The 115,343-nt window shown below is 60.1% G+C and carries 70 protein-coding genes and 10 pseudogenes (2 of these 80 cut by a window edge); 40 read left to right on the top strand and 40 right to left on the bottom strand.

Annotation, left to right across the window (positions count from 1 at the left end):
* The 3 genes from B0B13_RS04460 to B0B13_RS04450 all read left to right on the top strand — a co-directional run.
* Window positions 1–946: the 3' portion of a hydroxymethylglutaryl-CoA lyase gene (locus tag B0B13_RS04460; protein WP_370643245.1), read on the top strand. It extends 8 nt beyond the left edge of the window; the window shows 946 of its 954 coding nt (coding positions 9–954); its start codon lies off the left edge, out of view; the stop codon is at window positions 944–946.
* A 54-nt stretch (window positions 947–1,000) separates the two neighbouring features.
* Window positions 1,001–1,735, top strand: coding sequence for a 4'-phosphopantetheinyl transferase family protein (locus B0B13_RS04455; protein ID WP_235091565.1), 735 nt, complete (start codon window positions 1,001–1,003; stop codon window positions 1,733–1,735).
* A gap of 171 nt (window positions 1,736–1,906) precedes the next feature.
* Window positions 1,907–2,614 carry a succinate dehydrogenase/fumarate reductase iron-sulfur subunit gene (locus B0B13_RS04450; protein ID WP_076794476.1) on the top strand — a complete coding sequence of 236 codons (708 nt, stop codon included), beginning with the start codon at window positions 1,907–1,909 and terminating at the stop codon, window positions 2,612–2,614.
* A 94-nt stretch (window positions 2,615–2,708) separates the two neighbouring features.
* On the opposite strand, the gene B0B13_RS04445 is transcribed toward B0B13_RS04450, so the two are convergent.
* The 3 genes from B0B13_RS04445 to B0B13_RS04430 all read right to left on the bottom strand — a co-directional run bounded on the left by B0B13_RS04445 (window position 2,709) and on the right by B0B13_RS04430 (window position 7,254).
* Window positions 2,709–3,524 carry an endonuclease/exonuclease/phosphatase family protein gene (locus B0B13_RS04445; protein WP_237574071.1) on the bottom strand — a complete coding sequence of 272 codons (816 nt, stop codon included), beginning with the start codon at window positions 3,522–3,524 and terminating at the stop codon, window positions 2,709–2,711.
* Between the two features lie 5 nt (window positions 3,525–3,529).
* Window positions 3,530–5,656, bottom strand: coding sequence for a VTT domain-containing protein (locus B0B13_RS04440; RefSeq protein WP_076794470.1), 2,127 nt, complete (start codon window positions 5,654–5,656; stop codon window positions 3,530–3,532).
* Between the two features lie 275 nt (window positions 5,657–5,931).
* Window positions 5,932–7,254 (bottom strand): IS5 family transposase, encoded by a 1,323-nt coding sequence (locus tag B0B13_RS04430; protein WP_076794183.1) that lies wholly within the window; start codon window positions 7,252–7,254, stop codon window positions 5,932–5,934.
* A 1,451-nt stretch (window positions 7,255–8,705) separates the two neighbouring features.
* On the opposite strand from B0B13_RS04430, the gene B0B13_RS04405 reads away from it, so the two are divergent.
* Together B0B13_RS04405 and B0B13_RS04400 are read left to right on the top strand one after the other, a co-directional pair.
* Window positions 8,706–38,681: a non-ribosomal peptide synthetase gene (locus tag B0B13_RS04405; protein WP_083703618.1), complete on the top strand. Its 29,976-nt coding sequence runs from the start codon at window positions 8,706–8,708 to the stop codon at window positions 38,679–38,681.
* Between the two features lie 455 nt (window positions 38,682–39,136).
* On the top strand, window positions 39,137–40,705 hold the full coding sequence (locus tag B0B13_RS04400) for a phenylalanine aminomutase (D-beta-phenylalanine forming) (RefSeq protein ID WP_076794464.1): 1,569 nt from the start codon (window positions 39,137–39,139) through the stop codon (window positions 40,703–40,705).
* A gap of 13 nt (window positions 40,706–40,718) precedes the next feature.
* On the opposite strand, the pseudogene B0B13_RS04395 reads toward B0B13_RS04400, so the two are convergent.
* A pseudogene (locus tag B0B13_RS04395) lies at window positions 40,719–41,102 on the bottom strand (integrase core domain-containing protein); the annotation flags it as partial.
* Between the two features lie 222 nt (window positions 41,103–41,324).
* Between B0B13_RS04395 and B0B13_RS04390 the strand changes: the two are divergent.
* Window positions 41,325–43,113 (top strand): annotated as a pseudogene (locus B0B13_RS04390) (cholesterol oxidase substrate-binding domain-containing protein).
* 167 nt (window positions 43,114–43,280) lie between these two features.
* Here B0B13_RS04390 and B0B13_RS04385 read toward each other — a convergent pair.
* Window positions 43,281–43,919, bottom strand: coding sequence for a UdgX family uracil-DNA binding protein (locus B0B13_RS04385; RefSeq protein WP_076794462.1), 639 nt, complete (start codon window positions 43,917–43,919; stop codon window positions 43,281–43,283).
* Window positions 43,920–44,157: 238 nt separating this feature from the next.
* On the opposite strand from B0B13_RS04385, the gene B0B13_RS04380 reads away from it, so the two are divergent.
* A complete protein-coding gene (locus B0B13_RS04380) occupies window positions 44,158–44,589 on the top strand; it encodes a CBS domain-containing protein (RefSeq protein WP_076794460.1) in 432 nt (143 codons plus the stop codon).
* A 115-nt stretch (window positions 44,590–44,704) separates the two neighbouring features.
* Here the strand turns inward: B0B13_RS04380 and B0B13_RS04375 are convergent, their stop codons facing one another.
* Together B0B13_RS04375 and B0B13_RS04370 are read right to left on the bottom strand one after the other, a co-directional pair.
* A complete protein-coding gene (locus B0B13_RS04375; RefSeq protein WP_076794455.1) occupies window positions 44,705–44,902 on the bottom strand; it encodes a hypothetical protein in 198 nt (65 codons plus the stop codon).
* A 204-nt stretch (window positions 44,903–45,106) separates the two neighbouring features.
* Window positions 45,107–45,454 (bottom strand): hypothetical protein, encoded by a 348-nt coding sequence (locus B0B13_RS04370; protein WP_076794454.1) that lies wholly within the window; start codon window positions 45,452–45,454, stop codon window positions 45,107–45,109.
* 150 nt (window positions 45,455–45,604) lie between these two features.
* Here B0B13_RS04370 and B0B13_RS18290 point away from each other — a divergent pair, with 150 nt between their 5' ends.
* The 9 genes from B0B13_RS18290 to B0B13_RS04335 all read left to right on the top strand — a co-directional run bounded on the left by B0B13_RS18290 (window position 45,605) and on the right by B0B13_RS04335 (window position 55,648).
* Entirely contained in the window at window positions 45,605–45,769 is a 165-nt protein-coding gene (locus B0B13_RS18290) for a hypothetical protein (protein WP_170872361.1), read from the top strand.
* Window positions 45,770–46,050: 281 nt separating this feature from the next.
* Window positions 46,051–46,155, top strand: coding sequence for a potassium ABC transporter ATPase (locus B0B13_RS18690; protein WP_212667346.1), 105 nt, complete (start codon window positions 46,051–46,053; stop codon window positions 46,153–46,155).
* Window positions 46,155–46,247, top strand: a complete 93-nt coding sequence (locus B0B13_RS04365) for a potassium-transporting ATPase subunit F (protein WP_139337235.1) — start codon at window positions 46,155–46,157, stop codon at window positions 46,245–46,247. The genes B0B13_RS18690 and B0B13_RS04365 overlap by 1 nt, the downstream gene beginning before the upstream one ends.
* Complete coding sequence (gene kdpA / locus B0B13_RS04360) at window positions 46,244–48,052, top strand: potassium-transporting ATPase subunit KdpA (RefSeq protein WP_076794452.1); 1,809 nt, start codon at window positions 46,244–46,246, stop codon at window positions 48,050–48,052. The genes B0B13_RS04365 and kdpA overlap by 4 nt, the downstream gene beginning before the upstream one ends.
* An 85-nt stretch (window positions 48,053–48,137) precedes the next feature.
* Complete coding sequence (kdpB, locus tag B0B13_RS04355) at window positions 48,138–50,204, top strand: potassium-transporting ATPase subunit KdpB (RefSeq protein WP_076788693.1); 2,067 nt, start codon at window positions 48,138–48,140, stop codon at window positions 50,202–50,204.
* A gap of 100 nt (window positions 50,205–50,304) precedes the next feature.
* The gene (gene kdpC, locus B0B13_RS04350; protein WP_076794450.1) at window positions 50,305–50,886 is read left to right on the top strand and encodes a potassium-transporting ATPase subunit KdpC; all 582 of its coding nucleotides are present in this window, start codon (window positions 50,305–50,307) and stop codon (window positions 50,884–50,886) included.
* Window positions 50,887–51,255: 369 nt separating this feature from the next.
* On the top strand, window positions 51,256–52,422 hold the full coding sequence (locus tag B0B13_RS04345; protein ID WP_076794448.1) for a porin: 1,167 nt from the start codon (window positions 51,256–51,258) through the stop codon (window positions 52,420–52,422).
* A gap of 455 nt (window positions 52,423–52,877) precedes the next feature.
* Complete coding sequence (locus B0B13_RS04340) at window positions 52,878–55,133, top strand: amylo-alpha-1,6-glucosidase (protein ID WP_076794447.1); 2,256 nt, start codon at window positions 52,878–52,880, stop codon at window positions 55,131–55,133.
* A gap of 14 nt (window positions 55,134–55,147) precedes the next feature.
* Window positions 55,148–55,648 carry an NUDIX hydrolase gene (locus B0B13_RS04335; RefSeq protein WP_083703614.1) on the top strand — a complete coding sequence of 167 codons (501 nt, stop codon included), beginning with the start codon at window positions 55,148–55,150 and terminating at the stop codon, window positions 55,646–55,648.
* Window positions 55,649–55,654: 6 nt separating this feature from the next.
* Here the strand turns inward: B0B13_RS04335 and B0B13_RS04330 are convergent, their stop codons facing one another.
* From B0B13_RS04330 to B0B13_RS04285, 9 genes are all read right to left on the bottom strand, one after another.
* The gene (locus B0B13_RS04330) at window positions 55,655–55,954 is read right to left on the bottom strand and encodes an H-NS histone family protein (RefSeq protein ID WP_076794445.1); all 300 of its coding nucleotides are present in this window, start codon (window positions 55,952–55,954) and stop codon (window positions 55,655–55,657) included.
* A gap of 682 nt (window positions 55,955–56,636) precedes the next feature.
* Window positions 56,637–57,785: an ABC transporter ATP-binding protein gene (locus B0B13_RS04325; protein WP_076794444.1), complete on the bottom strand. Its 1,149-nt coding sequence runs from the start codon at window positions 57,783–57,785 to the stop codon at window positions 56,637–56,639.
* Entirely contained in the window at window positions 57,782–58,435 is a 654-nt protein-coding gene (locus tag B0B13_RS04320; RefSeq protein ID WP_076788362.1) for an ABC transporter permease, read from the bottom strand. Before B0B13_RS04320 ends, B0B13_RS04325 begins: the two co-directional genes overlap by 4 nt.
* 13 nt (window positions 58,436–58,448) lie before the next feature.
* Window positions 58,449–59,351: a glycine betaine ABC transporter substrate-binding protein gene (locus B0B13_RS04315; protein WP_076794443.1), complete on the bottom strand. Its 903-nt coding sequence runs from the start codon at window positions 59,349–59,351 to the stop codon at window positions 58,449–58,451.
* Window positions 59,352–59,370: 19 nt separating this feature from the next.
* On the bottom strand, window positions 59,371–60,087 hold the full coding sequence (locus tag B0B13_RS04310; RefSeq protein WP_076794442.1) for an ABC transporter permease: 717 nt from the start codon (window positions 60,085–60,087) through the stop codon (window positions 59,371–59,373).
* A gap of 454 nt (window positions 60,088–60,541) precedes the next feature.
* Complete coding sequence (locus tag B0B13_RS04300; protein ID WP_076794440.1) at window positions 60,542–61,894, bottom strand: sigma-54-dependent transcriptional regulator; 1,353 nt, start codon at window positions 61,892–61,894, stop codon at window positions 60,542–60,544.
* Window positions 61,895–61,940: 46 nt separating this feature from the next.
* Entirely contained in the window at window positions 61,941–63,830 is a 1,890-nt protein-coding gene (locus tag B0B13_RS04295; RefSeq protein ID WP_076794439.1) for a sensor histidine kinase, read from the bottom strand.
* 61 nt (window positions 63,831–63,891) lie between these two features.
* The gene (locus B0B13_RS04290; protein ID WP_076788692.1) at window positions 63,892–65,175 is read right to left on the bottom strand and encodes a dicarboxylate/amino acid:cation symporter; all 1,284 of its coding nucleotides are present in this window, start codon (window positions 65,173–65,175) and stop codon (window positions 63,892–63,894) included.
* A gap of 502 nt (window positions 65,176–65,677) precedes the next feature.
* Window positions 65,678–66,244: a hypothetical protein gene (locus B0B13_RS04285; protein WP_237573937.1), complete on the bottom strand. Its 567-nt coding sequence runs from the start codon at window positions 66,242–66,244 to the stop codon at window positions 65,678–65,680.
* Between the two features lie 67 nt (window positions 66,245–66,311).
* Here B0B13_RS04285 and B0B13_RS04280 point away from each other — a divergent pair, with 67 nt between their 5' ends.
* The 11 genes and pseudogenes from B0B13_RS04280 (at window position 66,312) to B0B13_RS04230 (ending at window position 79,564) form a co-directional block, all read left to right on the top strand.
* Window positions 66,312–68,087, top strand: a complete 1,776-nt coding sequence (locus B0B13_RS04280) for a cation:proton antiporter domain-containing protein (protein ID WP_076794437.1) — start codon at window positions 66,312–66,314, stop codon at window positions 68,085–68,087.
* Window positions 68,088–68,339: 252 nt separating this feature from the next.
* Window positions 68,340–68,993, top strand: a complete 654-nt coding sequence (locus B0B13_RS04275) for a CDP-alcohol phosphatidyltransferase family protein (RefSeq protein WP_422393115.1) — start codon at window positions 68,340–68,342, stop codon at window positions 68,991–68,993.
* Window positions 68,990–69,784, top strand: a complete 795-nt coding sequence (locus B0B13_RS04270; RefSeq protein WP_076794435.1) for a HalD/BesD family halogenase — start codon at window positions 68,990–68,992, stop codon at window positions 69,782–69,784. Before B0B13_RS04275 ends, B0B13_RS04270 begins: the two co-directional genes overlap by 4 nt.
* Window positions 69,781–70,806, top strand: coding sequence for a lysylphosphatidylglycerol synthase domain-containing protein (locus tag B0B13_RS04265; protein ID WP_076794638.1), 1,026 nt, complete (start codon window positions 69,781–69,783; stop codon window positions 70,804–70,806). The genes B0B13_RS04270 and B0B13_RS04265 overlap by 4 nt, the downstream gene beginning before the upstream one ends.
* A gap of 86 nt (window positions 70,807–70,892) precedes the next feature.
* Window positions 70,893–71,669, top strand: a complete 777-nt coding sequence (locus B0B13_RS04260) for a phosphocholine cytidylyltransferase family protein (RefSeq protein WP_076794434.1) — start codon at window positions 70,893–70,895, stop codon at window positions 71,667–71,669.
* Between the two features lie 20 nt (window positions 71,670–71,689).
* On the top strand, window positions 71,690–73,384 hold the full coding sequence (gene aepX / locus B0B13_RS04255; protein WP_076794433.1) for a phosphoenolpyruvate mutase: 1,695 nt from the start codon (window positions 71,690–71,692) through the stop codon (window positions 73,382–73,384).
* Window positions 73,377–74,546, top strand: coding sequence for a phosphonopyruvate decarboxylase (aepY, locus tag B0B13_RS04250; RefSeq protein WP_076788342.1), 1,170 nt, complete (start codon window positions 73,377–73,379; stop codon window positions 74,544–74,546). The genes aepX and aepY overlap by 8 nt, the downstream gene beginning before the upstream one ends.
* Window positions 74,546–75,625 (top strand): 2-aminoethylphosphonate aminotransferase, encoded by a 1,080-nt coding sequence (locus B0B13_RS04245; RefSeq protein WP_076788341.1) that lies wholly within the window; start codon window positions 74,546–74,548, stop codon window positions 75,623–75,625. The genes aepY and B0B13_RS04245 overlap by 1 nt, the downstream gene beginning before the upstream one ends.
* A gap of 114 nt (window positions 75,626–75,739) precedes the next feature.
* Window positions 75,740–77,636: pseudogene (gene dxs / locus B0B13_RS04240) on the top strand (1-deoxy-D-xylulose-5-phosphate synthase).
* A 411-nt stretch (window positions 77,637–78,047) separates the two neighbouring features.
* Window positions 78,048–78,923, top strand: coding sequence for a hypothetical protein (locus tag B0B13_RS04235; RefSeq protein ID WP_237573938.1), 876 nt, complete (start codon window positions 78,048–78,050; stop codon window positions 78,921–78,923).
* Window positions 78,924–79,108: 185 nt separating this feature from the next.
* On the top strand, window positions 79,109–79,564 hold the full coding sequence (locus B0B13_RS04230) for a hypothetical protein (RefSeq protein WP_076794432.1): 456 nt from the start codon (window positions 79,109–79,111) through the stop codon (window positions 79,562–79,564).
* A 19-nt stretch (window positions 79,565–79,583) separates the two neighbouring features.
* Here the strand turns inward: B0B13_RS04230 and hpnN are convergent, their stop codons facing one another.
* Window positions 79,584–82,238: a hopanoid transporter HpnN gene (gene hpnN, locus B0B13_RS04225; RefSeq protein WP_076794431.1), complete on the bottom strand. Its 2,655-nt coding sequence runs from the start codon at window positions 82,236–82,238 to the stop codon at window positions 79,584–79,586.
* A gap of 222 nt (window positions 82,239–82,460) precedes the next feature.
* Between hpnN and B0B13_RS04220 the strand changes: the two genes are divergently transcribed.
* From B0B13_RS04220 to B0B13_RS04200, 5 genes are all read left to right on the top strand, one after another.
* Window positions 82,461–83,093, top strand: a complete 633-nt coding sequence (locus B0B13_RS04220; protein WP_076788687.1) for an MlaC/ttg2D family ABC transporter substrate-binding protein — start codon at window positions 82,461–82,463, stop codon at window positions 83,091–83,093.
* Window positions 83,094–83,211: 118 nt separating this feature from the next.
* A complete protein-coding gene (gene ispH, locus B0B13_RS04215; protein ID WP_076794635.1) occupies window positions 83,212–84,135 on the top strand; it encodes a 4-hydroxy-3-methylbut-2-enyl diphosphate reductase in 924 nt (307 codons plus the stop codon).
* Between the two features lie 16 nt (window positions 84,136–84,151).
* Window positions 84,152–85,273 carry an adenosyl-hopene transferase HpnH gene (hpnH, locus tag B0B13_RS04210; protein ID WP_076794430.1) on the top strand — a complete coding sequence of 374 codons (1,122 nt, stop codon included), beginning with the start codon at window positions 84,152–84,154 and terminating at the stop codon, window positions 85,271–85,273.
* Window positions 85,273–86,268, top strand: a complete 996-nt coding sequence (hpnA, locus tag B0B13_RS04205) for a hopanoid-associated sugar epimerase (protein WP_076794429.1) — start codon at window positions 85,273–85,275, stop codon at window positions 86,266–86,268. Before hpnH ends, hpnA begins: the two co-directional genes overlap by 1 nt.
* A gap of 3 nt (window positions 86,269–86,271) precedes the next feature.
* Complete coding sequence (locus B0B13_RS04200; RefSeq protein ID WP_083703612.1) at window positions 86,272–87,426, top strand: glycosyltransferase; 1,155 nt, start codon at window positions 86,272–86,274, stop codon at window positions 87,424–87,426.
* A gap of 29 nt (window positions 87,427–87,455) precedes the next feature.
* On the opposite strand, the gene B0B13_RS04195 is transcribed toward B0B13_RS04200, so the two are convergent.
* From B0B13_RS04195 to hpnD, 3 genes are all read right to left on the bottom strand, one after another.
* On the bottom strand, window positions 87,456–88,250 hold the full coding sequence (locus B0B13_RS04195; RefSeq protein WP_076794628.1) for a phosphorylase family protein: 795 nt from the start codon (window positions 88,248–88,250) through the stop codon (window positions 87,456–87,458).
* Entirely contained in the window at window positions 88,226–90,229 is a 2,004-nt protein-coding gene (gene shc / locus B0B13_RS04190; RefSeq protein ID WP_076794428.1) for a squalene--hopene cyclase, read from the bottom strand. The genes B0B13_RS04195 and shc overlap by 25 nt, the downstream gene beginning before the upstream one ends.
* Before the next feature lie 61 nt (window positions 90,230–90,290).
* On the bottom strand, window positions 90,291–91,100 hold the full coding sequence (gene hpnD / locus B0B13_RS04185) for a presqualene diphosphate synthase HpnD (protein ID WP_076794626.1): 810 nt from the start codon (window positions 91,098–91,100) through the stop codon (window positions 90,291–90,293).
* A gap of 372 nt (window positions 91,101–91,472) precedes the next feature.
* Here hpnD and B0B13_RS04180 point away from each other — a divergent pair, with 372 nt between their 5' ends.
* Window positions 91,473–91,805: a DMT family transporter gene (locus B0B13_RS04180; protein ID WP_076788681.1), complete on the top strand. Its 333-nt coding sequence runs from the start codon at window positions 91,473–91,475 to the stop codon at window positions 91,803–91,805.
* 88 nt (window positions 91,806–91,893) lie between these two features.
* On the opposite strand, the gene B0B13_RS18280 is transcribed toward B0B13_RS04180, so the two are convergent.
* Window positions 91,894–92,031, bottom strand: a complete 138-nt coding sequence (locus tag B0B13_RS18280) for a hypothetical protein (RefSeq protein WP_170872359.1) — start codon at window positions 92,029–92,031, stop codon at window positions 91,894–91,896.
* A 423-nt stretch (window positions 92,032–92,454) separates the two neighbouring features.
* Here B0B13_RS18280 and B0B13_RS04175 point away from each other — a divergent pair, with 423 nt between their 5' ends.
* On the top strand, window positions 92,455–92,766 hold the full coding sequence (locus tag B0B13_RS04175) for a hypothetical protein (RefSeq protein ID WP_235091548.1): 312 nt from the start codon (window positions 92,455–92,457) through the stop codon (window positions 92,764–92,766).
* Window positions 92,767–92,844: 78 nt separating this feature from the next.
* On the opposite strand, the pseudogene B0B13_RS17080 reads toward B0B13_RS04175, so the two are convergent.
* Window positions 92,845–93,203, bottom strand: a pseudogene (locus B0B13_RS17080) (hypothetical protein); the annotation flags it as partial.
* Between the two features lie 177 nt (window positions 93,204–93,380).
* Here B0B13_RS17080 and B0B13_RS19075 point away from each other — a divergent pair.
* Window positions 93,381–94,085 carry a hypothetical protein gene (locus B0B13_RS19075; RefSeq protein ID WP_237573940.1) on the top strand — a complete coding sequence of 235 codons (705 nt, stop codon included), beginning with the start codon at window positions 93,381–93,383 and terminating at the stop codon, window positions 94,083–94,085.
* 354 nt (window positions 94,086–94,439) lie between these two features.
* On the opposite strand, the gene istB is transcribed toward B0B13_RS19075, so the two are convergent.
* Window positions 94,440–95,129, bottom strand: a complete 690-nt coding sequence (gene istB, locus B0B13_RS04160; protein ID WP_373566413.1) for an IS21-like element helper ATPase IstB — start codon at window positions 95,127–95,129, stop codon at window positions 94,440–94,442.
* 65 nt (window positions 95,130–95,194) lie between these two features.
* Window positions 95,195–96,733: an IS21 family transposase gene (gene istA, locus B0B13_RS04155; protein ID WP_076794427.1), complete on the bottom strand. Its 1,539-nt coding sequence runs from the start codon at window positions 96,731–96,733 to the stop codon at window positions 95,195–95,197.
* Window positions 96,734–96,982: 249 nt separating this feature from the next.
* On the opposite strand from istA, the gene B0B13_RS04150 reads away from it, so the two are divergent.
* Window positions 96,983–97,354: a hypothetical protein gene (locus B0B13_RS04150; RefSeq protein ID WP_286137231.1), complete on the top strand. Its 372-nt coding sequence runs from the start codon at window positions 96,983–96,985 to the stop codon at window positions 97,352–97,354.
* 250 nt (window positions 97,355–97,604) lie between these two features.
* Here B0B13_RS04150 and B0B13_RS19950 read toward each other — a convergent pair.
* The 3 genes and pseudogenes from B0B13_RS19950 to B0B13_RS04135 form a co-directional block, all read right to left on the bottom strand.
* Window positions 97,605–97,728 (bottom strand): annotated as a pseudogene (locus B0B13_RS19950) (integrase core domain-containing protein); the annotation flags it as partial.
* 142 nt (window positions 97,729–97,870) lie between these two features.
* Window positions 97,871–98,296, bottom strand: a complete 426-nt coding sequence (locus B0B13_RS04140; protein WP_170872358.1) for a type II toxin-antitoxin system VapC family toxin — start codon at window positions 98,294–98,296, stop codon at window positions 97,871–97,873.
* Window positions 98,293–98,547, bottom strand: a complete 255-nt coding sequence (locus B0B13_RS04135; RefSeq protein WP_076794425.1) for a type II toxin-antitoxin system prevent-host-death family antitoxin — start codon at window positions 98,545–98,547, stop codon at window positions 98,293–98,295. The genes B0B13_RS04140 and B0B13_RS04135 overlap by 4 nt, the downstream gene beginning before the upstream one ends.
* Window positions 98,548–98,803: 256 nt before the next feature.
* Here B0B13_RS04135 and B0B13_RS18270 point away from each other — a divergent pair.
* The 3 genes and pseudogenes from B0B13_RS18270 to B0B13_RS04120 all read left to right on the top strand — a co-directional run.
* Window positions 98,804–98,932 (top strand): annotated as a pseudogene (locus B0B13_RS18270) (IS3-like element ISBcen23 family transposase); the annotation flags it as partial.
* 336 nt (window positions 98,933–99,268) lie between these two features.
* Window positions 99,269–99,490, top strand: a complete 222-nt coding sequence (locus tag B0B13_RS04125; protein ID WP_076788316.1) for an AbrB/MazE/SpoVT family DNA-binding domain-containing protein — start codon at window positions 99,269–99,271, stop codon at window positions 99,488–99,490.
* On the top strand, window positions 99,490–99,888 hold the full coding sequence (locus tag B0B13_RS04120; RefSeq protein ID WP_076788315.1) for a type II toxin-antitoxin system VapC family toxin: 399 nt from the start codon (window positions 99,490–99,492) through the stop codon (window positions 99,886–99,888). The genes B0B13_RS04125 and B0B13_RS04120 overlap by 1 nt, the downstream gene beginning before the upstream one ends.
* Before the next feature lie 11 nt (window positions 99,889–99,899).
* Here B0B13_RS04120 and B0B13_RS19730 read toward each other — a convergent pair whose 3' ends face one another.
* From B0B13_RS19730 to B0B13_RS04085, 7 genes and pseudogenes are all read right to left on the bottom strand, one after another.
* Window positions 99,900–100,280: a type II toxin-antitoxin system Phd/YefM family antitoxin gene (locus tag B0B13_RS19730; protein ID WP_338893406.1), complete on the bottom strand. Its 381-nt coding sequence runs from the start codon at window positions 100,278–100,280 to the stop codon at window positions 99,900–99,902.
* 9 nt (window positions 100,281–100,289) lie between these two features.
* Complete coding sequence (locus tag B0B13_RS04110) at window positions 100,290–101,351, bottom strand: NAD(P)/FAD-dependent oxidoreductase (protein WP_076794423.1); 1,062 nt, start codon at window positions 101,349–101,351, stop codon at window positions 100,290–100,292.
* A 154-nt stretch (window positions 101,352–101,505) separates the two neighbouring features.
* A complete protein-coding gene (locus B0B13_RS04105) occupies window positions 101,506–102,273 on the bottom strand; it encodes a slipin family protein (protein WP_076794422.1) in 768 nt (255 codons plus the stop codon).
* A complete protein-coding gene (locus tag B0B13_RS04100) occupies window positions 102,273–103,769 on the bottom strand; it encodes an NfeD family protein (protein ID WP_076788311.1) in 1,497 nt (498 codons plus the stop codon). Before B0B13_RS04100 ends, B0B13_RS04105 begins: the two co-directional genes overlap by 1 nt.
* Before the next feature lie 255 nt (window positions 103,770–104,024).
* Window positions 104,025–105,317: pseudogene (locus tag B0B13_RS04095) on the bottom strand (IS5 family transposase); the annotation flags it as partial.
* Window positions 105,318–105,344: 27 nt separating this feature from the next.
* On the bottom strand, window positions 105,345–106,382 hold the full coding sequence (locus tag B0B13_RS04090) for an IS481 family transposase (RefSeq protein ID WP_076793855.1): 1,038 nt from the start codon (window positions 106,380–106,382) through the stop codon (window positions 105,345–105,347).
* 685 nt (window positions 106,383–107,067) lie between these two features.
* Window positions 107,068–108,222: pseudogene (locus tag B0B13_RS04085) on the bottom strand (IS110 family RNA-guided transposase).
* Window positions 108,223–108,341: 119 nt separating this feature from the next.
* Between B0B13_RS04085 and B0B13_RS04080 the strand changes: the two are divergent.
* Complete coding sequence (locus tag B0B13_RS04080) at window positions 108,342–108,806, top strand: hypothetical protein (protein ID WP_139337302.1); 465 nt, start codon at window positions 108,342–108,344, stop codon at window positions 108,804–108,806.
* Window positions 108,807–109,307: 501 nt separating this feature from the next.
* On the opposite strand, the pseudogene B0B13_RS04065 reads toward B0B13_RS04080, so the two are convergent.
* The 6 genes and pseudogenes from B0B13_RS04065 to B0B13_RS04040 all read right to left on the bottom strand — a co-directional run.
* Window positions 109,308–109,478, bottom strand: a pseudogene (locus B0B13_RS04065) (transposase); the annotation flags it as partial.
* Window positions 109,479–109,620: 142 nt separating this feature from the next.
* Window positions 109,621–110,031, bottom strand: a pseudogene (locus B0B13_RS19070) (transposase); the annotation flags it as partial.
* 231 nt (window positions 110,032–110,262) lie between these two features.
* Window positions 110,263–111,783: a flavin-dependent monooxygenase QhpG gene (qhpG, locus tag B0B13_RS04055; RefSeq protein ID WP_076788307.1), complete on the bottom strand. Its 1,521-nt coding sequence runs from the start codon at window positions 111,781–111,783 to the stop codon at window positions 110,263–110,265.
* A complete protein-coding gene (locus B0B13_RS04050) occupies window positions 111,780–113,237 on the bottom strand; it encodes a radical SAM/SPASM domain-containing protein (protein ID WP_235091489.1) in 1,458 nt (485 codons plus the stop codon). The genes qhpG and B0B13_RS04050 overlap by 4 nt, the downstream gene beginning before the upstream one ends.
* Window positions 113,227–114,129 carry a hypothetical protein gene (locus B0B13_RS04045; RefSeq protein ID WP_237574122.1) on the bottom strand — a complete coding sequence of 301 codons (903 nt, stop codon included), beginning with the start codon at window positions 114,127–114,129 and terminating at the stop codon, window positions 113,227–113,229. Before B0B13_RS04045 ends, B0B13_RS04050 begins: the two co-directional genes overlap by 11 nt.
* Window positions 114,089–115,343 carry the 3' portion of a hypothetical protein gene (locus B0B13_RS04040; protein WP_076794420.1) on the bottom strand. Its footprint extends 182 nt past the window's final position, so only the last 1,255 of its 1,437 coding nucleotides appear in the window; the start codon falls outside the window, past its right edge; the stop codon is at window positions 114,089–114,091. The genes B0B13_RS04045 and B0B13_RS04040 overlap by 41 nt, the downstream gene beginning before the upstream one ends.

Here is a 115,343-nt window from a genome sequence, read left to right as displayed (position 1 = left end):
GGGACGGAGCGGTTTGGCGGCCGCGTGCCGCCGCAACATGCCCAGTTTGCCCGGCCGGGTGAAGATCGTCGAAGTGGGGCCCCGCGATGGTCTGCAAGCGGAAAAATCGCAGGTATCGACCGACGTTAAGGTGGAACTGATCGACCGGCTGAGCGCAGCCGGTTTCACAAACATCGAGGCGGCGTCATTCGTGTCACCGACATGGGTGCCGCAAATGGCCGACGGCGCTGACGTGATGGCCCGCATCCAACGGCGGGCGGGCACGCTGTATTCGGCGTTGACGCCCAACATGAAAGGTCTCGAGGTCGCGCTGGCCGCACGGCTCGATGAGGTGGTTATTTTTGGTGCGGCCAGCGAAGCGTTTTCGCAACACAATATTAATTGCTCGATCGCTGAATCCCTTGCGCGGTTCACCCCTGTCGCGAAGGTCGCCAAAGAGGCCGGACTGCGGTTGCGCGGCAGCATCTCGTGCGCCTTCGGCTGCCCGTACCAAGGGGACGTCGCGCTCGATGCCGTGGTCGATGTGGTGACCCGGATGCGCGATCTTGGATGCGATGAAATTGACATCGCTGACACCATCGGCGTAGGTACTGCAAACCGTGTGCTGGAGGTGGCCGAGGCCGTATCACATGTCTTTCCGCTCGAGCGTATTGCCGGACACTTCCACGATACTTATGGACAAGCACTGGCGAACATCTATGCGGGACTGCAGGCTGGTATCGCCATCTTTCATTCGTCGGTCGCGGGCCTCGGTGGCTGCCCCTACGCTAAAGGCGCGACGGGCAACGTGGCCACGGAAGACGTGTTGTACCTGCTTCACGGACTTGGAATCGAGACAGGCGTTGACCTAAACGCAGTCGTTGCGGCGGGCGACTTCATCAGCCGTGCGATGGGTAAGCCCAACGGCGCGCGCGCCGGCAGGGCACTGCTTGCCAACGCAGCGTAGATTAACCTCAGAACCCCCACACGAGCGATGAACGAGGACGCCACACACATTACGATGACAACCCTGCTGCACCCCGGCGGGTGCTGGCCCGATGACGTGATGCTGTGGCACGTGCGGATCCCACTCGCTCCCACTGCATGGAACCGGCTGCAGGCGTGGTTGTCCGCCGATGAACAGCAACAGGCCTTACGCTATCGGCGTGACGAGGATCGGCTGCGCTTTGCCGCGACGCGTGCCGTACTGCGAACGTTGCTTGCCAGGCATATCGGTGGTGTGCCGCTGTCGCTGCGCTTTTCGTCGGGGCTGTTCGGACGGCCGGAACTCGACGGCTACGGCGACACATTGTCGTTTAACGTCACGCATGCAGGCCAGCATGCGTTGATTGCGCTATCGGACAGGCGCTGCGTGGGCGTGGACATCGAGTGCATGAACCGTATGCTCGACTGGCAGGCGTTGCTCGGAACGGTGTGCACCGACGCCGAGCAGCGTGCGCTGCGCGAGGGGGGCCACGTGCGGGGCGCTCAAGGTTTTTTCCGCTGCTGGACGGCCAAGGAAGCCGTGCTCAAGGCGCTGGGCGTCGGTATTGGGTATGGTTTGCAGCAGGTGTCGGTGGATCCGTTTGCCCAGGGCGTGCAGCGCGTGGATGCGCCGGCGAGTGGCGCATGGGGGGATATCGCGGCGCTGCAACTGCACTGGATCAACGATGTTGCCGACTATGCTGGCTGTATCGCGTTCGGGCCGCCCGGCAGCGTCAGCGCACGTCCGCGCCAAGCCCCCACTGCTGGCTGATGCCGCGGATACCCGCCGTCATCGAGCGTCGCGTCGGCGACCTTGCCGTTGAATGCTGCGCATTTGAGGTCGGATGAACCAGCCGTCAGGAGTCGGCAGCGCCGCGCCGGCATGGGAATGGTTGTTGCTTATCCCATTTTCCTACTGCTCGACTTTCCGGAGCTTGTTGCCATGACCCAGCGACGCGTCATCGATGTCTTCCGTTACGATCCCGACCGGGATGAGCGCCCCCGCATGCAACGCTACGAGATCGAGCCGCAGCCCGAAGACCGGATGCTGCTCGACGTGCTGGGACGGCTCAAGGCGCTCGATGAGACGCTCGCCTACCGTCGCTCGTGCCGCGAGGGGATCTGTGGCTCGGATGCGATGAACATCAATGGCGTGAACGGGTTGGCCTGTCTGACGAATATGCAATCGCTACCGGCGCACATCCAGCTCAGGCCATTGCCCGGTCTGCCAGTCGTGCGTGACCTGATCGTGGACATGACCAGCTTTTTCAACCAGTACCACTCGGTCCGGCCCTATCTGGTCAACGATACGCCGCCGCCGGAGCGCGAGCGATTGCAGACACCGCAGGAGCGTGACCAACTCGATGGGTTGTATGAGTGCATCCTTTGTGCGTGCTGCTCGACTGCGTGCCCGTCGTACTGGTGGAATCCGGACAAATTCGTTGGTCCGGCCGGCCTTTTGCAGGCGTACCGGTTCATCGTAGATTCGCGCGACGAAGCCACCGGCGAGCGTCTAGACAATTTGGAGGATCCGTATCGACTGTTTCGCTGCCGGACGATCATGAACTGTGCGGATGTATGCCCAAAGGGTTTGAATCCCGCGGCCACTATAGGGCATATTCGCTCCATGCTGGCGCGCCGTGCGCTTTAGCCGGCCCCGGGGACGGCTCGTCCGTGCGCAATATCACACCCCGCGATGGCGCGCCGCGTTAGAGTATTTTGTCGACTGCGAGCCCATGCCTATGTTATCGCGGTAGCGAACGAATGTCCCCGGTCGAATCTTTACCGGCGCGCGTCGCGCTGTCTCGCAGGCCCGTGACGGCCGCGACGCCGCCGGCCACCTCGAGAGGACGAGTACCATTGCCGTTTGCGCGGATGCGCGCAATCAACGGCAAATGATCAGACGCGAGGCGCGCAAGCGCGCTACGATGCACTTGGACATCGATCAGCCATTCCCCAGGATGGACCCAGATGCGGTCCAGCGAGAGGATCGGCCAGCGTGCCGGAAACGTGCGTGGCGCCGGCGCCCGTCGAAAATGCCCGACCAGCGCGCGCAATGCACGGCCGTGCACAAACCATTCGTTGATGTCGCCCAACAGGATTACCGGCAACTCGCTGCTGTCGAATGCGGCGAGCAGCGTGCGCACCTGTGCGCTGCGCTCGATCGCCGACAGCCCCAGGTGCGTCGCGACTACGCGCAGCACGCCGTCCGCATATTCGATGTCCGCATCGAGCGCGCCGCGCGGTTCGCGTCGCGTAAACGACAAGTCCAGTGTGCGTGCCGCGCGAATCGGTAGCCGCGACAGCACCGCATTGCCGTAGTCTCCACGCTCGGTCTGCAGCGTTGGCCCGGCCACTGCCTCCATGCCGGTGGCATGCCGCAAATCGTCCAGCACGCCGGGCGTGTTGGAGGCGCCGTTCAACGGGACCTCCTGAAGGGCGACGATGTCGGCGTCTAGTTCGGCGATAACGTCAGCGATGCGTTGCGTTGAGCGTTGTCGCCCTCGGCCAACAGCGCCATGGATGTTGTAGGTCGCAATACGCAGTTCTGAGTAGGGCATGGTGGTCAATATTTTTTTAGCAGCTTGTGCAATAGAATCGACAGCGCCACCAGCGCGGTGCCGATGCCGATGAGCAACGCGAGCGAGCCCGCGTCGGGATGCCGGATCGATGCGACCAGTTGGTGTGCGAACGTCACGGTCAGCACCGTGCCCGGGGCCATGCCGAGCAGCGTGCCGAGCAGGAATTCGCGTATCCCGATATGGGACGCACCGGCCACTAGGTTGACGATCGAGAACGGCGCGACCGGCACCAGTCGTAGCACCAGGATGGTCAGCAAACCACGCTTGCCGATGCGCTCGCTCAGGCGATTCGCGCGGGAGCCGGCGAGCCGGCGCACCGCGTCGCGGCCCAGCCCGACGCCGACGTAGTAGGTGGCCGCCGCAGCCAGCATCGTGCCAACTAGCGCGTATGCTGCGCCCGGCCATGTGCCAAAAACCAGTCCAGTGGCGGCAATGATCAGCGTGATGGGCACGGCCGCTAGCGAAGCGACGACGTAGCCAAGCAGCACGATCGCTGGTGTCAGCGGCAATGCGGCCAATCGTTCGCCCCAATGCACGACATGGGCTACGCTCAATGCCTGACCGGCGGGAGTGAAGCGCCACAGCGCGGCTAACGTGGTTAATGCGAGTGCGAAGGCCCCGAGAAGGAGCAGCCGAGTCGCTGGGCGCGCGCCCTGACCATCGTCGAGGAACTGCCGGACCAGCGCGTCCGGTTCTACCGGGACTTCCGGGTCCGCCCACGCGCTAACCGGCACCAACGCTTCGAGTTCGGGCGGGATGGTGGGATCCAGGGGCGTGAGCGTGCGTGCGTCGTGCCGCAACGCGTCGATCGCACCGTTCAAGCGACCATGATGCTGCAGTGCGGCAGCCACCGCTTCAGGCGAGACATCTAGGTGTTCGGCGAGTAGCCGGTCTCGGATTGACGCGATCACTGCACGCACGCGGTCGCTGCCATTGGCGTCCAATACGACGTTACATTCCGTGTCGAGCACCATTGAGCGGTTGTTCAGGTTCGCGCTACCGACGCAAAGCCGCTCGTTGTCACTGATCATCAGCTTGCTGTGTACGTTCAGGCACCCCGTGTGCAGCCCGTCGATGTGGGGGTACCAGAGCCGGTAGTGTCCGTGGCGATCGGCTCGCGTGAGCGCGCGGTGTAGCCGCGCACGCAGCGCGCCCATGGTGGCTTCTTGCAGCCAGCCGCTGTGGTTGCGTGGCACGACCACCGCGACGTCGGGCGCGTGCGGGTCCTCAAGCCGTTGGCTCAGCGCGTCGCGCACGACAGCGGCGGTCAAGTACTGATTCTCGATATAGAGATTGTGCTGCGTAGCCTCAATGATGTCGACGGTGAGCGTACGGATGTGCTGCACGCCAAGCTCGTTGCGGTAAGGCGGCGCGGTCAACGCAATGCCGAGCACGACATCATGCACGTCCACTGGCACGCTTGACGGCCATGGGCCGGTGCCGCTTAGGTTGCGCTCGGCGCGGATCGCCAGCGTCTTGCCGCACGCGCGGCGCCAGCGGCCTCGTGCCAATTGGCCGATCGCACGCGCGGCTTCGCCATCGAAGACCGTGTGGACATCATGGAACGGGTTGTACGGCGAACCGTCGGGGTTGCGGCGCCAAGGATCGTTTGCAGCATGCGCCGGCGTGTCCCAGCGCGCGCGGGTCAAGTCTAGCCCGCCGACGAACGCGAGCCGGTCATCGACGACGACGAACTTTTGGTGATGCGAAGCACCGCGTGGGTGTGTGTTATCCATCCGGAACAGGATCCGTCGATGCGAACGCCAGCCGGTCGGATAGACAGGCATCCATTCTCGTTCGAACGCGTAAATCATGGCGAAATCCCATGCCAACACGTAGATCCGCAGCCGCCGGTTGGCGCTGGCTACGGCTTGCAGGAAAGCGCCAAGCGGCTCGGGGAAGCCGTCCGCCGCGCCCTGCGGTACCAGCTTCATTCGACTGTTGATATCCCAACCGACGATGAAAACAGTATGCTGCGCGCCGCGGATGGCTTCGCGCAACGCCGAAAAATACACGGCGGCGTCGATTAACACGCTGAAGCGATCGGCATGGCACAGCGAGTCGCAGTTGCGGCCGACTTCCAACAGCCCATGGGTTGAGCGAGTGTTCAAGGTTGTTCCTCTAAACGCGGGATATGACGCAGGAGGGCATCCCTATCGAGACGCGCGTAGCAAGCCGCGTGCCGGTGGCGCGTGAGCCATATGTCGGTGGAGCGTGGATGCGCGACAATATGTCGGCAATGCCGGTGATGGCGACGAGGCTTAAACTCGGACGACGCGCCGATCGCCGTGTGGACGTAGCGGCGCAACGGCGTGCTAACTCTGAGCCAGTGGAGCATGACCTTTATTAGTCTGTCCTGAACAATTCGCTTTGCTCTGCGGCGAATTCATGCTGCTGACACCATGTGAGCCTCACGATTGAGCAGAGCAAGCCCGATCAGGGCGCAAAAAAGCCGCAGCTTGCGCAGGATCATGCGCAGGTTGTGGCCGGCGCCGCACAGCACCGCATGAATCGCATCGCCCAGCGTACCCTTGAGCCAATTTTGATCGAGCTTGCCGTCTGACTTCATGTGTCCGATGGCCGGCTCGATTGCACTGCGACGCCGAATCATTGCTCGCAGGCCGCGCGTGATGCCGCGTCGCAAGCCGGGATGATAGAGCTTCACGCCATCGACCGCGACGCCCTTGTAGCCGCGGTCCACGACAGCCATCTGCGGCTGAACGTCGCTTAGGATCGCCGCCTGTTCCAACGCTTCGGCTAGCGTGTGTCCATCGTAGGGATTGCCGGGCATCGAACGAGCTCCGATTACCAGACCCTCCTTGTGCGTCGTCGTGATCGACACCTTCACGCCGAATTCGTACGGCTTGCGTGGTTTGCCTTTCGCCAAGCATTCGACTTCCGGCGCATGCAGCGCATACAACTTGTTTTTGTCCTTGTGCTTTTGCGTGAGAATTCGCTTCGTGCGGCCAATCAGCGCTTCCAACGCCGCGCGACTTTGCTCAGCGACACCGTCCAGCTGCCTCTGGACATCACGCATCACGCGGCCTACCCGAGAACGCAAAGTGCGCAGCGCTTTGTTCATCCGCTTGTACTGCTTCGCATGCGCATAGCGGCCTACCTGGCTTGCCAGACGCGGCGCCTCGCGATTGTAATTTTGCCGCAGCTTCAGCCTGTGCCGGGCGGCCGCTTTGACCAGATGTTCCCGGCAACGCTCGAGCAGACGCGAGTCGGTAGGATGCGCAATCGCCTTTTCCATCACCGTCGTATCGACGATCACCCGCTTCAGGCTCGAAGTCTTGATGACGTTCGCGCGTTTGGCCGCTTCGATCGTCTCGGCCAACAGTTCTTCAACGCCGGCTTCGCCTAGCCGCTTGCGCCAGCGCGTCAGGCTCGACGGATCAATCGGCGGCTTCGTCTGCAAGTACGTCTGGCCGGTGAACACCTGCCAATATGGGTTCTCCAGCCATTGCCAGACCACGTCCTCATCCGACAAGTCGAACGCATGCTGCAAGTACAGCAGCCCCGCGATCAAACGCGGCGACGTTGCCGGCCGGCCGCGCTGCGACACGAAGCTCGCGCTCATCGCCGTGCTCAATCGGTCCCAATCAATCAGATCGGCCAGACGAACCAATGGATGCTTTAAGTTGATCTGCTCGCGCAGCGGCTGGCGGAACAAATCTCCCTCTGGCGCCGGCGTCTTCGGACCCATTCAACCCTCGTCGAAATTTGCAGGAAATTCACGCCAATATGCCTGCCTCTTGCAATTCCCACAATACCTTTTCAGCTTCCCAGCCTTGTTGCATAAGCCTGGACGGATTGTTCAGGTCCGACTTATTAGGCCGGGTGCCGTGGCGTTTGGCACGGCGATGCTCGCAACGGTAATCACTCGCACATGGCTGTACATTGGATTCGCGCTGACCAATCACGCTGCTGTGTGCTTACCCGCGCCATGCGTGCCACACTGGATGACGAGACGATCCGGTTGCCCCGTAACCCGCTGGTCATCGAGCCCTCTCGTCATGGCCCTCGGGCACTACAACGAAAAGCATCCGTATGGCGCATTGAAATATCGCTCGCCACGTGAGTTCCGATGCAGGACCGATTCATCTACTTTAGCGTGAACCGTGTCCGGGAGTACGGGGGAAATCCGATTATGGTTGGATCAGTAAGCGCGGCAATTTTTTGATTGTTTCTCAAAACATCGTATAAAGTTGGTTTTTGGGATAATTATTTTATTGAACTTACTCATGTGCCGTTTTATAAATATGAATAACATAAATATCTTCGTATTTCTCGCTTGCTGCCATATTCTGGTCACCAGCGACATGCTGTTTAAATGCTTTTTTGTTCCGATTTTGTCGGTTTTTAGAAAGGAAAAGTGCTTTGACCGCTCAAAATTACGATATATAGTGGTTTTGCCCATGATAAGCATTCCACGGGAATGGAGCTTTATCCTTGTGCGCGGTGCGGTTTAGCCAAAAAATGGGATGATTCGTCGGCAGTCGTGACTGCCGTTTCATACAGGCGATGTCTGGAGTGAACGTAATGACGAAGTACCCCAATATAGCATCAGCGCAAGTTGTCCTTATGCGGTATGCTCACTTCTCTCCCTATCCTTCTTACCTCGAACCCGCTTTGCAAGAAGTGACGCGGTGGTGTCTTAAGTGCGGGCAATAGCTCGCACGGGTGTAGGTATCATTGAGTTGTCCACGTTTCAGTTGTTAGTCTGCAATGTTGCATCGCTCCATTGGGGGTGGCGTTTTGTCGAGTTCAGTTGATTTCCTAAGCGGGGAAGCGGTTTTGCGGATTCCATACGCATGCCACGCTCAACATCAGCCTGCCTAAGTAGAGCGGTGAGCCACCGTAGCCGGTCAGATATGGGAATTAACAACGCTGTATTACGATAGATCGTTAGGCTTGGTTCCGCATGCACATGAGATGTCAGATTGGCCGACGATTGCGTCCGATCTTTTATTGTGGCACGGTATCTGCTGGCATCTGCAAAGCTACCCTTTGAAAGGCCGCCAATTGGTATAAGCAGAAGCGGGCAAGAGAATTGTTAGGAAATTTGTACTACTAAAAATTGCAAAGTAACAGATGGTTAGCTGACTGATTCGGCTATGTAAGCGGATTGCTTTCCGTCTGATTTGGAGCCCAATTATGTCTATTAGCGTCACGCCGCTTACGTATCCGTTATCCACTGCTCAAACGGAAGTCTGGCTTGCTCAGCAGCACTATCCAGACAGCCGCGCCTATACCATTGGTCAGTACACAGTCATCGAAGGCGCCGTTGACCCAGCCTTGTTTGAAGCAGCGTTGCGGCAGGTGATCAATGAAGTAGATAGCTTGCGTTTGCATTTTGTCCAGACCGATGAAGGAATTCAACAGTATGTGGGCTCACCAGCATGGTCACTATCGCGGGTTGACCTCAGTGCGGAAACGGACTCGCAAGCTGCCGCTCAAGCATGGATGCGGGCTGATTATGAGCGGTCATTGAATATTTTACAAGGGCCGCTGTTCCATTATGCATTGCTGCAAACCGCTTCAGACCAGACGCTGTGGTACCAACGCTATCACGCTATCGTGATGGACGGCATGGGTATGCACCTTATCGCGCAACGCACTGCACATGTGTATAGCGCGATGTGTAAGGGTGACAAGCCTGCTCCTTACCCTTTCAGGTCCGTCTCTCAATTGTTAGAGAAGGATGCCCAATATCGCAATTCGGCACAATGGGCACGCGATGAAACGTATTGGCTCAAGCGTTGCGCTAATTGGCCTGAACCGATGATACACGCAAGCCAGCTTGCGAGCCCTGCTCATCATCAATTACGCCATGTTCCTGATCTTGCCCAGTCCGATAGCCAGAGGATTGATACATTTGAATTTTCTGCAATTGATTTAGTCCAACTCGTTACTGCCGCCATGGCGGCCTATTTGCACCGGCTAACTGGGGCGCAGGACGTGGTACTTGGCGTCCCGGTTGCTGTTTGCTCAAGTATGGATCGATGCGTCCCTGGCAGGGTATCTAACATACTGCCAATACGGCTGACTGTTCGACCAAGCACAACCCTCTCGTCACTAAAAGACCAAGTAGCACAAAAAATCCATCAGGGACTGCGGCACCAACGCTATCCGATTGATGCATTACGCCAAGTATTGAAATTGGCGCCCACTCAGCGATTGTTTGGCTCGCTATTGGACGTTGCGATGGTGGATAACCATCTGTTTTTTGGTGCGTATCCGTCAACAAGCTATCTTTTAGCCACGGACTCTATCGAAAATCTCCTTGTCGTGGCCCATGCTCAGCCCGATAGCCCTATGCTGCGGCTTGCTCTTGATGCGGACCGCGCATTCGACACGGCAAGTGAATTCATCCAATCGCAACATGGTTTTTTAGTGTTCCTAAAAGCGCTTCATGCCGAGCCTACTCAGTCTGTCAGCGACGTCGACTGGCTCAATGCAGCGCAGCAGCAGCGCCTGCTTGTCGAATGGAATACCACTGCGCAACCGGTGCCTGACGGGACGCCGCACGAGCTGTTTGAAAAACAAGTCCAGCGTAACCCCGATGCGACTGCGTTGGTATGCGTAGATCAGACTCTTAGTTATGCGGAGCTGAATGCTCAGGCGAACCGTTTGGCCCACCGGCTGATCCGGTTGGGGGTGGTGGCGGAGACGCCAGTGGCCGTGCTAATGCAACGCTCGCCCGAGCGCGTGGTAACAGCACTAGCCATCCTTAAAGCCGGCGGCGTCTATATGCCGCTGAACGAGCAATGGCCTGATAGCCGGCTGCACACGTTATTGAGTGAAACATGCACGCCCATCGTGCTGACGGATCGCCCATTGCAAGCGCGCTGCGATGCGTTCAGTGCGCATGTCATTGCCGTTGATGCCGATGCGTCACTCGCTCAGGAGCCAAGCGATAACCCTACGGTGGCGTGCTCACCCGAGCAACTGGCGTATTTGATGTACACGTCGGGTTCGACTGGTCAACCCAAAGGGGTGGGCATTGTGCATCGCACGGTGCGCTATATGGCCTTAGACCGGCGCTTGTCCGCCGTGCGCGATCGCGTGCTGCTGCATTCGTCGCACGCCTTTGACGTGTCCACGTATGAGCTGTGGACGCCGCTGCTCTGTGGTGGTCAGGCCGTCATTGTGCCGCCGGGTGAGTTGGACGTGCATGTGCTGCAAGAGACTATCCGAGCGCATCAAGTGAGCGCGCTATGGTTGAGCGCAGGGCTGTTTCAAGTGATGGCCGAAGGTGACTTGAGCTATTTGCGCAGCGTGCGTCAGCTGACGGTGGGCGGCGATATTGTCTCCGCCGCGGCGGCGCAGCGCGTGCTTGAGCACTGTCCAACCCTGCGCTTTATCAACGGATATGGACCGACCGAGACGACCATTGCCACGTGCCATCTGATCGAGGCACCGTATCAAGCGCAAGCGTCGATGCCGATCGGCACGCCGCTGGATAACGCCACGGCCTACGTGTTGGACGCGTGCTTGCGTCCGGCGCCGGTGGGTGTCGTGGGGGAATTGTATATAGCCGGTGAGGGCGTAGCCAGGGGCTACTTCAATCGACCGGGGCTGACCGCCGAGCGCTTCATTGCTCACCCATTCGATGCAAGCGGTGCGCGGCTGTACCGAACGGGCGATCTGGCGTATTGGCGCTCGGATGGCGCGCTGGAGTTTATCGGCCGGGCGGACCAGCAAGTCAAGATTCGAGGCTTTAGGGTTGAGCCGGGCGAGATTGAGGCGGTGCTGCAGCGTCACCCGGGCGTGGCGCAAGCTGCGGTGATCGCTCGAGAGGATCGGGCGGGCGATACGCAGCTGGTGAGTTACATCGTACTCGATGAAGCCCCTGCCGAGCGAGATCTCGCGACGGAGGCAAACCAAGTCGAAGAATGGCAGAAGGTCTACGATACGTATTATCAAGGCGACGCAGACTATTCCTTTGGTGAAAACTTCAATATTTGGAAGAGCAGCTACGATGGCCAGCCGATTCCGTTGTCGGCGATGCAAGCGTGGCGAGCCGATGCGGTTGAGCGTATTCGTGCGCTGCAACCGCGGCGGGTGCTGGAGATTGGCGTAGGCACGGGACTGCTACTCGCACACCTGGCGCCGCATTGTGAAGCGTATTGGGGCACAGATATTTCCGCCCCCGTTATTGAAACGCTTAAAGCCCAAGTGGCGCAGCAGGCTGAATTGACGGCACGCGTTGAGTTGCGCACGCAGCCCGCACATATTACCGATGGTTTGCCGCAAGGCTACTTTGACACCATCGTCATTAATTCTGTCATCCTGCATTTTCCGAATACGGACTATTTAATTGATGTATTACGCCAGGCTATGGCGCTACTTGCGCCGGGAGGCGCGCTTTTCATCGGCGATGTGCTCGATCTGCGATTGTTTGGGTGTTTTGCGAGTGCCGTCCAATTGCATCAGGCGGATCTCACGACGGATGATCATGCCAGTGTGCGCCAACGGATTGAGCAAACGCAATTGGCCAGGAAGGAATTGCGTTTGGCGCCGGCCTTCTTCAGCACGCTGCCCCGCACGATTGACGAGATTGCAGCGATCGATATCCAGCTCAAACAGCGGGATTACCATAATGAATTGAGCCGTTACCGCTACGATGTGGTGCTGCGCAAAGGGCCAGTCAACACGCTATCGCTGGCGCATGCACCGCAGCTGCATTGGGCAGCAGAGTCCACCACGCTTGAGGCGGTGCAGACGCATTTAGCCGCTGAACGTCCCGCCTGCCTGCGTATTGTCGGTGTGCCCAATATGCGCTTGGCGTGCGAATTGGAAGCCATGCAGGCGCTTGATAACGACGATTGTGATCTTAAACAGATCCAGCATCGGCTCAAAACGGGATATACACAAGCCATGGTGCCCAATGTCGAAGATTTCTACGCATTGGGCGAATCGTTGGGTTATTGGGTCGGTGTCACATGGTCGGAACAGGCCGCTCCAGCATGTATCGATATTGTGCTGGTAAAGACAGGCGACATGGCTTGCGCGATTCCTACGGATCTCTACCTGTCGCCTTCCTCTAGTAGCGGACAATCCCCTCATGCTTATGCCAATAACCCGACAAGCTTAGATCAGTTTGCGGATATTCGTCAGTATGTCGCAGCACGACTACCCGAATACATGGTGCCGGCCGCTTTCATGCGCCTGGATGCGTTGCCGCTTACGCCGAACGGCAAGCTTGACCGCCGTGCCTTGCCAGCGCCAAGCAGCGCGCTGTCTGAGCAAAGTTATGAGGCACCGCAAGGGGAATTTGAGACCACGCTCGCGGCAATCTGGCGTGAACTGCTTGGCGTTGAGCGTATTGGCCGTCAAGACAGCTTTTTTGCACTGGGTGGTCATTCGTTGCTTGCGGTACGCATGATTGAACGCTTGCGCCGTGTTGGGTTGACAGTCTCGGTACGCACGTTGTTCGATTCGCCTACCTTGGCTGCCCTGGCTCAATCGCTCAACCCGTACCGTGAAGTGACGGTGCCGCCCAACGTGATTACGCCCGACACTACCGCAATCACGCCGCAGATGTTGCCCCTGATCGATTTGACCCAAGCGGACATTGATCGAATTGTTGAGCAGGTGCCGGGTGGAGTAGCGAACATTCAAGATATTTATGCGCTTTCGCCGCTGCAGGACGGGATTTTATTTCACCACTTGCTGACCACTGACGGCGACCCGTATCTGCGGATGGTTCAAAAATCATTTGATGATCGGCAGGCGCTCGATCACTACCTCGATGCGGTCCGGCAGGTCGTTAATCGTCACGATATTTTGCGCACGGCCTTTGTGTGGGACGGACTGTCTACACCTGCCCAGGTTGTCTGGCGCCATGCTCCGCTATCGACGACTGAGCTTGTTTTAGACCCAGCCCAGGGATCTGCCACCGAGCAATTGACCCATCGCTTCAATCCTCGTCGTCACCGTATCGATTTAACTCAAGCCCCGTTGATGCATTTCGTCATCGCGCGAGATAGCGATGGTTGCTGGCTGCTATTTGAGTTGGTGCACCATCTAATCGATGATCACGCGACACTGGAAGCCATGCATACCGAGGTGCAGGTTTTCCTGGATGGTCGGGGCGATACTTTGCCACCGGCTTCACCCTTCCGTAACTTGGTTGCGCAGGCACGCCTGGGCGTGAGTCAAGAAGCCCATGAACGCTTCTTTACCGACATGCTTGCTGACGTGGATGAGCCGACACTGCCGTTTGGGCTTGCCGATGTGCATCGTGACGGCGCGCAAGTGACCGAAGCGCAGCACGCGTTGTCACAGGCATTGAACGATCAGTTGCGTGCGCAAGCCAGACGTTTGGGTGTGAGCGTGGCCAGCTTATTTCATCTGGCGTGGGCGCAGGTGCTCGCGCGTGCGAGTGGCCAGCAGCGGGTGGTGTTTGGCACAGTATTGTTCGGGCGCGTGCAAGGTGGCAATGGCACGGGCAGCGCGATGGGGCCGTTTATCAATACACTGCCGCTGAGAGTGGAACTAGACCGTAACGTTGAGGATGGCGTGCGGGATACACAAGCACGCTTGGCCGCGTTGCTTGAACACGAACATGCGTCGCTGGCACTCGCGCAGCGTTGCAGTGGCGTGCCGGCGGGCACGCCACTCTTTAGCGCGCTGCTTAATTACCGACGCAATGTGGTGCGGTTGGGCGATAAACAATCGGGGGAAGGTGCGGGTTTTTTAGATGTAGAAGGGCGTACCAACTACCCACTCACGCTGTCGGTGGATGATGCCGATCGAGCGTTAAGGCTCAGTGTTCAAGTGGCACGGCCGTTTGATGCAAACCGTGTGTGTGGTTATATGCAGCAGGCACTGGAAAGCCTAACGCAAGCGCTCGAATATTCGCCAAACTTACCGGTTTGGCACTTAGAAGTGCTGCCTGGCGAAGAGCGTGCACTGCTGCTTCAGACATGGAATGCGACACAGCGTGAGTATCCGTCACACCGGTGTGTGCAGCAGTTATTCGAAGATCAAGTGGCGCGCACACCCGAGGCGACGGCGCTAGTGTATCGGGACCAGGTGCTTAGCTATGCGCAGCTCAATGCAGAGGCCAACCGCCTCGCGCATCGGCTTATCGATTTGGGCGTTGAACCCGGGCACTCTGTTGCCATGCTGCTTGAGCGCTCGATTGATTTGGTGGTTGCGCAGCTGGCCATCCTCAAGGCAGGTGCAGCTTACGTACCGATTGATCCGCGCGCGCCCACAGAGCGGCAAAGCTGGATCGTAAGCGATTGTGCAGCGCAGTTGTTGCTCACTGATGCGCACACCGAAGGTGCGGCTGCGCTGCCCACAGCGCTAGTGCGTCTGGACTTGTCAGATAAAGCGCAAACTGAGCACTTTCCAACGACGTGCCCACAACCGGCCGGCCGTAGTGTTGATACGGCCTATGTGATGTACACGTCGGGTTCCACCGGTATGCCCAAGGGCGTGCGGGTGCCGCACCGAGCGATCGCGCGGCTAGTGATCAACAATGGCTATGTTGATGTTGGAGCGGATGATCGCATCGCATTGGCGGCCAATCCAGCTTTTGACGCAAGCACCTTTGAAGTCTGGGCGCCGTTATTAAATGGCGCGGCGGCGGTCGTGATCGATCATGACACGGTACTGACGCCAGCGCTGTTTGCGCAAACGTTGCGCGAACAGCGTATTAGTGTTTTGTGGTTGACCGTGGGTTTGTTCAATCAAATGGCCGTGGAATTGGGCCCAGTCTTTCCCCAACTCAAGGCCTTGATTGTCGGAGGCGATGCACTAGATGCGAGCGTGGTGGCGCAAGTGCTGCGCGATTCGCCTCCTCAACAGTTGATCAACGGTTATGGTCCGACCGAGAGCACTACATTTGCGACGACTTATAGGATCACGGCGGTGCCCGAGGGCAACGTCAATATTCCGATTGGCCGGCCGATTGCAAACACCCAAGTTTATCTGCTCGATGCACACGGCCAGCCGGTGCCGCTAGGTGCAGTTGGCGAGCTGTACATCGGTGGCGCGGGGATTGCGCATGGCTATCTGAACCGCCCGGAGCTGACTGCCGAGTGCTTTGTGCGTGATCCGTTCTCAGATGAAGCGGATGCGCGAATGTATAAGACGGGCGATCTGGCGCGTTATTTGCCGGATGGAAACCTAGAGTTTGTCGGGCGCAACGATGAGCAGGTCAAGATCCGCGGTTTTCGCATTGAGCCCGGTGAGATCGAGGCGTGCCTGGTGCAACACGCGCAGGTGCGCGATGCGGTGGTGCTTGTGCGGGGCGAAGGCGTGGAGAAGCGGCTGGTCGCGTACGTGGTGGCGGAGGCCGATGAGCAGCTGGTTAGCGAGCTGCGCACGCATGTGGCTGCTCGCTTGCCCGAGTATATGGTGCCGGCTGCATTTGTGCGGTTGGATGCGTTGCCGTTGACGGCCAATGGCAAGCTGGATCGGCGCGCGTTACCTGAGCCAGATGCTGGTGCACTCGCGCATCATGTTTATGAAGCGCCGCGAGGCGAATGGGAGAGCACGCTGGCCCAAATCTGGGCCGAATTGCTCGAAGTGGAGCGTGTGGGTCGGCACGACAGCTTTTTTGCACTCGGGGGCCATTCGCTGCTGGCGGTGCGCTTGATGAACCGAGTCAGCGCGCTGGGTGCCGACGTGCCGCTTGCGACCCTCTTCGCATCGCCGACGCTGGCCGCGTTTGCGGCGGTGGTGAGTGCGCAACTGAACCAGCAAACCAGTGCGCTGCCTGAGATCACACCGGTCCCACGCGAAGGCGTCTTACCGCTGTCGTTCGCGCAGCAGCGGCTATGGTTTCTCGCACAACTTGATAAGACCAGTGCTAACTATCATATCCCGTTTGTCCTGCATGTGCGTGGGCCATTAAACCGAGTCGCATGGCAGCAGGCATTGGATGCACTCCTCGCCCGTCATGAAGCGTTGCGCTCGACGTTTGTGAGCGTCGAGGGTCAGCCGCAGGTGCAGCTGTTGCCGGCTGACACGGGCGTGCCGCTGCGCTGGCATGATTTGCGTGGAGTACCCGATGCCGATGCGCAGCTGTCGCGTTTGACTGCCGATGAAGTGCACGCGCCGTTCGATCTGGCGCGTGGACCGCTGATGCGTGTATGCGTCATTCAGCTCGCCGATGACACCTATCAGTGCGTGTTCACGCAGCATCATATTGTGTCGGACGGCTGGTCGCTTGAAGTGCTGATAAGAGAACTCAGTGCATTGTACGCGGTAAGCGTTGGGGCGCAAGCCGATCCGCTGCCGCCGCTGACGATCCAGTATCCAGATTACGCGGCTTGGCAGCGTCAATGGCTGTCGGGTGAGCGGCTTCAAACGCAGAGCGACTACTGGCGCGCGACACTGGCTGATGCGCCGGTGCTGCTGGAACTACCGACGGACCGGCCGCGCCCGGCACAACAGTCGTTTGCTGGTGCCCACGTGCCGGTGCAGATCGATGCATCGACTACGCAAGCGCTTAAGCGCTTAAGCGCGGAGCATGGCACGACGCTATTTATGACGGTGCTCGCCGCGTGGAGCGCGGTGCTCGCGCGCCTGTCAGGTCAGGATGATTTGGTCATTGGCACGCCTAGCGCGAACCGGGGGCATGCTGCGATCGAGCCGTTGATTGGCTTCTTTGTCAATACGCTGGCGTTGCGTGTCGACTTATCTGGCGAGCCTAATACGAGCGAACTGCTTAAGCGCGTGCGGTGCACGACGCTGGACGCGCAGGCGCATCAAGATCTGCCGTTCGAGCAAGTGGTCGAGATCGTGCAGCCGCCGCGTCGATTGAATCATACGCCGCTGTTTCAGGTGATGTTTGCGTGGCAGAACAACGAGATAGGGCAATGGAGCTTACCCGAGCTGGATGTCAAGCCTGGTGAGCTTAATTACGACATGGTCAGATTTGACCTGGAAATGCACTTGTATGAGGCAGGTGAGCAGATCACTGGTTCGTTACATTATGCGAGTGCGCTGTTTGACCCCACGACGATCGAGCGGCACGTAGGGTATCTGAAGACGATGTTGCAGGCGATGGCGGCCTGCCCACAGCAACCGGTGGCAACACTGCAGATGCTGGGAGCGGATGAGCGTCAGTTGCTGCTTCAGACATGGAACGCGACGGCGGCTCCCTATCCAGCCCCCCAATGCATTCATCAGTTGTTCGAGGCGCAGGTGGAGCGCAGCCCGGAAGCCACTGCACTGGTGTATGAAGCGCAGACACTGAGCTATGCGCAATTGAACGCCCGGGCCAACCGTCTCGCGCATCGGCTCATTGAATTGGGCGTCAAGCCAGATACCCGAGTGGTGCTCTGTGTCGAGCGCTCGCCGGCAATGGTCGTGGGGCTATTGGCGATTCTGAAGGCCGGCGGTGCGTATGTGCCGCTCGATCCCGCGTATTCGTCCGAGCGTCTCACGCATATTCTCGCCGATACCGCACCCACGATCGTGTTAGCTGATGCGGCTGGGCGCGCTGCGCTCGGTGATGCTGTACTGACCTCGTGCACGGTAATTGACCCCAATAGGCTGCCGGAGGCAGCGGATACCAATCCGTCAGTGTCAGGCCTGACGGCGCACGATCTCGCCTATGTGATTTATACGTCCGGCTCGACCGGGACGCCCAAGGGCGTGATGGTCGAACATGCGCAAGTGGTGCGGCTGTTTGACGCGACCCACTCGTGGTATGGCTTCAATGAGCACGATACCTGGTGCCTATTCCACTCGTTTGCGTTCGATTTTTCCGTGTGGGAACTCTGGGGCGCGTTACGTTACGGTGGCAAACTGGTCATTGTGCCCCATCATACTGCCCGCTCTGCCCAAGCGTTTCACCAATTGGTCTGTGAGCAAGGCATCACCGTATTAAACCAAACACCTAGTGCGTTTAAGGCTTTTATCGCTAGCCAAGCACAAAGCGCCTTATCGGATCAATTACGCTATGTGATCTTTGGTGGGGAGGCGCTGGAGCCCGCCATCTTGCAGGCATGGTATGCCACGCGCGATGAACGCCGTCCGCAATTGGTCAACATGTATGGGATTACCGAAACCACTGTGCATGTGACTTACCGGCCGCTTCGACAACAGGACAGTAAGCAAGCGGGTAATCCGATTGGCGTACGGATCCCAGACCTGAAGATCTATCTGCTCGATGCGCACGGGCAGCCGGTGCCGCTCGGTGCGGTGGGGGAACTGTACATTGGTGGGGAAGGTGTGGCACGGGGCTACCTGAACCGTCCGGGGTTGACTGCCGAGCGCTTTGTGCGCGATCCGTTCTCGGATGCACCGGATGCGCGGATGTACAAGACGGGCGATTTGGCGCGCTATTTGTCCGACGGCAATCTGGCGTACGTAGGTCGCAACGATGATCAAATTAAGATGCGCGGCTTTCGCATTGAGCCTGGAGAGATCGAGGCATGCCTGGCTGCACACACACAGGTGCGCGATGTGGTGGTGCTCGTGCGAGGCGAGGGCCTGGACAAGCGGCTTATCGCGTACGTGGTGGCCGAGCCGGATGACGCGCTGGCTAGCACGTTGCGCACGTATGTGGCCGCTCGCTTGCCCGAGTATATGGTGCCGGCTGCCTTTGTGCGGCTCGATGCGTTGCCGTTGACGCCCAATGGCAAGCTCGATCGGCGGGCGTTACCCGAGCCAGATGCCGACGCGCTCGCGCATCAAGCGTATGAAGCGCCGCAAGGCGAGCTGGAGTTGACGCTGGCGACGATCTGGTCGGAGCTATTGGGTGTCGAACGTGTGGGCCGGCACGACAGCTTCTTTGCACTCGGGGGCCACTCGCTGCTGGCGGTGCGGTTGATGAACCGAGTGGGTGCGCTCGGTGCCGACGTGCCACTTGCGGCCCTCTTTGCATCGCCGACGCTGGCCGCGTTTGCGGCGGTGGTGAGTGCGCAGCTGAACCAGCAAGGCACCGCATTGCCTGAGATTACGCCTGCCTCGCGCGAAGGCGCGTTGCCGCTGTCGTTTGCGCAGCAACGGCTATGGTTCCTTGCGCAACTCGATGAGGTCAGGGGTACCTATCACATCCCGCTTGTGCTGCGTGTGCGCGGGCCTTTCGATCGGGCCGCCTGGCAACAAGCGCTGGATGCGCTGTTCGCGCGCCACGAAGCGCTGCGCTCAATATTTGTGAGCGTCGACGGACAGCCGCAGGTGCGGTTGCTGCCGGCCGACACAGGCGTGCCGCTGCACTGGCACGATCTGCGGGGCGTGCCGGATGTCGATGCGCAACGGGTGCGTTTGACCGCCGATGAAGTGCACGCGCCGTTCGATTTGGCGCGCGGTCCGCTGATGCGCGCATGCGTCGTTCAACTCGCCGACGATGACTATCAGTGCGTGCTCACGCAGCACCATATTGTGTCGGACGGCTGGTCAATCGACGTGTTGGTACGCGAGTTGAGCGCGCTGTACGCCGCGAGCGTGGGGGCGCAAGCCGATCCGCTGCCGCCGCTGGCGGTCCAGTATCCGGATTACGCGACCTGGCAGCGTCAGTGGCTGTCGGGCGAGCGGCTTCAAACGCAGAGCGACTACTGGCGCACGACGCTGGCGGACGCGCCGGTGCTGCTGGAATTACCAACGGACCGGCCGCGCCCGGCACAACAGTCGTTTGCCGGTGCGCACGTGCCGGTGCGGATCGATGCGCAAACTACGCGCGCACTGAAGCGCTTGAGCGCGGAGCATGGCACGACGCTATTTATGACGGTGCTTGCGGCGTGGAGCGCGGTGCTCGCGCGCCTGTCGGGCCAGGACGATTTGGTCATTGGCACGCCCAGCGCGAACCGGGGGCACCGCGCAATCGAGCCGTTGATTGGTTTTTTTGTCAATACGCTGGTGTTGCGCGTCAATCTGGAGGACGAGCCGACGACCGCGCAACTGCTCGAGCGCGTGCGGCGCACGACGCTGGACGCGCAGGCGCATCAAGACCTGCCGTTCGAGCAAGTGGTTGAAGTGGTGCAGCCGCCGCGCCGGCTCAATCACACGCCGTTGTTTCAGGTGTTGTTCGCGTGGCAGAGCAATGAGACCGGGCAGTGGCGCTTACCTGGGCTGGATGTCACGCCTGACGAACTCGATTCCGACATCGCTAGGTTTGATCTTGAACTGCATCTGTATGAAGCAGGCGAGGAGATCACCGGGTCATTGCATTATGCGAGTGCGTTGTTTGACCCCGCGACGATCGAGCGACATGTCGGGTATCTGACGACGATGTTGCAGGCGATGGTGGCTCGCCCACAACAACCGGTGGCAACACTGCAGATGCTGGGAGCGGATGAGCGTCAGTGGCTGCTTCAGGCGTGGAACACGACGGCAGTTCCCGACCCAGCCCACCCGTGCATTCATCAATTGTTTGAGGCGCAGGTGGCGCGCAGCCCCGATGCCACTGCGCTGGTGTATGAAGCGCAGACACTGAGCTATGCACAATTGAACGCCCGGGCCAACCGTCTCGCGCATCGGCTCATTGAATTGGGCGTCAAGCCGGACGCTCGAGTGGCGATTTGCGTCGAACGTTCACCGGCGATGGTCGTAGGGCTATTGGCGATTCTGAAGGCCGGTGGCGCGTATGTGCCGCTCGATCCCGCGTATCCGTCCGAGCGCCTCGTGCATACTCTCGCTGATACCGCGTCGGCTATCGTGCTGGCCGATGCGGCAGGTCAATCTGCGCTGGGCGACACGGTTCTGGCTTCATTCACTGTACTCGATCCCAACGTACTGCCAGAGCGCGCGACCACCAATCCACAGGTGCCTGGGTTGAGCGCTCGTCATCTGGCCTATGTGATTTATACGTCCGGCTCGACCGGCATACCAAAGGGCGTGATGGTCGAGCATGCTCAAATAGCCCATTTATTTGACGTCACGCAACTGGACGACGCGCAGAAGAAAGATCAAGCGTCGATGAAGCATCCAGTTTGGATGCGGCAAGCGTATGGACTGACGCCTGACGATCGTGTCCTGCAAAAGGCGCCTTTGACTTTCGATGTGTCGGTCTGGGAGTGCTTTTGCACATTGCTCAATGGCGCGACCCTCGTCGTGGCAGCACCCGGTGTGCATAGGGATCCGTCTGCGTTAGTGGAGTTGATGATCCGGCAGCGCATCACGACGGTTCATTTTGTGCCCTCCATGCTCAGCATGTTCCTCGCCACTGACGCAGTTCAGCGCTGCACGGCGGTCAAACGCGTGCTTTGCACGGGAGAAGCCCTCACGAGTGCGCAGGTTCGGCTTTGTCAGCGTCTTTTACCGCACGCCCAACTGCATAACTTGTATGGCCCCACTGAAGCGACGATTGGTGTGGCGGCTTGGACTTGCCCAGCAGAGTATACGGAGGACACTATTCCGATTGGTCGGCCCATTGCCCATAACCGACTTTACCTGTTGGACCGGTATGGTCAGCCGGTGCCGCTGGGGGTGACTGGCGAGCTGTATATCAGCGGCGCAAGTGTCGTGCGCGGTTATTTGAATGGCCCCGACCTGACCGCCGAGCGCTTTTTGCTCGATCCGTTTAGCGATCGTGAGGGCGCGCGCATGTATAAAACGGGTGACTTGGCGCGTTACCGGCCTGACGGGAATTTGGCGTTTCTGGGACGCAATGATCATCAGGTCAAGATTCGAGGTCTTCGAATCGAGTTGGGCGAAATAAAAACATGCCTGGTTAGACATCCGCAGGTACAAGAAGCGGTAGTACTTGCGCTGGGTGAGGGGATTGACAAGCGGCTCGTCGCGTACGTGGTGGCCGAGCCGGATGACGCGCTGGCCAGCGAGCTGCGCGCGCATGTGGCCGCTCGCTTGCCCGAGTATATGGTGCCGGCCGCGTTTGTGCGGTTGGATATGTTGCCACTGACGCCGAATGGTAAGCTGGATCGGCGGGCGCTACCTGAGCCAGACGCTGACTCGCTGGCGCAGCAAGCGTATGAAGCGCCACAAGGTGAGCTGGAGACGACGCTCGCGGCGATCTGGGCCGAATTGCTCGGGGTCGAGCGGATCGGTCGGCATGACGGCTTCTTTGCGCTCGGGGGCCATTCGCTGCTAGTGGTGCGTTTAATGAACCGAGTCGGCGCGCTGCTCGGTGCTGACGTGCCGCTGGCAGCCCTCTTTGCATCGCCAACGCTGGCCGCGTTCGCGGCGGTGGTGAGTGCGCAATTGAACCAGCCAGTCAATGCATTGCCTGAGATTACACCGATCTCGCGCGAAGGCGCGTTGCCGCTGTCGTTCGCGCAGCAACGGCTATGGTTTCTCGCGCAACTCGATGGAGTCAGTGGTACCTATCACATCCCGCTTGTGCTGCGTGTGCGTGGGCCTTTCGATCGGGCTGCGTGGAAGCAAGCGCTGGATGCCCTATTCGCACGCCACGAAGCGCTGCGCTCGACGTTTGTCAGTGTCGACGGTCAGCCGCGGGTGCAGTTGTGGCCAGCCGGCACAGGCGTGCCGCTGCACTGGCATGATCTGCGCGGCGTGCCGGATGCCGACGCGCAGCTGACACGCTTAAGTCGCGATGCAGCGCACGCACCGTTTGATCTGGTGCAGGGGCCGCTGATCCGCGCGTGTGGCATCCAATTGGCCGATAACGAGCACAGGTTAGTGCTCACGATGCACCATATCGTGTCGGACGGCTGGTCGTTTGGCGTGCTCGTGCGCGAGTTAAGCGTGCTGTACGCCGCGAGCGTGGGGGCGCAAGTCGATCCCCTGCCAGCGCTGACGATCCAGTATCCGGATTACGCGGCCTGGCAGCGTCAGTGGCTGTCGGGCGAGCGGCTTCAAACACAGAGCGATTACTGGCGCATGACGCTCGCGGACGCGCCGGTGCTGCTGGAACCACCGACAGATCGGCCGCGCCCGTCTCAGCCATCATTTGCCGGCGCGCACGTGCCGGTGCAGATCGATGCGCGAACCACGCGTGCACTGAAGCGCTTAAGCGCTGAGCACGGTACGACCCTGTTTATGACGGTGCTCGCGGCGTGGAGCGCGGTGCTCGCGCGTCTGTCGGGCCAAGATGATTTGGTCATTGGCACGCCCAGCGCCAACCGGGGGCATGCTGCGATCGAGCCGTTGATTGGCTTCTTTGTCAATACGTTAGCGTTGCGCGTCAATCTGGAGGATGAGCCGACGACCGCGCAACTGCTCGAGCGCGTGCGGCGCACGACGCTGGACGCGCAGGCGCATCAAGATTTGCCGTTTGAACAAGTGGTCGAGATCGTGCAGCCGATGCGCCGGCTCAATCACACGCCACTGTTTCAGGTGATGTTTGCGTGGCAGAGTGGTGAGCTAGCGCAATGGCGACTGCCGAATCTGGGCGTCACGCTTGACGATCTTGATTACGACATTGCTAGGTTCGACCTTGAGCTGCACTTGTATGAGGCAGGTGAGCAGATCACTGGTTCGTTACATTATGCGAGTGCGCTGTTTGACCCCACGACGATCGAGCGGCACGTAGGGTATCTGAAGACGATGTTGCAGGCGATGGCGGCTTGCCCACAGCAACCGGTGGCAACACTGCAGATGCTGGGAGCGGATGAGCGTCAGTTGCTGCTTCAGACATGGAACGCGACGGCGGCTCCCTATCCAGCCCCCCAATGCATTCATCAGTTGTTCGAGGCGCAGGTGGAGCGCAGCCCGGAAGCCACTGCACTGGTGTATGAAGCGCAGACACTGAGCTATGCGCAATTGAACGCCCGGGCCAACCGTCTCGCGCATCGGCTCATTGAATTGGGCGTCAAGCCAGATACCCGAGTGGTGCTCTGTGTCGAGCGCTCGCCGGCAATGGTCGTGGGGCTATTGGCGATTCTGAAAGCGGGCGGCGCGTATGTGCCGCTCGATCCTGCGTATCCGTCCGAGCGCCTCGCGCATATTCTTGCCGATGCCGCACCAATGATCGTGTTGGCCGATGCGGCTGGCCAGGCCGTACTGGGCGAGGCGGCACTCGCTTTACAGCCCGTACTCGATCCCAATCAGTTGCCGTCGCTGGCGCATACTAATCCGTCGGTGTTGGACCTCACCGCCCGAAACCTTGCGTACGTGATTTATACGTCGGGTTCTACTGGCACCCCGAAGGGTGTCATGATCGAACATGCGCAAGCGAGCAATTTCTTGTGCTGGGCAATAAAAACGTTTAGTCCAGCGCAAACACGGCACACGCTGTTTGCGACCTCGATCAATTTCGATCTTTCTGTCTTTGAATGCTTTGTGCCGCTGGTGCAAGGCTCAACTTTTCACTTAGTCGATGATGCATTGGCTTTGCTCAATTATTCTCAGCCGGTTTCGCTGATCAATACGGTACCTTCTGCGGTGCAGTCTTTGCTGGAGCATCGGGCGAGCCTATCGTCAGTAGCCACAATTAATTTGGCAGGCGAGCCGTTGACAGAGCCCTTGATTGAGCGGATTTTTGAGCAGTCATCGGTTCAGCGGCTGTGCAACCTCTACGGACCTTCAGAAAGTACGACCTATTCGACCTGGCTGTCGATTCAGCGTGGCGAACCCTTGGTCGAGAGCATCGGCCGGCCAATTGCGAACACGCAAGTTTATCTACTGGACACGTATGGCCAGCCGGTGCCGCTAGGCGCGGTCGGTGAGATTTACATCGGCGGAGCCGGTGTCGCTCGTGGCTATCTGAACCGTCCAGAATTGACGGCTGAGCGCTTTGTACCTAATCCGTTCTTGGGTGCGCCCGACGCGCGCATGTACAAGACGGGTGACCTGGCTCGCTATCGGCCCGATGGCAATTTGGCGTTTGTTGGTCGCGGTGACCAGCAAGTCAAGATTCGCGGTTACCGGATTGAGCCGGGTGAAATCGAGGCGGTTCTTCAACGTCACCCTGCTGTGGCGCAAGCTGCTGTTATCGCGCGCGAAAATCGTTTGGGAGATAAGCAGTTAGTTGGCTATGTTGTGCTTGGCGATACTTCTCATCAATCTGATTTTGCAGAAGAGGCAAACCAAGTCGACGAATGGCAAAGCGTCTACGATGCCTATTACAGTCATGAACAAGATTATCCTTTCGGCGAGGATTTTAGTGTCTGGAAGAGTAGCTACGATAGCCAGCCGATTCCGTTGTCGGCTATGCAAGCGTGGCGCGCCGATGCGGTTGAGCGTATTCGTGCGCTGCAACCGCGGCGGGTGCTGGAGATTGGCGTAGGCACGGGACTGCTACTCGCGCACCTGGCGCCGCATTGTGAAGCGTATTGGGGCACGGACTTTTCCGCGCCTTCCATCGAGACATTACGCGCTCAGTTGGCGCAGCAGCCGGAACTGGCCTCTCATGTTCAATTGCGCACACAGGCTGCGCATATCACCGAGGGTTTACCGTCAGGGTATTTCGATACCATCGTGATCAACTCGGTGGTGCAATATTTCCCCAGTGCCAGCTATTTAATGGAGGTGGTCCGCCAAGCGATGGACCTGCTGGTGCCCGGTGGGCATGTTTTCATCGGTGACGTGCGCAACCTTAACCTGCTGAACTGTTTTACTACCGCGGTGCAGTTGCACCAAGCCGATTCGGCTACCGACGACAGGTCGAGCGTCGGGCGGCGTATCCAGCAAGCGCTGCTTGCCGAAAAAGAGCTGCTACTAGCGCCCGCTTTCTTCAGCACACTGCCGGACAGCATCGACACGATTGCGGCGGTCGATATCGAGCTTAAGCGCCGTGATTACGATAATGAATTGAGCCGCTATCGCTACGACGTGGTGTTGCGCAAAGGGCCCGTCAACACATTGTCGCTTGCTCATGCGCCACAGCTGCGTTGGGGACGCGGGATAGTCGAGATCGAGGCGCTACAGACATTGCTTGCGACGGAGCGTCCCGCCCAGCTGCGCATCACGGGTGTGCCGAATGCCCGGCTAGCGCTGGAGATAGAAGCGATGCAGGCGCTTGAGCATAGCGATGATATCGGTCTAATTCAGCGTCAGTTCATGACCGGCAACGCACAGGCGATTGGACTGGAACCAGAGGGCTTCTCTGCGTTGGGTGAGTCGCTTGGCTATTGGGTCGGCATCACGTGGTCAGAGCATGATGCCCACGCCTGCTTGGATGTTGTATTTGTACAAGCCAGTGAGATGGCCCAAGCGGTGCCCACCGATGTGTACCTTCGGCCCTCGGACGACGCTCAAGCATCACCATTCAGCTACGCGAATCAACCGGCCAGTTTTGATCCCTTTGCAGACGTTCGCCACTATGTCGCGACACAGCTGCCTGATTACATGGTGCCGGCTGCCTTTGTGCGGTTGGATGCGCTGCCGTTGACGCCTAATGGCAAGCTCGATCGACGTGCGCTACCTGAGCCAGACGCCGACGCACTCGCGCATCAAGCGTATGAAGCACCGCAAGGTGAGTTGGAGGCCACGCTCGCGACGATCTGGGCGCAGCTATTGGGCGCCGAGCGTGTCAGCCGGCATGATAGCTTCTTTGCCTTGGGTGGCCATTCGCTGCTGGCGGTGCGGTTGATGAACCGGGTCAGGGCGCTCGGTGCTGAAATGCCGCTGACAAGCTTATTCGCGTCGCCGACGCTGGCCGCGTTCGCGGCGGCGGTGAGTGCGCAGCTGAACCAGTCAGCCAACGCATTGCCTGAGATCACACCGATCTCGCGCGAAGGCAGCTTGCCGCTGTCATTCGCGCAGCAGCGGCTATGGTTTCTCACACAACTTGATGAGACAAGTTCTAATTATCATATTCCGCTTATCCTGCATTTGCATGGGCCACTGAACCGGACCGCATGGCAACAAGCGCTGGATGCGCTGTTCGCGCGCCACGAGGCGCTGCGCTCGACGTTCGTGAGTGTCGAGGGTCAGCCGCAAGTGCAGCTGTTGCCCGCCGATGCCAGCGTGCCGCTGCACTGGCATGACCTGCGCAAAGCGCTGGATGTCGAAGCGCAACTAGCGCGCTTAAGTCGCGGTGCAGCGAGCGCACCGTTTGATCTGGCGCGTGGTCCGCTGATGCGCGCGTGCGTGATCCAATTAGCCGACGACGAGCACGTACTGGTGCTGACAAAGCACCATATTGTGTCGGACGGCTGGTCGATTGGCGTGCTGGTGCGCGAGTTGAGTGCATTGTACGCGGCAAGCGCAGCCGGCCAAGTCGATCCGCTGCCACCGCTGGCGATCCAGTATCCGGACTATGCGGCCTGGCAGCGTCAGTGGCTATCGGGTGAGCGGCTTCAAGCGCAGAGCGACTACTGGCGCACGACGCTGGCCGATGCGCCGGTGTTGCTGGAACTACCAACAGACCGGCCGCGCTCGGCGCAACAGTCGTTTGCCGGCGCGCATGTACCGGTGCAGATCGATGCGCGAACCACTCGTGCACTGAAGCGCTTGAGCGGTGAGCATGGCGCGACGCTGTTCATGACGGTACTTGCCGCGTGGAGCGCGGTGCTCGCGCGCTTGTCGGGCCAGCAGGATCTGGTCATTGGTACGCCCAGCGCGAACCGGGGGCATGCCGCAATCGAGCCGTTGATTGGCTTTTTTGTCAATACGCTGGCGTTGCGCGTAAATTTAGAAGGCGAGCCGACGACAACGCAGTTACTTGAGCGCGTGCGGCGCACGACGCTGGACGCGCAGGCGCATCAAGATTTGCCGTTCGAGCAGGTCGTGGAGATTGTGCAGCCACCGCGTCGGCTCGAGCATACGCCGCTGTTTCAGGTGATGTTCGCGTGGCAGAGCAATGAGACAGGGCAGTGGCGCTTACCTGGGCTGGACGTCACGCCTGGAGAGCTTGATTACGACATGGTCAGGTTCGACCTGGAAATGCATCTGTATGAAGCAGGTGAGGAGATTATTGGGTCGTTGCACTATGCGAGTGCGCTGTTTGACCCCGAGACGATCGAACGGCACGTGGGATATCTGACGACGATGTTGCAGGCGATGGTAGCCTGCCCACAGCAACCGGTGGCAACGCTTCAAATGCTGGATCCGGATGAGCGTCAGTTACTGCTTCAGACATGGAATGCGACACAGCGCGAGTATCCGGCACACCGGTGTGTGCACCAGTTATTCGAAGACCAGGTGGCGCGCACACCCGAGGCGACGGCGCTGGTGTATCAGGACCAGGTGCTTAGCTATGCGCAGCTCAATGCAGAGGCCAACCGCCTCGCGCATCGGCTTATCGATCTGGGCGTTGAACCCGGGCACTCTGTTGCCACGCTGCTTGAGCGCTCAATTGATTTGGTGGTTGCGCAGCTAGCCATCCTCAAGGCAGGTGCAGCTTACGTACCGATTGATCCGCGCGCGCCCACAGAGCGACAAAGCTGGATCGTAAGCGATTGTGCAGCGCAGTTGTTGCTCACTGATGCGCACACCGAAGGTGCGGCTGCGCTGCCCACAGCGCTAATGCGTCTGGACTTGTCAGATAAAGCGCAAACTGAGCACTTTCCAACGACGTGCCCACAACCGGCCGGCTGCAGTGTTGATACGGCTTATGTGATGTACACGTCGGGTTCCACCGGTATGCCCAAGGGCGTACGGGTGCCGCACCGAGCGATCGCGCGGCTAGTGATCAACAATGGCTATGTTGATGTTGGAGCGGATGATCGCATCGCATTGGCGGCCAATCCAGCTTTTGACGCAAGCACCTTTGAAGTCTGGGCGCCGTTATTAAATGGCGCGGCGGCGGTTGTAATCGATCATGACACGGTACTGACGCCAGCGCTGTTTGCGCAAACGTTGCGCGAACAGCGTATTAGTGTTTTGTGGTTGACCGTGGGTTTGTTCAATCAAATGGCCGTGGAATTGGGCCCAGTCTTTCCCCAACTCAAGGCCTTGATTGTCGGAGGCGATGCACTAGATGCGAGCGTGGTGGCGCAAGTGCTGCGCGATTCGCCTCCTCAACAGTTGATCAACGGTTACGGCCCGACCGAGAGCACTACATTTGCGACGACTTATAGGATCACGGCGGTGCCCGAGGGCAACGTCAATATTCCGATTGGTCGGCCGATTGCAAACACCCAAGTTTATCTGCTCGATGCACACGGCCAGCCGGTGCCGCTAGGTGCAGTTGGCGAGCTGTACATTGGTGGTGCAGGGGTTGCACAGGGCTATCTGAACCGCCCGGAGCTGACTGCCGAGTGCTTTGTGCGTGATCCGTTCTCAGATGAAGCGGATGCGCGAATGTATAAGACGGGCGATCTGGCGCGTTATTTGCCGGATGGAAACCTAGAGTTTGTCGGGCGCAACGATGAGCAGGTCAAGATCCGCGGTTTTCGCATTGAGCCCGGTGAGATCGAGGCGTGCCTGGTGCAACACGCGCAGGTGCGCGATGCGGTGGTGCTTGTGCGGGGCGAAGGCGTGGAGAAGCGGCTGGTCGCGTACGTGGTGGCGGAGGCCGATGAGCAGCTGGTTAGCGAGCTGCGCACGCATGTGGCTGCTCGCTTGCCCGAGTATATGGTGCCGGCTGCATTTGTGCGGTTGGATGCGTTGCCGTTGACGGCCAATGGCAAGCTGGATCGGCGCGCGTTACCTGAGCCAGATGCTGGTGCACTCGCGCATCATGTTTATGAAGCGCCGCGAGGCGAATGGGAGAGCACGCTGGCCCAAATCTGGGCCGAATTGCTCGAAGTGGAGCGTGTGGGTCGGCATGATAGCTTCTTTGCACTCGGGGGCCATTCGCTGTTGGCGGTGCGCTTGATTGAGCGCCTGCGCCGTATTGGTCTGGGGGTGTCTGTACGTGCGCTATTTGACAGACCCACGTTGAGTGCGTTGGCTCAATCGCTGGGTCAGCACCGTGAAGTGGCGGTGCCTCCGAATGCGATCACCCCTGACACGACCACGCTGACACCGGAGATGCTGCCACTGATTGACCTGACCCAAGCTGACATCGATCGGATCGTCGCGCAGGTGCCGGGTGGGGTGGCAAATATCCAAGATATTTATGCATTGTCACCGCTGCAAGACGGTATTTTATTTCACCATCTACTGGCTAGCGACGGTGATCCCTATCTATTGATCTTTCAAAAGGCCTTTGCCAATCGGGAACGGCTCGATTGCTACCTTGATGCAGTTCGGCATGTCGTCGATCGCCACGATATTTTGCGCACCGCGTTTATCTGGGAAGATATGTCCACGCCTGCCCAGGTCGTCTGGCGTGACGTGTCGCTACCGATTACTGAACTTGCGTTGGATCCGGCTGACGGGCCGATCACCGAGCAACTGGCCCAGCGCTTTAATCCTCGTCGGCATCGCATCGATTTAACTCAAGCTCCCCTGATACATTTCGCCGTTGCGCGAGACAGCGATGGCCGCTGGTTATTAGTCGAATTGGTGCATCATTTAATCAACGATCATTCGACACTAGAAGTCATTAATAATGAAGTGCAGGCTTTCATTGAAGGACGGGGCGACACATTGCCACCAGCCCAACCGTTCCGTAACCTGGTCGCGCAGACCCGCCTGGGTGTAAGTGAAGAGGAGCATGCGCGCTTCTTTACTGACATGCTGGCTGACGTGGAGGAACCCACGCTGCCGTTCGGGTTAGAGGATGTACATTGCGATGGTAGTCAAATCGCCGAGGCGCGCCGAGCGCTGCCACAAGAGTTAAACGATCGACTGCGCGCACAGGCCAGAAACTTGGGCGTGAGTTTAGCTAGCTTGTGCCATTTGGCGTGGGCGCAAGTATTGGCGCGTGCGATTGGCCGGCAGCAAGTGGTGTTTGGCACGGTGCTGTTTGGGCGGATGCAAGGAGGGGACGGCGCGGACAGTGCGATGGGGCTGTTCATTAATACGTTGCCGCTGCGTGTGGATTTGTACGGTAATGTTGAGCACAGTGTGCGAAACACACACGCGCGCTTGGCCGCACTGCTCGAACACGAACATGCGTCGTTGGCACTTGCGCAGCGCTGCAGTGGAGTGCCGACAGGCAAGCCACTGTTTAGTGCGCTACTCAACTATCGGCATAATGTGGCGCCTTTGGCTGACAGCTTGATGGTCGACGGTGTCGAGTTATTAAGCGCAGAGGAGCGTACTAATTATCCGCTGACATTGGCAGTGGACGATTCTAAGCAAATTTTAAGCTTGGGCTGCCAAGTGGCGCAGCCACTCGATCCAAATCGTGTGTGCGGGTATATGCAGCGGGCATTGGAAAGCCTTGTCGAAGCACTCGAGCATGCGCATGACAAACCGGTTCAGCAACTGGAGGTGATGCCCGAAGACGAACGAACCTTGCTGCTCGAAACATGGAATATGACGCAGTGCGATGATCCGTCGCATCGGTGCGTGCACCAGTTGTTCGAAGAGCAGGTAGCTACAACACCTGAAGTCATTGCACTTCTCTTTAAAGAACAGCGAATTAGTTACACGGCACTCAATGCCCAGGCAAACCGTTTGGCCCACCGGCTGATCCGGTTGGGGGTGGTGGCGGAGACGCCAGTGGCCGTGCTAATGCAACGCTCGCCCGAGCGCGTGGTGACAGCGCTGGCCATCCTTAAAGCCGGCGGCGTCTATATGCCGCTGAACGAACAATGGCCTGATAGCCGGCTGCACACGTTATTGGGTGAAACATGCACGCCCATCGTGCTGACGGATCGCCCATTGCAAGCGCGCTGCGATGCGTTCAGTGCGCATGTCATTGCCGTTGATGCCGATGCGTCACTCGCTCAGGAGCCAAGCGATAACCCTACGGTGGCGTGCTCACCCGAGCAACTGGCGTATTTGATGTACACGTCGGGTTCGACTGGTCAACCCAAAGGGGTGGGCATTGTGCATCGCACGGTGCGCTATATGGCCTTAGACCGGCGCTTGTCCGCCGTGCGCGATCGCGTGCTGCTGCATTCGTCGCACGCCTTTGACGTGTCCACATATGAGCTGTGGACGCCGCTGCTCTGTGGTGGTCAGGCCGTCATTGTGCCGCCGGGTGAGTTGGACGTGCATGTGCTGCAAGAGACTATCCGAGCGCATCAGGTGAGCGCGCTATGGTTGAGCGCAGGGCTGTTTCAAGTGATGGCCGAAGGTGACTTGAGCTATTTGCGCAGCGTGCGTCAGCTGACGGTGGGCGGCGATATTGTCTCCGCCGCGGCGGCGCAGCGCGTGCTTGAGCACTGTCCAACCCTGCGCTTTATCAACGGATATGGACCGACCGAGACGACCATTGCCACGTGCCATCTGATCGAGGCACCGTATCAGGCGCAAGCGTCGATGCCGATCGGCACGCCGCTGGATAATGCCACGGCTTACGTGTTGGACGCGTGCTTGCGTCCGGCGCCGGTGGGTGTCGTGGGGGAATTGTATATAGCCGGTGAGGGCGTAGCCAGGGGCTACTTCAATCGACCGGGGCTGACCGCCGAGCGCTTCATTGCTCACCCATTCGATGCGAGCGGTGCGCGGCTGTACCGGACGGGCGATCTGGCGTATTGGCGCTCGGATGGCGCGCTGGAGTTTATTGGCCGGGCGGACCAGCAAGTCAAGATTCGAGGCTTTAGGGTTGAGCCGGGCGAGATTGAGGCGGTGCTGCAGCGTCACCCGGGCGTGGCGCAAGCTGCGGTGATCGCTCGAGAGGATCGGGCAGGCGATACGCAGCTGGTGAGTTACATCGTACTCGATGAAGCCCCTGCCGAGCGAGATCTCGCGACGGAGGCAAACCAAGTCGAAGAATGGCAGAAGGTCTACGATACGTATTATCAAGACGACGCAGACTATTCCTTTGGTGAAAACTTCAACATTTGGAAGAGCAGCTACGATGGCCAGCCGATTCCGTTGTCGGCGATGCAAGCGTGGCGCGCCGATGCGGTTGAGCGTATTCGTGCGCTGCAACCACGGCGAGTGCTGGAGATTGGCGTAGGCACGGGACTGCTACTCGCACACCTGGCGCCGCATTGTGACGCGTATTGGGGCACGGACTTTTCCGCGCCTTCCATCGAGACATTACGCGCTCAGTTGGCGCAGCAGCCGGAACTGGCCTCCCATGTCCAATTACGCACACAGGCTGCGCATATCACCGAGGGCTTACCGTCAGGGTATTTCGATACCATCGTGATCAACTCGGTGGTGCAATATTTCCCCAGTGCCAGCTATTTAATGGAGGTGGTCCGCCAAGCGATGGACCTGCTGGTGCCCGGTGGGCGTGTTTTCATCGGTGACGTGCGCAACCTTAACCTGCTGAACTGTTTTACTACCGCGGTGCAGTTGCACCAAGCCGATTCGGCCACCGACGACAGGTCGAGCGTCGGGCGGCGTATCCAGCAAGCGCTGCTTGCCGAAAAAGAGCTGCTGCTAGCGCCCGCTTTCTTCAGCGCACTGCCGGACAGCATCGACACGATTGCGGCGGTCGATATCGAGCTTAAGCGCCGTGATTACGATAATGAATTGAGCCGCTATCGCTACGACGTGGTGTTGCGCAAAGGGCCCGTCAACACATTGTCGCTTGCTCATGCGCCGCAGCTGCGTTGGGGACGCGGGATAGTCGAGATCGAGGCGCTACAGACATTGCTTGCGACGGAGCGTCCCGCCCAGCTGCGCATCACGGGTGTGCCAAATGCCCGGCTAGCGCTAGAGATAGAGGCGATGCAGGCGCTTGAGCATAGCGATGATATCGGTCTAATTCAGCGTCAGCTCATGACCGGCGACGCGCAAACGATCGGATTGGAGCCTGAGGCATTTTCCGCTCTAGGAGGATCACTCGGATACTGGGTTGGCATCACTTGGTCAGAATATGATGCCCTTGCTTGCATGGACGTCGTGTTCGTGCAAGCCAGCGAGATGGCCCAAGCGATGCCCACCGATGTGTACCTTCGGCCTTCGGACGACGCTCAAGCATCACCATTCAGCTACGCGAACCAACCGGCCAGCTTTGATTCCTTTGCAGACGTTCGCCACTATGTCGCGACACAGCTGCCTGATTACATGGTGCCAGCCGCGTTTGTGCGGTTGGATGCGCTGCCGTTGACGCCTAATGGCAAGCTCGATCGACGTGCGCTACCTGAGCCAGACGCCGACGCACTCGCGCATCAAGCGTATGAAGCACCGCAAGGTGAGTTGGAGGCCACGCTCGCGACGATCTGGTCGCAGCTATTGGGCATCGAGCGTGTTAGCCGGCATGACAGCTTCTTTGCTCTCGGAGGGCACTCGCTGCTGGCGGTGCGGTTGATGAACCGGGTCAGGGCGCTCGGTGCTGAAATGCCGCTGACAAGCTTATTCGCGTCGCCGACGCTGGCCGCGTTCGCGGCGGCGGTGAGTGCGCAGTTGAATCAGTCAGCCAACGCATTGCCTGAGATCACACCGATCTCACGCGAAGACAGCTTGTCGCTGTCGTTCGCGCAGCAGCGACTATGGTTCCTCTCGCAGCTCGATGGGGTCAGTGGTACTTATCACATGCCGCTTGCGCTGCGTGTGCAGGGAGTGTTCGATCGGGCCGCATGGCAACAAGCGCTGGATGCGCTGTTCGCGCGCCACGAAGCACTGCGCTCGGTGTTCGTGAGTATCGAGGGTCAGCCACAGGTGCAGCTGCTACCGGCTGACACGGGCGTGCCACTGCACTGGCATGATCTGCGTGGCGTGTCTGATGCCGACGCGCAGCTGGCGCGTTTGAGCGCCGATGAAGCGTGTGCGCCGTTCGATCTGGCGCGCGGCCCGCTGATGCGCGCATGCGTGATCCAATTAGCTGACGATGAGCACGTACTGATGCTGACAAAGCACCATATCGTGTCGGATGGCTGGTCGATTGGCGTGTTAGTGCGAGAACTCAGTGCATTGTATGCGGCAAGCGCAGCCGGCCAAGTTGATCCCCTGCCAGCGCTGGCGATCCAGTATCCAGATTACGCCGCCTGGCAGCGTCGGTGGCTGTCGGGCGAGCGGCTTCAAACGCAGAGCGACTACTGGCGTAGGACACTGGCCGATGCGCCGGTGCTGCTGGAACTCCCGACGGACCGGCCGCGCCCGGCGCAACAGTCGTTTGCTGGTGCACACGTGCCGGTGCAGATCGATGCATCGACCACGCAAGCACTTAAGCGCTTAAGCGCGGAGCATGGCACGACGCTATTTATGACAGTGCTTGCCGCGTGGAGCGCGGTGCTCGCGCGCCTGTCAGGCCAGGATGATTTGGTCATTGGCACGCCCAGTGCCAATCGAGGACATGCTGCGATCGAGCCGTTGATTGGCTTCTTTGTCAATACGCTGGCGTTGCGTGTCGACTTATCGGGCGAGCCTAATACGAGCGAACTGCTTAAGCGCGTGCGGTGCACGACGCTGGACGCGCAGGCGCATCAAGATCTGCCGTTCGAGCAAGTGGTCGAGATCGTGCAGCCACCGCGTCGGCTCGAGCATACGCCGCTGTTTCAGGTGTTGTTCGCCTGGCAGAGTAACGAAACAGGACAGTGGCGTCTACCTGGACTGGACATCATGCCTGCTGGGCTCGATTACGACGTGGTCAGGTTTGACCTGGAAATGCATTTGTATGAAGCAGGCGAAGAGATTATTGGGGCATTGTGCTATGCGAGTGCATTGTTTGATCCTACGACAATTGAGCGGCACATAGGGTATCTAAAGACGATGTTGCAGGCGATGGTGGCCTACCCACAGCAACCGGTGGCAACGCTTCAAATGCTGGATCCGGATGAGCGTCAGTTACTGCTTCAGACATGGAATGCGACAGCGTCTCCCTACCCAGCCGACCAGTGCGTTCATCAGGTGTTCGAGGCACAAGTGGAGCGCAGCCCGGAAGCCACTGCACTGGTGTATGAAGCGCAGACGCTGAGCTATGCGCAATTGAACGCACGAGCCAACTGCCTCGCGCATCGGCTCGTTGAATTGGGTGTCAAGCCGGATGCCCGAGTGGCGATTTGTGTCGAACGTTCACCGGCAATGGTCGTGGGACTATTGGCGATCATGAAGGCGGGCGGCGCGTGTGTGCCACTTGATCCCGCGTATCCGTCCGAGCGCCTCGCGCATATTCTGAATGATGCAGCGCCAACGATCGTACTCGCTGATGCAACGGGTAGGGCCACATTGGGGGAAGCGGCGCTTGCGTGCCGAACCGTACTTGAGCTCGATGCATCGCTCGATCAAGCGGCACCCAACCCGCGGGTAGCCGAACTGACGCCTCGTCATCTTGCCTATGTCATCTACACGTCTGGTTCCACCGGCACGCCGAAGGGCGTGATGATCGAGCATGTGCAAATTGCACGCTTACTGGAGGCTACAAAGCCTCACGGTACGTTAAATGAAGACCAGGCGCTGATCGACCGACAGCGAGGTTACGGTCTAAGACCTGCCGATCGCGTTCTCCAAAAAGCACCCTTTAACTTCGATGTATCAATTTGGGAGCTTTTTTGGACGTTGCTCAATGGCGCCACCCTTGTGATAGCAGACGCCGACGTTCATAAAGACCCTGTTGCCTTGAGGGATCTCATTGTCCGGGAGCGCATCACGACGGTTCACTTTGTACCCTCCATGCTCAGCATTTTCTTGGATACTGAGGGTGTTCAGCGCTGCACATCGGTGAAGCATTTGATTTGCGGTGGCGAAGCACTGTCCGGTGCGACTGTCCAGCAGTGTCAAATGCTGCTGCCTGACACGCAAGTTCATAACTTGTATGGCCCCGCTGAAAATCCCATTGGTACAACATTTTGGACCTGTCCAGTGGCCTGTACAGAGGACAATATTCCGATTGGGCGGCCCATCGCGAACACCCATGTCTACTTGCTTGATGCATACGGCCAGCCGCTCCCGCTCGGTGCGGTCGGCGAGCTGTATATCAGTGGTGACGGTGTGGCTCGCGGCTATTTGAACCGTCCTGATCTGACCGCTGAGCGTTTTGTGCTCAACCCTTTCTCAACAGAGCCCGGCGCGCGGATGTATAAAACCGGCGATTTGGCTTGTTACCGACCCGACGGCAATTTGGAGTACTTGGGCCGCAATGATGACCAGGTCAAGGTTCGCGGCTTTCGCATTGAACTGGGTGAGATCAAGGCGTGCCTTGCCCAACACCCACAGGTGCGTGATGCGGTGGTGCTCGTGCGGGGCGAGGGCCACAACAAGCGGCTTGTCGCGTATGTGGTGACCGAGGCCGACGAGCAATTGGCTAGTACGTTGCGCGCCTATGTAGCCGCTCGCTTGCCCGACTATATGGTGCCGGCTGCATTCGTGCGTTTGGATGCGTTGCCACTAACACCCAACGGCAAACTGGATCAACGCGCGCTGCCTGAACCGGATTTGACACCGGTTCAATATCGTATCCCTCGTACGCCGCACGAACAGACATTAGCGGAGCTTTTCGCAGAAGTGCTGAATTTGCCTCGTGTAGGCATTGATGACAGTTTCTTCGACCTGGGCGGTCATTCGTTGTTGGCCATGCGTTTAATTGACCGTATTCGCAAGACTTTGAAGGTTGATCCTAGCATTCGTATGCTATTTGAAGCGCCCACTGTGGCTGGTTTGGCACAACGCTTGACCCAGTTTAATAGTGTGCAAGAAAGCGCATTTTCTGTCTTGCTTCCTCTTAAGCCTAAAGGAAGTCGCCGTCCTCTTTTCTGCATGCATCCTGGATTTGGTTTGAGTTGGAGTTACATTAGCCTGTCAAGTTTTCTAGACACCGACCAACCTCTCTATGGATTGCAAGCCCGTGGGTTTGATGGGACAAGGCCACTTCCGTCAAGCATTGACGACATGGTGTCAGACTACCTAGAGCACATTCGCCAAGTTCAGCCAGAAGGACCTTACTACCTGTTAGGTTGGAGCCTGGGAGGCATAGTCGCTCACAGCATGGCGGTTCGGCTTGAACAGCAAGGTGAAAAGGTGGCGTTGCTAGCTTTACTGGATATTTTTCCAGGATCGTATTTGCTGGACAGCAAAGGCGAAGTTGACCAAGCGATGGTTAATGCCGCGCTCGCCGAACATTATGGTGATGAATTTATTGGAGCCATGAGTGATGATTTTTTAAAAAATGCTCTTGAAATTGCAAAAAATAATCCACTTCTTTTAAAAGATTTTCATCCGGCAGTGTATGCGGGTAATGCGATATTCTTCCGGGCCACTCAAGCGGGAGCTGAATATGATGTACTAATCTCCCCTGATGTATGGAAGCCCTACATACTTGGAAATATAGAAGTCTACGATGTGCACTGTAGCCACGGAGCAATGCTCAGGCAGGAACCAGCGGCGGTAATTGGCGAAATTTTAGCTCGTAAATTGAGTGAACTGGCAGATAAACAAATCCAAGGAGAGGCTGATGCAGTACGGTAAAATTTTGCAAAATAATATTGCCAGGCCTGACGATAATTACGGCACTCCTTGCTCTTATCTGGCTTGCACTTGTCAGGTTAAATTATATGATGAATGGCGAGAAATTCGCTGCTTGTGTTGATTGTGTCGATTGTGTTGCGTGTACAGTTGTCATTTGTGCCAACAGGGTAATGGCCTGCCCGATATTGCTTTAAAAGATACATTAACCGTGAAGGCACAGTGCAGAGCGGGACAGCCGATAATTGAAAAATTTATGTTGTTTAATAAATATCCGTATAGTGTATAGAGTTCGCCTAACTGGTTCCGGTGATGATGTTGACACTAAAAGCATGATGCATAGATTGAGTTATTTAAGCTGTTTTGATTGGCTGAATGCGGGCTAAATTTTGGCGGGACCTTAACGTGAATGTTTGATAATTAAGGTTGAGTAAAAATTTTTTAAAAAGGGGTCGGTTATGGATAAAATGCTAGAAATTACAGGTGAGCCCATAAGGGCAAATGATATTGCCAGGGCGGCATATGATTTTAATATTAATGTTCGCCTTGGGCAAAAGGCATGCAAGTCTATTGTTGAATCCCGTAAATTACTTGACGACCTTCTTTTGCAGGGGAAGGTGATTTATGGTGTAAATACAAGTATGGGGGGATTTGTTAAATACCTTATCCCAGAAAAGTATGCGACGCAAACGCAAGAAAATCTTATTGCGGCAGTCGCAACAAATGTTGGTCCATATTTTGATGATGCTGTGGTTCGAGCGACGATGTTAACACGTATCAACTCGCTTGCTCGAGGAGTATCTGCAATTTCACTAGAAAATATTCAAAAATTTGTAGATTTTTTTAATAAAGGAATATGTCCTTGCGTACCTCAGAAAGGTTCTCTTGGTACGAGTGGAGATTTGGGACCACTTGCTGCTATTGCTTTGGCGCTAACTGGAAAATGGAAGGTTAGGTATCAAGGGGAAATCATGAGCGCCTCAGAGGCACTGTGTAGGGCTAATATTGAGCCGCTCAGACTTAATTATAAAGAGGGCTTGGCATTAATAAATGGAACCTCGGCCATGACTGGCTTGGCGTGCCTAATAGTAAATGATGTGGAGAATTTAATTAAATCATATGAATTAATAACATCGTTAACTTTGGAGACATTGAAAGGAAAGCGTAAGGTATTTTCACCGTTGGTGCACGAAGAAAAGCCGCATCGAGGCCAGCAAGCGTCTGCAGCAAATATCTACAACGCGCTTGCCGACAGTAATATGATAAGTAGTGAGGATGATGTATCAAAAAGTCTTCGCTCGCAACTTTGCGATAATGTGATAGATAGTGTTACTGATCAAATCGAAGATGCGTATTCTTTGCGTTGTACGCCGCAGATAATTGGACCGATTAGGGATGCTGTGGACTATGTTAAGTGTGTGGTAGAAAATGAGTTGAATTCTAGTAATGACAATCCTTTGGTGATTCCAAAGCATGGTGATGTATATCATAATGGCCATTTTCATGGTCAGTACATTTCTATGGCGATGGATCATTTATCTATCGCGTTGGTTACGTTAAGTAACTTGTCGGATCGGCGTATCGATCGATTTATGGATAAAAATAATAGCAATGGATTGCCACCATTTCTTTGTGTGAGTGATCAAGGAATCCGACTTGGGTTGATGGGAGGGCAGTTCATGAGTGCTTCCCTTGCCTCAGAAAACCGGTCTTTATGTATGCCAGTCTCTATTCAGTCATTGCCCTCGACAGCTGATTTCCAAGATATTGTGTCACTTGGTCTTGTGGCTGCTCGGCGTGCACAGGAAATATTTAATAATACCATTTATGTTATAAGCTTCGAACTTTTGTGTGCATGTCAAGCAGCTGATATTCGTGGTGCTGACAAATTGGGAACGCATACTGCCATGCTTTATAATTCGGTGCGGTCTTTTTTGCCGTTTTTTGATAAAGATGAGTCGCTTACCCCATATCTAGAAGATATTGCTATTTTTATTCGAAATGGAATGGCTCATTCTTCGAGGTGAGGTTCTTTCCCAATCAGGGCCGTTCTAAAGTGGAAATTTCTGGCTCTTCGGGGTGGGCCGAATCGGCTCGGGACTTGCACTGGCGGGCGAATTCGGCGGGCGTCATCCACTGCAGTGCCCAGTGGAGACGCGCCTCATGATAGTACTCGCGCTAGGCCTCGATTTTGCGCTTGGCGCCCTCGAGCGACAAGAACCCATGCGCGTTGAAGCATTCCTCACGCAGCGCCCGTTGAACGACTCGTTCTTCGCGTTATCAGTTGGCTTGCCGGGGCGTGAGAAATCGATCTCTATGCCTCTTTCATACGCCCACTTGGAGCACTTTAGAGATGAATTCGCTGCCATTGTACGCCTTGATAAAGCGCGGTAATGGTCGACCCGTAGCGATGCGATCCAGCGCATGGCTGCTATCCGCTCGAGTTCGACGGATACAGTTACCGACCCAAATAGGCTGCCAAACTCTTGCACAAAAGACCAAAAAGCGTTAAATAACAACCTTATCCTGTTCCACAACGTAGAGGAATTTGCACGACCGAACGTAGAAGGGTTTTAACTGGCCGTCCGGCCGGTCTCATTTCCTTCATTTCTTCATTTTTTATTAATTAAGAAATAGGAGTTAAAAATGGAAAGGAATTATAAAAAGAAGGGCTGTGCGAGTTCCCGCCGGAAGTTTCTTTCTGATATGGTCATGTTGTCCACTTCGGGTATCGTTGCTGGAGGGTGGACGCCAATTTATCAAATATCAGCCAACGCAAGTGAAACATTGGTGAATTTCCCGGTCGGGATATCAATGTATCGGCAGGCTTACGAGAACTGGAGCAGGGAAATATTTGTAGATAACGTATGGACAGCGGTGCCTAAAACCCCTGACGACATCGTTTCCATCGTGAACTGGGCGAGATCAAATGATTTTAAGATTCGCCCACGTGGATATATGCATAACTGGTCTCCATTAACAATGGACTCGGATAGCAAGGCTTCTTCAGTTGTTTTGCTTGACATGACGAAGAACTTGACCGCCGTATCAATTGACACGGCATCAAAGCCAGCTCGAGTAACTGCGCAAACAGGCGTATCGATGGGGACTTTGCTCGAAAAACTGGAAACAAAAGGCCTGGGGATGACAGCTGTGCCTGCCCCGGCGACATTACGTTGGGAGGGGCATTAGCGATTGGTGCGCATGGTACTGCTGTGCCAGCGAAAGGGGAGAAATTATTATCAGGGCATACCTATGGCTCTTTAAGCAATCTTATTCTATCGTTAAATGCGGTTGTGTATGATGAGACAAAGAAAGAGTATATATTGAGGACGTTTTCCCGTGAAGAGGCAGATATTAGTGCATTCCTTACGTATGTCGGACGAGCTTGCATTGTCGAGGTGACGATGCAAGTTGGAGAAAATCAGCGCTTACGCTGTCGGAGTCACATTAATATTTCTGCTAATGAATTATTTGCAAAACCTGGAGCATCTAAAAGGGCTATTGGATCGTTTCGAAGATCCAAGCGAACCATTGAATCGTTTCTTGATAAATCTGGTAGAATAGAAGTAATATGGTTCCCATTTACAAGCAATCCATGGCTGAAAGTCTGGAGTGTAAGGCCAAATAAGCCATTATTTTCGCGCGTTGTCAAGAAGGCGAATAATTATCCATTTTAGACTGGATTTCTATAGAATTATCTGATTTAATCAAGCGTATTGTTATTGACAACGAGGTAACTATTACCCCGGTTTTTGGCCAAAAGCAGTTGGCAATTGCAACTGCAGGCTTGGTTGCCATGCATAGCCTGGATATTTGGGGATGGTCAAAAAACTTACTACAATACATTCGACCCACTACACTGCGGGTTACTGCAAATGGCTATGCAGTCGTTACCAGCCGGGCTAACGTCCAGCGTGTCATTAGCGATTTCATCGAGAACTATCAGGAGCGCATTAATGCGTATCAGAAGCAAAATCAATACCCAATTAATGGCCCTCTCGAAATTCGGGTGTCAGGGCTGGATAACCCGAATGATGTGAGCCCGAGTAGTGTCACTGCTGCCCTATCTGTGATTAAGCCACGCTTGGATAGACCAGATTGGGATATTGCGGTTTGGTTCGACATTTTGACTTTGCCTGGAACGCCTCACGCGAATAAATTTTATCGCGAAACAGAACAGTGGATGTTTTCACATTATGCAGGCTCCTATGCGACAATGCGACCAGAATGGTCTAAGGGGTGGGCATATACAGATTCAGCAGCTTGGAAGGATTACACGACGATTAGCACAACCATCCCGAATATTTATAGGGAGGGTCAAATCAGCCAAGAGAAAGATTGGGATAAAACTATCAAGACACTCAATAAATACGATCCTAACCGTATCTTCTCATCTGCGTTGCTCGACAAGCTATTGCCTTCAGGAGTATAAGGGATGGAGTTTCTGGAAGTATAACGGGCGTGCCGCGAGGTGCGCCCCTCGAGCGCGTCCATGATCTGGCTGTTTGTGAATATCGATTCCTTTATTGCGTAGAACGTCATTAACAGAAAAATTCTACTTCTATTTCCGCTGGAGTTACGGGAGAATTACCCATCCTGCTACTCGAGTTGCCGCGCTAGTTTCCCCGCCCGCCGCAGCGCCTCGACGATTTGCACATAGGCGCGCTGCCGCGTCGGTTCATCGGGCGCCCGTAGGGCGAACGATGGGTGATAAGTTGGGGTGATAAAGTGCCCGCCGTGCTCAATCGTGTGGTCCAACAAACGCTGCAGTGTCACAGTCGGATCTTGCAGCACGGCTTTGAGCGCTATCGCGCCAAGGGCGACGACTACAGCGGGTGCAACCGTATCGAACTCACGATCGAGCCAGTAGTGGCACGCTTCGATTTCGCGCTGTGCAGGCGTTTTGTGCATACGCCGCTTACCGCGCGGCTCCCATTTGAAGTGCTTGACGGCATTCGTCACATAGACGTCGCCGCGGGCAACGCCGGCCTCCCGCAACGCGTCGTTCAGTAGTACGCCAGCCGGACCGACAAATGGCCTGCCTTGTCGATCTTCCTGGTCGCCGGGCTGTTCGCCGATCATCATGATGGGCGCATGAGCGGGCCCCTCGCCTGGCACCGGCTGCGACGCGTCGTGCCACAGCGCACAGCGCCGGCAATCGTCCAGGCTTTGCGGCTGCTGTTGCGGTTCGATTTCGATCTTCCCGTGTTCCTGCGTTATCGGTTTGCGCGTGGTCATAACGAGACTCCTGGCACATGGACTTGCACGACGCGTGCCCGCGGTTCTGGACGCGGTCCTCAGGCGTTGTACTCCAGTCGCCACATAGACGCCGTGCATTTTTCAGTAAATTGTAAAAAGCGGTCGTGTAACGGCGATGCGGTAGTGGGGTCGTATGGAGGCCGTATGCGCGAGCAGGCGGCACGTCCGTTGCTCGACGGTAAAGGCATTCGTTTACTCATATTCACGGAGGTTGTCTATGCACCACGTTCAGGAAATCATGTCTCGGGACGTCGTCCATATCAGTCCGTCCGACACGATTCGACATGCTGCCGAGTTGATGGACCAGTACGATATCGGCGTGTTGCCGGTATGCGAGAGCCGCAAGCTTACCGGCATGGTCACGGATCGCGATCTTGCGGTGCGCGCGCTGGCGGCCGGTAAGAACCCTGATAGCCCGGTGAGTGAGGTCTGTACGCCGCAGGTCGAATGGTGTGTGGAAGACGACGATTTGGATGCTGTCCAAAAGCGTATGGCCGACGCGCAACTGCGCCGCATGCCGGTGATCAATCGTCAGAAGGAGCTGGTGGGCGTGCTGTCGCTTGGAGACGTCGCCACGCGCAGCGTCGGCGCGTCGCACGACGAGGTCGCTAATACGCTGGAGGGCGTGTCGCAGACTCGACGTCATTAATATAAGAGATGGCGGCGCTTGCCCCAGCGCGAATGGGGTCCAAGTATTGAACGCCGGAGCGGCGGCTTGACCGACTGCCGCCCCGGCATTGAGACGTCGCGAGGCAGGAAAACGATCAGCTTTTGTTCGATGGCTGCGAGGACGGAGCCGCGTTATCGTCGTGGCTGCCGCGCGACTGATGATGATCATCATCAGGTACGATTTTCGTCACACCGCCTGTCGCGGGCGGGTCGCTGGCAGGAAAGCTGTCCTCGACCGACTTATCGATTGCTTCCTCTTTCTTGTCGCGCGAGATGTGTTCCTTGGTTGACATATTGGTCGTGGCTCCATAAAACAGACGATGAATGCCTTCGCAAACCGCGTGCCTGGAGGGATTGGCCAAGCGGCCGGCGCCCCTGGACACCGGCTCGGTAGGCGCCATCTTAGCGGCTAGCTGTCGTCGTTAACGGCTACTGTCACGCCTACCTTGGTGTGGTGGGCAGGCTGTTAGGACGGTTGGCTGCTTCACCACGGCGGCTCAGCGCGCTATCGTCCCGGAAATCGTAGTGAGCCGCTCATTCAGTGCGCGCTGCGCGTCGGCATCCAGGCTGCCGCCGTGCTGGCTGGCGGCGCGGGCAGCGTCCCGTTGCACGTCGTCGAGCCGGTGCTTCAGCTCGGCGCCTGCCGCAGCCGTGTAGTCGCCGCGCGTCACGCGCACATCGATCAGGCGACGCTCGTTAGCAATCCGAGCATTGACTTGCTCATACCGCTGGATACCTTCCACCACCGAGTCCGGATGGACGGATGGGGGCGGAGGCGTCTGCGCGATACAACCGCACAATAACAAACTGCCAATCAGGATCGGGACGAAGCAACGCAATGGCATGGCAACTATGAAGCGGGCTTAGTATAGATAGGCCCCGCGGTCAGTCGACGACGCAAGGGTGAGGGTATCGCATTCGCGCATGTCCCTATATTAGTTTGGCGCGCCGGCTCGCGGCGCTGGCCCGCGCAGCCTGATTCATATTCGCAGCCAATGATCTATTTGAGCGTCAAGGCGTTGCATATCAGCGCGGTCATGATGTGGGTGAGCGGGATGCTGGCGCTGGCATGGGCACCGGCGTCTAGCTACCGACAGCTGTGCGGGGAGTACGCCGCGGGTTGCATGCGCAACCGGCCCGTGTGCCCGGCCTCGACTTGAATTCGTATGCGGGCGGCTGATCTCACGTAATGCAGCGCAACGCTACTCGCGGCAATGCATGCCGGCGAGGATCTATGCGATTGCCGTGCACAACGACGCGTTGACGGATTCGTCGGCACCCACGCGCGCAGCGGTTAATAAAACCATGCGCGCCGCCGTCTGGGGTGAAGGGGGGCGGCGTTTACACGCTTTTTACGCCGCGCAGGCCACTCTTATCGGACGATTTATGGCCCTGCGGATAGCCTATCAGATGCCTTGGTGCATTAACGGAGAACATAACAATGGACCTCATCTACCTCGCCGGCATCGTCCTGTTCCTGGGACTGTGCATGGCGCTGGCGGCCGGCTGCGACAAGCTGCGCCGCACACCCGGAGGCCGCTCATGATGGCGTGGATGACATGGCTGGCCGGCATCGCGACGCTGCTGGTGCTGGGGTACCTCGTGTATGCGCTGCTGCGCGCGGAGGATTTGGGATGAACGCCAATTCGTTTTTGCAGGCGGCGCTGTTCATCATCGTGCTGATCGCGCTGGCGCTGCCGCTTGGCCGCTATATGTGCGGGGTGCTGGATGGCTCGTCGGTGCTCGTGCGCAAGCTGGGCCGCCCGCTGGAGCACGGGCTGTATCGAGTCGCGGGTGTCGATCCGCAGGCCGAGATGTCGTGGAAGCACTATGCGCTCGCGGTGCTGCTGTTCAACGCGCTGGGGGCCGTCGTGGTGTATGGCCTGCTGCGGCTGCAACACTATTTGCCGGCTAATCCGCAGGGGCTCGGCGCGATGACGCCCGATGCCGCGTTCAACACGGCGGTCAGTTTCGTGACCAATACCAACTGGCAGGATTACTCACCGGAGTCGTCGGTCAGCTACCTGACCCAGCTGACGGGCTTGGCTGTGCAGAACTTCTTGTCTGCGGCCACCGGCATTGCGGTGGTGGTCGCGCTGATCCGTGGGTTTGCGCGCCATACCGCGCGTACCATCGGCAATTTCTGGGTCGATTTGACGCGCGTCACGCTTTACATTCTCGCGCCACTGGCGATTGTCGTGTCGCTGGTGCTGGTGAGCCAAGGCGTGCTGCAGAACCTGAAGCCGTACCAGCAAGTATCGACGTTGCAGGTGACGACCTATCCGGTGCCTAAGATCGACGCACAAGGCAATCCGGTCAAGGACGCGCACGGCAATGTGATGATGCAGGACGCAAAGGTGGACAAGCAGACCTTGGCCATGGGGCCAGTCGCATCGCAGGAAGCGATCAAGATGCTGGGCACCAATGGCGGTGGCTTCTTCAACGCGAACTCGGCCCACCCATTTGAGAATCCGACGCCATTGTCCAACTTTGTGCAGATCCTGTCGATCCTGATCATCCCGGCCGGATTGTGCATCGTCTTCGGACGCATGGTGGGCGACCGCCGGCAGGGCTATGCGGTGCTTGCGGCGATGACCATCGCGTTCGCGGTGGCATGCTTTGCGGAAATCTCCGCAGAACAATCCGGCAATCCGCTGTTTGCGTCGCTGCACGTGGACCAGCAGGCGTCGGCGCGACAAGCGGGTGGCAATGCCGAAGGTAAGGAGGTGCGCTTGGGCATCGCGCAGTCCGGCATCTTCACGGTGGCGACTACGGCGGCATCGTGCGGCGCGGTGGATAACACGCACGATTCGCTCACGCCGATGGGTGGCTTTGTGCCGCTGCTGCTGATGCAACTGGGTGAAGTGATTTTCGGCGGCGTTGGCTCCGGGCTCTACGGCATGCTCGTGTTCGCGTTGCTCGCCGTATTCGTTGCGGGGTTGATGATCGGGCGCACGCCAGAGTACGTCGGCAAGAAGATTGAGTCGTTCGAAATGAAGATGGTGGCGATTGTAGTGCTGCTTACGCCGTTCCTGGTGCTGGTGGGCACGTCAATTGGGGTGCTTTCGCCGCTGGGCGTGGCCGGTATCGCCAATCCCGGGCCGCACGGCTTCTCCGAGGTGCTGTATGCATTCAGCTCAGCAGCCAACAATAATGGCAGTGCGTTCGGCGGGCTGTCGGTCAATACGCCTTTCTACAACGTGTTGTTGGCGGTCGCGATGTGGTTTGGCCGCTTCGGCACGATCGTGCCGGTGTTGGCGATTGCGGGCTCGCTGGCAAACAAGAAGCGCATTGCCGCGACGCCGGGTACGCTGCCCACGCACGGCCCGTTGTTTGTCGTGTTGCTGCTCGGCACGCTCGTGCTGGTCGGCGCGCTGACCTATGTGCCTTCGCTGGCGTTGGGGCCGATCGTCGAACAGTTGATGATGATCGCCGGCCATTGATTTCGAGGAAAGCATGACTAACGTCAATCCATCGCTTGCTCATCGTGCAGATAACCTCGGGCAGGCTCGTACCGCGGTCCATTCGATGTTCGATCCGGTGCTGCTGAAGCCCGCCATCGTCGATGCGTTCAAGAAGCTCGCGCCGCGAACCCAACTGCGCAATCCAGTGATGTTCTGTGTGTACGTGGGCAGCCTCCTGGCGACGGTGTTGTGGATCGCAGCGCTTGCCGGGCAGGCCGAGGCGCCGGCCGGTTTCATCTTGGCCATTGCGTTATGGTTGTGGTTCACGGTGCTGTTCGCCAACTTCGCCGAGGCGCTGGCGGAAGGCCGCTCGAAGGCCCAGGCCGCGTCGCTGCGCAGTGCCAAGCACAATGTGATGGCTAAGAAGCTGAACGAGCCTCACCCGAAAGCGCCGGTCCGTATCATGGCGTCCACGGATTTGCGCCGCGGTGACGTGGTGTTGGTCGAGGCGGGCGACACGATTCCGGCGGACGGCGAGGTCATCGAAGGTGTCGCGTCGGTCGACGAGTCGGCGATCACCGGTGAATCGGCGCCCGTGATCCGCGAGTCTGGCGGAGATTTCTCCTCCGTCACTGGCGGCACACGGGTGCTGTCGGACTGGATCGTGGTGCGTGTCAGCGTGAATCCCGGCGAGGCCTTCTTGGACCGGATGATCGCGATGGTCGAGGGCGCTAAGCGGCAAAAGACGCCCAATGAGATCGCGTTGACCATCCTGCTGGTTGCGTTGACGCTCGTGCTGCTGTTTGCGACCGCGACGCTGTTGCCGTTCTCGATGTTCTCGGTCTCTGCGATGAAATCGGGTCATATCGTGACGATCACGGCGCTGGTCGCGTTGCTGGTATGCCTGATTCCGACCACGATCGGTGGATTGCTGTCGGCGATCGGGGTGGCCGGCATGAGCCGGATGATGCAGGCGAACGTGATTGCGACATCCGGCCGCGCCGTCGAGGCCGCCGGCGACGTCGACGTGCTGCTGCTGGACAAGACCGGTACGATCACGCTTGGCAACCGGCAGGCGTCGGCGTTTGTGCCGGCGCCAGGCGTGTCCGAGCAGGAACTGGCCGATGCCGCACAGTTGGCGTCGCTGGCCGACGAGACGCCGGAAGGCCGCAGCATTGTGGTTCTCGCCAAGCAGCGTTTCAACATTCGCGAACGGGGCATGGCTAGCCTGCATGCGCAGTTCCTTGGTTTCACCGCTCAGACGAGGATGAGCGGCGTCGATCTGCCTGAGCGCGAGATCCGTAAGGGCGCGGCTGACGCGATCCAGCAGTATGTCAAGGCGCATGCAGGCCACTTTCCTCAGGAAGTGCGCGCGGCGGTCGATGACGTGGCGCGCCGCGGCAGTACGCCGCTGGTCGTCGCGCAGCGGCAGCCAGGCGCCGATGGCCAGGCTCGCGTGCTCGGTGTGATCGAGCTGAAGGACATCGTCAAGGGTGGGATCAAGGAGCGCTTTGCCGAGTTGCGCAAGATGGGTATCAAGACGGTGATGGTGACCGGCGATAACCGCCTCACCGCGGCAGCGATTGCCGCCGAGGCTGGCGTCGATGATTTTCTGGCCGAGGCCACGCCAGAGACCAAGCTTGCGACGATCCGCGCGCATCAAGCCGAAGGGCGGCTGGTGGCGATGACCGGCGACGGCACGAACGACGCTCCGGCGCTGGCGCAGGCCGACGTAGCGGTCGCGATGAACACCGGCACGCAGGCGGCCAAGGAAGCGGGCAACATGGTCGATCTCGATTCGAATCCGACCAAGCTGATCGAGATCGTGGAAATCGGCAAGCAAATGTTGATGACGCGCGGCTCGCTGACCACGTTCTCGATCGCCAACGATGTGGCGAAGTACTTCGCGATCATTCCGGCGGCCTTCGCGACCACCTATCCGCAGCTGCACGTGCTCGACGTGATGCGACTCACTTCGCCTTCCTCCGCCATCTTGTCGGCGGTGGTGTTCAACGCGCTGATTATCGTGTTCCTCATTCCGCTCGCGCTAAAGGGAGTCAAATACCGGCCGCTGGGTGCTGCTTCGCTGCTGCGACGCAACCTGCTGATCTATGGACTGGGTGGCATCGTGTTGCCGTTCCCGTTTATCAAGTTGATCGATATGGTGATCACCGCCCTGGGCTGGGCCTGATCCGTTCCTTGAAACCCTTGCCGGGCGGGTCGGCGTCCCTTCGTTTGCCCTTGTCCGGCCTTTTTTGGGGCGGCACGCTGCTCCACTGTGAACCAGAATCATGAACACTTTACTGCGTCCCGTGCTGGTGTTGTTCGTTGCGCTGACGGTGATCACGGGCATCGTCTATCCCGCCGCGGTCACGGCGATCGCGCAGGCTGTTTTCCCGGCGCAGGCCAACGGCAGCCTGATCGAAAAGAACGGCAAGCTGATTGGCTCGGCGCTGATTGGACAGCAGTTCGATAGAAACGACTACTTCTGGGGCCGGCTGTCGGCGACGACACCGAATCCGTACAACGCGCAAAGCTCGAGCGGATCGAACCTGGGGCCGACCCATCCCGCGCTGGCGGACGAGGTGAAGGGACGGCTTGCCGCCTTACATAAAGCCGATCCGGCCAACACGGCGCCGGTGCCAGTGGACTTGGTGACCTCGTCAGGCAGTGGCTTGGATCCAGACATCAGCCCCGCGGCGGCGGCCTATCAAGCCCCCCGCGTGGCGCGGGCACGAGGCCTTCCACAAGCGCAGGTCGACGAGTTGATTGCCCGCAATACGACCGGTCGGCAGTTCGGCTTGTTGGGTGAGCCACGGGTGAACGTGCTTAGGCTCAACCTGGCGCTAGATGAGTTTAAGCCGATGCGCTGAGGAAACGACACGGCGATAACCTGCCTCCATATAAAGTATGGCCCGTGGCACTGCGGGCTTTGCATCCATCGTGCCCGGGGGCAACGCGACCACCCCGAGGCGCAACGCGACAAATTGAAGTATTGCCCGTCCTCGCCGGACTGGGCGGTGTTTTGTGCGGCGCGCGTGGTGGGCTGCAGTAGCTTATTTCCTACGGAATTTGCATTGGCAGCACGGGCTATCACACCGTCTGACGAAAATGGCGGTTGCAAATCCATACCGTCTGGATTTAGCAACGCCGGCTCGGCTTTTATTTCTTTTTTCTACAGGCGTCGAGGTATGCTGCGGCCGCAGCGAAAATTAAATGAACTACCGTTTAGGGAAGATTAGATGAAACGACTGGTACTCTCGGCCATCTCGCTCGGCGTGCTCGCCGCTACCTCGGCAGCGCATGCCCAAAGCTCGGTGACATTGTATGGCGTTATCGATGAAAGCATGACCTTCTTGCATAACCAAGGCGGCAAGAACCAGTGGTCCACGGTTTCCGGTAACCTGCAGGGGTCGCGCTGGGGCTTGACGGGGGCGGAAGATTTGGGCGGCGGCCTAAAGGCGATCTTCCAGTTGGAAAACGGCTTTAACCCAAACGATGGCCGTCTGGGCCAAGGTGGCCGCGAATTTAGCCGTCAGGCTTATGTAGGGTTACAGAACGATGCATACGGCACGGTGACGCTGGGTCGCCAATACGTGCCGGATACGGACCTGGTACAAGGCATGACGGGCGACAACTACTTCGGCTCCGTGTTCGCAACGCCGGGTGACGTCGACAACTACGACAATAGCGTGCGCGTCAACAACTCGGTCAAGTACGCGAGCCCGGTCTGGGCCGGCTTCCAATTCGAAGGCTTGTACGCGTTCGGCAACCAGGCCGGCTCGTTCGGCGACCGCCGTGCGTGGGGCGCTGCGCTGGCGTACACAAACGGCCCGATCGGCGTGGCGGCGAGTTACCAGTACTACAATGGTGGCAAGGTCCCCAACGGCGTGCGGGACTTCTCGGGTGCCACCACGACGGCGACCAACACGACGACCGACTCGGTTTTCAACGGCCCGGTCAACGGTGCCTACACGTCGGCTGCGTCGCTCAAGATTGCCCGTGTCGCTGGTCAGTACACAATCGGCCCGGTCAATGTCGGCGCGTCGTACAGCAATGCGCAGTACACGGCGGATTCCGCTTCATCGTTCGGCCAGACGCAAAAGTACAACACCGGCAACGTGTTCGCGACCTACCAGGCCACGCCGGCGCTGCTCACGGGCATTGGCTACAGCTACACGAAGGGTTCGGGCAACTCGTCGGCTAAGTACAACCAGGTGAGCCTGGGCGCCGACTACAGCCTGTCTAAGCGCACTGACGTGTACCTGGTCGGCGCATGGCAAAAGGCCGCCGGCCAGCAGGACGGCGCGGGCGCGCAAGCCCAGGCTTCGATCGGTTCATACGGTTTTGCAGGGGCGAACGGCGGCGCGCAAGAGTACGTTGCGCTGGGCCTGCGCCACAAGTTCTAAACGGCACGCAATCTGCTTCTGCGGGGGGCCGGCGTGGCCGGTTCGACGCAGGGGGGCAACAAAAGCGCAGGCAAGCGCAGGCTTGACCTGCGTTTTTTTCATGTGCCCCCGGTTGCCGCGACCCGCGCGCGGCCGACCGCCGCTGCGTGGCCAACTGCCGCCGTCCAGATTCATGATGCCGGCGGGCAGCTTTGTGCCCATCGGATATTGGCCGGACGAGATGGCGGCGATCAATGACTCGATAACATGTTCGGTCAATGTGCAGGGTCTGGCCGACATCGGAAAGGCCAAGTATTCAACGTATCGGGTTTGCATGTTATATGAGGACTTGGGGGCTGGGGAAGCGGGCGAACATCCTTGTGCGAACGCACGATTGTATTGTGCAATAGTCAGACACTCGACAGTACGCGAGCGGTGCTGTGACAACGCAAGGGTTTTGAAAGGGGAGCCAACTCATGCAGGGGCCAGAACCGATCGCCGGCCGGCTCGCGAAGCTGCCGGAGCAGGGCGTTGAGACCGACGACGACGGCGTGTTCATTGCGCCGGCGCACGCGAATGTTATCTCCGGTCGGCAGTATGTACTGAAGTCGGGTGACACGTTCGTCGTTAACGATCCGAACGGCGATATTTTAGGCCATGACGATGGCTTGTTCGTCAACGACATGCGCGTGCTGTCGCAACTGCAGCTCACATTTGGCGGCCGGGCGCCGTCGCTACTGTCGAGTAGCGTGAGCAGCGACAATACGGCGTTCACCGCGCATTTGACCAACCGGTCGTTGCCGCGATTGGGCGGCGAGCATACGCCGCAGGGTGTGGTCCATGTCGAGCGTTTGCGGGTGCTGTGCGGTAATGGATTAAACGAGGCGATCGCGCTGACCCATTACGGCACCGAGCCGGCGGTCGTACCGCTGTCGATTTCGTTTGCCAGCGATTTTCTAGACATATTCGAAGTGCGTGGCTCGCCGCGCAGCCGGCGCGGCACGCTGGTGCCGCCCTATGTTGACAATGATGAGGTCGTGTTCAGCTACCAGGGGTTGGACAACGTCGAGCGGGTGGTGCGCGTCGCGTTTTCGCCTGCTCCGGACAAGCTGTTGCCGGGGTGCGCCGACTATACATTGACGCTGCCGTCCGAAGCGTGTCTGTCGGTTTACCTGCAGGTCACGATCGTTACCCGGCCAATCAACGAGGCTGCCGCGCAGGTGCCCGGTGGCCTGGTGTCCACGCCGCCAGCCGGCTTGAGCGGTGCGGGACGGGCGGCGGTACGCGCCGCGCTGGCTGAGTCGCACCGAATGATGCGCGATAGGCGTCGCGCCAGTGCAAGGCTGCGCTCGAGCAATCCGTTGTTCAATGCTTGGATGGAGCGTTCGTTTGCCGACTTGGGATTGTTGACCACGGATCGGGACACCGGACCCTATCCGTATGCGGGTATTCCGTGGTTCTCGACGCCATTCGGGCGGGACGCGGTGATGACGTCCTTGCAGACGCTGTGGGTGCAGCCGGCGTTGGCCCGTGGCGTGCTCCGTTTTCTCGCGGCCCATCAGGCGCGCGAGGATTCGGCGTTTCGCGATGCCGCGGTTGGCAAGGTCATGCACGAGATGCGCAAGAGTGAGATGGCGGTGACTGGGGAAGTGCCGTTTGCGCTGTACTACGGCGGTGTGGATACGACGCCGCTGTTCATCGTGTTGGCCGGAGCTTACCTCGAGAGGACCGGCGATGCGGCGTTAATCGACGAATTGTGGCTGGCGCTGGAGCTAGCCGCGCAATGGATTGCACGGGTATGCGACCGCAACCCGTTCGGCTTGCTCGACTATCAGCGCGCGGCGGACAGCGGTCTAGCCAACCAGGGCTGGAAGGATAGCCACGATTCGGTGTTCCACTCGGACGGGCGCATGCCAGATGGACCGATCGCACTGGTCGAGGTACAGGCGTACGCGCGGGCGGCGTTCGAGACAATGGCGCGGCTGGCGCAGCATCGTGGCGCCGTCACGCTTGCCGCCAACTATATGACGCGTGCCGCAGCGCTGCGCGAACGGGTCGAGGCGATGTTCTGGATGCCGCAGGAGGGTTTCTATGGGATGGCATTGGACGGGCATGGTCAGTTGTGCCGTGTGCTGGCCTCGAACGCCGGGCACTTGCTGGCGTTCGGGTTACCGGACCAGGCGCGTGGCGAGCAGGTCGCGCAGACTCTCGAGTCCGCGTTGTTCCACACCGGATGGGGCCTGCGCACGCTAGCTGGCGGCCAGCCTCGGTTCAATCCGATGTCTTACCATAACGGTTCGGTGTGGCCGCACGATACCGCGCTGTGCGCTCGCGGCATGGCGCGCTACGGCGAAAAGGGCGCGGCGGTGCGGTTGCTGCAGGCACTGTTCGAGGCGGCAATCAATTTCGACATGCGGTTGCCTGAGCTGTTCTGTGGCTTCACGCGGCGGCGCGGCGAGCCGCCGACCGCCTATCCGGTCGCGTGCCTGCCGCAGGCCTGGGCGGCAGGTTCGCCGTTCATGATGCTCGAGGCTTGCCTGGGCGTGACCGTGGACGCGCAGCGGGAGGAGGTCCGCATTGAGCACCCGCGGTTGCCGGCAGGCATCGATTGGCTGGAAGTCGACGATCTGCGCGTGGGCAGCCGAACTGTATCGTTGACGTTCCGCCGCGTGGGGGAGCAGGTGGTGCCGGCTGTGGACCGCGGTGACGCGCGCGTGCTCGCGTTGCTTTAGCAGGGTACGGATCAATGCATCGGAGCTGTACCGGAACGCGAAACTGGATCGTTATGCCAAGACAGACTTCGTGCGGCGTCATGATACTCAACGAACTCGGTAGCGTGTTGCTGTGCCACGCAACCGAGACGCGCCACTGGGACATCCCGAAGGGTCAACCCAATCCAGGCGAGGCACCGATCGATGCAGCGCTGCGCGAGACCCGCGAAGAGACCGGCTTGGCGCTCGACGCAGCAGCGCTGGTCGAGCTGGGGGCGTTTCCTTATCGCCCTGACAAGGAATTGCACTTGTTCGCGACCAGCGTCTCGACGTGCGACGTTGATATCCGCGAGTGCGTATGCACGTGCCTGTTTCCGAGCCACCGGAACGGGAAGATGATTCCCGAAATGGACGCATTCCGGTGGGTGCGGCCGACTGAAGTCAGCCGCTACACTAGCGCCAGCCTCACGAGGCTGTTCGAAACCAAACTTTCGCTGTCGGCGTTGCACCGCCAACTGAACGGTGCCGCAGCGTGATCTGCATTATTCCTTGATCAGGAACCGTTCGCGCTTCTTGCCGTGAATCCAGGCTGGCGCCCGTCCCCGCCCGGACCACGTGGCTCCGCTGGCAGGATCTCGGTACTTCGCCGGCGCGGAGGCACGCTTTTCCGGCGCGCTGCTCGCCGCATGCCGTCGGCCAAAAATGTCCTGGGGGCTTAATCCATATTCGGCGACCTTCGCGCGGATGTCCACGATCACTGCGTCTAGCTCAGCCAAACGGGCCTCCTCGGCCTTTCGCTGCAACGCTTCGATTTGTTGTTGAAGTTGCTTGTAAGTTGCCATTAGTTTTTTTTAGCTCGAGTGGAATAATGCGCGATGATAGCGCGCCGGCGGTGTCGCGGACGCGTTATCATCGGATAGGCGGGTTGGCCTTGGCTATGCTCTCGTTACACTTTGGGCGAGCAGAGCGGGAACGAATCGGGCCGCATTTTCCGGCGGCCCACAGCGGTAGGGCTAGCGGCGCACGGGCAGCTAGCCCCTGCCCGGCCTTGTATTTAATCGCCGTCGGGTGTTCTCGCCGAACGACGAGTCTTACCGGCGGTGCGTGTGCGAGGCACAGGGCCGTCCGATACGCCGTGGCCGTTGTTATTGGCGCGGTCCCGGCCCCACAATGCATCCGGGAGATTGCGCTCCATTTCGTCGCGGGTAATCTGTTCTGCCAGTTGTCGAGATTTTGGGGTAGCGGGGCCTGCTGGCCGGTTCGCTCCTGACATGACGCACTCCTTGTGGTTGGACAAGTCACTTTTATCTAAGCACATTTCACGACTACGTCAAATCCGCATGCCCGACGGTACGCATCTTTCATTCCTGATAGGATATGTGATGCGACCTGGCGCCGCCGGGACTTCAAGAGCAACGCTTGAGTACAGTAACGTGCTCGCAACATAAAGCGCCTTGCCATGGCATCCTCGGTCGGATCACCGGCGTGTTTGCCGGGCATGTAGGCTTTGCCGGCCGGCCAGGGTTACACGCCAGCGGTGGTCGGCACGCCGCGCGAGCGGCCAGAACTCAGATATTCGGCAATCGAATCCTGCGTGATTTCTCCCAGATAGCCGCCTTCCGGATCGACGACTGGCAACCACGACGAGTTAACCTCAAACATCTTGGATAACACCACGCGCAGGTTATCCTCCGCATTCACGGTGGTCGCGAATTCGCGCATTTTGTCGCCGCAACGTGCCGGGGTGGAGGCGCCTTCACGCGCGACACGACGCGATACGTAGCCCAGTGCGCGCCGTGCGTCGTCGGTGACCGTCACGTAGCGATTGTCGGTATCATCCATCACGCCGAGCGCTTGGGCAAGCGGGGTATCGACGTGCACGGTCTGGGCGTGGGCTGCCGCATCGCTCGCCTTGACCAGCAGCAGGCGTTTGAGTGTGCTGTCGTGGCCCACGAATGCGCTGACGAATTCGTCCTTGGGATGGGCAAGCAAGGTGTCGGGATGATCGAACTGCACCAACTGGCCGCGCCGGAACACGGCGACCTTGTCGCCTAGCTTGATCGCCTCGTCGATATCGTGGCTCACCATGATCACCGTTTTCTTCAGCGCACGTTGCATCTGGAAAAACTCGTTCTGGATCGACTCCCGGTTGATCGGGTCGACCGCACCGAACGGCTCGTCCATCAACATCACAGGCGGATCAGCCGCGAGCGCGCGGATCACGCCGATGCGTTGTTGCTGGCCGCCAGAAAGCTCGCGCGGATAGCGCTTCAGGTACAGCTTCGGGTCCAGCGCGACCATCGACATCAGTTCGATCGCGCGTGCGTGATAGCGCGCCTTGTCCCAGCCGAGCAGCCGTGGCACGACCGTGATGTTCTCCTCGATCGTCATGTTCGGAAACAAGCCGACCTGCTGAATCACGTAGCCGATGTGGCGACGCAGTTCCACTTCGTTGACGTTCGCGGTGTCCTCGCCGTTGAGCAGCACCCGGCCGCCGGTCGGCTGAATCAGCCGATTGATCATTTTCAACGTCGTGGTCTTGCCGCATCCCGAAGGGCCGAGAAAAATGCAGATTTCGCCTTCGGCAACAGTCAGGCTGACGGCGTCGACCGCCCGTACCGCACTGCCGTCCTTGCGTGTGAAGGTCTTCGTCAAGTGGTCAAGTTCGATCATGTCTTCGCTACTCCCTTCGGTGTCAATGCACGCTGCAGCGCGTGCAGCAGCAGGTCCGCGACGATGGCCAGCATGCTCACGAGCACCGCCCCGATCACCAGCCGCGTCATGTTGCTTTGGCTGATCGCACGCAGTACCAACTCGCCGAGGCCTCCGGCGCCGATGACTGCGGCAATAGTCATCACGCCGATGTTCATGACGACGGCCGTCCGTACGCCGCCGATGATCACCGGCACGGCGAGCGGTAGCTCGACGAGCCAGAGCCGTTGCCATCGTGTCATGCCGATGCCGGTACCCGCTTCGCGGATGCTTGGGTCAACATTGCGCAGCGCCAAGTAGGTGTTGCGCATAATCGGCAGCAGCGAGTACAAGAATACCGCCACGATTGCAGGAGCGGGGCCGATGCCGGCACCCCAGCGCGACAGCAGCGGAATCATCAGGCCGAACAACGCAATCGACGGCAGCGTAAGCACGATCGTCGCGCAGCCGAGCAACGGGCCGGCCAGCCATGCGCATCGGTTGATCAGGATGCCGAGCGGCACACCGACGAGAATCGCGCAGCCGACGGCGGTACCGACCAGTGCGAGATGCTGCAAGGTGAGCGACGCTAGTTCCTGCCAGTTGTTTGAGAAATAGGTCATTAGGTCCATCGGTTCTCCCGGCTTAAGGCAACGCGTGTGTGCGCAGGAAATCGGCGGCGACCGCACTGATCGATTCTTCGTCGATGTCCACGCGCTTGTTCATCTCGGACATCACTTCGTTGTTGATCTGCGCGGACAGTGCATTGAGTTGCTTCGCGAGTTCCGGGTGCCGGTCCAGCACGTCGCGGCGCACGACCGGCGTTGCATTGTATGCGGGAAAAAAGCCGAGATCGTCGTCGAGCACTGTGATGCCGAAGCCTTTGATGCGTCCGTCGGTCGTGTAGACTAGCCCAAACATGGCTTGGTCGTTGTGCAACGCCGTATAGACCAGCCCGGAGTCCATCTGCTTGACATCTGAGCGGCGCAGTCGCAAGTCGTACAGCGCCTGTAATGGCCGCAACCCGTCTGGCCGGTTCGCAAACTCCGCGTCCATCGCAAACCAATGCCGCTTGTGCGGGTCGTCTTGTCGGATCTTTGCGGCCAGTTGCGAGATCGTATGGATGCCGTCGCGTTCGGCGCGCTTGCGAGGCATCGCCAGCGCGTAGGTGTTGTTCAGCGCCGACGGCTCGAGCCACACCAGGCCACGCGGTTTGTCCAGATCGCGTACGCGGCGGTACACGGTTGGCGGATCGAGCTTCTCATGGATTCGGTTGTAGACGATCAGCGCCGTACCAGTGTAGTCCCATACGATATCCAATTGCCGGTTCTCCATTGCGCTGCGCAACAGTACGCTGCCTAGGCCGCTGCGGTTCTCGACCGTGTAGCCGCGCGAGCGCAGGTATTGGGAAGTGATTTCCGCGAGCAGCAATTGCTCGGTAAAATTCTTACCGCCGACGACCAGCGTCGCGGCGTGCACCGGTACCACGCTCGCCAGCGCGGTGCCGGCGAGCAGCCAAGTCATGACGCATTTAAGCAAACGGGTCATAAGTTCTCCTGTGCTTTCGTTACAGTGCCAGTCCGCGACGCGCCAACGCGGCGCGAGCGATGCCGGCAACGAGTGCGTCCAGCGCGAGCGCCAGCGCAGCAGTCGACGCGGCGCCTAACAGCAGCATGGCCGGATCATTCAGGTAGATTCCTGGGAAAATCAATGTGCCGAGGCTGTCGGCGCCAATCAGGAAGGCCAGCGGCGCGGTGCCGACATTGATGGCGAGCGCGGTGCGCACACCGCCGATGATGATCGGCATCGCGTTGGGAAGCTCAACCTTGAACATCGACTGCAGCGACGTCATGCCGAGGCCACGCGCCGCCTCGCGCCACGCGAGCGGCACCGCGCGCATACCCTCGTATGCGTTGCGGGCGATCGGCAGCAACGACGCAAGCCACAGTGCGACGATCGCCGGCGCGGCGCCGATACCCAGAACTGCCAGTGCCAGCGCGAGCACCGCCAGTGACGGCACGGTGTTGCCCACGTTCAGCACCTGCATCAGCCGCTCTGCATGCCGCGGGTTCGACGCGCGGCTCAGCAGGACGCCGGCGGGGATGCCAGTGAGCAGCGCGAGCGCCATCGACGCGCCGACCAGCAACAGGTGCGCACCAGTGTAGTACAGCAGGTCGGTATGATACTTGCACAGCACGTCCGGTCCGATCGCGCGGACCAGCGCTGTCACGATCAGTGTCAGCACGATGAAGCTCGACAATAGCTTCGCGCGACGACTCGTCATCGTTGAGTTCTCCTCGTGGGTTGCCGATACAGCACGCGCTCTAAAGCAAGATAATAGCGAGCCACGCGCGGGGTACGAAGCCCGGCACGCTGAAGGCGGACGGCACAATGCCGTCACATGCTGCACGGTTGCCCGCTGCGCGGTCGCATTTGCAACGATGGCCGCTGCACGGGCAGGATGTCGTCCATGGACGACTGGCGGAAGGACCGGGCGCAACGCGCTGCCGAGTCCACTAAAGCGCCCGGTACGGCCGGGCAGATGAAAGGGTCCGCCGATGCGAACCCATCTTTCATGCAACCGTATTGAAATTGCGCGAACGGGCTTGGATCACGCAATAACTACCACGATCTTGTATTGCAGACGCTAGCATTCTATTCAATGTCCGCGCAAAAGTCCAGCGCTGGCAGGGAAAATGCAGTGATCGCTGTCCGATCGTCGTTAGAGGCAGCGGTGCTCATGCTTCACCGCGCGTGGCGAGCCCGTAGCGCTTGATCTTCTCGTACAGTGTCGCTTTACCGACTTGCAGGTGCTCGGCCGCAGTCGATACGGTGCCGCCGTGCGCCTCCAGGGCCTGTGCGATGAGCGCGCGCTCAAACTGCTCGACGCGCTCTTTCAGTGGCTGCGCGTCGTTGTCCGGGCGGGTGGCGTGCTGCATATCGTCCAAGCCGATGCCAAGCACGAAGCGATCGGCGGCGTTGCGCAACTCGCGCGCGTTGCCCGGCCAGTCTTGCTGCATCAGCGCGTGCCGCTGCGCGTCGGTGAGCACGTGCGCCGGGCGCTGGTAGCGCACTGCGGCATCGAGCACAAAATGCTCGAACAGCGGCACGATGTCCTCGCGACGTTCGTTGAGCGGCGGTAGGGCGATCGTCACGACATTTAAGCGGTACAGCAGGTCGCGTCGGAACGTGCCGGCCGCCACATGCTGGTTCATGTCTCCCTTGGCCGCCGCAATGATCCGTACGTCGCTGTGCACCGGCGTGTTCGAGCCCAGCCGTTCCAGCACACCGTCCTGCAGCACGCGCAGCAGCTTTGCCTGCAGCGCGAGCGGCATGCTTTCGACTTCGTCGAGAAACAGCGTGCCGCCCGATGCATATTCGAGCTTGCCGACGCGACGTCGCGTCGCGCCGGTGAAGGCGCCTTGCTCGTGGCCGAACATCTCTGACTCGAACATTGGCTCGGGCAATGCCGCGCAGTTGATCGCGACGAACGGCTGGTCGCGGCGCGCAGACTGTTCATGTAATGCCCGTGCGATCAACTCCTTGCCGGTGCCCGTCTCGCCGTTGATCAGCACGGCGGCATCGGTCGGTGCGACGTTGGCGATCATCGTGCGGACCTGCTCGATCGCCGCGCTTGTGCCGATAATATGCACGGTACCGGGACGCTGGGCCGCTAGCTCTCGGCGCAGCGCACGGTTCTCCAGTTGCAACGCGCGCCGTTCGAGCGCGCGGCGCACAGCGTCGGCGAGGCGCTCCGACGAAAACGGCTTTTCAATGAAGTCGTATGCGCCGTCGCGCATCGCCTGCACCGCCATTGAGATATCGCCATGGCCGGTGACGACGATCACGGGCACATCCGGCGCTCGCTCGCGCATCAGCGACAGCAGTTCTAGGCCGCTCGCCCCGGGCAGCCGGACATCCGTGACGATCGCGCCGGGCACGCCGGCGCCGGCGGCGTGCATCGCGTCCAGCGCGGCTTCTACGCTCGGATAGCCGGTCACGTCGAAGCCGCCGAGCATCAAGCTCTGGACGTTGGCGCGCCGTACTAGCTCGTCGTCTTCAATGAACAATACTTGCAAGCCGTGGGTCATAGTTGTGGTTGTCCATGCGGTGGACAATGGCGTGGGCGATGTGTGGTCATGCCGGCGTGTCCTGGTCCGAGCGCGCATACGCGCGTGGCAGCGTCATCACGAAGCATGCGCCGTGCGCCGGCGCATCGCGATCGTCGTCGCGCGTGGTGGCCACGCTTAGCGTGCCGCCCGCGTCGCGCACGATCGAGGCGGCGATCGCCAGCCCGAGCCCCAGCCCTTGCCCCATTTCCTTGGTGGTGAAGAACGGCTCGAACAGCCGGGGCAGCACGTCGGCGGCGATGCCGGGACCGTTGTCGATGACGGCGATCGCCACGACGTCTGGGCGTGTGTCGACTTCAATGATAATGCGTGCCGCCGGGTTGCTGGCGAGCGCATCGGCTGCGTTGCCGATCAGGTTGATCAGCGCCTGCTCGACTCGCAGGTCATCACAGCGCACAGCGGGTGACGTATTCAGTGCATTCAAATCGAACGGCGCACACTTGCCACCGGCGTGCACGCTCACGACTCGCACGTCGATGCCGGCAAGCTTATCGCGCAACATCGCCAGTGCATTGCGCAGCGCCTGCGCGACGACGGCGTGCGCATCGCGCGGGCGCCGCTTGCTGACGAACAGTTTCAACTGGTTCGTGATGCGCCCCATCCTGTCGATCAGTGTCGCGATGGCCTGTAGGTTCTCGCGCGCCGCATCCAGCGCGTTACGCTCGATCAGCACCCGTGTGTTATCCGAAAAGGTGCGCAGCGCGGCAAGTGGCTGGTTCAGCTCATGGGTGATGCCAGCGGCCATTTGCCCGAGCGCGGCCAGCTTACTGGCCTGCACGAGTTCGTCTTGCGCGGCGCGCAGTTCCGCTTCCGCGCGCGTGCGTTCGCCGACTTCGCGCGTGAGTCGCTCGTTGGCCGCCGACAGGTCCGCGGTACGTTCCGCGACGCGCTGGTTCAACTCCGCATAGGCGTTCTGCAGCATCCGGCGACCGTACTCCATTTCGCGCAGCTTGGCCCTTCGCAGCCGCCAGTAGAAGCCCAGCAGCGCGGCAATCAGTAGCGCCAAGCCGGTCGCCACCGTCATGGCGCGCGCCCGTACATCGACATCATCCAGCGGCGACAGTACCGTCAAGCGCCAGCCAAGCTCGCTCAGCGGTTGCTCGGTGTGCAGATACAGCGGTGCCAGCGGGCCTGAGCCGAACCGCACTAACTCTGCGTCTGTTTCGCGCGTGCGCGCCCTGGTTAGCGGCAACGGCGTCAACGGCTCGTCGCTGTACTGTTCGGTGTCGCGAATCCATGCTAAAGCCTGGCTCGACAACGGGTGCGTCGTATGGTACTTCCACGATGGGATTGACGACAGGATGACGATACCGTTGGCATCGGTGACGAACAGCGGCTCGGACCGGTCTTGTGGCGGGAACCAGCTCAGGTCGATTTTAATCACCACGACGCCGACTTGGATCCCATTGTATGAGACCGGCTGGGAAATGTAGTAGCCGGCCTGATGCGAGCGCGTGCCGATCCCGAAAAAGTGGTCCTCGCGTCCCGCGATTGCGGCGACGAAATACGGCCGGAAACTATAGCGTGTCCCGACGAAACTGCCGGGTTCGCGCCAGTTGCTGGCTGCCACGCACAGGCCGTCGTCGGTGATCAGGTAGGCCTGTGACGCCTTCGAGCGTTGTGCGATTTCCTCCAGGTAGCGATTCGCGCGGGCGACCGCTTCACCGTTCGGCTGCCGTAGCGCATCCTGCACCAGAGGATGCGTGGAGAGCAGGTACGGCAGGGGCTCATAGCGGTCTAGCGCGGCTTGCAGTGTGGCGCTTGTGCGCGCCGCGCGCGCGGCCGACGCCTCGCGCAAGCGGTCGATTGCATGAGTGCGCGCGGTCGACCAGGCCGCGACGCAGCTTGCGATGACGACCGCGGCGAGCACCAGCAATACGGCGGTACGGCGTAGCACGGCGAGATGTCAGGGTAGCAGCGGATGGAGGCATCATTGTGGCACAACGCCGTGCGGGCGCCTATGCGGTTGCTTCCGCTTTGATGCTTGCCGGCCGGCGCATCACGCGCTTGAGCTTGTCGCGATCGAGTTCGTGCTCCCACGCGGACACGACGACCGTTGCTACGCCGTTGCCGACGATGTTGGTCAGCGCACGACACTCGCTCATGAAGCGGTCGATGCCGAGGATCAGTACCATGCCGGCGAGCGGAATGGTCGGCACGACCGCTAGCGTCGCGGCGAGCGTGATGAACCCGGCGCCAGTGACGCCGCTCGCGCCCTTGGACGTGAGCATTGCGACGGCCAGCAGTGTCAACTGCTGACCCCATGTCAGGTCGGTATGGGTCGCCTGCGCGATGAACAGAACGGCCATCGTCATATAAATGTTCGTGCCGTCGAGATTGAACGAGTAACCGGTCGGCACCACCAGTCCAACGACCGAGCGCGAGCACCCGAGCTTCTCGAGCTTTTCCATCAGGTGCGGCAGCGCCGCCTCGGACGAACTGGTGCCGAGCACGATCAGCAACTCTTCCTTAATGTAGCCGAGAAAACGCACGATGCTGAAGCCGACGGCACGCGCAATCGTGCCGAGCACAATCAGCACGAACAGCAGCGACGTCAGGTAAAACGTGCCCATCAGCTTGAGCAACGGCAGTAGCGAGCCGACCCCGTACTTGCCGATCGTGAACGCCATTGCACCGAACGCGCCGAGCGGCGCGACCTTCGTGATCAGGTGCACCATGCCAAAGAACACCTGCGAGACGCTGCTGATGAATGCGGACACCTTGGCGCCGCGCTCGCCCAGCTGAGCCAGCACGCTGCCGAACAGGATTGCGATCAGCAAAATCTGCAGGATGTCGCCTTGCGCGAAGGCGCTAAAGAATGTGTCGGGGATTAGGTGTATTAGGAAGTCGACCGTTGTCTGGCCATGCGCCTTTTGCGCATAGGCTGACACCGCCTTGCTGTCGAGCGTAGTTGGATCAATGTTCAAGCCTACACCGGGCTTTAGGATATGCGAGGCGACCAGGCCGATCAGCAGGGCGAACGTCGAGACGACCTCGAAGTACAGCAACGCCTTGCCGCCGACGCGGCCCACCTTCTTCATGTCCTGCATGCCGGCGATGCCGGACACTACGGTGCAGAAAATGATGGGTCCGATCACCATCTTGATGAGCTTGATGAACGCGTCACCCAGCGGTTTCATTTGTATGGCTAATTGTGGGTGGTAATGGCCCAGCAGGATGCCCAGTGCGATGGCGAATAAAACCTGGACGTAAAGGACCTTGTAGAGGGGTTTTTTCACGATAGATACCCTTATCGTTTGTAACAAGAATCGCAGGCCCGGACAATCTCGTCACGGGCGTGCGCGGATAATGCGTTGCGTGCGCTGCGCGGGTTCAGCGTGAGCGGGATCGACGGACGGACATGCGATGTCTCCTGGCTGTAGTTGTGTCTTGGCTTGGCGCCGTGGGCGCTTTATGTGCAAGGCCGATGCCAGCCTCGGCCGATGGGTATAAGTCTTTGACTGATAACGGTTATGAGGGTCGGTGCAATGCTGTGCTTTCCGAATTTCCGGAAAATGCCGGTGGAAAAATCTGGATATCCAGATGCATTGAACGAATCCCTTGGCTTGAATAAAGGCCAAGCTATCGCGCGAGTGTCGGCGCTGACCCTGCGTTGAAGCGTTGCGTTCACGGCCCTCGATTCATGCGAGAGGAAGCGGCATCTAGCTGGATCGGCGTGGATCGTATGGTGCGTAGGTGGGCGCATCGGCGAGCAGCCAAGTAGCGTATCGCCGCGGTAATGCGCTACTTCGCAGAGAGCGTGGCCAGCAGGTTTATCATCATGTTCGGCGTAAAGGTGAACGGCACCCAGCCATAGCCGGTATGGCGGAACACAACCAGTTTCGAGCCATTGTTGTGTGATTGCGTAGCGATCGCCGGATCTTGCGTTGCCGCGAAGCGCCAGCCCGGCGGCAGTGTAGCGGGCGGCTCAGGCGTCATCGAGGCACGCGCGATCGCTAACTCCTCAATGATCGCTGAGATATCGGCGGGCCCGAGCGTAACGGAGTGCTCGCCGAGTGTCACGACGATTTCGTTTTGCGACGGACGGTTGAAGTGCAACTGAGGCGGTGTTGAATCGTTGGCCGTTTTTGTTGCCGGGTCAGCCAGAGCCGCCGAATCTGCCGGCTCGGCGCTGGCGAGGTGGTCAATCAGCCGTTGCACCGCGTCGATCTGTTCGTGAAGCTCCATACTTCTGCCCTGATTGAGATGAGGCTGTAATTTTACTCGAGGTGCCAGGCACAGCGACCGGCTGGCTCGTCGCGCGTCATTTTTGTGCGTAAATCCAGCCATTTCTAGCACGTCGATCGCCATGAAGACGCTAAGCTCCCGTATCATTAAGGCTTTTGTAAGCTTATTCCCGGATTTTTGAAGGAGTCGCATGCCTCACGACATCAGCCTTATCACTCTGATCGCAACCGGGCTCGGGCTCGCGATGATCCTCGGCTACGCCGCGTCGTGGTTCAAGATGCCGCCGCTGGTCGGCTACCTGCTGGCCGGCGTGCTGTGCGGGCCCGCGACGCCGGGTTTTGTTGGCGACGTGGCGCTTGCCGGCCAGCTTTCCGAGATCGGTGTGATGCTGTTGATGTTCGGCGTCGGACTGCATTTCTCGCTCGATGACTTGCTGGCCGTCAAGCGTATCGCTGTGCCCGGCGCGATCGTCCAGATCGCGGTGGCGACGGCGCTCGGCATGGGCACGGCGATGTGGTGGGGCTGGCCGGTCGGTGTGTCGCTCGTCTTCGGGCTGGCGCTGTCAGTGGCCAGCACGGTCGTGTTGCTGCGCGCGCTGGAGGCGCGCGGCCAGCTTGATTCGGCCAACGGTCGTATTGCGGTCGGTTGGTTGGTCGTTGAGGACCTGGTCATGGTGCTCGTGCTGGTGTTGCTTCCACCGTTGGCCGGCCTACTCGGCGGCTCGCCGGACGGCAACCATGACGCGGGACTGACCGAAGCGCGCGCCGCCGCGCCGCAGCCCAGCCTGTGGGCCATGATCGGCGTGACATTCGCGAAGGTCGCCGCCTTCATCGCATTGATGTTGGTGGTCGGCCGCCGGGTGTTCCCGCGCCTGTTGTTCCTGGTGGCCCGCACCGGCTCGCGCGAGCTGTTCACACTGTGCGTGATCGTCGCCGCAGTGGGTGTGGCGTACGGCTCGGCACGCCTGTTCGACGTGTCGTTCGCGCTGGGCGCCTTTTTCGCCGGCATGATGATGCGCGAGTCCGAGTTCAGCCATCGCGCGGCGGACCAAACGCTGCCGTTGCGCGACGCGTTCTCGGTGCTGTTCTTCGTGTCGGTCGGCATGCTGTTCGATCCCCACGTGTTGATCAACGCGCCGTTACACGTGCTCGGCGTGGTCGCGATCATCATGGTCGGCAAGACCGTGGCGGCGGTGGCGCTGGTGCTGGCCTTCCGCTATCCGCTGAACAGCGCGTTGACCGTCGGCGCGAGCCTTGCGCAAATCGGCGAGTTTTCGTTCATCCTGGCTGGACTGGGGATGTCGCTCGGCTTGTTGCCAAAAGAGGGGCAGGACTTGATCCTGGCCGGCTCGCTGATCTCCATTGCGTTGAATTCGCTCGTGTTCGCCGCGATCGAGCCGGCGCAGGCATGGATCCGTAGTCGTTCCAGCCTAGCGCGACGGATGGAATGCCGCGAGGATCCGCTCGCTGCGTTGCCGATGACGGTGCCGCAGGCGCACCTGACCGGCCAAGTTGTGATCGTCGGCTATGGCCGGGTCGGGCGTCGTGTCGCGCAGACGTTGGCCGCACATCGGATTCCGTATGTGGTGGCCGAGCAGCATCGCGATATCGTCGAGAAGCTGCGCGCCGAGCAGGTGCCCGCCGTGTGCGGCGATGCGTCCGATCCGATGGTACTGGTGCAGGCGCATGTCGCTCGCGCCGGGATGCTGGTGGTGACGTTGCCGGACACATTCGATGTTCGCAAGATCGTCGACACCGCCCGCACGCTGAACCCGTCTATCGAAGCGGTGTTATGCACTGACAACGACGACGAGGCCGCGCTGCTCCAATCGGAACGAGTCGGCACCGTGTTTGTTGGGGATAGCGAGTTGGCGCGCGGCATGACCTCGCACGTGCTGTCGCGGATGACGGGCGCCGCGACCGCGGGCGGTGTCGATGCAACCGGTGCGTCGGGTCACCTGCGATGAGGGCTACGTCGGGTTTGACCGGATGTCAAGTGGTTGAGCGAAGCATGACAATGTTGGCCGAATGTGCGTAAAAGTTATCAACAGTTTCTGTGGATAAACCTGTGGTGAACCCAGCCGAAACCTAGTCAATCTGGGGTTCCGATCGGGATCACCGCGTTGCATAGGTGGCCCTGGACTGCAACGGGCGCACAGAAAGGTTATATTTCCGGGATGGAAAAAAGACAGAATAGGGCATTCGGGATGTCATCCAACATGCCACCGCCGCCTCGGCAATGGGATGCGCGGCTCGCTCGCCGGCTCGTGATGCCATTGAAGGACACCTCGGTCACGCCGAACTACCTGACGACGCTGCGCCTGTTGATCGGCCTGGCCGGCGCGGCCGCGCTGGCCAGTGGGGGATATGGTTGGGCCAACGTCGGCGCGTTGCTGATCGTGCTATCCAATTTCGTTGACCATACGGACGGTGAGTTGGCTCGCATCAGCGGTAAATCGAGCCGCCTGGGCCACTTCTACGACCTCGCGGCGGACGCGCTGGTTACGATCGGGCTGTTCGTCGGCATGGGGTTGGGTGTCCCCGCCGATGTGCACTCAACGTTGCCGGCGGCGCCTGTATGGCTCGGCTGGGTGGCCGGCCTAGCTGTGGCGTTGATTTTCTTCCTGCGCATGCGCATCGAGCAGCGCGCGGGCAAGGCCGGCACGCGCCAGGCGTTTTTGGCCGGCTTTGAAACCGAGGACGTACTTTACCTGCTGCCGTTGGTCACGTTGCTGGATGGCGTGACGCCGTTCCTGTTGGCGGCGGCAATCGGCGCGCCACTGTTCGCGGTGTGGGTCGCGATTGACTATCGCCGCACAATGCGGCGGGGCACGGGGGCTGCTGCGGCAACCCATTACGGCACGACGCCATGACTGTCGCGGCCGGACTGGCCCGCGACGGCGCGGGCGCTGGACATCAGGGCAGCACGGCAATGGACGCGTCGTTGCACGAACGCATCGCGACGCTCGATACCGAGCTGCTGCGCGAGACGTTCGCTGACCAGGGCGCGTTCCTGTTCCTCGACACATTTCTGGCGTCGGACGTGACTGTCCGGCTCGTGGACGCAGTGCGCCGGGTCGACGGCGCAGTGAACCGCAACTACCTGCCTGGACACAAGCAGGGCGGCAGTGTCAGCAGGCATGCGATCGACCGGCTTGCACCGATGATCGCCGAATTGTATCGTTCGCCAGCGTTGATCCGCTGGCTGGAGGCACTGTGCGGGGACTGCCTGATGGCCTGTCCTGACACGGATCCTCACGCATACGCGCTCTATTTCTATACCAAGCCCGGTGATCATATCGGCTGGCACTACGATACGTCGTACTACAACGGCCGGCGATACACGCTGCTGCTGGGCGTGGTTGACGAATCGTCGTGCAAGCTGGAATACCGGCTGCACACTCGTGAGCCGGGCATACCCGTCGTCGAGGCGGCAGTGCAGTTGCCGCCTGGCGCTCTGGTCTTTTTCGATGGAGACAAGCTGCATCATCGGATTACGCCGCTGGGCGCGAACGAGCGGCGCGTATCGTTGACATTCGAGTACGTGACCGATCCGAGCATGGGGCGGTTCCAGCGGTTCGTATCGAACATGAAGGACGCAATCGCTTACTTCGGTTTTCGACAAGTATTTCGGCAGTGGACCGGCAGGCGAACGCGCACATGACACGTGCAGCGTGGATTTCGTTGACGATCGGCGCGTCGCTGTTCGTCGGGCTGCTGGCATGGCAGGGTATCGCACCGTTGATGGCCGCGTTGTCGGCCGCCGGCTCAGGCTTGCTGCTCGTGGCCGCGTTCCATGGTCTGCCGATGGTGGTCGACGCGGCGGCGATCCGTGTGCTGGCGAGTGAGCGCGGCGGTGTGCTGGCGGGTGAACGCGGCGGCGTGACGATCGGTGACGCGCTGTTGACGCGCTGGGCAGGCGAATCGGTCAACAGCCTACTGCCGGCCGGCCAGATCGGCGGGCCGTTGCTGATGGTGCGGCATCTGGCGCAGCGTCGATTGTCGCTGCCGGAATCGGCGGCGGTGATCACCGTCAGCACGACGTGGCAAACGATCGCGCAAGTCGTGTTCGCGCTGCTGGGTCTGGCGGTGTTCGCGGCTGATGCGGCGCATGGTGCGCTCGGCGGTCTGCGCACGCCGTTGCTGGCCGCGAGCGCGGGCTTTGCGCTGCTGCTGTACGGTTTTTACCTGGCGCAACGGCGGCGCTTGTTTGGGCGGCTCTCACGCGTGATGTCTAAGCTGTCGGCGGGACGCGACTGGTCGGCGCTCTTCGAGCGCGCCGATGCGGTGGATGCGTACGTAGCCACGCTGTATCGGCAGCCGCGCGCGGTGGCGGCAAGCTTCGCATTGAGCCTGTCCGGCTGGATCATTGGCACCGGGGAAGTCTGGCTGATCCTGCAGTTGATTGGACATCCGGTCGGCTGGGTTGATGCACTGTTGCTCGAGAGCATTGGGCAGGCCATCCGCGGCGCGGCGTTCATGATCCCGGGCTCGCTTGGCGTGCAGGAGGGCGGGTACCTGCTGCTTGCGCCGCTGGTCGGCTTGCCGCCGGACACGGCTCTCGCGCTGTCGCTGGCCAAGCGCGCCCGCGAGATCCTGCTCGGCGTGCCGGGCCTGGTGTACCTGCATTTTTCTGAGCGCGGCTGGCAACGCCGCCGGGCTATGCGGATGCCGGCGGCCGACTAGCGTGCCGGATAGCGCAACATGTTGATTTGAGCGCCTCGCCCGGCGCTGCGAATCAACACTCATAGACGAATCACACGGGAGCATCAGTGCGCGCCATTATTCTTGCTGCGGGTCGCGGCCTGCGCTTAGTCCAGCCCGAGAACAAGCACTCACCCAAATGCTTGCTACAGTTCGACGGCATGACGCTGCTCGAGCGCCATTTGCATTGGCTCAGGGCAGCCGGTGTCGACGAAATCGTACTGGCCTTGGGCTTTCACCACGAGATGATCGAAGCCGAGCTGCTGCGCCTGTGTTGGACGCCGCCGCCGCGCTTCGTGCTTAACTCGGACTACGAGCTGGGCAGCGTGCTGACGGTGCACACGGTATCCGACGCGTTGTGCGCGGGTGGAGACGTGTTGCTGATGGATGCCGACGTGCTGTACGACGAGCGTCTCATGCTGCCGCTGGTGGCCGGCGAGCATGCGAATCGGTTGCTGATCGATCGTGATTTCGAGCCGGGCGACGAACCGGTCAAGCTATGCTTGCGTGACGGTGTGCCCGTCGAGTTGCGCAAGCAGGTCGCGGCCGACCTGCGGTACGACACGATGGGCGAATCGGTCGGTTTTTTCCGCCTGACTGAGGGGGCCGCGCGGCGTCTGGCGCAGATCGCGGCCGACTATGTCGGCAGCGGCCGCGCGAATTTGCCACACGAGGAAGCGCTGCGGGACCTGCTGCTCGAGCGCAGCCATGTTTTCGACGTGGCCGACGTGACCGGTGCACCATGGATCGAAATTGATTTTGCTGCGGACGTCGAGCGTGCGAGAACGCAAGTGCTGCCCCTGCTGCAGCCGGTGTTCGCCGCGAGTACGATCGTGTCGCGTTGAGACAGGAGCTTATTGAATTCATGAACGCCCCCGATACCTTGGTTGTGCGCGCGCAAAGCCGTGCGGCGCGGCTGCGCCGCATGCTGACTTCCGATAAGCTGGAATTTATGATGGAGGCGCACAACGGGCTGTCCGCGCGGATCGTGCGCGAAGCGGGTTTTGATGCCATCTGGGCGTCAGGCCTAGCGATCTCGGCGCAATACGGTGTGCGCGATAACAATGAGGCGAGCTGGACACAGGTGGTCGACACGCTGGAATTCATGGTTGACGCGAGCGACCTACCCATCCTGCTTGACGGCGATACCGGCTACGGCAATTTCAACAACGTCCGGCGGCTGGTCAAAAAGCTGGAGCAGCGCGGCGTGGCCGGCGTGTGCATCGAGGACAAACAATTCCCAAAGACCAACAGCTTCATCGGCGGCGAGCGGCAGCCGTTGGCGGATGTCGATGAGTTCTGCGGCAAGATCAAAGCCGGCAAGGATTCCCAGGATGATCCGGATTTTTCGATTGTCGCGCGGGTTGAGGCGTTGATTGCCGGCTGGGGCATGGACGAGGCACTGCGCCGCGCCGAGGCGTATCACGCGGCTGGGGCCGATGCGATTCTGATCCACAGTAAGCTGGCGCGGGCCGACGAAATCGTGGCATTTGCACGTGAATGGGCTCATCGCGCGCCGCTGGTGATTGTACCGACGAAGTACTACAGCACGCCGACGCAGGTCTTCCGCAACGCGGGCATCAGTGTCGTGATCTGGGCGAATCACTTGATACGCGCGGCCACGTCGGCGATGCAGGCCGTCGCCAAAGAAATTCACGACAGCGAGACGCTGGTCGGCGTCGAGGACCGGATCGCATCGGTCAACGAGATTTTCCGCTTGCAAGGCGCGGACGAATATTCAGCCGCCGAGCGGGTCTATTTGGCCGCGCGCGCGCCGCGCGCGGCGGTCGTGCTGGCCGCGAGCCGGGGACGCGGGCTGGAGGCGGTCACCGCGCAGCGGCCCAAGGTGATGTTGCCGATTGCGGGCAAGCCGTTGTTGCGCTGGCTTGTCGATGGCTTTAAAAAGCAGGGCGTGAACGATATCACGGTCGTGGGTGGCTACCGTGCCGATGCGATCGACACGGCGGGCATCCGCCTGGTGGTCAACGAACGGCACGAGACGACCGGTGAACTGGCGTCGCTCGCGTGTGCGACGCAGGCGTTCGAGCACGATACCGTCATCTCGTATGGCGATCTATTGTTTCGCAGTTATATCCTGCACAACCTGGTCGAAAGCGACGCGCACTTTTGCGTGGTCGTCGATTCGTCGCAGACGCAGCCGACCAACCAGAGCGTGCGCGATTTCGCGTACTGCTCGGGTGGCGACGACCGGGGCCTGTTTGGGCAGAAGGTCGTGCTGCGGCGCGTGAGCAGCGAGGCAGCCGCGCCAGATGGCACGGTGCCGCACGGGCGTTGGATTGGCCTGCTGGGCGTGCGTGGCGAAGGACGCGACAAACTTCGGCGTATTTTTGCGACGTTGCGCGAGCGCGGCGACTTTGATTCGCTGGATATGCCGGCGCTGCTCAATGCGCTAGTTGACGCCGGCGAGCAGATCGAAGTGCAATATGTGCACGGACACTGGCGTGGCGTCAATGATCTGGATGATTTCCGCCGGGCGGCGGATTTCGCCCATACGCAGGTACCGATCGCAGAGGCGAGCGCCGGAGGTGGCAATGATTGACGCGGCGCAGTTTGTTGATGCGGCGCGCGAACGCGGATTCGACTGGTACGCGGGCGTGCCGTGCTCGTTTTTAACACCTTTCATCAACTACGTGTTGCAGGCGCCATCGCTGCATTATGTGAGCGCGGCAAACGAGGGAGATGCGGTCGCACTGATCGCAGGCACGACGCTGGCTGGTCGGCGCGGTGTCACGATGATGCAGAACTCCGGGCTCGGCAACGCCGTCAGTCCGCTGACCTCGCTGACCTGGACGTTCCGGCTGCCGCAGTTGTTGATCATCACCTGGCGTGGCCAGCCGGGCGTGGCCGACGAGCCGCAGCATGCGTTGATGGGGCCGATTACGCCGGCGATGCTCCAGACGATGGAGATTGCATGGGAGACCTTTCCGACCGACGCAGCGGATATCGGTCCGGCATTGGATCGGGCGATCGCGCATATGGACGCTACCGGTCGGCCCTATGCGCTGGTCATGCAGAAGGGGAGCGTCGCGCCCTATCCGCTGCGCGGCGCCACTGCCCACGCACGGCGCGCGGCGGTGCCGGTCGAATCGACGCTGCGCGGCACGTCCTGTGACGCATTGCCGTCGCGCAGCGACGTACTGCGCGGCGTGATCGACGCAACACCGGTGCAGGGCAGCGTGGTATTGGCGTCCACCGGTTTCTGTGGTCGTGAACTGTATGCGCTGCACGACCGGCCAAACCAATTGTATATGGTTGGCTCGATGGGCTGCGTGATGACGATGGCGATCGGACTCGCGCTGGCGCGGCCTGACCTGCGCGTGGTGGCGCTCGATGGCGATGGTGCCGCGTTGATGCGCATGGGCGCGTTTGCGACGCTGGGCGCCTATGGGGCGGCCAACCTCGTGCATATTGTGCTAGACAACGGCGTGCACGATTCGACTGGTGGCCAGGCGACCGTATCACCTGGCATGTCGTTCGCGGGCGTGGCCGCGGCGTGTGGGTACGGGCTGGTGATTGAAGGGGACGATCTCGGTGCGCTGCGGCGGGTTTTCAACGCCGAGCCGCTCGGCGACGGGCCGCGTTTCGCGTGTATCAAAATACGGCCCGGTACGCCAGAGGGCCTGCCACGGCCATGCGTGACGCCGGAGCAAGTGAAAAGGCGCTTGATGAACCACATCGCACATGGTGCGGGAGGCCGCTGATGCTGTTACTGAACCCGGGGCCGGTCACGCTGACGGAACGCGTGCGACAGAGCTTGCTGCAGCCCGACCTGTGCCATCGCGAGCCGGAATTCTACGATTTGCAGCAAGAGGCGCGCGAACGCCTGTTGGATGTCTATGCGCTCGATCCCATCCAGTGGCAAGCAGTCCTGATCACTGCGTCGGGCACGGCCGCGGTGGAGAGCATGGTTGCCGCGCTGGTGCCGGAGCATGGCCGCCTGCTGGTGGTGGAGAACGGCGTGTATGGCGAGCGGATCACGCATATCGCACGTCACTATCGGATTAACCACGAAGTGGCGGTACATCGATGGATCGACGCGCCCGATGTCCAGGCGTTGGCGGCGTGGCTGGATGACGCGGCGCGCGCGCAACGGCCGTTTACCCACGTTGCGCTGGTGCACCATGAGACGACTACGGGCCGCTTGAACGATCTCGGGGGCGTGCTCAACGCGTGTCGCGCACGCGGCGTCGGCGTGCTGCTGGATGGCGTTAGCAGCTTCGGTGCAGAGGCGATCGACTTTGCCGATCCTGCGCTCGTCGCGGTCGCGGCGACAGCGAACAAATGCTTGCATGGGGTGCCGGGGGCCTCATTCGTCGTGGTGCGTCGCGCGGCGCTGGCCGACGCGGCAAGCCGGGCGTTTTACCTAGACCTTGGGCGGCTGGCGTGCTTGCAGGACGAGCGCAATACGCCGTTTACGCCGTCGGTGCACGCCTATTACGCGCTGGTCGAGGCACTGCGCGAGCTTGAGGACGAGGGCGGCTGGCGCGAGCGTCATGCGCGTTATCGCAAGCTGGCCGAGCAAGTGCGTGACGGTTTGGCGCGCCTGGGCGTGGATGGCGTACTGCCGCCGCAGGAATCGTCGGTCGTGCTGCGCGCGTACCGGTTACCGCCGACGATTGACTACGTCCAATTGCACGATGCATTGAAACTGCATGGATTCGTCATCTATGCGGGGCAGGGCGGCTTGGCGGCCGAGTTGTTCCGCATCTCGACGATGGGCAATCTGACGGCGCACGACATGGACCGGTTGCTGCGTGCGTTCGGACAGCTGCTGGCGTGAGGCGGCGGGCATCGCCTCGGCTCCGGTGCGGCGGCGCAGCCCGGCTCCGGTGTGGCGGCACAGCAGGATCGAACCAGTCGGCCGGCACAGACCGGCGTCATACGGATAACCACGATGACCCAACTACTTTCCACGATCGACCATCCCGCCCAGCTGCGTTCGCTGTCGCGCGCGGATTTGAAGGCGCTGGCCCATGAACTCAGGGCCTTCGTGCTCGACAGCGTGTCGCGCACCGGCGGTCACTTGTCGTCCAATCTCGGCACCGTCGAGTTGACGATCGCGTTGCACTATGTGTTCGAGACACCGAAGGACCGGATTGTTTGGGACGTCGGCCACCAGACCTATCCGCACAAGATCCTGACCGGGCGGCGGGACCAGATGAGCACGCTGCGCCAGTGGAATGGCATCTCGGGTTTCCCCCGCCGCTCGGAGTCGGAGTTCGATGCGTTTGGTACCGCCCATTCGAGCACGTCGATTTCGGCGGCGCTGGGCATGGCGGTAGCAAGCAAGCTCAAGGGTGAGCATCGTCGTGCGATCGCGGTGATTGGCGACGGCGCGATGACCGCCGGCGAGGCATTCGAGGCGCTGAACAACGCCGGCGTGTGTGAGGACATCCCGTTGTTAGTGATCCTGAACGACAATGACATGTCGATTTCGCCGCCGGTTGGCGCATTGAACCGGTATCTGGTCAAGCTGATGTCCGGACGCTTCTACGCGAGTGCGAAGGAGGGCATGCGCAAGATTTTGCCGCCGCCGATGCTGGAACTTGCGCACAAGCTTGAGGAGCATGCGAAGGGCATGGTCACGCCGGCGACGCTGTTCGAAGAGTTTGGCTTTAACTACATCGGTCCGATCGATGGGCATGACCTCGATGCGCTAATTCCGACGCTCGAGAACCTGAAGCAGATGAGTCGACCACAGTTCCTGCACGTGGTGACGAAAAAAAGGCCAGGGCTACAAGCTGGCCGAGGCCGATCCGGTGCTGTACCACGGTCCGGGCAAGTTTAATCCGGATGAGGGCATCAAGCCTGGCGGCGCCGCTAAGAAAACCTACACCAAGGTCTTCGGCGAATGGCTGTGCGATGCGGCGGAACTGGACCCGCGGGTGGTGGGCATCACGCCGGCGATGCGCGAGGGCTCGGGGCTGGTGGAGTTCGAGCAGCGCTTCCCGCAACGCTATTTTGACGTGGGCATTGCCGAGCAGCACGCGGTGACCTTCGCCGGCGGGTTGGCGGCCGAAGGGTTGAAGCCGGTGGTGGCGATCTACTCGACGTTTCTGCAGCGCGGCTACGACCAGTTGATCCATGACGTGGCGCTGCAGAACCTGCCGGTGATGTTCGCGCTGGACCGCGCGGGGCTGGTGGGCGCGGACGGGGCCACGCATGCGGGCGCCTACGACATGGCGTACCTGCGCTGTATCCCGAACATGGTCGTAATGGCGCCGGCCGACGAGAACGAGTGCCGGCAGATGCTACACACGGGCTTGCAGCTTGACGGGCCGAGCGCGGTGCGCTATCCGCGGGGTACGGGGCCTGGAGTGGCTACGCAAAAGCGGCTGAGCGCAGTGCCAGTGGGCAAGGGGGAGATCCGACGGCAGTCGCATGCGCCGGCCGGCCACCGGGTGGCGATCCTGGCGTTCGGCTCGATGCTGACGCCGAGCCTGACGGCGGCGCAGGAGTTCGACGCGACGGTGGCGAACATGCGTTTTGTGAAGCCGCTGGACGAGGCGCTCGTGCGGCAGCTCGCCGACACGCATGAGCTACTCGTGACTGTCGAGGAAGGGACGTTGATGGGCGGTGCCGGCTCGGCCGTCGCGCAAGCGCTGGCGTGTCACGACAAGCTCGTGCCGCTGGTGCAACTCGGCTTGCCCGATACGTTCATTGACCATGGCGATGCGGCGCAGCAGCTTGCCTCAGTGGGGCTCGACGCGGCCGGCATTGCCGCGTCGATTCGCCGCGGCATCACCGATCGTCTGTCCCGTTCACCCGTTCGCGTGACGCAGGGCAAGTGAACGGCGTAGTTATTCTTGTGCTATCGGCCCGTTGCCGGTCAACCGGATAAGGCGTGGACATTCGCGGGCGTTGGCCGCGACCTCGCTTCCGTGTCGCGGCAACGATGACGCGGCGCTATCCTCCCGGCGTTTCAAATGTCGATGGAGGAATCGGTGTCGAGACTATCCATATGTTCGGTCCGCGTCGTGTCGCCCTCGGACGAACGAAGCGCTCCGCTGCAACGCTCGTCGGCCACCGCTTCGGCACAGCACACGCCTATCATGCTCGACGGATTGCAACGCCGCCGCTCGAGCGCGGCTGACAGCGTTGATATCACAGCAACGCGGCGCGGCTCTCTGGCGCGACAGCTGGACGCGCATTTCGATACTGATTGGCATCCGCTCTATCATGCGCCATGGACGGAAGCTGCCATGGAGTTGGACAGCGCTTGGTATCCGCTCCCGGTTTGGCAAGCCGAACCGGTGTCGCCGCTATCATCGGTTGGCGCGCAGCGGCGCGATTCGTTGTTGCGGTTGCCGTCCGCCCGATACCTGGCCGCACACGGCATGCCACTCAGTGAACTCGGGCTCGAACTGAATGCGCCGAGCCATGACGACGAGCCGCGGCTGTCAGCGGTGCTGACCGATGACGACGAGTCACAGATGTCAGACGTGCGTGCCGAGGGCGGCGAGCCACGCCCGTCGGACAGGCTGACCCATGATGACTTGCGTGCATTGGTGCGTTCGCTGACGCAGCACGTCGAGCGCCGCCGGCTGCGTGCGATGTTGCGCGCCGCCCAGCGGGCGGAACACGCGATAGCGCCGTCGGACGATTCGAACGACGGGTCGACGTATCGCAGCATGCTACGCGAAGCCATCCGGCAGTCCCTGTACCCGCGCTCCACCCGCGCACTGCGGGAGGCCGTGTGCCGGTATGTACCCGGGTTCGGCGAGCCGGCGTTGGCGGGCTCGGTGTCCGACAGCACGCTGAAGGCCATGTTGGAGGCTGCCGCCGTCGATGGCCGGCTGCCGATGAATCTGGCGGAATTGGTGTTGCTGCCGGACGGGATGACTCAGCCGCTGCGCCGGCGGGCCAAGGAAGTTGGCGGGGTGATCGCGCCAGTGCCGCGACAGGGGGACGAGGCGCAGGCCGATGACGCGGAATCGGATGACGCGCAGCAAGCGATGTCTGCGTTGGAGGCGCTACAGGCGAACGGCACGATTTCGGAAGACCAGTATATTGCCGCGGCCAATCGGTTGGCGTCACTGCTCGGCTACCGCGTGGGAAACTATCCGCGTGCAGCTTAGCAAAGGATGGTGTGACATAAAGGATGGCTTAGCATTGCCTGGAGGCGTCGGCCACCGACATGATGCTAGCTGGAGCGTTGCGCCCCACCGTGTATTCGGATCTGCGGTATGCTGCGTCGTGGATATATTCTGCACTGCAATATATCTGCGTTATGCTTGTCGCGTTGTTATTTAAGGAGTGACCCGTGCCCTCTCTCGCACAAGCCAGCCAGTCTGCCGGGTATTATCCTGGTTTCCCGACCCTGCCACCGGAGCACGAACCAGACTTAGACTTGCCGTCGTCTGTCGTGCCCCGTGCCAGCACGACCACGCGGGTTCCCGCACCGCTTGAAGGGCTCAGAACATCTTCGTCATCCGAACCGATGTCGGTCGCCGGTATGGTTCAGCGTTTCGGATCGACCACCTGCGGCGCGGCGGCGACGGCCCAGCACGACAGATCCAGTGTGCCGCCGACCGACCTGAGGCCGCTGCCGCCATTGCTGACCGAAATCGAAGAGGCATGGCCCAGCTTCAGCGACGATGATTGGGCTGACATTCTGGCATATACCGATGCCGTGCCCGCCCCTCCAGAACCGGTCATGCATGCACCGGTACGATGGGGCCAGTGTGACATCATCGGCCACGCGGCACCCGCCGCCTGAGAGCCGATGTGATCACACGCTAGCGTGATTTTGCGTTGTTGGCACGCTGCTTATCGTGGGCACGCCGCGATACAGTACTGCGCGCGGCTTGCTCGCGCGGCTTGCCCATCAGCACCGGCTGGAAGAACACCGCGCCGATCAGCGTGCACACGAGCGACAGTGCGAGCAATTCGCCCATGCTCGAGGTCCCCGGATGATGCGACAACCACAGGCTGCCGAACGCGGTTGCGGTGGTTCCGGCCGACAAAATCACCGCCTGAGTCAATCCAGACTGCAGCAGTTTCGTCGCGCCGGCGCGCCAGGCCATCACGTAGTAGATCTTGAACGCGACGCCCACGCCCAGCAGCAGCGGCAGCGCGATGATGTTCGCGAAGTTCAGCGGCAGATTCAGCAATACCGACAACTCGAGCGTCACGACCGCCGAGACCAGCAGCGGCACTAGCGTGCGCAGCACATCGCCGAAGCTACGTAGCGCCATCCACAGGAGCACCGTAATCGACACCAGCGCCAGCACGCCGGCCTGCACGAACGCGCGCACGATCGTGTCCGCTGACTGCAGGATCGAGATTGGCCCGCCGATGGCTTGCGGCTCGGCGGCCAGCACGGCTGCACTGAATGCGCGCAGTTTCGTATCTTCGTCGGGATTCATGCTGGTGGCCAGTTTGGGCGAGATCTGCACGAGGGCACGTCCGTCGGAGGTGATCCATTGCGAACGCAACTCGGCCGGCAATGTCTGCAGTGTGATCAAAGTAGGCTTGAGCAAGTTTGCCAGCGACGCAAGCGACAATTGCAGCGGCTCGGCGATCGCGCGTTCAGCACGATCGCGCGTGGCCGCGTCCGCTGCCGCCAACTTGCGCAGCGACACCGCCAAATGTTCGGCTTCTTTTGCACCAGGCCCCGGGTGATCGAGTGCCGCATTCTCCAGCATTGCTGCCGCGTTGCGCAACGCTGACACGCGTGCGCCGTCGGGTGCGGGGTCCGATGGCGTTTGTTCCAGCACGGGCAACAATTGCCGTGCCGCCTGTGCGATCGTGGCCAGCTTCTGCGGCTGGTCGTCGGGCACGAAACTGGTGGCGGTCACCACACGGCCCACTTCCGGCAGCGCGCGCAGCTTGTTGGCGGCCTGCTGCGCGTCATCCAGCGATGCAGCCAGCAATTGGACATCGTTGACGCCGGTGTCGGACGCGCTGGCCAGCGAGGCGAGCGTGCGCATCGATTCGCTGTTTGGATCTTTCAAATGCAACGGATTGAAGTCAAAGCGCAGTTGCGTGAGCAGCGGCAAGCCTGCCACGACCAGTGCGAGCGTGACAAGCAGTAGCGGGTTGCGATGGCGCTCAGTGAATTCGTCCAGCGGGGCGAACGACTTGAATCCGGGCGCTGCGCCGCGCCCGGTGGGCCGCAGTACCGAGATCAGCGCCGGCAGTAGGGTCACGCAGGACGGCAACGCGACGAACAAAATCCCCACGCCGGCAATCTGCCCCAGCTCCGATATGCCGCGGTATGCGGTTGGCAGGAACGAGAAAAAACTCGCAGCAGTGGCCGCAGCCGCGAGCGACAGCGGCATCGCGATCGAGCGCGCGGTGCCCTCCAGCGCGCGCTCCAGGTTGCCGCACAGGTGGAACTGCTCGCGATAGCGTACGGCGAACTGAATGCCAAAGTCCACGCCGATCCCGACGAACAGCACGGCGAACGCGACCGAGATCATGTTCAGCGCGCCGACCATCATCAATCCAAGCGCGGCGGTGATCGCAAGGCCGACCAGCAGCGTCAGGAACACAGCGAACACCATCCGGCGCGAGCGGACCGCGAACCACAGAATGACCAGTACTGTGAGCAATGTCCCGATGGCATTGGGCACCGCACCTTCGCGGACGGATCCGAACTCTTCGTCGGCCAGCGGCCGTGGGCCGGTCAATTGCACGCTCGCGCCATAACGCTGCGCCAGCTGCAACTCGGCCGCCACCTGCTTGATCCGTGCCGCCGCCGCGGCGCCCGCCTCCAGCGACCGATAGTCGAGCAGCGGCTGCACTTGCACGAACGCGCGCGAGGGCAGCTCTGGCGCAACCAGTGCGCTCCACGACAGGCCAGCCGGCTGTCCGGCGAGCACCGCGTCGACCGTGTCGGCGCTGCGCTCCAGCAGCTTGGCCATGCCGGGCAGCGTGACCTGGCCAGTCTGCAGTGGCGTGAGCAGCGTGACCGACAGCAGGCTGGATAGCCCGCGTAGCGACGGGTCGTGTGCGAGCCGATTCAGCAGGGGCCGCGCATCGACCAGTTTGCCGGTCAACTCTGTCAATTCGTTCTGCGACATGAATAGCAGCCCATGACGCTCGAAGAATGCGCCGCCATCTGGGCGTGTCACGGACGAGAAGTAAGCGGTTTCCGATTTGAGCCGCACGGCCAGCTCGGCCGCTGCGCGTTGCGCGAACTCGGCCGCCGGCGCCTGGACGACCGCCAACGTGACGTCGGCCCGCTGCGGGAACGCGTCGTCGATCGCCTTGCCGCGCTGTGCCCACGGCGTGTTTTGGTCGATCAACCCGGCGACGTCGGTATCGATTGCAAAATGTTTCGTGATGTACACAATGCTGGCTGCGCACAGCAAGATTGACACCGCGATGACGAAGTACGCATGCCGTGTCGAAAAACGCACGATGCGGGCGAGGAGCGAAGTCAGCATGGGGATGGCCTGAAATGCGAGATTCGGCGCCGAGTATACAGGGTGTGGTGCTAGCGCTTTGACACAACGTCGCCAGCAATCGTGATGCGTAAATCATGTCTGTACGCCGGTTCGCCACCGCGCGGCAAGCCGAGTTGCGTTAAGCTACGGCCGCGGAACGCCGGTTATTGCGGCAAAAGGTGGATGCAAGGCAGTCGATATGACTTTCGTGGAAAAATTGCGATGAAAAAATGGTTGACTTTGCTGGTGGCGCTGTCCGTATTCGGTATGGCGGGTACGGCGCTCGCCCAGAAGCCGAAAAGCGGTGCCGCGAGCCCGAACGATGCGGTGCGCAGCGCGGTGGAAAACGTGGTCAAGGCGACGCGTGCCGATGCCGCCGCGCGCAGTGGCGATGTCAACGCGACATCCAAGATCGTCGAACGTGAGTTCTTACCGTACACCGACTTTGCCAGGACGACGCGTATTGCCGTTGGCGCGGCGGCCTGGAACCAGGCGGTGCCGGAGCAGCGCAAGCAACTAGTCGAGCAGTTCCAGATGCTGCTCGTGCATACGTATGCGTTGCAGTTGACGCAGATTCGCGATCAGAATGTGCGGTTCCGCTTCGAGCCGGCGACGCTCAGCGCCAAAGGAACGGATGCAGTGGTCAAGACTCGTGTGCAAGGCAGCGGCGATGACATGGCGGTCGGCTACCGGCTCGGTAAAGGACAAGACGGCTGGAGGATTTACGACATCGACATGATGGGCGCGTGGTTGATCCAGATTTATCAGCAGCAGTTCGCGAGCCAGATCGCGCAAGGCGGGGTCGAGGGACTGATTCAGTACCTCAGTGCGCACAATGCGCGTTTCGGTCAGTAGCGCTTGTAATTCAAGCCGTTTGCAGCGTATTGTTGCGTTTTCCGCAGCAGGTGGCGCCGTTGACCCGGCATGAATCGGCCATGAGCGTTAGAATCGCTCACCGCCTATGGAGAACGTTATGCAAGTTATTCTTGCTCAACCCCGCGGGTTTTGCGCCGGCGTGGTTCGCGCGATCGAAATCGTCGAGCGCGCGTTGCAGAAATACGGCGCCCCTGTTTATGTGCGCCATGAAATTGTCCACAATCGACATGTGGTGGAGTCGCTGAAAGCTAAGGGCGCGCGTTTTATCGATGAGCTGTCTGAGGCGCCGCCGGGAGCGGTGACAATCTTCAGTGCGCATGGCGTTGCCAAAGCGGTCGAGGACGAGGCTCACGAGCGGGGCCTGCGGGTGCTCAATGCGACCTGTCCGCTGGTGACCAAGGTCCATCTGCAGGGCAAGAACTATCTGAAGAACGGCCGCCAGGTGATCCTGATTGGCCACGCCGGCCACCCGGAGATCCTTGGCACGATGGGGCAGATCGACGGGCCGGTGTCGCTGGTGCAGACCGAGGCGGACGTTGAGCGGCTCGACATCCCGGTGGATACGCCGGTCTCCTACGTGACTCAGACGACGCTGTCGGTCGATGAGACGCGCGGCATCATTGCGGCGTTGAAGCGGCGTTTTACCGATATTGTCGGTCCGGATACGAAAGACATCTGCTATGCGACGCAGAACCGGCAGACTGCGGTGCGCGAATTGTGCAAGCGCGCGGATGTGCTGCTGGTGGTCGGCGCAACCAACAGCTCGAACTCGAACCGGCTGCGCGAGATCGGTGCCGAATCGGGCGTGCCGAGCTACTTGCTCGCCGACGGCAGCGAACTCAATCCACAGTGGGTCCGCGGGGCGAACACCATCGGGATCACTGCGGGCGCATCGGCGCCGGAATCGATGGTCAACGACGTGATCGACGCACTGCGTCGGCTCGGCCCGGTTGACGTATCAGTCATGGACGGCATTGAAGAAAACATCCAGTTCAGGCTGCCGGCTGAACTGACCGCGTGAAGCAAAGGAGTCGAAGTTGGCCATCCCATTTCTGCAATCCGCGTACGTCGGCGCTTACCTGGTCAAGCAGCGACTGAAGCGCAACAAGCATTATCCGCTCGTGCTGATGCTCGAGCCGCTGTTCCGCTGCAATCTGGCGTGCTCGGGTTGCGGCAAGATCGACTACCCGGATCCTATCTTGAACCAGCGTGTATCGTTGGCCGAGGCGCTCGAGGCGGTCGACGAATGCGGGGCGCCGGTGGTCTCGATCGCCGGCGGTGAGCCGTTGCTGCACAAGGAAATGCCTGAGATCGTCAAAGGCATCATTGCGCGCCGCAAATTCGTCTACTTATGCACAAACGCGTTGCTGCTTGAAAAGAAGATCGACGATTATCAGCCGAGTCCATTCTTTGTCTGGTCGATCCACCTGGACGGCGACCGCGAGATGCATGACAAGTCAGTCTGCCAAGAGGGCGTGTACGACCGTTGCGTGTCGGCGATTAAGCTGGCCAAGTCGCGTGGCTTTCGTGTCAACATCAATTGCACGTTATTCAACGATGCGCAGCCGGAGCAGGTCGCGACATTCTTCGATGAGGTCAAGCGGCTCGGCGTTGACGGGATCACCGTGTCTCCCGGCTATGCCTATGAGCGTGCGCCGGACCAGCAGCATTTCCTGAATCGCGAAAAGACCAAGAACCTGTTTCGCGACATCCTGCGGCGCGGCAAGGGCGGCAAGGCGTGGTCGTTCAGCCAGTCCAGCCTGTTCCTCGATTTCCTCGCCGGCAACCGCACGTACCATTGCACGCCGTGGGGCAATCCGACCCGCACCGTGTTCGGCTGGCAGCGGCCGTGCTACCTGCTTGGCGAAGGCTACACGAAGACCTATCGCGAGTTGATGGAGACGACCGACTGGGACCGGTACGGCACGGGCAACTATGAGAAATGCGCGGATTGCATGGTCCACAGTGGCTACGAGGCGACCGCGGTGAACGATACGATCTCCCATCCGTTGCGTGCGCTCGGTGTGTCGCTGCGCGGCGTGAAAACCGAGGGTCCATTCGCGCCGGACGTCTCGCTCGATCGCCAGCGTCCGGCCGAATATGTGTTCTCGCGGCACGTCGAGATCAAGCTGGCCGAATTGCGTCAGTCCAAGGCGTAATGTCGGTCCGCGTGCTGGTGACCGGCGCGTCCGGCTTTGTTGGCTCGGCGCTGACCCGGGCCGTGCTCGCGCGCGGCTTTCGTGTACGCGCGCTGGTCCGGGCGAGCAGTCCGCGCGGCAACTTGCGCGGCCTGGATATCGAGCTGGTCGAAGGCGACATGCGCGATGCAGCATCGGTTGAGCGTGCGCTCGATCAGGTCGATGTGTTGTTCCACGTGGCGGCGGACTACCGGCTGTGGGCGCGCGATAGTAATGAAATCATGCGTGCCAACGCCGACGGGACCCGCTGCGTGATGCAAGCAGCGCTGCGTCGGCGTGTCGAACGAGTCGTCTATACGAGCAGCGTCGCGACACTGCGCGTGAACGGTGCCACCGGTCCGGTGGACGAGACCGCGCCAGCCGATGAGGCAAGCACGATCGGCGTCTACAAGCGCAGCAAGGTGGCCGCCGAACGTATCGTTGAGCAGATGGTCGCGCAGCAAGGGCTGCCGGCGGTGATTGTAAACCCGTCTACACCGATCGGGCCGCGTGACATCAAGCCTACGCCGACCGGACGCATCATCGTCGAAGCGGCGACCGGCAAGATCCCGGCCTTCGTCGATACCGGTTTGAATCTCGTGCATGTGGACGATGTCGCACAGGGCCATCTGCTTGCGATGGAGCATGGGCGGATCGGCGAGCGCTATATCCTCGGCGGCGACGACGTGTTGCTGCGCGAGATGCTGGCGGCGATCGCGCGGATGGTCGGCCGCAAGCCGCCGTCAATTGGGCTGCCGCGCTGGCCGTTGTATCCGCTTGCGCTGGCGGCGCAAGGCGTTGCGCAATTGACGGGCCGCGAGCCGTTCGTCACCGTCGATGCGTTGCGGATGTCGCGCTACCACATGTTTTTTAGTTCTGCGAAGGCGCAGCGTGAGCTGGGCTATCGCGCGCGTGCCCATACCGACGGTTTGCGTGATGCGCTCGACTGGTTTCGCGCCAACGGCTACTTGAGGTGAAGCTTGCTGACAGCCATCGCCGTTCTATCGCTGGTGATTTGGATCATGTTGCTTGTGGCGCGCGGCGGATTCTGGCAGGCGCACGAACGGGATGATCAAGATTCGCCCGACACCGGCACCCCTGATGTGTGGCCGGCGGTCGTCGCGGTAATTCCGGCGCGCAACGAGGCCGCCTCGATCGCGCAGACGGTGAGCAGCCTGTTGCGTCAGGACTACCCGGGGTCGGTGCGGGTCGTGGTTGTTGACGACCACAGCGAGGACGGCACTGCTGCCATCGCACGCGACGCGGCGCGCGCGATGGGCGCCGCCGAGCGGCTCACGGTGCTGCGCGGTGAGCCTCTGCCGGCTGGCTGGACCGGCAAGCTTTGGGCAGTCCGGCAAGGCATTGATGCTGCGTACGCCACCGACCCGCCGCCCGCGTGGTTGCTGTTGACGGACGCCGACATCGAACATGCTCCAGATAATTTGCGGCAACTGGTCACGCGCGCGATCGTGGACCGTCGCGTCATGGTTTCGTTGATGGCGAAGCTACGCTGCGACGCGTGGTTCGAGCGCGCGCTGATCCCAGCCTTCGTGTTGTTCTTCCAGATGTTGTATCCGTTTTCATGGGTCAATCGGCGTGACCATCCGATGGCGGCCGCAGCGGGCGGATGTATGCTGGTGCAGGCGCAGGCATTGCGTGCGGCCGGCGGCATCGAGGCGATTCGTGATGAGATCATCGATGACTGTGCGCTGGGCGCCCGGATGAAGTCACAAGGCGCGATCTGGCTGGGTCTGACCAATCGGGCGCGCAGCGTGCGGCCGTATGACAATCTGGGCGAGATTCACCGCATGGTCGCGCGTACCGCGTATGCGCAGCTGCACTATTCGCCGTGGTGGCTGTGTGGCACGATCGTGTCACTGCTGATCACCTTCGTCGCGCCGCCGATTTTGGTCTTGTTCGGCAGCGGGTTTGCCCGCGTGGCGAGCGCGCTGGCCTGGGCGGCAATGACCTTCGCATACCTGCCCATGTTGCGCTTCTACGGTCGTTCGCGCGGGTGGGGGCCATGCCTGCCGGTCGTCGCCGTGTTATATACCGCGTTTACGTTGGACTCCGCGCTGCAGCACTGGCGTGGTCGTGGCGGCATGTGGAAGGGCCGCGCGCAGGCGCGGCGTTGAACGACTCCTCACCTCTTGACGCTTCGCAGCTAGCCGCCTGCTGATGTAACCGCAGCGCGACCAGACGCGCGGGACGGAAAACCGAATGCCGCGCCGATCTTGTGCCGTGCCGCGATCAGCGCACGACGCGCATCGCGCGCATCGCGCGCCACCGCCAACAGTGCAGGCAATTGACCCGGATGGGCGAGCAGTGAGCGCAGGACGGCGCCCAGGTCCGTTGACCCGTCGTCGTTGAGCGCTGCGACCGCAGCCGGCGGCAGAGAACGCTCGGCTGGATCGACGATCGCGCGCACGCACACGAAAGGCAGGCCGCGCTCATAGGCGATGCGCGCGACGATGTGCGACTCCATGTCGGCGGCCCACGCGCCACACGCATGCTGCAGCCGCTGCTTGTCCGCCGCCTGGCTGACTGGCGTTGCGATGCCTGCCAGATCTGCGTGGACCGCGCCGTTGAGCCGCTCGAGCAGCGCGTGGGACCATCGTTCGTCGCTTGCGTAACGCTGCGTGCTGATTAGCGTCGCATCGTCCCGCGTTGCTGCGCTCGCTCGGTGCTGGCCGCGCGGGTCGGCGACCAGCACCGAACGGGCCACCAGCAACGCGCCGGGGCGTAGCAATTTCACCAGTCCGCCTGCGGTGCCGAAGCTTACCAGCGCTGAGCAGGACCGGCTCTGCGCGACGATCGCGCCGAGCGTGGTCGCTAGTCCGGCATTTTGCTGACAGATCACGCGTACGTCCGGACCCGCGGCGATTCGGGCCTCGAAGGCGAGGCCGGTGACGACCACCACCGGTGCGTCATGTATCACATTCCGCAGGCTACGGTACATGCGTTGCGTACGGTGAGATTGCGGTAACGTGCGAGCGCCCACAGCGGGAAGAACTTGCGGTAGCCGTGATAGCGCAGGTAGAACACGCGTGGGAATCCGGTCGCGGTGAACAGCGCCTCATTCCATAGTCCTTCGTCGTTCTGCGTGTTCAGCAAGTACGCGATGCCGCGCGCGACGGCTTCGTCGTGTTCGCAGCCAGCCGCCATCAGTCCCAGCAGCGCCCATGCGGTCTGTGACGCGGTGCTCGGCGCCCGTTCGTAGCCACGGTAGTCGAGCTTGTAGCTGTCGCCGTCCTCGCCCCACCCACCGTCCGAATTCTGGATTGAGCGCAACCAGTGCGCCGCACGCTGCATCGGCGACGTGTCCGGCGCGACGCCGGCGGCGCGCAGGCCGCACAACGCAGACCAGGTGCCGTAGATGTAATTCATGCCCCATCGGCCATACCAACTGCCATCATCCTCTTGGTTGGCGAGGAGGTAGTGCTTCGCGCGCGAAGCCGACGCCTGCCGCTGCGGCGTGCTGGGCAGTTGTGCAAGCATCGATAGACACCGTGCCGATACGTCCACGGTCGGCGGGTCCAGCAGCGCGCCATGATCGGAGAACGGGATGTTGTTCAGGTAGAGATGCGTGTTTTCCGGCTCAAATGCGCCCCAGCCGCCGTTGTGACTTTGCATGCCGACTACCCACTCGCAGCCCCGGTCGATCGCATTGCGGTAGCGATTGCGCACCTGCAGCTTCTCAACGCGGTCCATCGCCATGGTAACCACCGCCGTGTCGTCCACGTCCGGGTAATGCGGGTTCGCGAACTGGAACGCCCAGCCGCCAGGCCGCACGTTTGCGCGACGTGAGATCCAATCGCCCCGAGTGTCCAGAATCTGTAGCGGCAGCAGCCAGTCGAGACCCTTCGCCGCACGCTCGATCGCGCGCGATTCACCGGTCTCCAGCAGCGCGTGCGCAGTCAGCGCGGTGTCCCAGACGGGCGACAGGCAAGGCTGGCAATAGGCCTCGTGGTCGTGGATCACCAGCAACTTATCGATCGACTTGCGCGCGATCGCGCGATGCGGATGGTCCGGCGGATAGCCGAGCGCGTCGTACATGAGTACCGAGTTGACCATGGCCGGGAAGATCGCACCGAGGCCGTCCTCGCCGTTTAGGCGCTCGTCGACAAAGTGCACCGCGGCGTCAATGGCCTTTTGGCGCGACTGTTTTGGGAAATACGGATCGAGCTTGCGCAGCAGCGCGTCGAGGGTTGAGAAGAACGAAAACCATCCCTGGCTCTGATGCGGGGCCTTCGATATCGGCCCGACGTTGCGTGGCGAACCGACGAAAATCTCATCGATGCCGATGCCGCGAGGATTACGCGCGCGCGGCCGCTTGGCTTGCAGCACGAGCAGCGGCACGATTACGGTGCGCGCCCAGTACGACACTTTCGACAGGTGAAACGGAAACCATCTCGGCAGCAGCATGATCTCCACGGGCATCATCGGCACTGCCCGCCAGTCGAGTATGCCGTACAGCGCGAGCAGGATCCGCGTGAACACGTTGCTCTTGGCTGCGCCGCCACGCGCCAGAATCGCATCGCGGGCGCGTTTCATATGCGGTGCGTCAAGCGGCTCACCGATCATCTTCAGCGCGAAATATGCCTTGACGCTGGCGCTCATGTCGAAGGCGCCGTCGTGAAACAGCGGCCAGCCGCCATGCTCGCCCTGGATGCGTCTCAGGTAGGCGCCGATCTTCGCTTCGAGCACGGGGTCCGGCGTCTCTCCCAGATAATGGACCATCAACACATACTCGGCCGGGATCGTCGCGTCGGCTTCCAACTCGAATAGCCAATGGCCATCGTCATGTTGAGCGCCCAGCAGCGCGTTGGTCGCCGAGCGGACCGCCTGCTCCAGACGCTCGGCCGGCGGCGGCGCGCTGGCGTGCGCGGTGCGCGCGTCATCGACGTTGGGATGCAACGGTTCATGCAACATGTTCATTCGTATTCCTCGCAACAATTCCGCGGTGCGGCGTGCGGCCGGCCTGCCGCCGGCCGTATGATCAGAACAGCCAGTGTCTGGCAATGGCCAGCATGAGGCGCGCACGCGACACGCGCACGCGCTCACGCGGCGCGGCGAAGCCGCGCCGGACCAACTGCGCGAATAACGCGTGATAGGCTTGCGCCATGATGCGCGGCGCAATGACCACGCGCCGCGGATACCGCGCCATGATCGCGGTGGCTTGCGCAAAGTGCTCGCGCGCGTCGGCAATCAGTGGCGCGCATGCGCGGCCGAGCGACGCGGCGCGGACCGCGTTGGGCGTGGGGTGCACGATGCCGGCCGCCGCGAGCGTGTCGCGCGGCAGGTAGACGCGGCCGATATCGGCGTCCTCGTCGATGTCCCGCAGGATGTTGGTCAACTGCAGCGCCCGTCCGAGATGGTGCGCGAGCTGCCGACCGTCGTCGTCTGGCATCCCGAAAACCTTCACCGACAAGCGGCCAACTGCACTGGCGACGCGGTCGCAATACAAGTCCAGCGTATTGCGATCCGGCGCGATGATGGTGTCAACCACGTCCATCTCCATGCCGTCGATCACCGCGATGAAATCGTCCTGCCGCAGCGAGAACTGCTGTGCGACGCGCGCGAGCGTGGTCAGCGGTGGGCTCGCCTTGCCGGCGTACAAGGCGGCGATTGCGACGCGCCATTGCTCGAGCGCGGCCAGCCGGCTCTCGCGCGACGCGCCACTGTCCGCGATATCGTCGACCTGGCGGCAAAACGAATAGATCTCGTACATGCCTTCGCGCTGCGCGCGCGGCAAGAGGCGCATCGCGGCATAGAACGAACTGCCCGACGCGACCTGCTGGCTGGTCATGGCGTGATGTGCTTCGATGGGTTCGGCAATGCCCACTGGCTCCTCGGTGTGCAATAAAACGTGAGGATCGGCTGCGCGCAGTCACCATGGCGTGCCCAGGCGTCACTATGGCGACTGCGCGCGCCAAATTATCCGCAAAGGTAGCATAGTTTGTTGCTGCCCGCCCCGTTCGCGCCGGATTTTACCCGGTTCGGCACGGATCGTGCGCCGTTCTGCCCGGTTTATTACAGAATGGGCGCATCTATTGCCATCGTCACGCTCTACCGCAGGAATGACCAAAAAACGCCGGATTAGTCACGTCGATGGCGCCTGGGGACGCTCCTGCGCGCGCATGCGTATAATCATGGTCGTTGCTGCAGCGATGTCTCTGCCATGCTTGCCTACCTCTATCTTGCGATTGCGATCGTCGCCGAAGTGATCGGCACGTCGGCGCTCAAGGCGTCCGATGGTTTCACGCGGCTGCTGCCGTCGGTGATCACCGCGCTCGGCTACGCGGTCGCGTTCTACTGTCTGTCGCTGACGTTGCGTTCGGTGCCGGTTGGCGTTGCCTATGCAATCTGGTCGGGAGTCGGCATTGTATTGATTTCGCTGGTTGCTTTCTTTGTCTACGATCAGCGGCTCGATTGGCCTGCAGTGACCGGCATGGGGCTCATCGTCGTCGGTGTCGTGTTAATGAACGGCTTTTCGAAGACCGCTGTCCACTAGGGATGCTGACTGAGTCGGGACGTGCCGGTTGCGGTGATCAGCGCGCTGGCGTCACAGGGCGTCCCGTGTCCGGCCGATACGCATTGCGCTAGGCGAGCGCCTGGATCAACTCCGCGGCCATGATCGCTTGTTTTACCGGTCTCTCGTGCCACAGCAGGTTGAAGCGCACCATCAGCTTATGCACTCGCAACGCCACCGACAATAAATCAAATTCAGAATCCGGCATGGGAATTGAGTTGCTCAGCGCGAGTTAAAAGCCGATGCAGTCAACGATTCTGAAAAAAATTAGCACCGGCGGGCAGAATTTGCCACTCGCCAGTGCTTTATATGCGATAATTGCGGCCCTGTGCGGGGCTCGCCTCGCATCAGTCTCAGGTTCTGGTTAAGCCCTCGGAATAAGACCAGAGCCCTTCAGCCGGCTTCGTGCCGGCTTTTTTTCGGGCTCGACGCTTCTGGTCTGCTCAAATCGCCTATAACTTCTCGGAGCCGCAGTGTCGATCGCGAAGAAGTTTCCTTTTTAAGGAAGTTACGGCTTTCGACGACTTGAATTATGCCGTAAAAAGAAAATTTTCGGAACAGCCTTATGCGAAACCCCTCTCATTGCGCATTTATCCGCCGGTGCTGTTTCACACTTGCGACAGTGCTCAGCATGGCCGGATGCTCGAGTGCGACAGACAGCGGACACGGCGGATCGCCGCTCGCGCAGGTCAAGCCGCTGATCTACGTGTCTTCGCTGCGCTCTATGCGCGATATCAGTGCCTGCTTGCGCGACCGCCTGCCGAACGTGCGCGCGTCACGCAGCGGCGAGATGACGGAGTTGGACATCGGGCGGGGTAGCTGGGTGATCCTGCTAACGCCGTCGGCGACGGGCGGCACGATTGTCAGCGTTGCGCAGCCGGCCAGAGGCGCGGCGCCGGAGGAATCCACAATGCGTTTCCATGTGGCCCGCTGCCTGACGTAGCCTGCCGTGCATGTCGTTCCCGCCCAGCACGGTCACGGTGTCACGGCATGGTAAAGGCACGGTGAATGCACCGTGCTGTCTCCAGGGGGCAGAGTAGCTTTCGACGAACCCGTTTTGCCACGCACTGCTGGGCGCGATGAAGGCCGGGCCGATTGCAGCATCTTGCAGCCAGCTGCATGGCGCTCGCCACATTCGCCGCATGCGCGATTCGCCCAGCGCTAGGCAGACCGACATCTGCCGGTAGCCCAACGCGGCACTTCCTGAGTGGCCGCAATCAGTCGCTCGCCCACGCTCCGATCCTTTTGGGGTTGCTTAAGCGTATAGGTTGCCACCCGACGACTCAGCCCCAGATAGCAACATGCCTTGCGTTGCGATAGCCCCTGCCGAGGCAGCACCTCCAGCGCTTCACGCCGGCCCATCGGGGCCTTCATTTTTCTTTAAGAGTGTGGCTTGCCAACGGACAATGTAACAATTTCCGCATATTGGCGTTGCACTATCCGCCAAAAACATGGCGTTCACAGTCCATCGCTGTGCCCAGCCTCCCGTTTTCCGCTAGCTTGCTGCGCGGCCTCACTTCGTATTGCGACGTTTTTTATCGACTGCCGAGCTTACAGATGGACTTTGACCTGAATGCCGCTTTGAACGACTGCCAAGCCTACATGTGTGCGTTGGAGTCGTGCCCGCAGCCTGCTGCGTCGGCACCTCCGCCGACACTAAAACCGGCAAGCGGTGGGCTGGCGAACCTGCCGGCCAACCGGCCCACGACATATCATGACCTACCGCCTGAACTGATTCAGCAGATCGGTGACTACGTGCCCGTCCAAGACGTGGGAAATTTTTCAGCAGTCGATCGTCGCACGTACCATGCGATGCAAAGTCGGCATTCAGTCTACCGCTACTGGCAACGAGCCAACCAAGCCGTGAGCCTCGCGTCAGTCAACCAGCTGCTCAATGAGATGGATGGCACGCTCGCCGATCCGGCGCAGCACGTCGAGCCGCTTGACGCGTTGCGTCAGCGTCTGCAAGCGTTGCCAGAAGCCGAGCGCGGCGAAGCCTTTAAGCGCATGTACGCGGCGGCGCAGCGCATTCCGAAGGATGGCGTGCAGATACAAAAAGCGCTGTTGTTGCACTCATTGCGCGATTTTCAGTGGAACCAGCGGGTTGAATTATTCGATTTTGCTTACGCGATGGCGCAGCAGCGTGCGCCCGAGCAGGACAATGTCTGGGCGGAACTAGCTGACAGTCTGAACTTTTTTTGCTTCGCTCACCGGAGGTTGTCGAGCGTTATCAGGCGCTCGTGGCTCGGCTTGCGTCCTTGAGGATGTCTGAGCAAGCGGAGCTGATCCCGGCATTGTGTCGGCGAATGCTCCACGTTGGTGGAAGCGGCAACGATCGCCTCCTTGGGCTGTATGCGGTGTTACGCGAACACGCGTTGCAACTGCCGCCCTCTCATCAAGGCGCATCAGTTGGCATGTTAGCCAGTGCCATATGGATTTTTCCAAGAGCAGAGCGATTCGCACAGTACACTTAGCTGCGTTGCGTATTTCAGCGATCATGGACGGTCGAATCAGGCTGATGGTGGACGGCGTTTCAGCGTGATCATGGACAGTTTGGGTGAGCGCGAGTGAAGGCGTTCATGGTATCGCACTCGTCTACGATGATGTTGAAGGCGTTCATGGTTGTTCGTTTTCGGGGCCGCGCAACGATGGGCCCTTGAGTGCAATGCGGTGAGAGCCGTGTACGATGCGATCCAAGATGGCGTCGGCAACGGTAGGATCGTCGAGCCAGGCATGCCATTGGTTGACGGCCATCTGGCTGGTAATCAGGGTAGCGCGGGCGCCGACGCGATCGTCCAGCAACTCGAGCAGATCTGTGCGTTCGGCCGGCCCCATGGGCGCGCCAGCAAAGTCATCCAGCACCAGCAAGTCGTAGCGCGCCAATTGCGCCAACCGACGTACGAAGCTACCCTCGCCGTGAGCAACACGCAGTTCCGTCATCAGTCGCGTGGTTCGGGTATAGAACACCGTGAAGCCGCCGCGCGCGGCCTGCTGCGCCAGGGCGCAAGCCAACCAGGTTTTGCCGGTTCCAGTGGCGCCGGTCATGAGGACGGTGCGGGCATGGCGGATCCAGTCACCGCCTACCAGCGTCGTGATCATGTGCCGGTCCAGGTGACGCGAGTCGCGCCAGAGGATGTCTTCGATGCACGCGTTGCTCACCTTGAGCTTGGCGGCCTTCAGGATGCGAGCCAACCGCTTGCTATCGCGCCAGTCGATCTCGCGCTGCACGAGCACAGAGAAGCGATCGTCGAAGCGCAGTTCGGCTGCGGCGCTGCTGGTGGCCTGATCGCCCAACGCAGCGATCATGCCGTCCAGGCGCAGCGTCTTCAATTGATCCAAAGTGTGAGCTGATATCACGTCGTTCCTCGTGGTTAGTGGTAGTACTCTGGTCCCCGCACGTTCTCGTGCAGGGGCACAGACGTTTGTATCGGCTTGCCCGGCAGCGGTTGCCGGTCCATGCCGTTGTCCAGAATGGATTTGACGGTGCGGTAGGTGGGTGAGTTAATGGCCATGGCGCGTGTACAGGCGGCTTCCAGCCGCTGCGCGCCGAAGCGCCGGCCCAAGTGCTGCAAGCCAAGGCATGCGCGGTAACCTTGTTCGGGGTGGGGACGATTCTCCATCTGCCAATGCACCACGGCGGCACACGACGAGCCGATACTTTTGCCCCAGGCCATGAGCTTGGTCGGAGTCCACTCCCGGTGAGCGCGGTGCGAAGCGGGCATGTGATCGGGATCGGTGGTGAACCCGCCCCTGGCGGCGCTCAACAAGTGGATGGCCACGCGCGTGGCGCCGTCAAACACTTCCACCGCCGTGGCGCCGATGCGCAGCTGCACGGTGGAGCGCACCAGCCGATGTGGAACGCTGTAATAGTGGCCGTCGAGCTCAACGTGGTAGTCCACGTTCACGCGCGCCCGCTTGAAACGCACGATGGCCATGCGGTTGGATGCCAGGGGCTGCAGAGCCGGTTGGTCTAAACGCTCGAAGGCCTCACGCCTGTTGCCAGGCAGCTTCTTGAAGGGACGGCAGTTCAGCTCGTGCAGCAGCTCAGCGATCGCCGTGTTCAGTTCGGCCAAGCTAAAGAAGCGGCGATTGCGCAGGCGCGCCAGGATCCAGCGCTCAACCACGAGTACCGCGTTCTCGACCTTCGGTTTGTCCCTCGGGTGAGCAGGCCGAGCTGGTAGTACAGCCACATGGTAATGGTCGCAGAACTCCTCCACCAGCCGCCCCATGCCGGGCTCGTAGCGGTCGGGCTGAGCGATCAGGGCGCGCGGCTGGTCTGGCACGATCAGCCTGGGCGTGCCGCCGAAGAACTCCAGCGCGGCAATGAGCGAACGGATCCAGTCCGCCGCCGTTTGTCGCTCAGTGGCACAAGCATAGGTGTAGTTCGATGCCCCCAATAGCGCAACGAAGACCTGTGCAGCGCGGATCTGGCCAGTGACCGCGTCGATGATGGGCACGCTCTGGCCAGCGTAGTCGGCAAACAGCTTGTCGCCGGCGATGTGGGTCTGACGCATTGAGCGCTTCAGGCACGCCGCCCACTTGCGGTACTTGACGCAGAAACTTGTGTACTTGTACGCCTGCGCGTTGGCCCGGGCGTATTCCTCCCAGAATAGTTGCAAGGTGACGCCCGGGCGCTTGAGCTCTTGATGGAGGTAGGCGAAGTCAGGCTCCAAGTGCCGCGCCGAGCGGGGCACCGCCGGCTGGTACAGCCTCGCTTCGAGGCTCGCGTCATCCAGCCCCTGTACTTCGGCCCAATCGATGCCGGCAACGCGTGCCAGCACGACGATCTTGCCCACCGTCGATTTGGGCACGCCCAGGGCTCGGCCAATCTGGCCGTAAGTCAAGCCTGCCTCCAAGTGCAGGCGAAGAACGTTTCGTATCTGGCGCATCGTGATCCTGGGTGTCGGCATGAGCTGATCCGCAAAAAAACGATCAGCGTATGCCTTGGTCAGATCACTCGCGCTCCCCCTTGCTCGTCCACGATCAGCGTGAAACGCCGCCTACGATGCTTTGAAACGGCGTCCACGTTGCCCTGAAACACCGTCTACCTTCGTCTGAAATGACCGTCTACGATGGCCTGAAATACGCAGCTGCGTGATTGGACGCTGTCGCTGCCTGACGAACAGTTGGGCGTCGCACTACGCTATCTTCTAAAGGGGTTGACTACTTTACCGAGCGAGCAGCACGCTCACGAACTCCAGTTACTGGAGCCGGCGCTGCTGCGCGTGCGGCCAGCGCAGCGTGCGCAGGCCGCACTCGGCCTACTAACGTATACCTACGCACTGGACGATGCCCTGGCAAAGTGGGTCTGGCAGCAGGGATTGAATTTATTGAATGGCGCGGGTGAAGCTGCCTTATTGGATGGGCTTAACAAACTTCGGCGCGAGCGTTGGCTACCTAATTTAAACGATCATCAATGGGATATAGCGATGGGTGAAATCACCCGTTTTATAGAAGCCAACTCGTTCTCCGAGCCGACCCGGGCGCGAATCCAGGACAGTGTGCCTTGGCTCAGAAGTCGGCTACATTAACCTGCAGCTGAACCAGCATGCTTTGTTTATCCGGAGAATCTTTCGCGAGTCGGACAGGGTGATGCCAGTTCACCGTCTATCTTCAAGTGGTGAAGGACGTATCCGGAATTCTGTGTGTGAGGCGGGTTGAAACTCACAGTCTGATGTTGAAGCGCTCGGGGTAAAGCAGCGCGAACTGCGTCATTGCGCTTTTCCAATCATGTCGGGAACCGGTCCATTTGGCAACGACATTGCGCAGCGCCAGTCAGACCAGGCTTTCCTCACGCAAGCGCCCGTTGAACGACTCATTCTTCGTGTTATCGGTTGGCGTCAGCACGAGAGAAGTCGATCCTTGACGCCTTTTCATACGCCCACTTGTCGAGCACCTCGTCGAGCGTGGCGGGCAAAGGCGTCAAACAGTCGCGGGGCAACCCGAGTCGTTTTCATCGTGGCCATGGGGTCGTGGGCGTCTGCGGCGCTGAAGCGACTACCGGCACGGTTTTTTTAAGGTTTGCGTAAATGTACGCTCGCCTCAGGCTATGCGTCCATCCAGGGGTTAAGGAGATTGACGCCGGTCGCGGCAAAATCCGCCACGTTACGGGTGACAACCGTCATCCCGTGTACCAGCGCTGTGGCCGCAATCAATGCGTCTCGCTCTGATTGCCGGTTGGGTACATGCAACCGGGCGCAGCGTTGCCCCACACGAATATCAATCGGTAAAACGCGGTCTGCAAACTCGGGCAGTACGTGATGTTCTATCCATGCTCGTAGTATCCTGCCCTGATCGGCATCGCGCCGCTCGATTTGCAAGATACCCGTTTCCAATTCCATGATGGTGATAGCGGACACAAAAAGCCAAGCCGCATCCACGCTGGCAGTCCATGCCGTGACATTGGCATTAGCCTTGCCGGCCCGAATCTTGCGCAACTCGGACACAACATGGGTATCGAGTACGTACATCAAGTTAGATCAGCCGGCCGCGTTTGAACATTAGCACGTGGCGGATTGAACTCGATGTCTTCCACGCCGGGCATGGCAAGGGTGTCCGCAATATTGCGGCGCTGTTGCGTGAGTTTTTGGTAGGCCTCAAAGCTTAAGAGTACGTGGGCAGGCTTGCCGCGATCGGTAATGAACACAGGCCCTTTGTTGGCTGCCTTCTTGGCCCTGGTCACGTCGTGATTCAGTTCCCGGCTCGATAGGGTGGTGATCGTCATGGTATTTCTCCAAGCCGTTCGTTTAATGTAGATATGTTACTACATATCCGAGTGCTGTGCCAAGAACCGCAGCCGCCGAGGTGAAGCTAGGCTCGCAGCGGCGCTGATAATCAGGTGCGGGCCGCGCTGATCCCGCTATGGGAGGCTGGTGACCGGATCTGCGGTAAGCGACTGAAGGCGTTCACCCCGACACTGGTCGAGGCGATGACATGGCATGGTCATCTTTCGCTATCAAAGCATGCGCCAGCGACTGACCGAGATTGGCACCAGCCTGCGCTCGCAGGGCGAGATCCTGACTTTGTCGCGACTGGTGCGGCTGTACGGCAAGCCAGCGTCCATCCGGTCTGGTAACGGCGCCGAATTTACCGCTGCCAAGGTCACGCGCTGACTGCCGACACTGCGAGATGTTGCAATCGGCCCGGCCTGCCAGCAGCACGTTGCCGCTGACCACCGGACGCCGCGCGCACGTATTCGTGGCTGCCATGGGCGCTTCGAGTTACACATTCGTATGCGCCCGGCCGAGGTGAATCCAGCCGGTACTGCCCCATGCTGATCCTGCATGGTAGGAACCGTCGTCACTTCCAATACTCGTTCACACACCGGATTGACAAAGCGATAGATAGCCTGGAATCTACTGCTGCGCCAGCTGTATGTGTGGGCTGATTGGCTTGTTCTAGACCACAAATTTCATTACAATTTGAGCTTAAGTAAGGAATGTGCAATGAATGAGTCTACTTTAACCTCCAAAGGGCAAACGACGATGCCTGCGCAGATCAGGGCCGCACTTCATGCTGAACCTGGGACACGGCTTGAGTGGCATCTCGCGCCAGACGGCAGTGTGATCGTTCGGGCCAAGACGAAGTCCATCCTCGAACTGGCTGGTGCTTTGCGAATCCCGGCACCTCCCGTTCCGGTTGAAGATATGAAAGCGTGGCGCCGCTAATGGCCGCGTTGGATACTAATGCCCTGGTCCGGTATCTCGTGAAAGACGACTTGGAACAGTTCAACTGTGCATACCAACTCATCACACAGCAGGTCCAGGCAAGGCAGCGTCTTTTCGTGCCGATTACCGTGGTGCTTGAACTGGAATGGGTGCTCAGATCCAGGTACAAATTGGCGAAACAGGTCATTACGGACACCTATACAACGCTGCTGTCGACAACCGAATTGCAGTTCGAGTCTGAGTCGGCGCTCGAGCTTGCTCTTTTTTACTATAAGATGTACACGGCAGACTTTGCCGACTGCTTGCATGTCGCCTTAGCCGCAGAAGCGGGTCACGCACCACTGCATACATTTGACAAACGTGCGGCATGCGTTCCTGAGACCCAATTGATTGGATAATAGGCATTTCACTATGATGCATGACGGCCGAAGACTACATCGCCAAGACGGGGCGTGCATTTGAAGAGGCACAGGTACTGCTGAATGCGGGCAGTTTGAAGGGGCATGCAATCGGGCCTACTACACGATGTTTGATGCCGCCCTTCTACCGCATCGCTGAGCGCCTGCCGCAGTTTGCTTGTGCTCTTGCCAGTACAGGCAGTCTTCCCCCCGTTCGAGCTCCACACAACTTTGCAGTTACTTACTGCTGTGCCATTTTTTAGCAAGCCCTTTACAAAGGTCTTACTGGCCTTAAACTCAGCAATAGATTGGCGCAGTCGATCAGCATTCGTCGGGTTCCCCAGAAGATGCAGCGTTTCCTGCATACTGTTGTAATCATCTAGTGAAATCATGCAGCGGGCTCACTCCGACGCGGCCGGCGTGCCGAGGATCTTCTCCGACAAAGTGAAATCGTAGCTGGAATGGACGTGCACGCGCTTGCGATCAGGATGCGCGTAGCCATATGCTTTGCGCAACGCCAGCGCGGCTTCGTGGAAGCCGGACAGAATCAGCTTCTGCTTGTTCGGATAGATCGCGATGTCACCGACCGCGAATAGGCCCGGGCGCGAGCTTTCGTAGCTGGACGTGTCCACCGCGATGCGTCCCGCGCGAATCTCCATGCCCCACTGCGCGATGGGTCCCAAATCGGCGACCAGCCCATATAGCGCGACGATATGTTCCGCGAGCACGCTCGTTTGCGCGCCGATCTGCGCGATATCCACCGTCTGCAACGCGCCGTGCTCGGTGCGCAATGCCGCGATTGTGCCTGTCACGATATCGAGTTCGCCAGCGTCAGCGGCGCGGCGCAACTGTTCGACGGTCGAGTCCGCTGCACGGAACGCGTTGCGCCGATGTACGAGCGTCACATGCTGGGCGACGTGGCGCAGCGCGAGCGCCCAATCGAGCGCCGAGTCGCCGCCGCCCGCTACGACTACGCGTCGGCCCGCGAAGTCATCGAGGTTGCGCACCGCGTAGTGCACATGGCGGCCTTCCAGCGAGGCCGCTTCGGGCGGCGCTAGCCGTTGCGGCACGAACGCACCATTGCCTGCGCTGATCAGGATCGCCGCGGCATCGAACTCCAGTTGCTGCTCCGTGCGAGCACGCCAGCGGCCGTCTTCGCGTTGCTCCACATGGATTACGCGCTGACCCAGACGGATCGGCACGTTGAACGGGCGACATTGCTCGGCGAGCCGCTCGACCAGTTCGCGTGCGGTGCAGACTGGAATTGCCGGAATATCGAAAATGGGCTTGTCCGGATACAGTTCGGTGCATTGGCCGCCGATCTGTGCAAGCGTGTCGACGACCTCACACGTCAGTCCAATCACGCCGGCCTCGAAGGCGGCGAACAACCCGACTGGCCCGGCACCGATGATCAGTACGTCGGTGCGGATTGGCTCGTGGACGGATTCAATGGTATCAGGCATTTCGCGGTACGCTGCGAGCGCGCGCAGCGTTCATCGGTGTAGTGAGGATGAGTACACCATACCGGAGCGCGGCGCGGGCGGCAACGATAACACCACACCGCGAGGGGCTGACCGGCGCTGCCGCATGCGCTAATACTATCGCACGCCTTATCGGCTAGCTGTCGGATTGGCGCGCGGTGGCGGCCAGTGCGTCGACCAATTCTATCGGAACGGGAAACACAATCGTCGAGGCCTTGTCACCGGCGACGCTGGTCAGCGTCTGCAGGTAGCGCAATTGCATCGCCTGCGGCTGCCGGGCGAGCATCTGCGCCGCCTGCAACAGCTTTTCCGATGCTTGCAACTCGCCTTCCGCGTGAATAACCTTGGCGCGGCGCTCCCGCTCGGCCTCGGCTTGCCGCGCGATGGCGCGCACCATTGACTCGTTCAGGTCAACGTGCTTGATCTCGACGTTCGATACCTTGATACCCCATGTGTCCGTCTGCGCATCGAGCGCCTTCTGGATATCATCGTTGAGCTTCTCGCGCTCGGCCAGTAGCTCGTCAAGTTCGTGCTTGCCAAGCACCGAGCGCAGCGTGGTCTGCGCCAGCTGGCTGGTGGCCTCCAGGTAGCGCGCGACCTGAATCACCGCTTTTTCCGGATCGACGACACGGAAGTACACGACCGCGTTGACCTTGACCGATACGTTATCGTGCGTGATTAGGTCCTGCGACGGCACGTCTAGCACGACGGTGCGCAGATCGATCTTCACGAGCTGCTGAACGCCGGGGATGATCAGCACGAGGCCGGGCCCCTTGACCCGCCAGAAACGGCCCAGCATGAACACTACGCCACGTTCATATTCGCGGAATATCCGGATCGATGCGACGGCAAGAGTCACCACCAATAGCACGATGAAGCCGGCGAAGCCGAAAGTCAAACCCATTACGAATGCTCCCCTGGTTCAGGCGGCGTCGCCGCCGGTACGACGCTTAGCGTCAGGCCATGCCGCCCGGTCACGCGCACGTGCGCGCCACCGGGCAGGGCACGATCGCTTCGCACGCGCCACTGCTCGCCATGAATCTGGGCCCAGCCGATCGACTCGCCCAGGTTCGACGCGCCGTCGCCGGCGGGGCGGGGCGCTAGCTCGCCGAGCATGATGCCGGTGCTGCCGACCAGCGTCTCGGCGCCCGCGGCGATCGGACGCCGGCGCGCGCGCAGCGCAATGCTGGAGATCCCGATGAAGAATGTCGCGCTGAATAACGCGAGCGCAATGATCAACGGCGGCGGGATGCCGAAGCCAGGGACCTCGGTGTCGATCAGCATCAATGCGCCGATGCCGAACGCGACGACCCCGCCAAAGCCGAGCGAGCCGAATGTCGGCACGAATACTTCGGCGATCAGGAATGCGATGCCCAGCAGTATCAGAATCAGTCCGGCGTAGTTGACGGGCAGCATGTGCAGCGCAAACAAGCCTACCAGCAAGCTAATCGCGCCCGCTACCCCTGGCAGCACGAAACCCGGATTGGCGAACTCGAAGAACAACCCGTACATGCCAATCATCATCAGGATCAGCGCGACGTTCGGGTTGGTGATCACGGCCAGTAGACGGGTGCGCCAGTCCGGATCGATCCGCACGATCGGGGCATGGGCGGTCTGCAGCGTGTGCACGCCGTGCGCGGTATCGATCCGTCTGGCGTCGAGTTGCACGAGCAGCGCGTCCAGGTCGCTGGCCACCACGTCGATCACATGATGCGATAGCGCGTCGCTCGCTGACAGGCTGACCGCATCGCGTACCGCACGCTCGGCCCACTCGCCGTTTCGGCCATGCAGCTGAGCCAGACTGCGGATGTAGGCAGCCGCGTCTTGGATCTGCTTGCGTGTCTCGGTCGTGCGTGGGTCGCCCGGCACGTCGATGGATCGCGTGGGCGACGATGTCGGCGCGGCTGCGGCTGTCGCGGCGCCGCTGGCCGCCCCGGCGGCCCGGCTCTTGGCCGTATCTGTCGCGGTGTCGCCGTCCATACCCGGTGGCGATGACTCGCCGCCGATGCCGAGTTGAATCGGCGTGGCGGCACCAAGGTTGGTGCCGGGCGCCATCGCGGCGATGTGGCTGGCGTACAGGATATAGGTTCCCGCGCTGGCGGCCCGTGCGCCAGCTGGCGCGACGAATGTCGCCACCGGGACCGGCGAGGCGAGCATGGCTTTGATGATCTGGCGCATCGACGGATCCAGCCCGCCGGGCGTGTCCAGCTCAATCACCGCCAACTGCGCATGCATGCTGGCTGCCCGCGCTAGGCTGCGCTCGATGAAATCGGCGCTCGCGGGACCGATCGCACCGCTGACGGGGATCAGCACGACTGGCGCGGGCGCTGGCACGGCACCGGCAGAAAGTGCGGCGAGAAACCACCCGAAACACAACTTGCGGAGCGTGCGCAGCAGCATGACGGAATTCCGAAAATCCCTTTTATTAAGCGTAGGTGAGTTGGCACCGTTTTTCAGCGTCACGATGACCTATTGCGTCAAACTTGGCGGTTGGGCAAAGCTTGGGGCGCCCCGCCAATCCCCATGGTGAGTTGTGCAAATGGCAGAGTACCTAGTCGGCCCTTCAAAATTGGGATGAGAAGTCCCGTGCACGGGAAATGAAACAGGATAGGTAGCGGCGCAGCGCCAAAGCGAGCGCAGCCACCCAAGCACAAAAAAAGCGGGCTGGATGCCCAATCGGGTAATGGCGCGCAGCAGCCAGCGCAGGTTATAGCCTGTCGAGCACAGCACGGCATGTACCGCATCACCGGTGACGCCTTTGAGCCAGTAGCGCCGCATTCCATGATCCTGTTTGACATGCCCGATGATCGGCTCGATGGCTTGACGCCGCTTCAAACGACGCTGTTGTGCCGGGGTTAGCCTGTTGAGTTTTCCGCGATGTATCAACTGTACGGGCGCAACCTGAGCATCCACACCACGAAAGCCCAGATCGGTCAGCACAGTCTTGACACGTGGGGCACCGGCCAGGTCTTGTATCAGGATCGAGATTTGTTCGAGCTGTTCGGCCAAAATGTGGCCGTCGTAGGGGTTGCCAGCGAACGCTCGCGTACCGACAATGAGCCCTTGTTTGTGCGTGATAGGCTGGCTCACCTTGACGCCGAACTCGTACGGTTGGCGGGCCTTACCTTTGCCGATGCATGCAACTTCCGGAGCGTGTAGTGCATACAGTTTGTCTTTGTCCTTGGGACGCTGTCGGCAAATGCGCCAGGCTCGTTGCAGCCACCTGTGCAATGGCGCTTGTCGCTCCTGCGAGATCTCGCCTAGCTTGCGTTCGATCTCGCGCAGCACTCGGCCCAACACGGTACGCTGGCGCTTGAGCACACGGCGCAGACGCTTAAACTGCTTGGCATGCGCGTAGCCACCGGCGCGTCGGCGTAGTCGTTTGCCTTCGCGCTCGTAGGTTTGCTTGAGCGCCAAGCCCGCGTGCTGGGCCAAGCGCACCAGCTTGCTACGCGCCACTTCCAGCAGCCGGCTGTCAGTCGGATAAGCCATCGCTTTCTCTTGGACGGTAGTATCCACAATCACGCTTTCAAATTCGGCTGGCTTGAGCGCCTTCATCTGTGCGGCAGCGGTAAGGGTCGCGGCCAGCAATTCTTCGACGCCGGCTTCGCCCAAGGCTTGCCGAAAACGCACTAAATTGGTCGGATCACACGGCAGGCGTGGTTGGAAGTACTGCTCACCGCAGAAGAACTGAAAGTACACGTCCTGTGCCCAGCGCTCGCACACCGACTCATCACTTTCGTTGTAGGCATGCTTCAGATAGAGCAGCCCCACCATCAATCGCATTGACAGTCGAGGACGCCCGGCTACGCTCACACCGGCGCCAGCGAGCTTCGGCGCCATCCCGAACAGATCGGGCACGGTGCTGCTTAGAGCTTCGCGCGTGCGCCGCTCAAACAGCGGGGCGAGCGTCGCTTCAATTGTATTAGCCGGAACTTGATCTGACAGATAGTCGGGCCGATAGAAAAGAAGCGGTCAATGTGGAATGAGTTTCTCCTTGGCAAGTGCTAGTGAATCGAGGAAGGTGCGCATGGGCGTCTTGCCATAACACCATCGCCCCTGATGCTCACGTTCATTGTTGTACTGATCGAGCCATGCATCAAGATCGGTTTGTAAGGCGTCGATCGATTCGTAGATCTTCTTGCGGAACACCACCCGATAGAACTCGTTGAGCATGGTTTTGTGCAACCGTTCGACGATGCCGTTGGTCTGCGGCGACTTGGCCTTGGTGCGGGTATGGTCGATGTCTTCTACAGCCAAATACAGCTCATATTCGTGATGCTCGGGATTGCCACAGTATTCGGTGCCACGATCCGTGAGCACGCGCAGCAGCGGGATGCCGAAACTGTCGAAGAATGGGACAACACGATCATTGAGTAAGTCAGCCGCCGGCAGCGGTGTCTTGCGATCATAGAGCTTAGCCAATGCCACCTTCGAATAGGTGTCGACAAAGGTTTGTTGATAAACACGACCTACGCCTTTGAGGCTACCGACATAGAATGTATCCTGCGCGCCACAGTAGCCTGGACATTCAGACTCGAACTCGCCGTGGGCCTCTTTTTCCTGTTTGGCGCGCTCCAGCGCGACCAACTGGGCTTCGGTCAGCACCAGCCCGTCCTGAGCGGATTTGGCTTCCAGCGCCTTTAGACGCTTGTTCATGGTCTGCAGATCGTGACGCAGCCAGATGCTGCGAACGCCCTGAGGCGAGACCTTTAACGCATGGCGCTTGAGCACTTCATTGGCGATGCGGATCTGACCATAAGCGGGCAGTTCCAGGGCCAGTTCAACTACGGCCGCCTCGATCTGCGGATCCACGCGGTTTTTGGGCAGCGGGCGGCGGTGGGAGATTTCCTGCAGCGCCGCTTCGCCGCCTTTATCGTACAGTTCCTTGAATCGGTAGAAGCTGTCGCGTGAGTAACCCATCACGCGGCAAGCTTGGCTGACGTTGCCCAGTTGCCGGGCCAGTTCGAGCATGCCGACTTTGGCACGGATGACCTTCTGTTCCTGAGTCATGGCGGACCCCTTGCTGTTCGTGGCGCGCGTTGCCGCGCAGGGCGTAGCCCGTAGCGGCAACGCGCGCCAGCATGAAAAACCAACCACTGTCAGTTTTAGTCTAGTTCACTGCACTTCAATCGTGCGCCATGGCATACGCGTGGCTAGCACCGCAAGCGGGTGCCGCAGATCAATCATCGCATCCAGGCGGCTACGAAAAAAATCCGGTGCCCCACAAGAACTTGTCTGGCTCGTGCTCATCGGTGGTGTTTAAAACTCCCAGAAATTGCCCCTATTGGATTATCTTTCTGGGAGTGACGCAACCCCTCGATCGACTTCTGCGCCTTACCACAACAGCATCTCAAACTTTTTGCAGGGCGAGCTTCTATGAGCAGAAAGTTGTCAAGAGTTTTGTGCAAGGAAAAAGTCCATAAGCAGATACCTCGACTTTTAGCCAAGCGATATCAACGCTCGTTAGGGTGGGGTCGAGCCGATTGTGCGCACGTGAGAGATTCACCTCTCACCCACTTCTATCCGCCGGATTTGGCCGGCCTCATCCTGTATGCGCGCTACGCCGGACATTCTGGTCCGGTGGATATGCCCCATCTAATGATCGGTTACATTCAGCAACCCGTCCGCCCTACGGGCATATCCCGGTTCAGCCCCTCCAATAGACGTTGATCCGACAGCTATAAGCCATGCCCACTCATGCCCCTTTGAACTGAGCGTTTTGTGGAATCACGCCGTCTTTAAGGTAGCGCCATAATGCAATCACTAACCGCCTGGCAAGCGCGACAATCGCAATGCGTCGCGCGCGGCGATTGGCTCCGGTGCCCTGCGTGCGCTTGTTGAACCACTGCGCCAGCGCACTGCTAGGCTGATAGCGCAGCCAGCACTAGGCCATCTCGATGAGCTGGGTTCGCACTCGCCTATTTCCCTGCTTGCTGATTCCCTGATCAATCCGGCTCTGTCCGCTATCGTAGGGCTGCGGGACCAAGCCTACGCAGGCGCCCAGTTGCCGCCGGTTACCAAACTCGCGCCAGAACAACTCAAGCATCAGGCGCGATGCCCCGAGCTGGCCTACACCTTTGAGGTGCCTAAGATAAGTGATCCGTTCGCGTACAGGTGCCGGTAGGCGTTCTTGCAGTGCGCGCTCAAGTGCCGCGAGTTGTTCTTCGGCAAGTGCCAGGCGGGCCGTCTCGCGTAACAGTCGTTCATGCAACTCGCTGGGCAGCGGTGTGCCATCGTGACAAACCAGTTTGCCGCTAGCTAGCCGCTTGGCAAACGTCCTATGATCGAAACCGTCCCAGCAACCCATCGTGATCAACAACTTACGCATACGCTCGCGGTGCTGCAGCACCTCTTTGTGCAATTGCCCTCGATCACGAATCAACTGACGCGAAGCTTCATCTTGCAGCGAGGGCACTCGCACTACGCGCATGCGGTCACGTTCGCCATGCAGCCATACTCGCAGATTCGTGACCAGCTTGATCGCATCAAGCCGATCCGTCTTAGCGCGACGCCTGTGCCGCTCCACCGGAATACTAGCCGCATCGATCACATAACAATCCATGCCACGCGAGCGCAGCGCTCTATAGATCCAAAATCCATCCTGCCCAGCCTCATAACTGACCACCACACGCACATCTTGGGGCAGCGACCATTTCTGCTTGTACCGCTCAATCACCTCCAATAGGGCTTGCACTCGCAGGGCCGCTTGCGCTCCCCTTACCGTGTGTACCGCTGGACTCTGTCTGCGTCCGTCGTGCAGCGCAATTTTCCATTGGGCCCCTGCCAGTTCGAGTGACGCTGCCAGTATTACGTTCTCAGCATCGGCTCCGGCTAAGTGATCTGTACGCATGATAGCCTCCGTTGCGTTCGCCTTGATTCACTTAAGCTTACAACTTAAGCTTTGGTTAGTCTCGCGCTACATAGGATCTAAATAATGTTTGGCTACACAAAGCTAGTAGCGCGATGCCCATGAAGGGCATCAATGAGAAGCTAAAAAATTCCTTGAATGGGGTAAAAATAACCAATAGCTTTTTTCAAAAGACTAGCGCTGTGTCAGATAAAGATCGCGACGCTTTGCAGACTAGAGTAAACAATCTGCTTGGGCAGCTCAGTCGTGCGAAAAGCGCCATTAATAGATCGCGCCTCGATATTATCGTAAACGGAAATCTAAATAGTAATGAAAATCGAGTCGAGCTGGATCATAGATTAAGAAAAGCCTTCGGTGAGGTTATTTCGGAAATTAATTTGTCAAAAGAAAGAATTCATAAAACCGCGCAAGCAAACCCTTACCAAAGAAATGGTTCTCTGCCTAAAATAGGGCTATCAAAAAATCAGTATGTTGATTTAATGAAGAAGCTTGACGTTGTTGAGTCGGATATTAAATTAAAGCTAAAAACAACCAAAAGGATAATCGACGATTTGTCTAAGTCATAATGCGCTTGTGCAATGCCGTGGATTATTAATAGGCGAGACGGATGGTTAGGCTGACGCAGCCTAACCATCCGTCTCGCCAAGATTGACGTTATCTCATTGCCGACGCAGCCGTGCCTTGATCCAATCGACGAGGGGCCGACGACGGCGCTCGCTATCTGCGTGGCCAGCCGTCTGGCGTTGACTCGGAACTTCCCACCATGTCACCGGTGACGGGTCAGGGTCAAGGTTAAGTAGCGGAAAGGGATTCAATTCGGCCCGTTTATCGCGGATGCGAGCCTGTATGGGTAAAAACAGCGGTTCGTGTCGGCCGCGGGACATCGACTCGGTCGAGAGGTGATGGTAGGCGGTTAGGCCCTATGCGCTCAATCGATGATAGTCGACCTCAAAATGATGAATCATCTTGTCTTGCTAATCTCGGGAAGCAGGTTAATGTCGTGAAGGAGAACAGATTACATTCGCGTTGAAGCAAGCAGAGCTGGACACACCGGTGGCTGAGGTGTGCCGCAAGATGGGCATCAGCGACACGTCCATGCCGCCGTACTTCGAGCGCCACTTGTAGAACGTCGCCGTGCTAATGCCCAGCTCTCGGCACAGATCCAGTACCGCCAGCCCTGCCTCCACGCGCTTGAGCGCCTCCATGATCTGGCTGTCCGTGAATCTCGACTTCTTCATTGCGTAGAACTCCCTTAACAAAAAAATTCTACTTCTGATTTCATCGGTTTTTTGGGAGGGGGGATTACCTCACCACTTCGACATGCTAACGCACAGGAGATCGCCCCGCGTAAGACATGTGGTTTACTGCGCGCTCACCGACCACCGGTGCGCGCTCCTGTGCGTTGGCCGGCGAAATGTGCACCGCCTGCAGTAGGCCCAGCGTGTCCACAGCCATATAAACTTTGCTGCCTCGCTTGCGCTTATGACCGGCGTAGCCCGCACGCGGACCATTCTCGCACGTAGGGTGTGTCCCTCCAGGATAACCACGCTGGGCTGACCCCTGACGCTGTTGCGCCACGCGCAGCACCGAACGCAAATCGTGGACCATCGCTTCAAAGCAACCCGCGTTCAGCTAACGCTGCGTTTGCTGGTAGACCCGTTCCTACGGCGGAAAGTTGGTCGGGAGCATACACCACGATGCACCAACCCGCGCCATCCAGTGCAGTGCGTTTAACATTTCTTGCAGTTCATTTCGATGCTGCAGTGCGTCTTCGTTCATTAAAATTAGATATTGTTGCTACCGGCCTCCAAATGACTAAAGTTGGCTGTTACTCGTTCCCGGCAGTTGATAATTCAAGCTCTATTTTGTGGCTGGGCTTTTTGCTGCAAGACGAGGGTAACGTCGTAGCATGGCCAAATGACTTTGCCCCTGACGCCAGCAAATCGAGGCAATCAGCTCGGGATGACTCGCGACTTGGCCGATCTGATTGGCGTGTCATTTTGCCGAATTCTAAGATTAACCCTATAAGGTTGGATGGGCCTTCGCGTCGAAGGCGCTTGATTCGATTATTCGCTGCCTCCACAGCCACTCCAGAAGCTGTTGTGCTTTTTCTGTTTCCATTGATTTGCCGAGAAACGCAACCAGCTCAAAAGGATGCGTCGCCCTTGTCAACATCTCAAGGAGTGGAAAAAGCGCCACGCCATTCCAAAACGCGACTGGGCGATCGAGACTCGGATGCTGCAAGGCGGGCTGAGCGGTGACACGGTCGCCTTTCGCACAGGGGATCACGACAATGTCTGTATTCCGAGTGAACTGAATCGGTCTGTGCAAGGGAAACTGAGGTACAGGCACATTCGGCTGCCGCGGAATCGACGAAAAATGCGCCAATTCGGCTTTCAGCGCACGCGTCATGATGTCCACGCGTGCTGCAGCCTCGTTACTGGACGAAGCCGTCGCAACCGTATCAGAAGTCAACGCTGGCATCGAGCGCTGGCGCCAGAAATGCGATTCACTACACCATGTTTGACGATAGTATCCAGTGCTCCATGCGAGGTGACGCGCAGCGCCTTCGACCAAACGCGATTCGTAAAAGCGCTGTGCCAATTCTCGTTCCGAGGCATTGCTCGCCCGGCACCACGTGTTCAGAGCAATCGCGGCCTGGAGGGAGAATCGCATGGCTTTTTCGACACCCGAAGACGAAATCGGGTCGAGCGCGAACGCAGCATCTCCGAGCTTGACTCGCCCAGCCTGCCAGGAGAGCACATCGACGTAGGGCGTCGATACGCACATCCGTGGCGAGGCGCACCATGGTAAGCTGGCCATGTCTTGAAACAACGCGCTCCGTGAGCAGGCGTTGCGCAAAAGAAACTCTGGTCCGCGCTCGCGTGTGTATGGATCGAACGTAAACATGACACGGTAACGGCCGCCCGGCAATGCAGCACCCCACATCCATCCGTCATCGAGCGCCTCCACGCGAGTGGCGAAATCAGCTCGCGGAGCCAGCGTTTCCAGCTCGATTTCGGCCCATACTGTGGACAGCCTAGGCGCATGCAAGCTTTGTGGTACACGCCGGTTCTGCCGGCCCTGGGCTTCGAGCAGCACGTGTGCCTCTGCGTGCCACAACCTGCCGGATGTCGCTATTTGCGCATGCCAGGCACCGGGCTCTCCGTCGATTTGCCCGAGGCTCGCCGGTCGCAAGACTTCCACACCGCGCGCCTGGGCTAAACGCAGAAGAGCTTCATCAAACGCGGCACGCTCCACGACGGCGCCGTCGTGCGCAACCGTCTCGATCGTTTTGCTCGTCCAGCGCACGTGCGTGGGCTTACCGGCGAGGATGGGGACGGTCTCGAGTGCATCGTTCGCGTCGAGGTAATCGATGATGTTCCTGACACCCGGTGTAAGTGCCTCCCCTATTTGCGGACGAGGCCATGACTGGCTTCTTTCAACGAGCAGCACACGATGTCCGAGATGGTTCAAGCGAAGCGCCGAGCACAGACCGGCAGGACCGGCGCCGATCACGAGCATGTCGAACTTGCGATTCACACCGTTCCTGTGCCGCTCGACGACGTGCCCGGCGGATTGGCAAACCAAGTAGGCGCATAGCGCGCCAGCCTGCCGTGTGCACCGATTACATAGTGCAGCCAGCCGCGGATATAATCGCAGGCGCTGCGTCCGCGCGCAAGGACTTCGTGGTGACATCCGCCGCCACAGAGGTAACGCGCCCAACATGCGTTGCAAGGCCACTGCCTATGCACGTGACGCTCGGCAAGCCAAATCGTCTGACGTACATGATCGACACCCGTAGAGAGATGGCCCATGGCGCCGGCCTCATCGCCTACGAAGCGGTGGCAAGCTGCCAGCTCGCCAGCGGCGGATACCCCGAAATATCCCGCACCCGCACCGCACGGATAAGGCCGATGCGTGCCGCGCTGGATTTCGCGCAGCGCGTTCTGCATGTTCAGGAAAGGATAGCGCTCGCCGTGCATGACTTTCTGCTCGAACGCGAGTCCACACGCAATCATCTCTTGCAGCATGTTTGCCATGTCGTCGGGCTCCATTTCTGCGCGGCCGTTCGAAGCACGCAGCAGCGGCGAAAATCCAACGCTATGGAACCCCATGCCGATGAAGGTGTCGAGCGTGCTCGGCAAATCGAGATTGAAGGGCGTGACGGTCACGCGAGCCGAGACCTGCATGTGGCGCTGACGGGCAAGCAGGGGGGCCAAGCGCTCGACGATGGCGTCGAAGGAGCCCTTGCCGCCCTTGAACGGACGCAACCGATTGTGTACGGGCGCAGGGCCATCGAGGCTGACGGTAACGGCAAAACCGTGTTCCTCGAAAAAATCCGCGTCGTCTTCCTGCAGAAGCGAGCCGTTCGTGGTGACCGAGAAATAGCAGCGTACGCCGCGCGAGCTTGCGCGCTCACGCGCATAAGTGGTCGCCGCACGCAGCACCGCACGGTTGGCGAGTGGTTCCCCCCCCATGAACGCCAGATTAATCTTGCCGCCTTCGTTCACTTGTTCGACCAGTAAATCGACTGCTGCGAGCGCTGTCGCGAGCGGCATGTTCTGCGCCTTGCCGCCGAATTCTCCCTGCTGAGCGTAGCAATAGGTACAGCCGAGATTGCATTTCTGCGCGACAGCAAGTGACAACGCGTGCACCGGTGCTTCGGTCAAAGGCACGTCGTCAATCGCGGGCATCATATCAAGTCCACAGTGTGCGACCAGCGCGGCGACAGCCCCTGCGTCCATCTCTTCGAGTGCCGTTCGAAACGCGTCATGCAAATCGCGCGGTACATGAAATAGGCGGCTTCCGTTGACGAGCAGCAGTTGCGCTCCCTCCGCATCTTCGACTACATGAATCTCGGGATGCCGGGGGCGCGACGCGTCGGCGATGCGTGCGGTCATCGCCGACGCCAGAGGCGCAAGCTGTAGCCCTGCGTCCTTGATCGACGTCGGCCGGGCCGCCACGAACGATTCACCAATGGCGTCAGGTTTCATTGGCATCCTTGCCGCGTATCACGAACTGAAGATCCTCCTGCCAGGATCTGAACAGATCGTCGTAGGACCACAGCCGCGAGTCGACGCGATTATCCGGCACGTACGTGCCGGTGCGACGCTTGGACAGCCACATGTCGCCGCGCGCCAGCCCGTCGTCGCCAGGCTCGACGTTGACGAAGTCGGGGCGCGACGCGGCCCAGTAGTAGCACGCGCATTCGCGATAATCGTTCTGCCAGGGCGCACAAAGGCCTTGCGTCAATTCGCCTGGTTGGAGCATCTGGGGATTGAAGCTGGCCGTCTCGCCATCGAAAAAGCGCCTCAGGATGAGCGTCTCCTTCAAGGTCTTTGTTTTATTGGGAACGTATAACACCTCGTCGATGGCGTTTGGGTAATCCGTGAATTCACATTCGACTGGCTGCCCCTGTAAGTGAACGATACGGGCGATGGAGTTGGACCATTCCATAAACGACACCGCATTGGGATTGGATGCGCTGGCAAGCGTGATGGGATCTCCGCCCGGAAGAACCGGTCCGCTCGTGGCAACCATCGTAGTAACCATCGGACCGCCATTCGGATCGCCAAAGCGCAGCAGGCGACGCGTTTTAAGATGCTCGTAGCATGAATCCGCATCGATCACGTAATTGTTGTTCTCGACCAGTGTGATGCCTTCGAATGCGCGTCGCCAAAGGTTGCGGAAATCGAACTCCAGACCGGGAAAGCAATTCGAAATCGCGCTGCGCGGCAGAACCGAAGCTGGGTTGCCCACACCGCGGTGGTGAATCTGCGCGGTCAGATTTTCGGCACGGATCTCACGGATTTGCCTGTCGTGCTGTTGCAGGCTATTCGAATCATTAGTCGACATACTTATCTTCCTTCGGATCAGGTTGTCCAAACATCGCGTCGCGTGCCGCTTTGATCACGAGGTTGATGTGGCGGCGCGTGAGCGTCAGGCTGCGGCCATCCGCGCCGCGCATCAAGGCCGGCATCTTGCGCAATCCCTCCGCTGTCAGATCACCGATCTCCTCGGGCTGGCGCAAGACCTTGGCGAACCATGGTGCGCCGCCGGCCAACAATGTGCTGAACACGCGCTCGTGCAGCGCGCGCAGCGCGAGATTGTCGACAATTGATTCGGCAGCGATCGGCTCGTAATAGCGCTCGAAGTCGGCGGTGTTCTGCCTCACCATGGTGCTTGCGACGTTGAATTGCCCGTTGACCGGATTACCGTTCATAACGGCCGTGTTCATCAGCCGTATCATTTCCAGCGCGCGCAAGACGATCTTCGTGGCTTCATCGATCGATACTTCTTCCTCGTCAACATTGTGACCGTAAAGAATCTGCTCCAACTCGTCGGAGACCACGCGCACCGGCAGCGTATCAGGCGCATAGGCCGGCGGCCCGGCACCAATATAGCCGTGCGCATGCAACTCACAGCCGTCCTTCTTCATTAACACGACTTGAACGTAGCCATCGCATTCGTCGTCGACATAGCCCCAGCTAACTTGATCCCCATTTTTGCCGGCATATCCGGCGAAAATCTGCGCGGGGTTGGTCGGCGCAGGATGATCCTGCGTAGGGCCGCCCGCTTCCCTGAAGCCGAGCCACTTGCCGGGCTTTTCATCGTAAAGCAGGAGATCGTCGCGATCGATGACGGGGTCGTCGCTCAGCTCTGTTTCGTTTTCGTTGTCCGAAATACGACGTTTCATGCGCGTACCGTACACGATGCCGGCTGCAGGTGTATAACGCAGGCGGATTTCAGGGAACAGTTCTGTCGGCTTGATGAATTGGATGTAGCCGAGCGGAAGGTGCCGTCCAGAGCGGAAGTTTCTGCACTGGCCTTTCATCGCGTACCGCTTATGGTCCCTGAGGTTGGTTAGTTCGGCGTAGATCTTGTCGTTCGGGTCGTTGGTGCGTCGGTATATCTTGATATTGCCGAGACAGATATTCCAATGTAAGGCGTTGACGTCCAGTTGTTCCTTCTTAAGTAATTCGAGTGTGAGCGGCTGCAGCCTATCTGGCTCCTCCTGCGTGCGTGCAAAAACCTCGAGGAAAGGCGCAACCGGCCGCACCTTCTTATCCTCATCCTTGAAACGAATCTTGTCAGGTACG

Origin of the sequence: Burkholderia sp. b14, from assembly GCF_900156195.1 — a bacterium.
Lineage (GTDB): Bacteria > Pseudomonadota > Gammaproteobacteria > Burkholderiales > Burkholderiaceae > Mycetohabitans.
The sequence above is the reverse complement of the archived record's forward strand: the minus strand, read 5'-3'. Positions and strand labels throughout refer to the sequence as shown.

Bases quoted from the DNA above. Each gene is read 5' to 3' on its own strand.
- B0B13_RS04385 (WP_076794462.1), bottom strand. From the start codon at position 43,919: ATGACCACGCGCAAACCGATAACGCAGGAACACGGGAAGATCGAAATC.
- B0B13_RS04320 (WP_076788362.1), bottom strand. From the start codon at position 58,435: ATGGACCTAATGACCTATTTCTCAAACAACTGGCAGGAACTAGCGTCG.
- B0B13_RS04175 (WP_235091548.1), top strand. From the start codon at position 92,455: ATGGCCGGATGCTCGAGTGCGACAGACAGCGGACACGGCGGATCGCCG.
- B0B13_RS04125 (WP_076788316.1), top strand. From the start codon at position 99,269: ATGAATGAGTCTACTTTAACCTCCAAAGGGCAAACGACGATGCCTGCG.
- B0B13_RS19075 (WP_237573940.1), top strand. From the start codon at position 93,381: ATGGACTTTGACCTGAATGCCGCTTTGAACGACTGCCAAGCCTACATG.
- B0B13_RS04445 (WP_237574071.1), bottom strand. From the start codon at position 3,524: ATGCCCTACTCAGAACTGCGTATTGCGACCTACAACATCCATGGCGCT.
- B0B13_RS04100 (WP_076788311.1), bottom strand. From the start codon at position 103,769: ATGCTGCTGCGCACGCTCCGCAAGTTGTGTTTCGGGTGGTTTCTCGCC.
- B0B13_RS04335 (WP_083703614.1), top strand. From the start codon at position 55,148: ATGCATCGGAGCTGTACCGGAACGCGAAACTGGATCGTTATGCCAAGA.
- istA (WP_076794427.1), bottom strand. From the start codon at position 96,733: ATGCCGACACCCAGGATCACGATGCGCCAGATACGAAACGTTCTTCGC.
- B0B13_RS04365 (WP_139337235.1), top strand. From the start codon at position 46,155: ATGGCGTGGATGACATGGCTGGCCGGCATCGCGACGCTGCTGGTGCTG.
- B0B13_RS04325 (WP_076794444.1), bottom strand. From the start codon at position 57,785: ATGATCGAACTTGACCACTTGACGAAGACCTTCACACGCAAGGACGGC.
- B0B13_RS04370 (WP_076794454.1), bottom strand. From the start codon at position 45,454: ATGCCATTGCGTTGCTTCGTCCCGATCCTGATTGGCAGTTTGTTATTG.
- B0B13_RS04280 (WP_076794437.1), top strand. From the start codon at position 66,312: ATGCCTCACGACATCAGCCTTATCACTCTGATCGCAACCGGGCTCGGG.
- ispH (WP_076794635.1), top strand. From the start codon at position 83,212: ATGCAAGTTATTCTTGCTCAACCCCGCGGGTTTTGCGCCGGCGTGGTT.
- B0B13_RS04220 (WP_076788687.1), top strand. From the start codon at position 82,461: ATGAAAAAATGGTTGACTTTGCTGGTGGCGCTGTCCGTATTCGGTATG.
- B0B13_RS04400 (WP_076794464.1), top strand. From the start codon at position 39,137: ATGGATAAAATGCTAGAAATTACAGGTGAGCCCATAAGGGCAAATGAT.
- B0B13_RS04245 (WP_076788341.1), top strand. From the start codon at position 74,546: ATGCTGTTACTGAACCCGGGGCCGGTCACGCTGACGGAACGCGTGCGA.
- B0B13_RS04265 (WP_076794638.1), top strand. From the start codon at position 69,781: ATGACACGTGCAGCGTGGATTTCGTTGACGATCGGCGCGTCGCTGTTC.
- B0B13_RS18290 (WP_170872361.1), top strand. From the start codon at position 45,605: ATGATCTATTTGAGCGTCAAGGCGTTGCATATCAGCGCGGTCATGATG.
- B0B13_RS04375 (WP_076794455.1), bottom strand. From the start codon at position 44,902: ATGTCAACCAAGGAACACATCTCGCGCGACAAGAAAGAGGAAGCAATC.
- kdpA (WP_076794452.1), top strand. From the start codon at position 46,244: ATGAACGCCAATTCGTTTTTGCAGGCGGCGCTGTTCATCATCGTGCTG.
- B0B13_RS04270 (WP_076794435.1), top strand. From the start codon at position 68,990: ATGACTGTCGCGGCCGGACTGGCCCGCGACGGCGCGGGCGCTGGACAT.
- istB (WP_373566413.1), bottom strand. From the start codon at position 95,129: ATGATCGCTGCGTTGGGCGATCAGGCCACCAGCAGCGCCGCAGCCGAA.
- B0B13_RS04380 (WP_076794460.1), top strand. From the start codon at position 44,158: ATGCACCACGTTCAGGAAATCATGTCTCGGGACGTCGTCCATATCAGT.
- B0B13_RS04090 (WP_076793855.1), bottom strand. From the start codon at position 106,382: ATGACTCAGGAACAGAAGGTCATCCGTGCCAAAGTCGGCATGCTCGAA.
- B0B13_RS04275 (WP_422393115.1), top strand. From the start codon at position 68,340: ATGCCACCGCCGCCTCGGCAATGGGATGCGCGGCTCGCTCGCCGGCTC.
- aepY (WP_076788342.1), top strand. From the start codon at position 73,377: ATGATTGACGCGGCGCAGTTTGTTGATGCGGCGCGCGAACGCGGATTC.
- B0B13_RS18690 (WP_212667346.1), top strand. From the start codon at position 46,051: ATGGACCTCATCTACCTCGCCGGCATCGTCCTGTTCCTGGGACTGTGC.
- shc (WP_076794428.1), bottom strand. From the start codon at position 90,229: ATGAACATGTTGCATGAACCGTTGCATCCCAACGTCGATGACGCGCGC.
- B0B13_RS19730 (WP_338893406.1), bottom strand. From the start codon at position 100,280: ATGATTTCACTAGATGATTACAACAGTATGCAGGAAACGCTGCATCTT.
- B0B13_RS04120 (WP_076788315.1), top strand. From the start codon at position 99,490: ATGGCCGCGTTGGATACTAATGCCCTGGTCCGGTATCTCGTGAAAGAC.
- B0B13_RS04300 (WP_076794440.1), bottom strand. From the start codon at position 61,894: ATGACCCACGGCTTGCAAGTATTGTTCATTGAAGACGACGAGCTAGTA.
- B0B13_RS04180 (WP_076788681.1), top strand. From the start codon at position 91,473: ATGCTTGCCTACCTCTATCTTGCGATTGCGATCGTCGCCGAAGTGATC.
- B0B13_RS04310 (WP_076794442.1), bottom strand. From the start codon at position 60,087: ATGACGAGTCGTCGCGCGAAGCTATTGTCGAGCTTCATCGTGCTGACA.
- B0B13_RS04340 (WP_076794447.1), top strand. From the start codon at position 52,878: ATGCAGGGGCCAGAACCGATCGCCGGCCGGCTCGCGAAGCTGCCGGAG.
- B0B13_RS04105 (WP_076794422.1), bottom strand. From the start codon at position 102,273: ATGGGTTTGACTTTCGGCTTCGCCGGCTTCATCGTGCTATTGGTGGTG.
- hpnA (WP_076794429.1), top strand. From the start codon at position 85,273: ATGTCGGTCCGCGTGCTGGTGACCGGCGCGTCCGGCTTTGTTGGCTCG.
- hpnN (WP_076794431.1), bottom strand. From the start codon at position 82,238: ATGCTGACTTCGCTCCTCGCCCGCATCGTGCGTTTTTCGACACGGCAT.
- B0B13_RS04195 (WP_076794628.1), bottom strand. From the start codon at position 88,250: ATGTACCGTAGCCTGCGGAATGTGATACATGACGCACCGGTGGTGGTC.
- B0B13_RS04110 (WP_076794423.1), bottom strand. From the start codon at position 101,351: ATGCCTGATACCATTGAATCCGTCCACGAGCCAATCCGCACCGACGTA.
- B0B13_RS04235 (WP_237573938.1), top strand. From the start codon at position 78,048: ATGGAGTTGGACAGCGCTTGGTATCCGCTCCCGGTTTGGCAAGCCGAA.
- kdpC (WP_076794450.1), top strand. From the start codon at position 50,305: ATGAACACTTTACTGCGTCCCGTGCTGGTGTTGTTCGTTGCGCTGACG.
- B0B13_RS04050 (WP_235091489.1), bottom strand. From the start codon at position 113,237: ATGAAACCTGACGCCATTGGTGAATCGTTCGTGGCGGCCCGGCCGACG.
- B0B13_RS04430 (WP_076794183.1), bottom strand. From the start codon at position 7,254: ATGGGTCCGAAGACGCCGGCGCCAGAGGGAGATTTGTTCCGCCAGCCG.
- B0B13_RS04135 (WP_076794425.1), bottom strand. From the start codon at position 98,547: ATGACGATCACCACCCTATCGAGCCGGGAACTGAATCACGACGTGACC.
- kdpB (WP_076788693.1), top strand. From the start codon at position 48,138: ATGTTCGATCCGGTGCTGCTGAAGCCCGCCATCGTCGATGCGTTCAAG.
- B0B13_RS04315 (WP_076794443.1), bottom strand. From the start codon at position 59,351: ATGACCCGTTTGCTTAAATGCGTCATGACTTGGCTGCTCGCCGGCACC.
- B0B13_RS04080 (WP_139337302.1), top strand. From the start codon at position 108,342: ATGAAGGGCATCAATGAGAAGCTAAAAAATTCCTTGAATGGGGTAAAA.
- B0B13_RS04330 (WP_076794445.1), bottom strand. From the start codon at position 55,954: ATGGCAACTTACAAGCAACTTCAACAACAAATCGAAGCGTTGCAGCGA.
- B0B13_RS04285 (WP_237573937.1), bottom strand. From the start codon at position 66,244: ATGGCGATCGACGTGCTAGAAATGGCTGGATTTACGCACAAAAATGAC.
- hpnD (WP_076794626.1), bottom strand. From the start codon at position 91,100: ATGACCAGCCAGCAGGTCGCGTCGGGCAGTTCGTTCTATGCCGCGATG.
- aepX (WP_076794433.1), top strand. From the start codon at position 71,690: ATGAACGCCCCCGATACCTTGGTTGTGCGCGCGCAAAGCCGTGCGGCG.
- B0B13_RS04455 (WP_235091565.1), top strand. From the start codon at position 1,001: ATGACAACCCTGCTGCACCCCGGCGGGTGCTGGCCCGATGACGTGATG.
- B0B13_RS04405 (WP_083703618.1), top strand. From the start codon at position 8,706: ATGTCTATTAGCGTCACGCCGCTTACGTATCCGTTATCCACTGCTCAA.
- B0B13_RS04450 (WP_076794476.1), top strand. From the start codon at position 1,907: ATGACCCAGCGACGCGTCATCGATGTCTTCCGTTACGATCCCGACCGG.
- B0B13_RS18280 (WP_170872359.1), bottom strand. From the start codon at position 92,031: ATGCCGGATTCTGAATTTGATTTATTGTCGGTGGCGTTGCGAGTGCAT.
- B0B13_RS04345 (WP_076794448.1), top strand. From the start codon at position 51,256: ATGAAACGACTGGTACTCTCGGCCATCTCGCTCGGCGTGCTCGCCGCT.